This window comes from Candidatus Mancarchaeum acidiphilum (assembly GCF_002214165.1).
In the GTDB taxonomy this organism is placed as follows: Archaea; Micrarchaeota; Micrarchaeia; order Micrarchaeales; family Micrarchaeaceae; genus Mancarchaeum; species Mancarchaeum acidiphilum.
In genome coordinates this window covers 631,612-746,954 of record NZ_CP019964.1, presented here as the reverse complement: position 1 = coordinate 746,954, position 115,343 = coordinate 631,612, and the positions used below count along the sequence as shown (strand labels likewise).

Sequence of the window (115,343 nt, the reverse complement as noted above, 5' to 3'; positions counted from 1 at the left end):
ATATGAAGGCAGCACTTCTTCATCCTTTGGCATGACAGTTCCGACAGAACCATTTACCGAACAGGCCAACTACGATGTATACCTAACTGAGCTTTCATACCCATCAAATGCGGCTTATTCATTATCACCTGGCAGCGGCTGGTACGCACCTGGAACTTCGATCACTTTATCCGGAAAGAACAACACAGGATATAAGTTTGTCAACTGGACTGGCTACGAGAAGAGTACTTCATCCTCATTTGGCATGACAGTTCCGACAGTACCGTTCACGGAGCAGGCCAACTACGATGTATACCTAACTGAGCTCTCCTACCCATCAAGTGGGGTTTCCTCATTAAATCCTGGCAGTGGCTGGTACTTCCCCGGATCTTCAATCACTTTATCCGGAAAGAACAATACAGGATATAAGTTTGTCAATTGGACTGGCTACGAGAAGAGTACTTTATCCCAATTCAGCTTGACTGTACCAAGTGTGGACTTCAAAGAGCAGGCCAACTACGATGTATACCTAACTGAGCTCTCATCGCCTTCAGGTGCAGCTTACTCCCTTTCGCCTGGCAGTGGCTGGTACTTCCCCGGATCTTCAATCACTTTTTCAGAAGTTAACAATACAGGCTACAAGTTTGTCAACTGGACTGGCTATTATAATCCAAGCCATGTTGCTAATCAGTGTACTCAATATGATTCCTGTGGTGGGTCTGATTGTCCATCAGGTATTTCATCCAGCGATTGTTACACAACGGTTCAGGGTGAGTGTAATGTAGTTTTGTGTACCTACTACACATATAATACAACCTTGACGGTTAAAGTTCCAACTGTACCGTTCATGGAGCAGGCGAACTACGATGTCGCATTAATACTTCTAGTAAGCCCATCTGGTGATGGGACAGCTACTGCTTCACCCGGAGGATCAACCACATCATCGTCAACTTATTGGGAAACCCCATATTCTGATATATCACTTTCATATTCCACTTCAAATAGCTGTGCAACATTTAATGGTTGGACCTGCAGTGGAAATAACTGTTGGAGTGGGCCAGAGCAGCAGACCACATATCCATATACATCTGCCTTTGTTGTGATGTCAAGCCCTATAGTAGAAGCTGCAACTTTCAGCCTTAAAACATATGAACTTGGATTAAGCTCATCCGGTCCGGGGTCCGTATCCCCAAGCAGTGAAGAAGTCAATTGCGGAAGCACCATAGAAATAGAAGCGCTACTCAAAAAGCCTCCAAGCTGCAGTGGCCGCACCTGTTATGTAAACTACCTTAATAACTGGACCTGCAGTGGCAATGGGTGTTATAGTTATCCAGGAGACCATCCACCATACACGCCAAACCCTCCTCCATACACAATAAATGTGACGGTTTACAACAACATGTCGGAGACAGCAAATTTCGATACCTACTCTTATCTAACATGAAAATAGAGTTCATTGATTTTTATATCATAAATGCTCTGAATGAAGCCCGTAATATAAAAATAGTTAAATGCAAATCAGATTATAAAACGACAATAAGGCAGGAATAAAATATATAAGCCACTGTTTATCAAAAGTGGCGTAAAACCAACCATTTACCAGAGGTAGGATTCCACTGCAAAATTCTTTAATATAAAGTAAAATTCAAAAACAGAAATAGAATTAGGACGCTATTACGACCTTATACTGTCCTGAAAGCTTTGATCTTGCCCTATCAAATGCCTCTCTTATTATAGGCATGTTCTGCTTTGTTGTCTTTATCATAAAGACTGGCTGTCCCCTTATCAATCTTGCGGCCAATCCAATAGGCTTCCCAAATGCATGGCTCATTCCCTGTGATATTCTGTCTGCTCCTGCACCCGTAGCCATCTTGTGTTCTCTTATAACGTTGTGTGGATATACAAGCACTTTGAAGTAATATCCTCCAGGTATCTTTATTTCAAGGTACTTGTTTATTATCTGCCTTGCTGCTTCAAGCGCATTTGACCTTAGTTGTATTGGATATGTGGTATTTAAGGTAACCTTCAGGTCATAATTTTCCTTGTCAACTCCCATATTGAATACAAGAAGGCTTGTATGAGGTAGTGCCCTTATATAATTTTTCTTCGGTTTTTTCTGCGAATATCTAGCCCATGGTTGAGAACTTATATCTCTAACTGTCCTTGCAGGTCTTAATCTTGCCATTTTTTACACCTAATAATCTTTAAGAATTTGAGTTATAATAAATTCTTATGTTAAGGTATTTATTAATATCTGTAAATATTGCAAAGCTAAGTCAAAAAATCAAGCATGTAACTTTTAAATGCGATTTGCATCACCTCTGCATCTTTTCCTTAATTATTCCGAATAATTCCAAGTAACTAGCTACCAACAAAACACAGTTAATATTAAATATTCGAAAATACAAAATAAAAATAACTTATTTTATAAAATGGTGAGCAAATGGTAAAACTTAAAGATGATGACAAAAAGGCAATAACTGAGAAATTTAGCAAAGAATTGAAAGGAGACGTCAACATAATGTACTTCTACGACTCTGACAAGAAGGTTTGCCCCTACTGTTCCGAGATGACGGAGCTGCTCGAAGACCTTGTAGGCCTGAGCCCAAAATTAAAGCTTACAAAATATAATGCCGCAGACGAATCCACAGAGAAAGAGAGGAAGTTCCTTAAAATAAATGACCAGGTTCCCGCATTGGTGCTTGGAGGGAAGAAGATATACAACCTTTACTACTTCGGCATACCTGCAGGATACGAGTTTGCATCCCTGCTTGAGGATATAGTAGACGTCTCAAATGGAACTACAAGGCTTTCTGAAAAGACAAAGGCAGAGCTCAAAGAGGTAAGCAAGCCCATAGATATAAAGGTATTTGTCACCCCTACCTGCCCATGGTGCCCAAGGGCGGTAAGGACAGCACATCAGCTTGCAATAGAAAACCCTATGATAACAAGCAGCATGATAGAGGCATCGGAGTTTGAAGAGATGTCAACAAAATACAAAGTGATGGCAGTCCCAAGGATAGTCATTAATGACAAGAGCTACTTTGAAGGTGCACAGCCAGAGCAGGTGTTCATGGAATACATCAAAGAGGAGCTCAAGGATGAAGCCAAATAATCTAGAGTTTGAATATTTGGTATTTTTCTGATATAAGTGACCATATGCTTTTTAAAAATGAATTTATCTCCGCGGTTAACTCAGTCATAAATCCAAAAATAAACTCCAAGCATAAATCTTTCAGCCAGATAATGTCCACATACTACAAGGCTTCAATTATACCATTGATAATAGCCGTTGTAATCGGGTTCGCGGCTGGATATCTATTCGGGCCTTTCAGTTTTATTCTCAGGCACAGAAGTGCAATCGCTGCAGGTTTTATAGGAGGTGCATTGAACTCTGCATATGCAATCATAGCTATTTTGGTAATAATTCCATTGAGCCTGATTATATATGCTGCAATATACTATATTTTTGCCGATCTTGCATTGAAGATATGGAAAGGCAGCTATGAAGAGGTCCTTGTAAGCTTCATGTATGGAAACCTTCTGATAGTGATATTTTTCTTCCTTGTATTCATACCAATAGTTTCAATAGCTGCATCAATAGCGCTTTCAATATGGGGCATAGCAGTAGTATCGATTGTGATGGGCAGGCAGATGAAGATGGACCCCTGGCGTGCATTCGGAGGTATGGTTGTGACAGGCATTGTAATCATAGCAATAGCAATGATGCTTATGATGCTGCTATTCGGATTTGCATATCTGGCATCATCTGTGGGAAGCGGCCTGTCATTAAGCCATTTAAGCAAGCCTCCAATTGCTGCATTTAGAGGTTAATCCAACATTGGCCGGCCAAACTCCGGTATAACAATGCAATTGCCGGTTATAATTCAGATATGGCAGCAGGTGCTCTTGCTTCCTTGTCCCTTTCAACCATATATATTTTCGCCGGATGTACCTGCTTTAAGCTGTCATCATGCGTTATTATGAAAATCTGCTCTACTATATCTGGCAGTGTTTCACTAAAAACGGATACGAGCCTGCTTATCCCTGCAGCATCCAAATTATGCGTCGGCTCATCAAGTATTATCCATTTTAGGTTCGGAACTATGACCATTCCCAATGCAATCCTGAGAGCAAGGCTTGCTGTGCTCCTTTCACCTCCGCTTGCAAATGAGTCAATCGAAACTTTTTCCTTTTTCCCATTTATATTTACAATACCTTCAAGCAGATAGTCATCTTTATACGTATTGAGCATTATGTATTCATAGTCACCATAAGGATAGATCTTGGGCCATAAGTCTGCCATAACATCATTTACTGAGGAAACAAGCCGGTTCCTTAAACCAGATTCCGTTTCCTTGAGCGCGGTCCTGAATTTTTCCAACGAAGAAACAAGGCGCTTTCTGCTGCTTACCCTTTCTTCGCTTTCCTCAACCCTGTTTACCTGATTTATCTTATCGGCTATCTGCAGAAGTATGTCATCGTAGCGCTTTTTGCCTGTCTCATACCTTATCTTTATCTCATTGCGCTTTGAGTAAAGGTTGTTGTATTCGTTCTGTAAATTCTCTATCCTGTCTTCAGATATATCTATCGATTGGAATTCCCCATTCTTTTCCTTGAGAGCCTTATTCTCTGTATCTATTGACTTTTTTAAGGTTTCCTGCCTCTTCAAGTCCTCTATATATTTTTCAATCTTATTGACATCCTCCCTTGCCTGCTCTCTATTTGAATTATATCCCTCTACAGTTTTTGCCACTAACTCATACTGCGATTTCAAGTTCTGACTCTTTGAAGATAGAAGATCAATTATCTGCTTAATCTTATCAATATCCTCAAGTTTTCCCCTCAATATGTCAAGCTTTCTTTTATCCTCATTGAAAGCATTGAACTTTTCCTTTAATGCGTTCAGTTCATTCTTGTGCAATAATATCTTCGATTTGTAATCTGCTATTGAGCTGTTTTTTTCTTCAAGGAGCTTTAGCCTAAGGTCAGTGCCAATCTCCCTGTCACATACAGGGCATTTGCTTATATCTTTTGAAAGTTCGGCCACCCACTTTGAAAGCTCCTTAACGCTTCCTTCATCAGATGCAATCTCAAGATTCTCCTTGTTTATTCTATCCTCAGCCTCAGCTATTGCCTTATCGAGATCAAGCTTCTCAAATTCTTTTACTTTAAGTAATATTTCCTCATTCTCCTTAAGCTTTTTGCTGTTTGCCTCAAAATCTGATTTGGCGGTTGCAATATCCCTCGCAAGGTCCATCTGCTGTTTCCTAGACTTCTCTAAATCAGCAGACAGCGATTCAAACTTATTTTTTGCAATCAGGTAATTGTTCTCCAGTTCCTCCTTTTGCATAGGTACACTGATTTTTTCCATCTCTGCCTTAAGGGTATTGATTTTTGACGATATGCTTGCCATTTCCTCTTTCAGTTTCAACTTCTTCAATCTCTTTTCCTTCATCTCCTTGAGCGAATTTGCATATTTCTCAACTTCTAAACTAAGCTTTCCAAATTCGGATTTGTAAGAGCCTATCTCTCCTAAAATATCCTGCTTCTTCACCGACAAGTCCTCTATCTGCTGTTTTATCGATCTGACATCTATATTGCCTATTAGCTGTTCATCTTCCTTGATTATGCGGTTTATCATACCTATTACTGAGGTCGCATTTTCATCCACATTGGTGAAACGGTCAAGCCCAAGCATCTCATCTATGCTTTTCTTTCTCTCGCCTTTGCGTATGTCCAAAAAATAGTCGAGCTTGTTCTGCTCAGCATATATTGCCTTAATAAAGGTGTCGTAGTTCAATTTGAGCAACGACTCTATCTCTTCATTGACTCTTTTAGGCTGTGTCTGCAGGAATTTCCCATTCTTTTCCAGCAATGCATCTGCCCCCTTTTCCCTCTTTATTTTCCTTGTAACTGTATAACTGTTATTGTCTATATCAAATTCCAGTTTTACGGAGGCTTCGTTTACATTGGCGGAATTCGATATCAAATTGTCAAGCTTCACCCTGCCCGAATTTAGAGCAGGGAATGTGCCGAACAAGCCAAATGATATCGCATCAACTATTGAGCTTTTCCCTGCACCCATTATACCTATGAGTATGTTTACCCCTTTGTCAAAATCAAGATGGGTATCACTGTGGACCTTCCAATTCTTCAAATCTATAGACTTTATCATCTGAATTAACTTTTCAGATTAAACTTATTATGCTTTTTCAATGCCTCTAATTAGGCAAACCAAATGTACTAAAAATCCCAAAGATCTATGGAACGGGCATGTATAAATAAGGTTTAGATATAAATAACAATATATACAAAACCTAATTATGCATGAATCCCAACCCGTCCCACTATACAGGCTTAACATAGTGGCAGATATAATGATGGCAAAGGTTGCCCGATGGATGAGACTGCTTGGAATAAAGGTTAACGACGCCAAGTATATTGACGACACCCAGATACTTAATTATATAAAGCGCTATCGGCACCCTGTGCTATTGACAAGCGATGTCGAGTTTTCACGGAGGGCAGAGAAGATAAGGGTAAAAGCAATATGCGTGCCTTCCAATATTGACCTGAACCACCAAGTAGCATATGTTCTAAAGCGCATGGACATAGATGCAAGCAGGATCAAAGCGGGCAGCCTATGCACTTCTTGCGGAGCCAGACTTATAAGGATAAACAAGGCCAGCCTTGAAAGCGATAAAATACCTAAAAATTCACTGGATGCGTACGATAAATTTTACAAGTGCCCCAAATGCGGAAAAACCTACTGGAGAGGTTCACACTGGTCTGAGATAGATTCCAGAATTAACGAAATACTAAGCATATACAAAAACGAGAAGCAGAACAAATCCGGAATAAGGTAAATTTTTGGCATGTTGCAACAAATCACAATAAAAATTGCCCAAAATAAAAATAAACCGCTATTACAAAAACGGTAATAATCTATGAACAGTTCCCATCAAATGCGAATTATTAAATATATAAATAGGGATAGATATAATTGTGATAACATGGTGGGAATATTCAAATCAAAAAATGAAAAACTAAATGAAGAAACAGCAGATCTATTGACATATCATCTACCTAAGGAGTATAAGAAGGACCAGGAAAATAAGATAACAGACCTTTTGAACAAAAGGGATAAGCTAGTCGAATCTTACGAAGGACAAAAGGAATATTACAGTGTTAAGCACCTTACAGATTCCATATATAATAAATTCAGGCAAGCCTATAAGGAAACTGAAAAACTGTCAGTTCAGTCAAATGATATGCAGTCCCTAGGGATAAAAGGAGTTGACAACAAAATAAAAGAATTCAATGACAAGATCAGCAAATCCAATTCCGAGATAAATGAAAATATAACCAAGCAATTGGATGAAATCATAAGCGATTATAATAAAGTCTTTAACACACTTTCAGATAAAAGCAAGATGAAAGACTTTTTGAATCAGATGAAAGGAGGAAAGTGAAATTTTTAATCCTATTTTTATTATTTTTGTTAAAAGCAGTTTAAGGCTTGCTTACTTTAGCGTTGGGATTCACATTTAGTCCAAATAATACATAATCCCTACGGCAAGCTATCTATTGTATAAAAACTTATTTTGAATGGAGCACAAGAGTTTTTCATATCATTAGCAGCCAGATAAAGCATTGAACTTACAAGCGATAGCTATAAAATATAAAAATTTTAAATATTACTAGTGATGCAGATTGAAGAAATCTTATGGTACTGTAAATATAGCGTTTGTCGGCCCTTTCGCATCCGGTAAAACCTATATGTCAAAACTACTGGTGCAGGAGCTGAAAAGGCGCAATATAAAGGCACATAAGCTCTCTATAGCGGATGAGATAAAAAGGCTTGCAAGGGACCTTTTTGGAATGAAAAAGAAAAACAGAAGGCTCCTGCAGGTTCTAGGAGCAAAGATGCGCGATATAGACAAGATGGTCTGGATAAATTACGCGGTTAACAAGATAAAAAGGAGGAACTTGGAGCCGTTCATAATAGACGATTTAAGATTTTTGCACGAGTATAGTGAGATAAAAAGGAATTTCCCTAACACAATAACGGTAAAGATAAGGAGCAGCAAAGATGCCAGGGACAATATATACAAGAGGCTTTATGGAAGGAAGCCAACCACAACAGAATCAAATGATTCTACTGAAACGGAGCTGAATAAGATAAAGTGCGATTACGAGATAATCAACGATTATAAGAGGGAAAGCGCAGAAAGATCGATAAACATTATGATTGACAAGTTTTTCACAAAAACGGCAAAGAAGAGATAAGAATTCCTAAAAACCCCTTACCTTATCTTGCTTCCTGGCTTCATCTTTCTATCGGGAGTCAAAAGGGATATATTTTCATCATCTTCCGCAGCAAGCAGCATCCCATTCGAAACAAATCCCGCTATATCCTTAGGCTCTAAATTAGCCACCACGATAATCTGCTTGTTTACCAAATCCTCCTTGCTGTACTTGTCTCTTATTCCAGCGGCAATTTCCCTTATGCCAAGTTCTCCTAAATCAACCTTAAGCTTGTATATAGGCTTGATTGCCTTTTCATGAACCTCAACATCCACAATTGTCCCAACCCTGAGTTCGATCTTCTTCAAATCGTCTATAGTAGCCATAAATTCACACAAGAATATTTACATTTTAAAATTTAAGCTTATCCTAAGTGAAAGATATTTATAATTTCCCACCAAAACATTTATTGCATTATTTTTACAGGCTGTAGAATTTACCTTATAAAATTCTTAATTTAGTGATAAAATGAGTTTACTTAGCAAGCAGATGCATTCGAAGTCAAAAACAATACGCACAGGCAGCGGAAAGCGCAAAGTAAAGTTTAGGGACAAAAAGAGGTACGAGATAGGAAACTATTTTATATCTACAAAGATGTCTGAAGAGGATGTCAGAGTCAATTACAGGGGCAGAGGGGGAAAGATCACATCAAAGCTGAAGAAAGCAGCAACAGCAAACGTACTTACCAAAGAGGGGTACAAGAAAGCAAAGATAAAAGTCGTTGTAGAATCCAAAGATAACAGAAACTTTGCTAGGCTGAATACTATAACAAAAGGCACAATAATAAACACAGACGTCGGAAAAGCTGTAGTCTTGAATCGCCCTGGAAGGGAAGGATTCATAAACGCAAAACTTCTGGATGAGTGAGCATGACTGAAAGAGTGTATTCGGTAGACAAGGAAGAAGTCGAATCTTTGTCCAAATTGCTCTCATATGATCCTTACCTTGACAATACCCTTATACCACCTATTCCTGAGCAATGGAACAAAGAGGACTACTTGGAGAAGCATCCAGAATTCAAGCAGCAGGCAGAGGAGTTAAACAAGAAAAGGGCAGAGGCATTGGAGAAAATAAAGACAGATAAGGATCTCAATACCATATTTGCTAGGGAGCAATGCGAGCTAAAGGAGAGTTCCTACTATGGTTTTGAAGACGACAAATACTACCTTTACATAAAAGCAAACGAAGAATTTTTGGACAGGGCAGAAGACATGTTCAAGAGAAAATTCAAGACAATAAAGCGTGCAGATGCCGAAAAAGGGGGAATAGTGATAAAAAGGCTGAACGAGGAAGAATCAAATGCCAATGCTGGAGTGGGATTCCTATTCGGTTGATAATTTCAACTAATTTTTAAATTTTATCTACTAATATAGGATTATGGACATAATTCTCAAAGTAATGGTCATGGCTATTATACTGATAGCGGTGATTGCAATAATATTCATAGTACACAGCTATTTTGTCAAGGTAAAACCCAATTATATTACAGAGAATGAAGCCCTATCGATTGTGACAAAGGACATTAAGCTGGAAAATCCCAATTCCAATATCACGATAATGAACATAACAAAATCAAAGCTTGCGAATGATAGCTGGGATATAACATTAAGGCTGATAAACTACTCAAATTCCGTATGCCCTACCCTAGAGATAGAGTCTTACAACTATCCAGCTGTCACTTTGGTGCCCACAGTGATAAGCGTTTACTCAAGCGATTGCTCCATATATGGAAATCAAACCTGTGAAACACCATATTCCGATATAACGATGGGCCCTGTGGCATTAACATGCGCCTATATAGAAAACACGTCAGACCTCAACAGCTACATAACAGATTACGGCTTAAAAAACATAACGGCGTCTGCGAAGTTCTATAGCAACCTAAACTTAACGCAGCCTAAGGCATATTACCGGAACATTTGGCTGCTCAATTACAGCTCAAACCTGTCCAACTACAATCTTATTGTCGTTATGAATAAATCTGGTTATATAATTAATTCATTCAAAATTCCAAAGTAACTATCAAGAAATTTTGATCCACGAGATAAAAACCTAATTGTTTAGTATAATGTGAAAGAGTAAAGATTTTAATATCTATCTATCACATTTTAATCTGGCGATAAAATGACAGATTTGGTAAGTGACCTTCTAGGTGGGAACGCAAGTGTGGGAGACGACAATGCAGATAAGGGTGCAGTTTCTGATGAATTCAGTTCTTCAGAGATAAAGATTGTTACTGCAGGGTTTGGTGGAGGAGGTGCAAACAGTGTAAACAGGCTTATAAAAGCTGGAGTTAAAGGCACTGAATTTGTATCATTCAATACAGATTCTCAGCATTTTAAGATAATTGATGACCGCATTAGAAAGGTAATGATAGGCAAGAGCATAACCCGCGGATTGGGTGCAGGCGGTGATCCAGCAGTAGGAAAGAAGGCTGCAGAAGTCGATAGGTCCTTGATAGAAAAGGAATTCCAGGATGCGCAGTTGGTATTCCTGTGCGGAGGAATGGGAGGAGGAACCGCTACAGGTGCACTTCCAGTAGCTGCACAGATAGCAAAGGACCAGGGGGCAATTGTAATATCAATGGTCACTTATCCTTTCAATCTTGAAAGAGTAAGGAAAGTAAAGGCTGAAGAAGGAATCCAGGAGCTTAGGAAATACAGCGACAGCGTCATAATACTGGACAACAACAGGTTAGTGCAGCTTGTCCCAAATCTGCCTATGGATAAGGCTTTTGCATTGGCGGATGAGGTAATAGCAAAAGCGATAGGAGGACTGGTATGGACCATAACACAGCCAAGCATGATAAACATAGACTTTGCAGATGTAAGATCTATAATGGGCCATGGCGATGTAGGCTTCATAGCAATAGGAACAGGAAGAGGCACGGACAAGGTGAATCTCGCTGCAGAGAGCGTACTGAAGAACAAGCTTCTTGACGTAGACTTTGAAGGCGCAGGAGGTGCAATAATACACGTATCTGGCGGATCTTCGCTATCATTGGGAGATGCTACAAAGGCTGGAGAGATAATAACCGAGAGGATGGATCCTAAGGCAAACGTAAAGTTCGGCGCAAGGATAATTCCAGGATTTGATGATGGAATAGAAATTGTCGCAATAGTTACGGGAGTCAAGGGTTCCAGCATAATAGGGAAGCTTGATACAAAGCAGAGAGAATCTGCAAGCGACCCTTACTCCGACCTGGAAATGATAGGATGAAAAGGTGAACTTTGATGCCTGCAGATGATAGAATTGATGACCTTTCAGCCAAGATAGGAATCGTAGGTCTTGGAGGGATGGGCAGCAATGCAATCAACCATCTATTCAATGCAGGCATCAAGAGCGCGGATACGATAGCAATGAATACGGACATAAAGCACCTAAGCATAATAAATGCCCAGAAGAAGCTGCTCTTGGGCAAGAGCATAACCCGCGGATTGGGTGCAGGCGGGTTCCCTGAAGTAGCACTGAAAGCTGCCGAATCAAGCGAAGACGAGGTAAGATCAGCGATAAAGGGGTACGATATACTGTTTTTGATTGCGGGAATGGGAGGTGGAACCGGAAGCGGGACAATACCATATCTGGCAAAATTAGGCAAAGAACAAGGTTCGCTTGTAGTTTCCTTTGTCACCTACCCGTTCCACTTAGAAAGGAGCAGGAGAATAAGTGCGGATGCGTCAATAGAAAAGCTCTCCAAGAATTCAGATTCAACGATAATAATTGAGAATGAGAAGCTGTTGAGCTATGCCCCAAACCTTCCAATTGACAAAGCACTTGGCATAGTGGATAATGTAATATTGAATTCAGTAAAAGGCATAACGGATACGATAAGCCTGCCAAGCCTTATAAATCTCGATTTCGCCGACTTAAAAAGCGTTCTTGGAAATAGTGGTACAGCATTGATAAGCATAGGTTACGGCTCAGGTGTAGACAGGGTTGAAAAAGCGATTCGTTCCAACAAAGAGCATCCTCTTCTCAATGCAGAATTGGAGAACGCAAGGAGTGCCTTGGTGCATGTAACTGGAGGCCCGGACCTTACAATAGCGGATGCCACCAGATTAGGAGAGGGAGTGACAGAAGGAATGGACAACAAGGCAAATGTCATATTCGGCGCCAGACTGTCCAATGATCTTGGAGATCAGGTCAAAGTGGTTTCCGTAATAACTGGTGTAAAGCCTAAATTGTACGACCCTTCAGCCAATAAAAGCAAGCCAGCTAGCTCAGAATTCCTATCCAATCTCTATAGCATATAAATTATACCCTGATTCTTTAAACGTCCACAAATAGGTTTATATAATCTAAAAGCAAATAATATCCATAAGCAGTTAAGCTGGTGGATAAAATGGAAGAATGTGAACTATGCGGCAAGCCTATATCAGATATAGTATACACGATAGAAGTTGAAGGCGTAAGTTTAAGAGTTTGCTCCAAGTGTGCAGCAGGAAAGAAAATAATAGGAAAGGAGCAGCTTGACATCCCAAAATCCCCAAAGCCTTCGTATTTTGCATCAGACTATAAGAGAGAGCAGCCTGCCGAAGACGATATCGAGCTTGTAGATAATTACGGTGAGAAAATAAGGCAGGCATTGGAAAGGGAGAAGCTGCCATTGAAGGTACTGGCTGAGATGATAAGCGAGCAGGAGAGCTATCTAAAGAGGGTTATAGAAGATAAAACAACACCTCCACAGGAATTGGTAGGCAAGCTTGAGAAGACGCTTGGAATAAAGCTCACAATGTCAAAGCGTGCCAAAATAGAAAAAGTAGCACTGCCAAAGTCAAAGGCGTCGACATTGGAAGACTACATAAAAAAGAAAGATTGAAAGCAAGCGGTTTGAATGTCAGTTGATCTAAGCAAGTTGATTGTAAAGAAGGTTATAAACCTAGACGACTTGAAGGACAGGACCGTAGCCATTGATGCATACAATACAATCTACCAGTTCTTATCCATAATAAGGCAGCCGGACGGCACCCCGTTGGCCGACTCCAATGGCAATGTGACAAGCCACCTTTCAGGGCTATTCTACCGCACGATAGAGCTTATACAGCACGGAATAAAACCGATATACGTTTACGATGGGATACCATCAATGCTAAAGCAGAAAACAATAGAGGCAAGGATCCAGAAAAGGAACGAGGCATATAAAGCATGGCAGGAGGCGGTAGAGAAAGGAAATGTGGAAGAAGCACATTCCTATGCTGAGAGAAGTACCAGGATAAACAAGGAGATAGTAGCATCTTCAAAGGAGCTTTTAAGCCTGATGGGCATAGGCTACATAAATGCACCGAGCGAAGGAGAAGCAGAAGCGAGCTACCTATCCATGAAAGGTCTGGTATTCTCCGCAGTAAGCCAAGATTATGACACATTGCTTTTCGGTGCCAGGAACATAGTCAGGAACATAGCGATATCAGGCAAAAGGAAGCTGCCAAAGAAGAACATCTACATAAACGTGAATACCGAGCTTGTAAATCTTGACGAAACACTAAGCTCCATAGGTATAAGCAGGAGGCAGCTAATATGGGTAGGGATAATGCTTGGCACGGACTTCAACAAAGGGATAAAAGGCATTGGTCCAAAGACGGCAGTGAAGATAGTCAAGCAATGCGAATCACTAGACCAAGTAATAGAATATATCAAGTCAAAGTATAAGCTAGAATTTGAATTTGATGTCAATGAAGTTGAAAACCTGTTCCTGAACCCAGAAGTGAAGGAATTGAGTGATTTAGATATAAGCAATCTGAATTCACTAAAACCCGATGTCGGTGGAATAGTTGATTTCATGTGCAGGAAACACGAATTCTCAGAGGATAGGATCAGGAGATATGCAGAATTGCTCTCTAAAGCAAAGGGGTCTTTAAACCAGAAAGGAATAAGCAACTGGATGTAGAGCCAGTACAGTTCTAAGCAAAAATACTATAGGTATGCCCTTACAAACCTGTTGTGGAAAGTTATTTATATATCACCAAATAATAACCTAATGTGGTGATGGCGATGCCCAAAAAGAAAAGTTGGTCAATAGACCTAAACAATCCAGATTCTTTAAATGATCTTATTAAAACCCTCAATGAAATGCTAAAGTCAAACCCTGAATACCTTAATGCCTTAAAAGACATGATAAAGGAGAATCCGGATACGCTCAACAATATCATAAACGAGTTCAGATACCTATTCGCAGCAGAAGAGGAAAAAGACATAAATCCCGGCCTCCCAGAGCTTAAAATAAGGGTGGAGATTAAGAATCATGATGACATGGACCATAAAGACAATAAGCACGGGGCGGTTAACTCAAGCAAGCTGACATTCAACAATGGAGAAGCGAATGTGCCTGATTACCCTCACGAAATTACATTAGATCCATATAATCCAACATACTCAAATAATGAGCCAATATTCGATGTTCTGTCGAAGCCTAAGGGCGTCTCGATTGTTGCGGATATGAAAAACGTGAGCAGCTCAGACATAAATATATATGTAGACGGATCAGAGATATCATTTGATGTTGATACCGAAAAGGTAAAGTTCCACAAGGAAATAAACCTGCCATTTTTGATAAGCCCGGAAAAAATAATCTCGACTTACAAGAATGGGGTACTGGAGATGGAGATTTCCGAAAACGAAAGGAAAAGGCCGGCAAAAGCCCAGATAAAAATAGGGTAAATCCAAATCCAAGTTGCGTGAATTGTCAACGCAACTATTTTAAGTGTTTAGATAAAATATATTATTGATAAAAGTGAGTGGTTAACATGCAGAAAACAATACCAGAATCAAACAGAAAAATTGGCAAATCCTACTATAGATCAAAGAAGCGTGCAAAGCTTAGGAAGGAAAGCAGGAAAAGGATGAAAAAGGTAAAAGCGAAATACTGATTCTGCCTTCTTAGGCGCCATTAGACTATCTTGAAGTAAGATAGGTTATTGAATTCATAGGCTTCAGAGTTGTCATCTATTCCTGCATAGCTAAAAAGGTCCTTGTTAGAGTCAAATAGCTCAATCTTCCCTTTAATATCTATTAAAAAGAACCTGTAATTGAACTCGTAGTATACAAAAACCTCTTTCCTGTTATCATTGGATACAACAAGCACCTTTGAGGAGTAGTTGCCCAAAGCAACGAGAAGGCTGCAAAGCAGCACGTTTTTATCTATATCCTCACCCAAGCCGACATTGATTACATCATCCGGCTTCAGCCAAAACTGCACTGGCATGGCAACTTCCTTAATATTGCTCTTCAAGTACTCAAGGGCCTGTATGCTTGCCCCATAAAAGTCGTTTTCATATAAATAGGAAGGAAACTTGCTTTTTATAAAGCTCGCAATATCCGACACCCTTTCGCTTTCAGGGGTTATCAGCCTGGGCATGTCAGCGATTGACCGCGTTTCGGATTTTTCAATATAATCCTGATATTTTTTAATTATGAATGAGTAAAGCTTATTGACTCTGCTTAGATAGTCAAGATCTTCATCATTCATAGATTCACTCATTGGAATTTTATAAATTTACATATTTAAATATAAACGATTAAGAGTAAAATTTAATCCAATAAAATATTAGTTAAATTTTTCGTTCGAATTAGTATTATGGAAAATAAAAGGATATCAGAGATTTTTGAGGAGATGTCAAACATAATAGGCATAGAGAAGACATCGACTTCTAATTTTGAATCAAGAGCCTATAAAAGGGCGGCATTGACCATAGGCACCTTGCAGCAGGATATATCCGACATATATAAGCAAGGAGGTATAAAAGCATTGATGGAACTACCAGGTATAGGGAAAGGTCTGGCAGAGAAGATAAGCGAATACCTTACAACAGGCCACATAAAGGAGTATGACGAACTAAAGAAAAAATATCCAATAGACTTCACATCCTTGCTTTCAATAGAGGGGATAGGGCCTAAAAAGGCAATTGAGCTATACGAAAAGTTAGGCGTAACTGATATACCGACGTTGAAGGATGCGCTGGAAAAGCATAAACTAAAGGATCTTCAAGGATTTGGGGAGAAGAGCGAAAGTGAAATAGCAAAAGGGGTAACCCTTGCAGAGTCCAATAAGGGACGCATTCTGTTAAGCGAAGGACTGCCCGAAGCAGAAAAGATAATATCCATCTTGAAAGGAAGCAATTTGGTAAAAGAAGCAGTTATAGCCGGCTCTACTAGGAGGATGAGAGAAACTTTAGGGGACTTAGACATACTGGCATTATCCGATAACAAGACAGAGGTTATGGATCTGTTCTCCAAGATGGCGGATGTTACCTCTATAATAGTGAAAGGGCCAACCAAAACAACAGTTGCCTTAAACATAGGCACTACCTGCGACCTGCGCGTAATAGATCCTGATAGCTTTGGTGCTGCTCTGCAGTATTTTACAGGCAGCAGGGACCACAACATAAAAGTGAGGACCATCGCTGTTAGAAAAGGATACAAGCTCAACGAGTATGGCCTTTTTGGCAGGTCCGACCAACTGATATCAAAGCTGAACGAAAAAGACATATACGAAAAGTTGGGCATGAGCTACATCCCCCCAGAGATGAGGGAGAATCGCGGAGAGATTGAGCTTGCGGAGAAGGGTCAGATACCAGACCTTTTAGAGCTCAAGGACATAAAAGGGGATTTGCACACCCACACCAAGGAGACAGATGGAATAAATACGATGGAGCAAATGGCGGATTATGCCATGCGCAAAGGGTATGAATATATAGCTACAACTAACCACACGAAAAGCCTTAAAGTAGCACATGGGATGGACGACAAGCAATTTGAAGAATACTTCTCAAAGGTGGATGAGTTAAATGACAGGCTAAAAGGAAAGCTCACAATATTGAAAGGCGCAGAAGTTGATATACTAAAGGATGGTTCACTTGACCTCCTAGACAAAACTCTGGAATCAATGGACTGTGTTGTAGCGGCAGTGCATTCTTCTACGAATATGACCGAAGAACAGATGACGAGCAGGATAGTGAAGGCGATAGGATCCAACCAAGTCAATGTCCTGGCCCATCCAACAGGCAGGCTGATCAACGAGCGAGAGCCTTATCCAGTCAACCTGCCAAAAGTCGCAGAAGCATGTGCGGACATGCGCACGATGCTTGAGATAAACGCATCGCCCCAAAGACTTGACCTTAACGATACAAACATACTTTTGACCTCCAAATATCCAGTAATATACTCAGTAAATACCGATGCGCATAGCACTATCCATATGGACTTCATGAGATATGGAGTGGGAACGGCCAGGAGAGGATGGCTCACAAAAGAAAGGGTTGCAAATTCCCTCCCTTTGAACAAGTTGCGCGAAATACTGAAAAAACAGAAAAATGTGTAATATGTCTAAAAATGCTTTTTTTAATTAAAATTTCATAATATAGAGTAAAATAAATTATAAAAATATAGATTTTTACTGAAATGTTAATTTATTGTACGAACTTTCTCAATTTTTCAATTGCAAAAAGCTTATATATCAATAGGTTAAATTAATCATAAAACTAATAAATAAATTTTTAAACAACGAGTGATTTTCTTGGAAGAAAAAAGATCGAAAGAGGGTTTAGAAGGGTCTAGGGTGAAAAAAGCCAGGGTTGTGAGAAGTACATCTTCAATAAGGCAAAGGACTGTATATTATAGATTCTATTTGGTAAAGCCAAATTTCAATACAGACCTGCAGGAACTGTCAATGCAGATTATGTCATTCAAAGAAGTTGCGGAGGTATATCTTACGGAAGGAGATTCCGGGATATTGGTAAAAACAAAGTTCTTCAATGATTCAAAGCCACAAGCAATAGAGGGATTCCTGAAGAAGACAATACCATATAAATATGGAATTTTGGTAAGCCCTATACAATATGAGAAGTACTTGAAAAATGGTAAGCCATATATAAGCAAGCTAAAGCACAGGATTGCTTATCAAAACAAGGTTAAGCTTAAGTCCGAGGAACAGTATAGATAAACAGTATACTTATGGATATAGCAGTGATACCATTGCCTCACTGCCTTTGCGAGGACCAAAATGGAGCCCAAAAGAGTTTAAACCTGCCACACCATTACAGGAATTTTGACAGATTGAATTGGTTAGTGGGAAGGCTCTCCTCGCCTATCCCTCCAAAGACTGTCTCAATCTCATCCTTTATAAGGAGAACTCTCTGGTTGATGTAATCCTCCAAGCTATATCTCGCTATAAGGCTTAGCGTGACATTTAAGTATTTCTCTATTCCTCCTTTCGATATTGTGAGCACCAGTTTGCCACCACACTTGGTGCACTTCCCAGACAGCGGGACCCTCCTATATTTGGCATTGCATGTAACGCACCTAAAGGTTTGTTTCGAAAACGAGTGCAGGTTTCCCATAAGGTCGGGTATAAAGTGGCTCATTATAAGTCTCCTTGCGGTGTCCTTCTTATCTATCGTGTAAAGCTTGTCCATAAGTTCAAACTGCATGTCTATCTTATCCTGCATGGTTTTAAGGGTAGTGTAAGCGCTTTTAAGGGGAGCCTCATCAATGGAATTTATATCGCTCAGATGGGTAAATTCCACATGGCTATAGACTTTGTCAGTATCAAGGTTATCCTCCACTATAAGCACTTTTTCATCAGATGGGGAAACGTAATCAAAGGTCTTATCATAAAATTCCTTGCTATAACTCTTTGTTATCTCCATGTTGTGAACTTCATCGTCAACCTCCTCCGGCTTAACGTTTACCGTGAGAATTAATGGCGCATCCATAGTTCCCCCTATGGTTGTAGGCAGGTAGCTTTTCGAGAAGTTAAGAAGGGCATCCATCATCAGCATTGTTGTGTCCTCATCACCATCGCAGTTCCTTCTCCTTGCAGATATGTAATAGGGGTGTGCAAAGCCAACATTCGCCTTGGTAAAACCAACTATCCTTCCGACCACGCCTGCGGAAGTATGTGGTGATAGGGTTATTACATAATGGCCAAGAAGGTCCTCTGCAGTTTTTATATTGTAATAAGGTTCAAGGCGGTAAAATCTGACCAAAAGGTCATCGATAAACTGAGCAATGTGCAAAAGGTACTCCGCGCCCCTGTTGTTCATTATAACGTCTTGGTGCATCATCTCCACTAGCTGGTCATCCTTCTCCAAAGGATTGCCTAAGTAATCCTTATCATATCCGAGCTTTTTCAGCGCTTCCACGGAAACGTTCATTTCGCGTGGATAGAAGTGGGTTAGAGGTGTATCCGTGGCATCAAACCTAGATGTCCCGTCCTTAAAAATTGTTATATTGTGTATTGCCCTAAGTATGCCTTTGTCCAAGCTTTCAGGAACTTTGCTCCCGCTGACCAATCCCATAACACCTTTCAAGTTCTTAGGAGCTATATTGACATCCACATTTTTCATTGCCTCTTCCATAAGTCCAACCAAGCTGATGGATCTTGAACTATAAGATATAGGGCTTCCTCCACATTTTTCACATTTGTCGCCTTCAACCTTGTTTCCGCAGTTCTTGCATATCTTCTCTATATGTGCCCTGCATTTATGCTTAGTGCAGTAGAAAGAGGTGACTGGCTCTCCTCCTTTATCGCATATGAAGTTCGCCATCTCCACGTTAATATATTTATTGCCAAGGTTCTTGTACTCCTGCATCAATGCTTTGTATATGCTCCTCTCCCTTGTACCATAATCAGATATTGGGAAAAGAACGTTAGGAGAAGGCTTCATCATACGTTCTTTAGCTTTCTCAGGCCTTCCCATCCTTCCGCCTATCCTTGTTGACCTTCTCATTATCTTTATCGGGCTTACACTGTTTAATAGGCTCAGAGAATCAACTTTGTCATTATAGCTGCTTAAGTCATACTTATTGAGGTTCACCTTTTCATCATCTACAAGCCCAGCTGATAATATAAGGCTCTGTGCGTCATCTTGTTCTATTATAATCTTATCTGATTTGTCGAAGTGGGGTATGCAGATGACTTCAAGGATGTTCCTTGCTCTTTCAAGGTCGGTTCCAGAGAACTCAATAGACTTGACATCAAAAAGGTTATCAGATTCAAACTTCAGTCCCTTCAACTTATTTATTAGAAACTTCATGTCTGAAATGTTTATATCAGAATAATCATACAGATATTTTGGATGTATAGGCACATTGTACTTCTTTGAGAATTCATATGCATCCTTAAAGGAATTGACTTCTGGGATCCCTCCCGAATAACCATTTGCTGTAAGCTGCAAGTACCAGTATTCCTCCACATAACTTGTCGGCTGCATTGGGGTATTTGTCTTTTTGAAATCCCCATACGTTACCAAAATATCCCCCACGGACATTATCTTTTGGATTCTGTCCTTGTACTTTAGGTACTCCTGATATTTGTCTATCCTGAATGCCTCTCCAGTATCAAGCTTGACGAATGGCCCCTCAATAGATGTCACCGGAACGGCAACACAGCCCTTTCCAGGCTTTTCAACTTTTAGCTGTGTTCCTGTAGCTATAAATCCATTCATCATGGACATTGTTACAGGGTTAAACCCTTTTGAGGCTATACCAGTAAACCGTGATCTTCCATAACGCAATCTGAATGCCCCTGGATGATCAGGGTAAGAGAAAACAGGCCTTCCCGCCACAAGTTCCTGCAGGAATACAGCAGTCTTCGGAGCAGCAGATGATGTAGTTGTTGTTCCTTTGTCAACTTTTATTATCTTTGTAAGCCAATCCCAAGGGAGTCCAGAATTCTTGGTATGCTTCAGCACGCTCTTTGCTTTTTGGGCTATCCCTTCGCACGACACAAGGCAGATACCGCTCCTGACCCTGTTTGTCATCAGCTGCGGATTTCCATTGGCATCAAGCCTCTCTATATTGCGATGCATTGTGACCTCTATATCCTCCGTTGGCAATCCATCTATGCATACAGGACAGTTCTGCAATATGGTACGTATATCCTCATCAGGAGGCAGATATTGCAGCCTTGCCACCCTTGAATTATATATACCCACCTCTTCAATAAATCTCTCTATTTCAGTCTGTGTTGGCTTATAATCCCCTATACCAAATTCCCGTCTTGCGGCATCCAGAAGCGCTACGGAAAGCGCCGCGCTGGTCCCTCCTGCGCCCCTTATAGGGCCGGCATACAGTATTGCGGCATAAGTTGTGCCATCCAGATTTTTGTGCAATTCTACGTTCTGCAGCCCTTCTGTTGGTGCAACCAGGATTCCATCGGTAAGTATAGCCAAGCCGACCCTTGCCGCAAGCAAAAGCCTTTTTTCAATGCTCCTATCATCAAATCTTGTATCTTTGCAGATATACCTTGCAACGTTGAATGCAAGCTCCTCATTGGATTTTACTCCTTCAGCCTCCTTTTCTATTATCTTTGCCAATCCGTCTATACCTATAATACCTTCAACTCTTGAAGCCAGATCGGGGGCGGGCTTTATCTCAACAAAGGTTTCCGGGTCATAACCTTTTGATCTTGCCCTCTCTGCCAGCTCATAAGCTTTTTTGACACCCTCGTTTATAGATCTGAAATAATCGTCAATATACATTGGAATCACTGCTGAAATTTACAGTCGTAACTTTATAGGTCTTCATCTCGAATACCGGCATCCTTGCAGGGGTTGGTATCTGCCCATACTTGACTTGGAACGCCGTCCTGGCCTGCCATGTGCCAGAGTTTATAATTGTAACACCCTTGTACTTGGAAATTGCATTCTTGTGTACATGCCCCATCGTCAGTATATCAGGGACCTTGTCTATAACCAGTTTGTCGGTCTTGCTAGGTACTATGACATTTCCTCCATATATCGGGGAGAGATGCCTGCGCTTCAGCAGCTCGAGCATAGGGTATTCCGGCTTGTCATAACTCATTCCAGGTATAGAGCTTATAATCGAATCCAAAGAGGTCCCATGGTAAGCAAGCACCTGTATCCCATTCAATGTTAAATATGAGGGATTTGAAACAAAATGTATGTTGTCCTTTTTGTAGTCCTTTATTATAGTTGAAGGAAAAGCCGGCTGGGGCTCTGCTCTCCTGACCGAATCGTGATTTCCAGGCAATACAAACACATGTATGTAATCGGGAATATCCTCTATCAAGTCAAAAAACATCTGGTACTGCATGTACATATCTGGAACTGAAAGGTCTCTATCTTGGTTGGGGTAAACACCTATCCCATCAACAACATCTCCAGATACTACCAAGTATTTAACTTTGCCTGCCATCTCCTTGCTTCTTTCATCCTGCGCACCGCCGTTCAGCCATTTAATCATGTTCTCAAAATTCTGCTCCAGGAACAGCTTGCTCCCAACATGTACATCTGATATAAAAGCAATCCCAAGGTCCTCCTCAACATTCTTCCTTTCTGTTATAGTAACATCGGGCCATATAATCTGTTTTGCTATTACGAATTGGTTGATCAGCTTGCCCTTTACTGCTATGACTTCATCATCAACCAATGTAGAAGCCTCATTGTAAAGCCTCTTTCCTATCTCTGAAGGCGAATTAGAGAAAATCACCTTTACACTGTCTGTTTCATCCTCCATGACAACCATTATGTTGCCCTTTTTGGTGGTTATCTTGCTGGAAACTATCCCTGTTATATACACATCTCTGCCAACCATATCCTTAAGGAGGCTCAAGTTGCCTACAGGTATTCCATCTGTAGACACGTGAGTTTCAAGGATCCTTCTTATTCTATGCAGCCGGTCCCTAAAATAATCCACAAAGTCGTTGACATTCCCATTCGCATGCTCAACGTCCCTGTTCTCGATCTCAAATTTCTCATGGTACTCTGATGCTATTGGCTTGAAACTGCTTGATTTTATAACCTCAACAGGCATAGGTATTTTTGCATTGTTAATCTCCCCTATTGCTTGCGTCACTTCTTCCAGTGTTACAAAATGGAACCCTACAAAGCTACCAATATCTAGAATTAACCTGTCTACAAGCCTATCCAAATCCACATTCCCTATGACCTCAGAATTAATCTCAGATTTAGGGAGCATTTTCACCTTGGATAACCTTTCGGAAAACTCTTTTATCCTACTATCCTCCATTTCAATATCCTTCTTTTATAGATTCAAGCAGACTCAACACTCCCCATATCATTGTCCTAGCCTGAGGAGGAAGATTTATATCGTTGCTAACAGAATCCAAGTTGTATATTGCTGAGGAAACACGTATTGTATACTCTCCATCAGAATTAAGCTTCTCTTTAGCCTCTGATATTGCCCCTCTGACATTCTTTGGGACTGATGTATCATTTATTAACATATCCATTTGCCCATTAATCTGTTTTATCTTCTCTTCCAAATCTTTATTATCTGCCATATTAACACCTTAGGAATTGCACTTTTAGTATTAGAAATTAAAGATATATATTACTAACCATGAATAAGCCTAAAAGTATACCCAGCATATAACATCAAATTGTTATATGCAGGAATACTCTTGCATAATATCCAAGTATTATTGTGACAGTCGCAGCACCCATAGATATTATCAGTGTTTTGGTCACGCTCTTTGATATGCTTTTGTTGCTTATTATCGATATTATAGATGCAACTATTGATAAAACTATGGCCGTAATAATCAGTGAGATTGCTATTCCAAAGTATCCATTAATTCCAAAGATAAATGGAGATAGTGGGAATAGCGATCCTAATATATAGGCAAGTCCGACATACATTGCAGAACTTTTGGGCTTGTTGTCATCCTTCTTAATATTGAGGTTTTTCTCGTATTCTGTAGACAGAAATGCACCTCCCGCCATAGACATTGTGCCGGACAATGCAATTATAAATCCACCTAAAAGTATGTAGTTGGCATAATACAACGCAGATCCTAATCCTGCGACGGCAGCAGTAACCTCTACAAGCCCATCATTCATTCCAAATATTATATCTCTTATATTGTTCAGCACAGGACTCATTTTAAGTATCTTGTCCTCTATAGGCTTTTCATTCTCTCGTTCATCCTCTTCAATTTTTCCTATTATCTTTTTTTCTTTCTCCGAAAAATTGTTTTCCTTGATAATATACTTAAGCTTGCTATAAAGGTCCCTTTCACCATATTCAATGAGATTTATAAGCAGGGTCAATCCAAAGATCTTCCTCAAAAACAGTATCAAAGCCAGGGTTGGGGTTGCTTTGGTCTTCCGTAGATGAATATGCTCTATGTCAAGTACCTCCTTCCACAGTTCAGCGTGCTGTTCTTCAGTTTTTGACAATTTCTTAAGTATCTCTTTCAGTTCTTTGTCAGTCTCCATCACGCTAAGCCTGCTATAGACATAGTGATGCATCAATTCGCCTTTGTATATCTTTACCAGAAAGGCGTTCTTTTTATACTCATTCAATAAAATCCCTGCTTCGGTATTGAATTATGAATATAGAAATATAAATTATTAACATAGAAATTGAACCTTATAGAGCAATAAGCCAATCACCTTGCATGGATTAAAGAAAAATAAGGTAATTAATGTTCTCAAAATATACGCCTTTGCCGGGATTTGAACCCGGATCACAGGCTCCGGAAGCCCGCGTTCTATCCAAGTTATACTACAAAGGCTCATCATAGCTGTTTAATAGCTATTATAACCGTTATAATAATTTATTTGTGTTGTAAAAATGAAAAGCGGCAGGTCGCAAACGGGTATGATTATATCCAAGCAAAACTATTAATCATGATTTGGCCTTTCTTGGAAGCAATGGAAGAAGTATGCACGATACAATTCCAAAGATAACCATAATCCACATTGTGTCAACAAGAGTTATCTTCAAGAACAGAACTATTGACATGATCGCCAATCCAACTCCCCCTCCTACTGTGTTTCCCAATCCCCATACAAGCCCATTTGATTTTGTTGCTACTTTTTTAGGCACTATCTGGCTTACATAACCAAGCAGTACTGGAAATCCAGTGAATCCCATGAATACAAAAGACGCATATGTTATAGTATCAAGTATTGCATTTGATCCCGACAGCATGAACAATATGAAGAATATCGTGGATAAAACCGTTGTCACTATTATGCTGAACTTTCCTCCTTTAATCTCAGTTATCCTACCGAAGATTGGTTGACCAGCCACTGCAGTGATAAAGCTTATCGCCATTATATAGCTCATGATAATATCAGAATGCACGCGGCTTACCAGGTATTCAGAAATATAAGTAGTAGTTCCAGTAAGGAACATAGCCCTTATGAATACTATAAGTACCAAGATGAAAATTGCCCTCTCATACCTCTCTATGCCGCCTTGACCTAATTTGTCATCTGAAGACTTCTCAGACTTTCTCTCTATAGAGCCATTTTGAGGCTTGATGAAGTCAAGACCTAAGAATATAATCAATGCTACTATGAAAAGGTAGCCTGCAATAAAAAGAAGCGCATGGAATTCACCATATAAGATTATCATTGGCACAAGCAATACTGGCAGTACTGAACGGCCCACACTGCCAAAAGCCCCATTTATTCCTAACGCAGAGGATGTTTTTGCTTCATACGTTACCCTCAAAACCGATGCACCTAACGGATGGTAAAAAGCTTGCCCTGTACCAATCACTACCGCAGAGATAAGCATAAGAGGGAGTACATAATGCGAGAACTGAAATGAAAGTGCAAAGAGAATTACCGCTATGCCTATTATAGCAATCCCAATAGCAATCAATGTCCGGTACTGGCCAGTTCTGTCTGCATAGCTTCCAATTGGAGTGCTCAAAAGGCCTGAAAGTACGTTGTATATTATTGCTACGGCTCCTAGCACTGCCAAACTTATACCATAATCCTGCGAATAATAAACGATTAGAAGCGAGAATAATAAAATAGTGAAGTCATTTGAGAAATGGCCAAATGAAGTAAAAGCCAGAGACATCAATTTTTCCTTGTGACTAAAAGAACCTTTAGGTAGGGAGGACTCTTCCATGCCACTAAGCTTAGCTTCTGCTGAAATAAAACCACTAATCAAAGGATTCTGTAAGTGACATCCTCCCACCCGCAAGCGGTGTGGGCTTCCTCTGCATTCATGCAAACACTGCATCCCGCAAAGGATGTGTTTTATCGGTTCTCAGTTCAGCGATGCGACTTTTCAGTTCCTGTTGAACTGCAGAGGCCATATCTCCCTGAGCGTGACTTCCCCTCTGTCCGAGGGTAGTTGCTCTGTGCAATATGTTTATTGATGCATTTATATCTCTGTCTAACTGCATACCGCATCTATTGCAGTTGTAGACTCTATCTTTTAGAGCCAGCCTTTCGCCGCCTTCCTTTATGCAGTGGTAGTTGCTGCATTCCTGTGTCGTGTTTCTTGCATCCACCCTTATTACCTTCATGCCGGCACTTTCAGCCTTGTATGAGAGCATTTGGATGAACCTGTTCCATGAAGCATTATAGATTGCCTGCGCAAAATTATGGTTTTTTGCCATGTTTTGAATGTGCAAATCCTCTACTGCGAATGAAGTATATCCTGAATTTACCAATTTGTTAGAAAGTTTATGGGAGAAGTCATCAGATTGCTCTGTAACGTGTTCCCATTCCTTTTGTAGATGATTCTTTGCATTTTCCCTTCTTTTGCTGCCTTTTTCCCTCTTTGCAATTCTTCTTTGCCATCTTGCAAGATGCTTTGCCCTCTTCCTAACAAACCTTGGCTTCTCTATCTTCATTCTAGATGACATCCCAATAAATGAATGCAAACCCATATCTATGCCGACAGGGTTTGTGTCCTTCAATTGCGGAATCTTTATTTCGTTTGCTGTGGTGAAGATGGCGTAATAATCCTTTCCTTCCCTTTTTATTGCAAGAGTCTTGATTGTGCCTTCTATCTTCCTATGCAATTCTATCCTCATTGTTCCTATCCTTGAGACTCTCAGCCTGCCCCTCTTTATTGAGAAAGAGCCATTGTACTGAGGATATGTTATTGACTTGTACCTGTCCCTTGACCTGAATCTTGGGAATCCTGCCTTCCTGTTTCCTTCCTTTATTCTCCTGAAGAAGTTCTGGTATGCCTTGAGAAGCCTATATTCAATCTCGCATCTCGTCTGCGAGTATAGTTTCAGGTATTTCTTGTCATCTTGGATTATTTCTTTGACGAACCTGTTGAACTGTGCCATTGAGGCTTTTGCCTTTCCATTCTTATAGGATTCAATGGACTTCTCCAGAATCTTGTTGTAGAACTGCTGTGCAAGGATTAGCCTTTCATCTATCTCATTCTGCCTTTTAGTATCTGGATAGATCCTGAATTTATAGGCTCTTGTGGAATCCATGTTGTTTGTATAACCATTCATATTTATACACCTTTACTTTATTCAGCAGTTCGCTTTCATCCCACCGCTAAAGCGTGTGGGATTTCCCGCTCACTTTGTTAAAGGCAATTATTCCTTCTTCTGTAAAAATTTCTGGCTAATTGCCTATATTTAATCTATATGCTGCAAGTGCAAGAGGTGCCTTTTCAATAAGATTTTCTGAAGCACGTATTATCTTTATTCTTCTCCTGTAATTGCCAAGCTCTTTCGGCAGCTTTTTTCTTATGTAACCTAGATAGCGCTCATTGTTTTTTGTTATACCTCCACCAATAATTATTGCTTCCGGGTCAAATATATTGACGATATTTGCAATCCCAATCGTGAAGCTGCTTGCAGCCTTTTCCACAATTGCCTTTGCGGCTTTATCACCATCAAACCAAGCTTCAAAAACTTCTTTTCCACTCATGTTCTTTCCTGCTTCAAATGCCATCCTTTTGATAGCGCTTCCAGAAGCCAGTGTTTCAAGGCATCCATATCTGCCGCATCCACATTTAGGCCCCTCTCCTATCACCATGTGACCAAATTCACCAGCCCATCCATTGTGCCCGGAGTAAAGCTTATCATCTATAAATATGCCGCCCCCTATGCCTGTTCCTACTGTAAGGTATATGAAATTGCTGTACTTTCTTCCATAACCATAGATCTTTTCTGCGACCGCCTGTGCATTTGCATCATTTTCTACAAATACCTCCGAATCAAATCTCTCCTTAAGGCCTTTCATCAAGTTATAGCCCTTCCATCCAGGAAGGTTAGGGGTATAAGCAACAATCCCTTTTCTATTTATAGCACCAGGAAATGTCATGCTCACGTAATTAAAGTCATATTTTTTAGAAACCTTTTTCTGCAGCTCTTTAAGTTGCCTAAACAATACCTCTTTATCATCTTTTTCATTTCTAGTGTCTGCGATTATCTTTGAAAATACGTTTCCGGAAAGGTCTCCTACCAGTGCTATTGTTTTGCTCGCACCAACTTCAAATCCTAAGACACTCTCATTCTCCACGATATTAATGTCATAGTACATTTATTTATTGCTTTCATTTTCAACATATGCGTTTGTGTATCAAGCATATTTTGAATTTAGTGCCAAATTATATTAGCATAAAAATCTCTAAAATAGGCGCCTCGGTCGGGATTCGAACCCGAGTCGCAACCGTGACAGGGTCGCATGCTAACCACTACACTACCGAGACTTGGTTTATATTGTTATTTTAAGTTTAAATTTTTATGCATTTTGCATCCCGTTGGAGTGATTTGAACACCCAACCTGCCGGTTTCTTTCTACACAGGCTACAGCCGGCCGCTCTACCATTGAGCTACAACGGGTCTATTTAATTAATATTGGGTTTATATGTGATTTTATAACGTTAAAATTTATAAATTCTAGCATATTGCCAAAAAGATCCAAATGCAGACATATTGAGAAAAAAAAGATATTTATACTTATGCTAGGTATCACTCTTATATTCATTGGAAATAATAAGTATTGTAATAATTGCCAAGCCTTTTTGCCAAACATACATTCTAAATGCCGCACACAAATCTTCTGTAGCCTATATCTCCCAATATATTTTTTTCAATTATCAATGATTCCAGTTCAACACCTTTTATGGATGTTTCAATCTCATTTTTAACCTCTTCTAAATCTCTATCATTAATTACTGAAAACAGATACAATATGCCATCAGGGATCCCAATATCGCATATGTAAGAGAACTTGTCAGTAGTCGTTTCAGGTTTGTCTATTGCCCCAATTTGGACATCTTTATGTTTTATGAATTCAGCTTTGTCAATGACCTTAGCAATTATAACGGCATCATAAATCTTAGGGATGCTCCTCATAATAATAGTTGGCCTTAAGATCAAATTTTTCTTTGTATCATTAATCAGGTTACTGTAAGCCTTTTTGCTGCTGCCTGCAGGCAAGTTATACTTCTGGTCTATGCTTTTAAACTCCTTTCTTCCATCAATATTTAACTCGTAAAGAACCTTGTATTCCTTTGAGTTTAAAGCGGGCAGGCAAAGTTTTTCTTCCATCATACTGCCATTTGATGCCTTGTTAATTAAAATATCAAAAAATTCTTGCCTTAATGGTAAAAATCCATAATTTGGATTTATTGATGTTACATACCATTCGGATCTGATTGACCTCAAAGCAGGGTCCCCCCTTATCTCATCAAGTGTACTTTCAATTATACTGCTGTTTTCTGCTAAACAAAATATTAGAAGATCGTAGATGCTCTTTGTTAAGAGCACTAGTTGCACCCTAGGATTTTTTGAAGTGGCCTTTAAGATGTTCTGTTCCTCAGGTTTCTGATCCAAGAATTTTACGGCAATCAAATAATTGGAGAACCCTAACTTCCCGGTATTTAGCTCTAACGTATCCTTTATACCTAACTCTTTTTTTAGCTTCTTTATTCTATATTTAACAGTATTTACTGGAGTTCCTATTAATTTGGAGATTTTAGGATAAGCAAGCCTTGAGTTCATGCTCAAAATCTTCAAAATTTTAAGATCTAAACCATCTACCTCAATATCATAAATATCGTAAGCATCCAAATTTTTTTGATCTGGTTCTGAAGGTTCAGGTACCCCATTAAATGTTTCTAAATCTGATACATCCAAACCGCGAAATTCAGGTTTTGCAGGTATTAATGCCCCTTTGTTGGTTATCCAGCCGATATAACTAAGAGAGATACTGTTTCTTCTGCCTTTTGGGCTGTGGGTTTTTAAGACCTCAAAAATACAGAATTTGCCATTTACAAGCTTAAGGTCTATACTGCGCCCGTAAATTTTTTCCAATTTTCTAAAGGAATAACTTATCTTAGCCGGGATATTTTTCATTTAACCCCTCACTATGCTTTGATAGTGTAATTGTAAGTAAATATATTCAGCAATACTTATTAACATTTGTCTAATCAAATGCAATTCTATCTGATTACAAAATTGCAGATTCCAAAAATATGTAAATGCCGAAAACAATCACTATAGCCGCAAATATCTTCCTAAGCAGATTCTTGTTCATCTTTACAGACACACGTGTACCAAAATACCCTCCTAATATACCTCCTATTATAAACAATACTGACAGCTCAGGCAAGACGTCACCGGCAAACGCATATCTTATTGCTGTGCCTATTCCAAAAGTGCCCACAACAAACAATGAGGTCCCTACTGCTTGGTTTATCTTTATTTTTGTAGAAGACATTATTCCTGGAACTATAAGGAATCCCCCACCTATTCCGAAGAAGCCGGAAGCAAATCCTACAAGCGATGAATAAAATGTCAATTTCTTCTTCTTAATCCCATCAAGCGACTTGCAATTTTCGTCAGGCAAGGTCTTGCACTTGCTTAAATACATATATACGCCTATTATTACCATAAGAACTGAAAACAAAGCAAGGAGGCTTTTTCCTGGCAAGTAAAGCCCAACTTCAGACCCTATGAAAACACCAATAAGACCTATGAAGGCAAACAGTACACCAACTTTAAGATTTACGTTTTTATCCCTTGCATGTTGGTAAAAATTTATGAATGCATTCACGCCTACTGCCAGTGCTGTTGTCCCTATGGCCTTGTGAGGCTCATCTATGCCTACAAAATAAATAAACAGAGGTATAGCAAGTATGGATCCTCCACCACCTATTAAGCCAAGGCTAAATCCGACAAGCAAACCAGAAATTATTGACAAGATGGATTGCAATAAAGTAACTATCATCCATTAGCTATAACAAAGATAATCTTAAATACATTCTATGTATAATGCAAAGGCCCTCTCAAAATTTTCAAAACCATGCACTTGCAATAGCGGAAAAATCAAAAATAAGGGCAATATATAAATATTGTAATAAATTTATTATTTAAGGTATAGAGATTGCATAATAAATCAGGTCCTTGAATGTCTAAACATACATCCGATGAAGCTATAAAAAGCAGCAATGTGAAGATGCTGATAAAGAAAAGGCACAAGGCACCCATATTCTTTTACAATATAAACAGCTTCTTCTCAGAAATATTCTCAAACAAACATTTCCTGGATTCAATATTAATGATAATAGCGTTTATAGCAGTAAACGCTGCATTCCCCGCATATCCAATAGTGATAGCGGTTATATTGGCCTTTATCATATTCATACTTGCCCAATTCCACCCTTACTTAGGTATAATAAGCTTGGCAGCTTTCCTTTTTCCTATATCTATAATAGAATTTCCATTACTCGCATGGGTTCTCCTGCTTCTTATAAGCCTTACATTGATTCTCGGATACAGGCATTATAGGGTAATAGTTCTACTATTCATATTGGCATCGTTGCCTTTTTCGGCTTTGGGATACATGCTTGAGATTCCTTTTCTAATAATATCCCCAATATTAATAGGGTTTAAGAGATCTGGAATGCTGTATGCAGTTTCGTTCCTTTCTATTGCAGCACTTTCAGCCATAACCGGGATACAGAATACGGGATTTATAATGTACACGGCATTGCCCGTGCATTCTTACATATTATCGCAATGGTCTAGGATTGCCCCATATTTTTCAATTACCTCTTTTGTCAGGCCGACCATTTTTACCTTTATACCTTTAGCATTGAAAAGCTCATCGGTTCTTGTCAGTGGCATTGTAACAAGTTCCATATCGGATATGATAACCATAATTGCGGTAGGCATATCGCACCAGCCAGAGTATCTTCTTGAATTGCTGCTGTTCATAGCGATAGCATATGGGATAGAGAAGGTTGTGATATCAAGCAGGTCAAAATACAAAGGCGCCAAGGCATCTATAATAGGTGTAGGGTTTCCAGCGATATTTGTTGGCCTGAGCATAATTCTATCTAGTGTAAAGATAAATTACATTGTACCATTTATAAGCTTCCTTATAGCCCCTATAGCGTTTTACCTAATGGAACTATATAATTATGAAATAAGCAATGCGCTGAACATAAAAAAGAATGACATAAGGATGAAGTTTGGTGAAGCCTTCGAAGACCTTAGCTCAGGTTCCACTAAAGAGACATTTGATGATATAGCAGATTACGAAACGATAAAGGCTGAGCTCAGGGAATCAATAATATCACCATTAGAGCAGAAGGGAGTATCGAAAGCCTATAACATTGCTCCTATAAAAGGTGTACTGCTTTTCGGTCCACCAGGTTCAGGAAAGACAAAATTGATGAGAGCACTTTCAAACGAGACCCACTCCGCGTTCTTTTATATAAAGGCTTCTAACATAGTGTCGGCTTATCCAGGGGAATCTGAAAAGGAGATAGTACATGTATTTGATGTGGCAAAAAAGAACACACCATGCATCCTGTTTATAGATGAGATAGATACAATAGCAGCCTCAAGGAATGACGAATCGACAGACGATGTGCATAAGCACCTTATAAGCCAGCTGTTGGTAGAGATGGACGGATTTGAGAGACTGGACAGGGTAATAGTAGTTGCAGCCACTAACATACCCGATAAGCTAGATCCCGCATTATTGAGGCCTGGGAGGTTTGACAAGGCAATATACATGCACCTTCCTGATTTCAATGGCAGGAAAGAGATATTCTCAATGTATCTAAAAAAGCTGCCTCTTGCCGGTGACATAAATATAAGCGAGATTTCAAAGCAGACACAACGCTATTCAGGTGCAGACATACAGAATGTATGTGCAACCGTAGCACAGGAAATAGCCTCCCAAGCATCCAAAGAACATAGGATACTGGAGATAAGGCAGGAGGACATAATGAAGACATTGAAGGTTATACGCCCATCCACAACATTTGCCCAGTTGGAAAAGTACAACGAGTTTGATCTGGACTTCAGAAGGCAGAGAGGAATTGAACCTGTCGAGGAAGCAGATGAAAATGTAACAATAGACAGCGTAATAGGCATGTCAGAAGCAAAGAACTCAATAGTCGAAGCTATACAGATACCGCTGATGCATCCTGACCTGATAAAAAAATATGATATAAAATCGATAAACGGGATACTGCTTTATGGCCCTCCCGGCTGTGGAAAGACTATGCTCATGAGAGCGGTCAAAGAGGATTTCAAAGGAGTTACAACACTAGAATTGAACGGCGCAGATGTTGAAAGGCAGGGTTTGGAAAAAGCAAATACAACGATAAAAGACTTGTTCTACAGGGCACTTGACAATACCCCGTCCATAATATTCATAGATGAGATAGACGGATTGATAAGGTCCCGCGAAGGCTCCAGTGAGTACTCGGCGCAGATAACAAGCCAGCTGCTTCAGGAGATGGATGGCATAAGAAAAACGACAGGTGTGGTAGTCGTGGCAGCCACAAACAGGCCTGAGGATTTGGACACAGCTTTGCTAAGAAATGGAAGATTTGACAAGCTTGTATACACACCGCCCCCAAACCTGAAGGAGAGAGCTTCAATATTCAAAGAGTACCTCAGCAATACGCCTCTATCAAAAGATGTAAGGTTCTCTAAACTGGCAGCGATAACAAGGAATTTTACAGGTGCGGACATAGCAGGAATATGCAGAGGTGTGAAGATGAAAGCTCTTGAAAGGGATTTGCAGACAGGAAAGCAGGTTACGATAACTTATAAAGACTTATCGAATGCAATAATTAATACCAAGCCTTCTGCTTCAGAGGCAATGCTTACGCCATACCTTAACTTTATGGCAAGATATGGCAGGACCTGAATTTTTAGTGCAGGGATAGCAAAGTATGGCCAAATGCGGTGGGTTTAGGGCCCATTCCCGTAGGGGTTCGTGAGTTCAAATCTCACTCCCTGCATTATCATATTTTCCCTTTTGATTCTCCTTCACTGATGCCCCTAGCTACTAGATGTGCAATCCTCTGGAATTCGATGCAGAAATCAAGTACCTGCTTATAGGACTGCTTAGGCAGATCAGATAGAACGTAGATATTTTTATCACCATAAAACTCGTATTCCCCAAATTCAGTTATCCTATCCATTTTTGGCTTTACATCATCACCGGATTTTGATGAGAATGCTTTTAAAGCATTTGCAATCTCGTTTGGCCTCGGCCTTTTCCTTGTCATAACAAGAAAGTGGATATGGAGCTCCTCTTTTACCTTTACAAGATCAACTACGTTCAATCCTGCCATAGCGATTCCATTCAAGGAAATAATCTTTATCTCATCCTTGAACCTGCTAGCGCTTATCATTTTTATTATCTTATGCGTAGAATCAGATCCGTTAACCCGTATTTTTGAAGACAGTACACCTTCTATTGTATTTTTTTCTCCGACAATACCAACAAGCAAAGCAAATTTCCCTGATCGTATAGGCCCGCCAGCTATGGATATAATCCTAGATCCTTGCTTCAATGTACTGCACCACTTAAGAAGCAGTTACTTCAATTGCTTTTTCATATCCTTTATGCTTGACTCTATCTTATTCAAAGCCCCCTTGAATGCTTCTGCCGCCTTCTCTCCCTTTGTCTTTATGACCAACTGGGGGTTGCCTACATCGGGGTGCTCCTTGTACACTCCTGCGAAAGTGACCTTTGAATCCTCAAGAGCGGTATTTGCTACAAGGTCAGGTATAGTCAAATCTGGAGAATTAAATTCAACCATCAGCTCATTTTCATCGTCTTTAAGTATTTTGTAGTCCATAATATCACAGATTTTTTTCTATAACTTTCAAAGCTTCTTCAATGCTGCCATATACTGTGCTCACGTCCTTATTGTTCACGTGTTTGCATTTTGAGCATGCGAGCATATGCAGCTTGGAATCGTAAATCATCGGTTCACCGCAATCCTCGCATACGGAGAATAATACCCCAAGTTCCGGAGAAGACTCTATATCCAGCATATAGGAGTCATCATCATTATACTTTATCTTTGCCAAAAGCACATCCCCTACATTGTAATCGGAGAAATTCAATTTCTTAGAACTGCCATAATGGCCACGCTCGCTTGGATTTATTATCTTGCCTTCCTTCAGGGCTACATAGTCCTTGCCATTAAGCCTAATGCTGCTCACTGAAGTGAATGCTATTGAAGGAAGCAGATCGGTTATCATGCAGATCACAACATTCTCCTCCTTGAATGTCCTTATGTCACGCAGAAGCGGCTTCACACCTATCTTTCCTCTCCCTAAAAACAAGTCTCCGACTAACAAAGAAAATAGGTACCCATTCTCATTGAATATTCCTCTCTCGGGTAAGAATTCTTCCTCTGTAGCTAATTTGTCTCCTGGCATGACTATTTCAGTGTCCTTCACGAAAACACGCATTTAATTATAATAAAATTAAAGCAAACAAAACAAATAAACTTTAGCTTTTAATTCATCCGAACAATCCAGCCAATCCGCCTGCTGCTTCCTCTTCGCTCTTTGCCTCGCTCTTTGCTTCTGCTTTGGACTCCTTCTTCCCTTCTGCCTTTGCTTCCGCTTTTCCTGGGGCTGCTGCAACCTGCATCGACTGTGCATTCTCTATTACGCTCTTTATGTCCACTCCTTTTAGGGACTCAACAACAGATTTTACTTTGGCTTCGTCTGGAGTCAATCCAGCAGCCTTTATAACTTCTGTCATACTCTGTTCGCTTATATCCTTGCCGGCTGCGTTAAGCAGCATTGCCGCATATACATATTCCATTTATTTCACCTTTAGTATCTAAAACATATTTACAAAATAAAAAATTTAAATATCACTCTCCAACTTTCTCGTTCAAGCTCTTTGCTTCTGCAGCTGCTATCTCGAGAAGCTTTTCAGTTATCCCTGTATCATAAATCTTTGCATTTATCCCCAATGCCATAGCTTCTGTATAAGCTTTGCTGATCATTGGCTTTATCGTGTACAGGTTTATGAATCCAGCGTCCAAGCTTAAGTTGTAAGCCGCACTGAATGCATGGGCTATGTCAATTTTCAGGCTATCTGAAGTTATGCTAAGCGCTTCCCTGCCGAACTTTAAGTGCTCATACATTATTGCAGACGGGACAAGGGTTGCTGTAAATGGCTTCATATCGAGCGTATGCAATGCCTTCGCAACCAAATTGCTTATGGTATCCCCTTTTTTGACAAGCACTTTGCTCTTTGATATAACTACCTTTCCTTTGTCTATCTTTACATCAATGCCAGCACTTTTAAGCTCCGTGACACCCTGACCTGGCTGAAGCGATGTTTCACCTTCAGCTATATTAATGTCATCTATTGCTTTCTGGTTTGGCTTTGCCGCCAATTTCATTGAGTTTGCCGAGAATCTCTTATAAAGCTCAAACGGGTTCTCATTGCTTAATATTATTGCAGATGTTCCCTTCAATTCAGATTCAAGCTTCTTTGTTTCCTCTGAACTTTCAAGTATCATGGTTAGCAGGCTCTTTTTGCCTATTATGAAGTTTATATCTGACCTAAGTTTATTTCTTGATGACTGCAGCAAGCTGTCCGGTATGCTGTTCAAAGGCAATACTCCGACCACCTTGTATTTTTTTATTTTTTCTACTCCTTCTTTTACAAATTTCTCTTTATCCTGCTTAGTTAACATGATGAACACCTCAAAGCAGCCTTACTGGCTTGCTCATGGTAAGTTTTACATATATGGATTTTATGTTCTGCTTCCCTACTTTCTTTGCCAGTGCATCTACAACAGAATCCACATTCTCCGCTATCTGGTCCGCACTCATTTTTTCATTTCCTATCAAGCAGTTAATCGTTGGTAAGTACTTGCCTTTAGATCTTATGAAAATCGAGTTTCCAGAACCTTTTATAACTTCTGCCACATCAAGTCCTATAAGAGGCCTTGGCATTTTGTTCTTAGGCCCTAAGAACTGACCTAAAGCCTTTGCTATATCAGGCATCAGATTTGGCTGTGCAAGAAGGTTGTAACTTAGCAGCTCATTCATTCTGGATTTATCTCCAGCAACAGATGTAAGTTCTGACTTGCTTATTATTGTGGCACCCAATTCCTTTGCCTTGTCAGCTATAGAAGGATCATCGGCGAATACCGCTACCTTATTCACTTTGCCTGTGCCGTTGCGCAGCTTTATCTCTATGTTAAGCCTGTTCACATTCTTTGTGAAATCAACATTCCTGAAATTTACCGCCGCTTCGACACTTTGTGTGAATTTTCTCTTCCCCTTATTTTCTTCCAATAAGGTGGCTATTTTATCTTTCATATCTTTTTCCATCGAATCCCTCCTGCACCTCTGCAGTAACCGCGGGAAAAGTAGCAATATGACTTTTCAACCATCGACTTAAAAAAGATTGTAAGAAAATGTATTTATACTTTTCTATTACATCAACTAATTTGATTGTAAAATGTGCAATAAATCACCGCATTTGCAATGAGAAATTAAATATAAAAAGTTTTATACCAAAAGGGTGTGCTTTGGGCCGATGCAGTCGGGAGGTCCGCAATTGCAAAAGCGAAAAGTATTAATATTAATAATATTAAAAAGTTAAATAAGAGGTGCTTATTATAAAAGCAAAAGAACTTAGAGGATTATCTGACAAAGAGCTAAAAACCAAGTTGGATGATTTGAATTTAGAGGAAGCTATCGAGAAGAGGAAGATTGCAGCTACAGGAGTGTCAAGCAAAGTCGTAAAAATAAGGGATATAAAGAGAACTATAGCACGCATACTCACGATTCTCAATGAAAGAGGTGCAAAATAAAGATGTCAGAAATCTGCCCTAAATGTGGGCTGCCCAAAGAGCTTTGTGTTTGTGATGTCTTAGATAAAGAGACGGAAACTAAAATAAAGATCTATAAAAAGAAAGCAAAATTCAATAAAGTAATGACTGTGATTGAAGGGATAGCTGCGAATTCAATAGAAGAGACGACAAAAGACCTGAAAAGGTTATTGGCGTGCGGAGGTACCTATAAAGGGAACCAGATAGAACTTCAGGGAGACCACAGGGAAGCGACTAAGAAAGCATTGATAAATATAGGGTACAAAGCTTCTGGAATAGATTTGGAGTGAACAGCGCTCCTCTTTTCTCATCCTTTAAAATTGTTTAATCCGTACACAGGTCGTCCAAGTCAATTTTGCACTTTTTTGATAGTTCCTTATGGAGCTTCAATATGTGTTCAGCTGAGTTATTCAACCCCTCTTTTTTATAACGTTCAATCGTTTTTTCTATTCTTACTCTTTTTGAGCCATAAATAAGGTTGTTAGCTTCCGCCACTATCTTTTCCTCCAATGTGATCGGGACATATGTGATCGGGACATAGTTCTTTTTAGGTATGTATAGGCCATTTTTTACCACATCCTCTTTTGTCAATCCAGCTCCTATATGCCTTTCCACTATTCTTGCAACCTTCTCATTTACCCTCTTTTTCCTTAGGATCTCTGCCCCTATGTGCCCATGATCCAAGCCATTTGCCTTGCTCCTGCCTATGTCATGAAGCAATGCACCTGCTGTTATAAGATTAAGGTTTGCGTTGGCCCTCTTTCCAATTTCAACAGCCAATTCATAAACAGCCTTTGAATGGAGCAGCAATTTATCATCTACCTTTTCATTTTTGAGTATATCGATGCATTCCAACTCATTAGGTATTAAAGTCACATATTTGCCATTTTCCATCGGTTTTATCGAAAGCTTTGAGGTATAACCTTTATCAAGTTCCCTTCCCTGATAATACCTATCAAGAAACATGGCCAATGCGGAAACTTCACTGTGCGGCTGATTGGCAACTGCGATATTATAATCAGCATTCTCATAATACCAAGGTTCAACTTTTTCAGCACCTACTACAACCAATAAGTCTTTGCCTCTAACCTTGTTCATATCAAATCCAGACAAGTTCAAGCCATACATTGTAAGGTGTACAATAATACCTCCAGATTTTTTCCATTGCTCAACATATTTTTTCGCGTCTTTAGTAGAAGTAGCTTCAAATTTTCCATCTCCCCATCTATTCGATACACTATTTAGCCCAGATACTACTTTGCTGTCCGACCCAACAAGAACAAATCTGTCAGCGCCGAAGGTTCTTGCAACAAGCCCAACATGCGTAGTCACCCTCTTATCCCTTTTTGGCCTGTGCCCTAACCTTAAAACATAAATTTTTGCCATAATTACACCGAATAAATCCCACTGTTATACCTGATATATTTTTAAATTTTACCTGATAATTATAACTGTCAAATTATTAAAAACACAACGTATTAAATATTTGATTTTAAAAAGCAGATACAATTAAGGTGCTTATTATGGGAAAATTTGCAGTAGCTGATGCAGCATTATCAAAGATTTGGGTTTGCAAGAAATGCAAAGCCAGGAACAAGGCAGGAGCAGAGAAGTGCAGGAAGTGCGGATCTAAATACCTTAGGCCAAAGAGAAAAGATACTAGAGTTAAAAAGTGATATAATGGCAGAATTATCTAATATAGAGCAATTGATAGTTGACGTGATGCAGTCAATGGGTGCCACCAAGGAAACATCAATAAAGACCGCGGACGATATAGCTAAAAAATGCAGCAGGCCAAAGGGTCTTGTAACAAATTCATTGATTACACTGACACAGAAAGGCTTGATAAAGAGAGTAGCAAGGGAGAAGGTGGCAGGCTACTACATTGTCCAGAAGTGATATCATGGATGGTAAACCGGATAATTATATTGACTTCTCAGTAAAATATAATGATTGGGTTGCGATAAAGAGGTTATCAATTGATGATAAGGTAACCCCCGAAGAAGTAGTCTATAATTTAGCTTCAATAGAATCTTCAATAGATTCAAAGGTGTACAAATTTTTAGGCATAGATATAAACTCAATAGATTCTTTGGCTAAAAATCTAGCAAAGCAGTCAGGATCAGGATACAAGGGCTTGCCTAAGCTTGCTTCTTTAATTGACACAAAACAGGTAAAGGACAGCTTGTCAAAAGCCTGCAAGACACAAGTTGTAGTGCCATTTGCAAAATCCTATCTCTTAGACAAGTCATTGAAGTACATGAAATTGAGCGCAGATATAGAATTGCCTACGATGCTCAAGGCATTCCCGGATCTTAAAGCAAGGTACAAATACAAAGCTCCGAAAAGTAAAATATTAAAATAACTAATTTTTATATTTTTTAATCTCATCAAGGAATTCCCCTTCATTTATGAAATCTACCCTGAATATGTTGTCCCTTGACAGTGGTATTTTGGCATCATCATACGCGTTTTTTCTTATTTTTATATAAGTCTCCCCATCTATTATCCTCTGCCTTGCAAATTCATTCTCTACATTCCTGTCAAGCAGGGAGATAAAGTTTTCATCTATATTAGGAATTGCCTCTATCACATACGACTCAAATCCGCTTCCATAAAATGTCAGCAGAAGGTTGTTCTTAGGCTTTTTAACGTTGGTTAGATAGCTAACCAACCCTATCAATATTGAGCCTGTGTATATATTGCCTATCTCCTTTGAAAGCTTCACAGCTTCCTCTATGTGTAGCTCCTCTTTTATCTGCTTGAATATTTTTGACGACCGTATGCTCTTGTTATATACATTGTCCTCTTTTTCAAATTCGTTTATGACATCCATTATTGGCTTGAAGGCATTTTCTATGTCCTTTTCGCCAATCTTATCACTTTCCAATAGCATCAAGAAAGATTCCTTGCAATTTCCAAGCAATTCCAATATATCCGTATTTGATTCGAATTCCGAACTTATGTTTTCGATTTCCCAGATTATGCTTTTCACTTCATCCTTGGTATTTCCTGCATTTAAAAATGAATCCATCTCATTCTTCCTCTCAGACATCCTGCCTTTTATCTCGGAAGAAAGGCCGACAGCATTGTTGTAAAGGCTCTCAAATTTTATTATAAATTTGAACTCGTCTTCCAAACTGTCGAATCCAGGAAGAAAGCTCTCTTTTAACATCGTGCCTGAAGAATTGAGGATGCCCAAATCAACAGAAAGATCCTCTTTCAAGCTGCTGTCAGTCCTGCTCAAGTGCCTTATAAGATATGCAAGCAGCTTTTCAGGTATCTTCGGATATGGAAGATGTGATATTAGGTCATAGCTCTCAAGCATCTTCCGGTTATTTATAGGTATTCCGGTATTCTCAGATATCCTTTTAAGAGCCTCAAATATGGCAAGGGAATAAGCCTCTTCTGAGAATTTGCCAAAAACTATCGGATATCTGGCCACCAAGCTTAGCCCAGAAGACGAATAATTGTCATCAAAGATAACCTTTATGAAATCGGGAACCTCATCAGAGTAATGCCCTATTTTATCAAGAAGAACTATCCCTTTTTTGCCTTTCTCATATGGCTCAAGCAACACCGCAACTGATCCAAAACCTCCTGTTTCATCTGCAGCAGTTCCGAGCTTATACTCTGCATTGTCTGTTGCAACTATTATCGCATATCCACTGAGCCCATTTATTGCATAACTTGATATAGCAGATCCGGCCGATGTGCAGGCGGATTGCACATGCATTCCTATCTCGGGATTAAGATGCTTTATGTTGTATCCATTGTTGTTTAGCTTGTCTATAAGCTTGTTTGTCAATTTCAATACGGGGTTTGCCATGCTCTGTGATATATCGTGAGGAGTTTCAGTTGCTATAACCACATTCGATACCTTTGAGGTATCAACATTGTAAGATACTATAAGCTTTATTATCGCAAGTGCCGCATTCGTTATCACATCTTCGCCTTTTGCGGCAACGCTCGTGCGGTTTATTCCAAGCCCAAGCACAACCTTGTCTGTCTCATCCTTAAGCCTACTGCTATCAACGATAGAACTTACCTTATCCCTGCTTGATATAGAATAGCTTCCTAATGAGAATGAGATTCCTGTAATCTCAACTTTGGAATTTAATTTAGCATCAGTTAACGTTGCCATATTGATCATTACAGATTGTAATAAAAAGTTTAAATATTGACTAACCTGTATTAGACATTAAACGTTATTTCATTCGTAAATCTACAGAATTACTTAATGTGCTACAACCAAGAAAATACGTGTCCAGTCCATACTGTACATATTTATATCATGAAGATGCAGCGAATAAATAAATATGAATTGCTATAAATCCAATATAGATATTTATTTCTAAATATACCAGATGGTTAATATGCAAGAAGTTTACATACCGGCGGAAAGATTAAAATTACTAAAATCAAATCATGACCTATTAAAAAGATTGGAAGATACATGCAACTGCCATCTTAAAATAAGCCAAGGCAATAGCATAGAGATAGAAGGAGATGCCTTTGATGAATTCAATGCCAAGAATATACTTTATGCGTTTGGCAGGGGATTCAGCATAGAGATAGCCGAAAAACTCTTGAATGATGAATTCTATTTTACATTCATAGACCTGGCTGATTATGCCAAAAACAAAAACAGGAGAACAGAGATCAAGGCAAGGCTAATAGGCAATAATGGCAGGACTAAAAAGTATATAGAGGAGGTAAGTTCCGCATATCTAAGCATATACGGGGATACAATATGCTTCATAGGAAAAGCAGATAACATCGCCGAAGCGGAAACCGCCGCCAAGACCTTAATAGAAGGCGGTTCCCATAGGTTGGCTTACAGGAGAATGGAAGCTGCTCATAAAAGATATAGAAAGGCCCCTGAATCAAAAGAGGTTTGATAGCAATGCCTCCAATTAATAATGCCAATGAAACAGTAGGGAGTGCGGATTCAATATTCAACAAATTCAAGGAGCACTCAATTTCAGAATTCTTCAAGAAGAACAAGCAGATGCTGGGCTATTCCGGGTTAGCCCATTCTATGGTCACGATAGTCCACGAATATGTCACAAATTCACTGGATGCATGTGAAGAGGCAGGCATACTTCCAGAGATAACAGTTTCTATAAAAGATGCAGGTGAAAACAAGTATTGGATCAGCATAGAAGACAATGGCCCGGGGATACCAAAGAAATACATTGGAAAAGCGCTTGCCACCATTCTTGCTGGCACTAAATTCAATTCTTACAAGCAGCAGAGAGGCCAGCAGGGTATAGGAGCCGCAGGGTGCACATTGTTCTCTAGCATGACAACAGGCAAGCCTATACATATAGAGTCCACAACATTAAACGAATCTTATGCATGTGATTTATCAATCAATACCATTGACAACACCCCCGTAGTTTCCAATATGAGTGACATAAATCATAGTGGCACAGGGCTTAAAGTTGAGGGGGTTTTTGGAGAGATAAAATATGAAAGAGGTGACAGAGGTGTTTACGAGTACCTGAAAAGGACGGCGCTTGTAAATCCACACTGCCAGATAGCATTCATCGATCCCGAATCCGAAAAATACATATTTACACGTTCAATAAATGCAATACCTAAAAAGCCAAAGGAAGTAAAGCCCCATCCATTAGGGCTGTCCATAAATGACATAATAGAATTCTCACAGGTATCACAAGAGAAAAAGATTTCGACTTTTCTTCAGAACTCATTTACTCGTGTAAGCCCCAAGAAAATCGAAGAACTAAGAAAAGTTTGCAATATTGATTTTGACAAGCCCCCCTCTGAAATAAACTGGGATGATGCAGAGATGCTTATAAACGCATTCAAGAAAATAGACTGGATAGCTCCAGATGCCTCATCATTAAGCATACTGGGAAAATCCCAAATCAAAACGACAGTCCTTAACATACTAAATCCAGAATACATCTCAGTGACAGAGAGGAAGCCAAAGGTGTTCTATGGAGGGATACCATTTATAATAGAGTCGGCTATAGCGATAGGCGGAAATGCAGGGAAGAAAACAGAAGACAACGATTATACATCAAATATAATGAGGTTTGCGAATAAAGTTCCATTGCTATTTGACGCGGGAAGCTGTGCGATTACAGAAGCGGTAAAGAAAGTATCATGGAAGAGGTATGACATAGACCTGGAAAAGCAGCCTGTAAGCATAATGGTCAACATGTCCTCAATTTATATACCCTATTCAGGGGTCGGCAAGGAATCCATACAGCAGGACCAATCTATAGTCAATGAGATAAAATTTGCATTGATGGACTGTGCAAGGGAGATGCATCATTACCTGAAGAACAAAGAGAGGGACAAGATTGAGATGAGCAAGTATAAATCAATAATCAAATATGTTGACCACCTGTCTTCGGATTTGGCATTCATCACTGACATGGACAGAGGCATGATAAAGGAAAAGCTGTCAACCCTTGTAGAATCTCATTACATAAAGAAAAAAGACATAGAGGAGACCGATTCAGGCGAATCAGGAGAGCAGGTCATTTAGGTTGTCCAAGCTCACCAATTTTACCAACCCTGAAGATAGGTAAATCCTGAAAAGATCCATATCATAAGAGGACACACTGTAAACAGTTTCCTTGAACTTATTCAGCTCCTCCTCGCTCAAGAATACTATAAAGGTCTTTAATCCTGGAGTTATAGATACCTCCTTGAATTTTGATGTCTTCGAATAAATTATTATATTCGCCTTCTGGTCCTTCATTGCTATTACCATGTCTGCCTTGTCGTTGCTATCCAGGTCTGTAAAGGTTATCGCATGCGATATCATGAACATCCTAAGCTCCTTGAATATGGCCAGATATGCAATGTCATGCTTGCTCAATGTGATCCATGATTTTGGCGCATAAAGATCTCTTACAGAAACCAATTCGTTCTTCTCTACCATCTGTGTAAGTATCGTATTGATGTTGTTCAGAGTAAGGTTCACAGGTATATTGTTGGAGCGGATGTAATTTGATACAGCGGTCCTGAACTCATGCACTGTCAAAGGCATATACCTCCAATGGTAATAAGTATTAAGCTTGTCAAATGCTCCAATCAGATCTATGTCCTTTAAACGTATGTCCTGTTTTTTGGCTACTGGCAGATTTGACACATCAATATAAAATTCGTCTCTTGGTGCCGGATGCACAAATACTATGACTATGAAAGCGACAAGGAATACAATTCCGGCTTCTATGTATTCAGAGTTTATATGGAATGTTGGCGGTGTTGCAGTGTTTACAAAATCCGTAGAAAGCATATTTAGGTTAAACGTGGATTTAGTTGTAAGCTTTGGTGCAGTCTTAGGCAAGGTATAATTTATTACACCGTTCTCCACTGTTCCATTCTGTGTATATTTGCCATCGACGTTTATTGAGTATGGAATTCCAGAGATTGGCTTACCCTGTGAATATACAGTGAAGGTGAACACATTTTTTGTGAAATACGGAGACAGGGTTACCGAAATGGGAGGGACCGTGAATAATGCAGAGGCATAGTCAAAATCGAGGTCGTTCCTTAGAATCGCTATATACTGTCCTGGAGGTAGTGTAAATGTCTTGTACTGTATCAAGGAAAAGTTGCCCGAGGCTTCAAAAGATGTAAGGTATATATCCTCAAATTTGGTCATGTTGGTATAGTATATTGCCAGATGGGGGACTATATTTACATTTGTTGATGAATTGGTGAAAATGTCCATATCAACAGGATCTGTGGATCCCGCTACGATGTTATTCTGTATGCCCAATTTTCCGTATACCTTGTAATCCGGTTTATAAGTAAGATAGTTATAGATTGATCCATTCCCAAATCCATAGGTGCTATTGGTATAGGCGACTATTCTTATTATCCCGGAATTCAGCTTTTTTATTAGGGGGTATGAATAGCCCAAGGTGCTGCTGTTCAAAAATACTCCTTCAGATCCTGACACCACATTGTTCAATCCAACATTTACCGTAGCTGTTCCAGATATATAAGTGGGGATCCAGTACAATTGGGATATTGACTTAGCTATATCGTAAGCGGAATCGTTCAATGAAGGCCATGAACTGAGGTAATTGGAGAATGCAATTATAGTACCGTTATAAACATAGGTATATGATACAGGCCCATACGTTCTTCCATTATTAAATACAAAAGTCCTGTTTGTAAAATAGAATCCATTTTCTTTTGGCAGCGGCGAAACACCGGAAGTTGAAAGATAAGAGGGCATCCTGCTATCCGGGACCACGATATCTCCAGGCCCAACTAAGCTTGAAAAATCATTCCCTATATAGATTATTGAAATGCCTTTCATCAATGCATATCCGATTACAGAGGTATTGCTTTCATTGTATTGCCTTGCCAATTGCGGATTGTTGTCCGACAAGCTATAGTTGCCCATCATTGATATTGGGAGCCTCCCGTTCATTATTATTAGTATGGAGTTATTTGGTAAAGAAGCAACCTGTGAAGCGGACACAACCTGAACTTGGCTGTAATTGCTTATGATTCTGTATTTTATAAGGTCATTGGTAATATAGCTTACTTCCGCGGTCGGGTTGGAGCATGACAAGCAGTCATTAGTATAATTCAATATGTATATCTCGTTGTAGGAAGGAGGGGATTTCTGCAATATCGATTCATTGATGTACAGCCCGGTTACATTTGATGCTGCATAGTCCAAAAGAGTGTAAGGCATGATGTCGTAGCTATAATTGTAAAACAGCAGATTTTGCCCTGTAAGGTACACATTTTCACTAGGCGCTATATATTTCAATACTGGAGGCGCAGGAGGCTTTAGCTGTGCGAAGAGACTGGAGAGATAAGCAAATATCCCTGCAAAGATTATTGCCATGACCACGACTAAAATTAAAATAGCTATCTTCTTTTTCATTCAGCCATCACTCCGTATTCCCCTTTTTTGCAAACAGTTTTACGAAAAGTTTTGTCAAGCCGTTTTCTCCTTTCGAGAGCCTTTTAACTATTCGGTAGACTCTTACATATTTAAGCTTTTGATTTACCCTGACATTGTATATCATATTCATCCCTGTATGGATATGTAACCTTCCGTGACCATCTTGTTAAGTATCTGCTCGACTCTTGATATTGGTATGTGGTGCGTATTGGAAAACGCATCCAAGTCTATTGTGTTGTTATGCTCGTCTATCCAATCCTCGACCATAACCATCAAAGCCTGGTCGGAATACTTATGCAGCTGATCCAGCTGCTCATTAAGCCTTTTATTCTCGTCTTCCATCTGGACCGCTTTTGCTGTAAGCGTTTTATTCGAATTTTGAAGCTCAAGGTTAAGCCTGCGTATTTCCCTGAATTCGCTGAACAACGAATCATAGCTATTGAACAACGAACTGTAGCTTTGACTTAATGAGCCCAATATATCATCTATAGAAGAATTGATATAAGTATAAAGTGCACTCTGGTCTACAATATATAGGTCTGTAACGAGTGCAAGCAGCTCAAGCACAGCCCTTATAACATAAATCTTTCTCATCTTTTCGCTGCTGTCCAGCGGTATAGAATACTGCACAGTTATAGAATCAGGCTTGAATACAAGAACTATGAACAGGAAAGGATTCTTCTGCATATCCCTGCTCTCTATAGAGACTAAAACTAATGAATTGTCCTGCTGCTTTTTCGATATAAATGTCTTTACATCAGAAAACCTGCCGAGCATATCGTCGAAACTTCCAACTAACCTGCTATTTAAGTAGAATTCTTTTACTTTAGGTTTTATTATCCCCATAGATTCAGGCATTCATACACCTTATAACACAACAATACTCATTTATCATATTTCCCTTTTAAATCCTTTGATACAAATTTTTCAGGAAGATCTACTGCTGGAATATATGAAAGGAGCGAAAGCAGATAAAGCAGCAATATTATAGCAAGCCCAAAGAGTATTGCACCTATCGAACCACCCGACATTATTATCAGCAATGCCGCAAACACTATCCCTATCGCTATATAAAATATCTGCCTTCTTATATATTTGTTCCTTTCTTTAAGGTATTTTTTGTAATCCTCCTTACACACTACCAGTTTGTACCCCTTTTCATTTTTGGTTATGTTCCTTTTGATCCATCTTATTGAATCCAGTACAAAATCATCTTTCACATGCAACCCTGGCTTCTGCTGGCCGCATATTATGCACCTGTTGTTAGATATGCTGCTTTTACTCATTAACTTCATCCTCTGCGCTGAATTCAACTGAGGCATTGAATATCCTTCCTGGCTCTGCTGCAAGCTTCTGTTCGTCTTCATCATTCAGTATATTATTTATCCTGACGTCATCCATACCAAGGCGGCGCAATATGTTTACAATATTATCTAAGTCTACTCCAGACTTCTCCAATATCGATACGAACGCGAGTGCATTTATATGTCTATGGGACTTTTCCAGCTCCCCAAAAAACCGGGCGATAGTGTCCTCGCTAATCTTGTAGTTTATCAGCAGTTTCCTGAGGTCTGCCTTGCTTATCGTATAAGAGTTCTGTTCACTCATTTCTTACACCTGAAGAGGAGATTATCCTTGTTATGAGAAGGTCCTCTATGCTCATGCTTTTCAGCAACGCAATTATATCCGCCACCCTAAGATGGTAAGAGTAAAGGGTTCTCACGAAATCAAGCATGTTTATGGTCCTCCCCTGGCTGTCCAGCTTCTTAAACAGCTGGTTTATTATGTCCCCGCTGACGTTATAGTTTATCATCTTGTTCTTGAGCTCATCTTCCTCAAACTGGTAATCTCTTGGGAGAAGGTTGGCCGAAACCTCTGCCTGTGTCAGCACATCTGTCAAGTTTATTGTGTATATGTATAATGGCTCTTCACCCTTTATCCTGTCCAGAACGAATATGTTTGGGAACCTCATCGATGTTGTGAATGACATGTCCACAGCGGCTTGACCTACTCCGAAATTGCTTATCTCGCTTCTGATATAAGGCGAGAAGTTCAAAGAGCCCTGTATGTAATCAAGGAACCTTTCAAATTTTATCCTAAGTATGAAGTTAGTGCCCACGTTTGAGTATATCGCCTCATTAATATCCGTGGGGTTTTGGGATGCCACTATGAGCCCGAACTGGTATTTCCTTCCCTCTCTGACTATCGTGATTGCATCGCTTCTGTCATCGCTGGCCACCTTCCAAGCTTCATCAAGCACCACGAAGGTCTTTATCCCTTTTGTTTCGGCAAAACCTTCAAACCTCATTTTCTCTTTCAATGTCTGCAAGATGAACAATGCTGCCAATGCCCTAAAAGTATCATCAGACAATCCTGAAAGATCTATGTCGACCAATCCAGAATTAGCCATCTTTTCTATGTCCAAAGTGCTCTTCCTTGAGAAGAAGTCCTCCCCTGGCCTCGCAAACTGCCTAAGCCTATATATTGCATTTTCAAGTTCTGCCGGGTACTGGTATCCTCCCGATTGAAGCTGCTCTTCAAGCAGGGCTATCCCATCCTTAAGCGTCGGCGCATCCTTGCCTTCAGGCGGCCTTTCCGCCAAGTTGAAGCCCAGATTGGCGTAAGCCTGCTCCAAAGCCTCTTCAGTCAGCCTGCGCTGTTCAGGATAAGACGCGATATCCGTAAGTATCTCAAATGCGCCCATTATCTGCTTGACCCTATCCAATGGCTTCATACCTGCAAGGTCCATGATATTGATATAGTCCCCCTTCCCCAATGAAAGTATTGTGCCACCGCTCTGCTGTACCCATGCCTTGTACTCCGAAGCCCAGTCTATTATCACAGCATTCGTATCCCATATATAGTTTGCCCTTATCAGGAAGGTCTTTACAAAATAGCTCTTTCCTGCACCTGTTATTCCCACTACTGCTATATGGGGGTTGGTGACATTGTCGAAATTCCAAGCGAACGGGATCTTGAATATCTTGGTATTGCCTATATAAATTGAATTCATAGGATCATTAAGCAGTATATTTGCCGGCGGCTCTGGAGGCCTTGACAAAAATGACCTCTTAGACACCTCATTGCTCATCACGTGTTGCATCTTTACAATAGACATAATATCATCTTCTAATCAACCCTGCTGGTCAAACAGCCTTGAAGCATCTTTAACTGTAAGAGGGAGTGCAAAGTTGAACTTGAATATTTCATATAATTCTCTCCCGACTATCCTCCTGAGTTCAACATCAAACGAGCTAAACGCAACCTGTATGGCTGTTACTTGGGATGAAAGCTTATCAAGAGCTTCCTGATCGGTAATACCCACGGCAGTCGTCTCTATATACATGATAGTAGCTATAGGTTTCTCTCCGGAAGATATCATATCTATCTTGGATTGCAGAATCCTTATCTGCCTCTGCAGGCTTGTTATTACTGTCTCATTTGCATTTCCCTGCAAAGCCCTTGATAGTTGGAACTCTTGGTAAGACCTTTTCCCTTCAAGCTCGTCCCTGGAAGCCTGTACATTAAGGCCTATTGAAAAAACATGGAATTTGAATGGAAATCCAAGACTCCTTACTATATTTTCCCATAACTCAGGCGCTTGGCTCATCCTATCCTCCTCATCTTCTGGAGGATTTTCATTCTTGAATACGTAAGGGAACAGGTTTGCAGTTACATATCCTGTTGCATAATAAAGGTTATTCACATTTTTTACTATAGAATCCTGCTTTTTATTTATCATATAGTTATTTGCAGGTTTTATCGTAGTGCCCAACAATGAGGTAAGCATTGTGAACATAACATAATCCACTTGGCTGATTATCACTATCAAGCCTGCGGTTATAATGATAAGCAGTATTGCTATGTCATAATATATACCCTTGGCAATGCTCCCAATTGTCCCAAATGCAAGGAGAAGCACCACAAGCGTAAGTGCAAGATAAATCATCGTAGTTTCATCCATCATATCACTTTGCTTTCCAAATCACTGTTCATCTGCGTAGTAACCGTAACATATGGTATAAGGTATTCCGGTTCAACAAACTTTAGTAGCTCGTTTCCTGTGATTATGCTTACAGGGACACCGAAAACAGAGCTTATACCTGATATAAGCTCCCTTGCTTTCTGCTGTGCATTTGCTACGGCTTCGTACTCTTTGTAGCCGTATGCCGATACTGTAACATAAGAAATTTCTTCATAAGATGTAACCTTTCCCATATCATTTAGTAGGTTTCTGAGCATAACGGATTTACCCTTATAATGCTCCATCCTTTTTTTGTCCGGGTTTTTGTTAAGGTTAAGCTGTGCAACTTCATTGTCCGCTTGTGAAATCGCATCTTTAAGCTCTCTTAGGTAGTCATCCTTATTCATTATCAGTACCTCCGTAGTGAATCTTGCCGGGTCGCGTGTAATCCCTACCATCCTGCTAACTTTCTGGGTGAACTCAAGCTTTTGGTCGTCATTCATTTCAGTGGAAGAAGTATAAACGGGCAATAAGATATATACAGTAGCTATGAATTTGTCACCTACCTTCTTCAATATAGAATCTGCAGATGCGGAGAGATAATATGCATCCTCATTGCTTAATACCACTCTCTTCCCTCTTCCTTTTATAAACGGTATAAATAAGTAAGCATAATAACGGGAGGTGAACGCTATGACATCAAAGATCATGGCGATTAAAAACAATATTATCTTGACTAGATAGCCGCCAATGCTCAATGGCATAACTATTGCAGCAACCAAGAACAATATCGAAATAGCGTATTCAATGCCAAATAACATATTATTGTTCAAGTAAATTACCTAATTCATTATTTATTATAATTTTAAATTGAAAAGTTAAAAAACTAATGCTTATTTTACAAATAAATGCCAATTGCATCCATCAATGCAATCACACGAAACCTCTTATCCTACGGCTTGAATATGTCGATCCGCTTATGAACTGCGCTATCGTCTGCACAAATGCGTAGGATACCGCAATTATCAGTGCGGGGTAGAACAGTACCAGTAGCCAGAAAGAACTCATGCTTGATTGTATGCTGCTTAGATTTTCAGCAGCAGGGCTTGTGCTTGAGAAGCCCTTGGCAGAGGCGATTCCCTGCGAATTTATCTGCTCCGCCTGCAGTGTAGCTACACTTATCTGTGTCAAAAATGAACTTGAAGAGAAATAATAGACTGCAGCAAACAGGGTTGGGAATACCAAGTAAAATGCTATTCCAAGGGCAATCATCATTCCCCCAAGACCCCTAGTAGGAGGTATTATCCTGAATATTACTCCAGGTATTATGAACACAGGTATGGCGCTGACAGAAAAGAACACAAGAAGATAATACTCCGAGTATAAAATTGCAGTCCCATCTATGAGCATTGACATAATGAAGCTTGCAGGTTCTATGAAACCGATCTCAAGAGGGGTATAGGCTACTCCGTATATATATTGCCCATAAGTATTCAAATCCAAATCCCCAAGGTTGCTTCCATAAAATTTTATTTCAATTGAAGTAATAAACTTGTCCATGGCGTAAGTATGGAAAAGGCCAGTGTAAAGTTTCTCAACAGAATTGGATGTTGTAAGCATCAGGTGGAAAGCGGTTGCATATGGGTTTATGTTGCCTACATACACGCCAGGAATAAGTCCAAAGGTAACCGCACATATGTAAAGGAACAAAAAGATTATTATAGCGCTGGCAAAGGTTTCATACAGCTCCCCAACTCCAATGTTCCTGACTCTGTCATTCTTGAGCGCTACGCCTATACCGAATATTATTATATCAACAAAGAGCCCAATCAAAAGCACTATCACAGCTATAGGAAGATAAGTCTGCCAGTCATTGAAAATCTCCTCATTTATAGGACAGTACCAAGGTTCATTGCTTGATATCGTTTTCGATATTGAAGAAGGGACAAGGCCACATTGGCTCGAAGAGCTCCCTCCAGCCCCTCCAAAATTCAATATTTCATAACCGTAATTTGACTTCAGCGTGTTATTAAATTGGTTATAGATTAAGCCATAGCTCAGAAGTACGACTAAAATCAAGAAAAGCGCCGGAATTGTAAATTTAAAAAACCTATTCATATAATATCACACCAAGCCAGTCATCAATGACATAAAACCTATCCTCTCTCCTATCGCAGAAGAGAAGTCTATCATAAACGAATCAAGTATTATGAAGTTTAGGAATGGAAGGAATGTAAGTCCTACCAAAACATATCCTATTGAGTCAAGGTACCCTCCGAACATGTAACTTATGAAGTTGCTTACGATTGCAAGAGGGTCGGAGCTGGAAATTGCGCTGAAGGATGGCAGTACTATGGCAGACTGCGATGCAACCACGAATCCATATGAAATTGATACGAGAAGAGGGTAGATTATGCCCAGCCCCACTCCAAGAGCTATTAATGATCCTCCAAAACTCCTGGAAAAGCCCAATGCTCTCAATACAAGCCCCAAGCTCACAAAAACCGCAAGGAAAAATAGGGACCCTGTCAAAAGTATCATCTGAACATAATTGAGTATCAATAGTGTTATCAGTGCCACTATAACATAGCTATATATGTCTAGTGAAGAGGAGGGCATGAAGCTGGAAATTCCGCCAGATACCGACCAAAGTTTCTGCTGGCCCTCAATCCCCAAAGGAGTCACGCTTACCGAAAAACCAGGCTCAAGGCCAGAAGAGAATGTAAATCCATATATTATATAGATAAGCGAATCGACATTTGAGTTAAATGTCCCCATATCACATGCCGACAAATTGTAAATCGTGTTTATGCTCGCAGTGTTGCACTGAAAAGGCAGCAACCCTACCGAATTATAAGCCGCCTTTGGATTTACCATAAGTATTGAGCCTATGCCTATGAATATAAGCAGCATTATTATTGAAAGGACCGCTTCATAGATCTGTGTCCTTGCCCACATCTTCCCATTTGTGCTGTTGGATATGTTGCTTATCTCATATACGAACACTGCCACCATTATAATAGATATTGCAAATATGAAGGCAAGAGCAAGCCATTTTGATGCGAATCCTGTAGGACTTACCAATGAGAGTTCCTGTACATTTAGCCTGCTGGCAAGACCATAACCTTCAACTCCCGAATTGGCAGCAACAAGGTTGGCGTTGTTTGGTGAAGCGCCATATCCGGCAGGGCCAGCAAATGCGATAGGAGTCTGCACGGCAAACAAGTATGCAGATCCAATTAAAGCTAATGCTAGCAGAAGCGCGATCGCAAACTTCCCATGGTTTTTGTTTTTTCCAAACATTTTTTTACCTTCTTAAACATCCATTATTGATTTACTACACTAACTTTTTCAACCCTCCTGATGAACTTAAGCTGGGTGAGCCTAAAAGGTCTCCCATAGTATCTGTAAAGTCAAATGCAATTATAAGTGTTATTAAAAGCGACAATATTATATAAAGTAAAGGCCCTATGATATCAGTTATAACCGAATTCACTGCGGCAATTCCTCCTGAAAAATCACTAACATATCCCTCTATGTCTCCCATTATATTCAGCACATTGGTGAGTCCGCTTAATCCAGGAAGGCTGGTAGGTGTGCTTGATGAAACCGTGGCCAGGTTGATTGTCTGTATGCTTCCCACTATCATAAAATGCAGAAGCAAGGGGAACAGTATGAAAAACCCTATGAACATGCCTATGAAAGCCCCTCCTGCCGGTCTGGTCCAGGGGATTGTCCTAAGCACAATGCCAATGAAAAGGAATATTGGCATTATGATGAACACATAGTTCAATACTAAGATGCCTGCGAATGAAAGCATTACTACGCCTCCAACTATGCTCATTGTAACTCCTATTACATTGCTGCCATAACCCATTCCGGCGTATGGAGAGAACGAATAGCCAAAATATCCAGGCTCGATTGTCAAGGTTAAAGAAGATATAAGTTTAACCACATCGTCATAAGCCAAAAGCCCTATATCTTCAGATATACCTTTCTGTACCCCAGTAAATATCACATTGCAGTCATCATAATAGATGCGCGAGCTGAAAAGCCCATTCGATAGGGGAAGGGCATCTCCTGCCGAAAAATTGGTCAGCGAAAACGAGCCTAAAATTATAACAACTATCAATCCTGTGAGTAGTACCTCACCAATCTCGCTTCTTGCTGACTCCTTCAGCTTTGGCATTTCCAGCAGACCGCCAAATGCCCACAGTACTCCAGTGATGAGAAGCATTATGGTCAAAAGTATGAGCGATATCGCCAACAAGCCAGTCAAGCTCTCATATTTTACAAACCCTGTTGGATTCCCTGCCACATTGTACATGCTCCCGCATAGGTTGGCTGGCAGATAACTGGTTGTGGCTGCAGGTGCAAATCCGGTGCCAAGCTCCATGAATAACACTAAGAACAGCGAAATGCCAACCGCCGCAAATCTTAATCTTGTCATAACAATCTACTCAATCCAGCCAAATTTGTATCCCCTCCGAGCATTCCAGATAGTCCAACTACTCCGGAAATAACTATTATTATGTTAAATATCGGTAGCAGGTATGCAGTTATGCCCATAATTCCATATATATCAAATGAAGCAAAAAGGGTGCTTATTGCACCTTGTTCATTGCATGTCGCGAGCCCTAACGAGTATGCCCCAACATCCCCATCGAATCCACCGTCAAAAACTTTATATAAATCTACGAGGTTTGAAACAGAGTCGGTTTCAAGAATCATCCCAGACTCTGTCAATATCAATCCCGAACCTGTCCCCGCCCAGCAGGATGTTGACTGCGCAACGCTCTTTATGCTGGGTTCAACAAAGAAGTCTAAGCTACCCAACTTGTTTGAAGAGGTATCGGTGTAATTGTATACGGGCGCTATGACATTGCTTCCTACTACTGTACTGTTTACTGTAAGCACATCAGTCGGAGCAACCACACGGTTGAGGCTAAGGTACTCAAGGGCCATTACAGAAGGGTAAAATAATATGAATGCAACGGCTAGCGCTATAAACAATCCCCCTATCCTTCTAGTAAAGAATACAGACCTCAATGCGAGCCCTAAGAAAAGAAGTATTGGCCATACGTAAATGAATGAGACTATTATAAGCAGTTGGGCGGTGAATGACTCCATGGCAGTAGTAATCAAGCCCCCTAAAGTTGCCAGCCCTGAATAAATTGCGCTGTAACCTGACAAGGGGGTATATTGGGATCTTATGAACAGCAGTATAGGAAGGCTTGAAAATGGAACCACGCATGAAATCGGTATTATGTCAGGGGGAGCTATTTCACCTGTACATATTGCATCAGTGGGTGTAAGCTTGCTTAAGAAACCAATGTAAGCCTCGACACCGAACAGATAGTTAAGGTTTGTAAAAGTCTGGTTTGTCAAATTTGCAAGTATCACAGCTGAAGTAGCAACCGGGTAGTCTATCTTTTCAGTTGTCGTCGTCGGGTTCTTGACCATCTCGCATAAGCCAGGGAAACTTCCCGACTTGCCGCTATAAAGCAGGGAGCTGCCGCTGCCAGAATCGCTGGGATTTAGTATTGAAAGGCTCGAAGAGCTGTTGATGTTCTGGCACATGCTGTATATAGTGGTGCTGTTCATCATCTTTGTTCCCTGCAGCGAGTTGTAGAATATGCTGCTGAACGCGAGCAGAAGGAATACTATCAATATTACTATAATTATGTTTCCAAAAAGCTGATAAATCTCGTTTATTGCGGATTGCTTGAGCGAGTTGTTGTTCAACAGGCTGCCCAATATGTACCAAATGCTCACAAACGATGCGTCCAGGCCTATAGCCAGGGCTATAAGCGGTATAAGGTTTGTCCTTGTATTGGAAAAGGACGTTATCGCAAGCATTGTATCTATCATTTTTTAAACCTCATATTCCTGACCAGAACGACGCAGCGCCCTCTATTCCGGAATTTAATCCTCTTGACAATCCCATCGCAAATGCCACCGTCACAACTATGTCAATGCCAAACATGAACAGGGCAGTGAAAATATACTGGCCCATCTCTGATATTATCGAGTTGAATTCAACTATCGCTTCAGGAGGGAAAAGGGAGGAAGCATAGCTTGAGAGAATGGTCGTGCTAAGCAACGTATTTATAGACGGACTAGTGACCGAAAACCCTGTTGAAGACGCGGTTGAAGTTGAGTTGTATATACTAGAGAAAAATCCGGCAGAGCTGGTAGTATTGACAGTAAACGGTGTGTTAAGGCAGTTCGTACAGCTGTAAACAGGGTTTGCAGGGCTGAATATAAAGCTAATTGCATATGCATCGAACGAAATCATCAATGGGTATATCAGGTACATCGCTATCGCTAGAGCAAGGAAGTCATTAGATGCACGCCTCAATCCTCCACCAGAGAACGAGAATATCCTGAGTACCAGGGCTACTGGCAGTATAACTGTAAATGCCGTATACTCTATCACTGGCAGGGCCAGCCACTGCAGCTGGAGCATTCCGATTGAGATTACCAATATAGGAGCAAGGATTGCAATGTACCCATCGGAGATTATGGAATACATGCCCCCCAAATCCCCGCCTATAGGAAAGCTGACTTTGACTAGGCTACCTAAAGGTATGTCAGGCGAAGTAAGGCTTGTAAGAGTGCCTATAATCCCCCAAATCCTGGAATCTATAGCATAAGTTATAGCATATGTATATACTTGTTCAAGTATATCTATTCCCCTACCAAATGCCAAATTTCCCAGATAATAACTGGAGAATTGGAATGGCGTCAAATCCATACCTGTCAAGCTTTTGCTTACTCCTGTAGTAAGGCTGCAGGATGTTTCTAAGAACGACATCAATATAAGTATTATTATTGCGACTAAAAATACCTGCATTATTTCTGATTTTACCACTGCAGTCAATTTAGCATTAAGTGATGAAGTAAGAAGCTTGCTGACGATGTAAACTACAACTATTATGAATATTGATACCCCCATTACAAGGTATATCATTCCAAGCCATCCGGTTACATAGCTAGACCCACCGAAAAGCTGGCACGAATTTACTGCAACACTCATAATAACACTACGCTATCTTGAATTTTCCTATACCTAATCTTACTCTTCCTCCTAAAAATCTTGCTATTGAATCTGATATTATTATAGTCAATATCAAATCCAATATTAATAAAAGGTAAAACAATAAAATAGGAAGTGATATATCCATCAAGAAATTCCATATTGGATATACCGAAGGGGTGGCCAAGTTTACTATCCCTATATAAAAACCATATATAAAAGCGTAAGCGGGATCAAAAGTAGAAGTGCATCCACTAACGCTTAAGCACGTAGTTATATAACTCGTTGAACTTGACAATCCAAGGCTTACGGTTACCGGTGCTGTTAAAGTAAGCTCCTGCAGTGCAAAGACATTTACTGCCGCAGCTATTATATCCCCTGACAAACTACCCAACAGAGAGCCTGCTGAGCTGGTCGATAATGAGAATTCCGAACTAAGCGTCCCAGTTATAGACGGGAACGTGGTTATAGGTGCTATGTACGAAGTTATCGGCTGGTTGATAAACAAAAGCAATATAGGCAATACCAACCCAATGCCAATGCCAATACCTATCAATTCCCCACCAATGCCTCTCAAAGTGGGGAATGCCCGGAGTATTATGCCTATCGGAAGGAATATTGCCAAACCCAACATGAAAAGGGACTCCCCTGAACCGTACTGTATTATCCTAAGTATGATGTATAATGGAAGTACCAGGAATTCCATCAAATCCTTTATAAAAGAGAACAAAGCCAATGAGGTATGGTCTATTATATTGCTGACATAAAGGTTCGCCATGCTGCCCATCTGAAAGACAACAGGTAGAGGGATTGGTATAAAGGTAACAACCTGCAAGCTTTTGACGGAACCCAATCCCATGCTCAATCCGAACAGACCGTAAAAAGAGGTATTTACATCATTGAACTCCTCGCCCAAGTAGCAATCGCTCAATCCATACAAACCTCCAAGATTATTGCTTATGGATGAGGTAGGTGCGTAGCTGTTAACACACGTGCTGGTTGAGGGAACGCTCAATATAGCTATAGAGCTTAATAGGAGTATTGCTGTGAAAACCACGATTATGACAATCATGCTCTTTGTGACTTCCCAAAGCTCACCAACATACCAAGCTTTCAGCCCTTTCAGGTTAAATATGGCATTTACCATAAAGGCGATTGCTATTATAAGCAGTGAGATGCCAATTCCAAGAAGTGCGATAGGGAAACTTGAAAGAACGCACTGGCCCAGGGGTATTGATGTGCCTGTGACTATGCACCTAGACCCAGTAGATGAAGTAGGCGCAGCGCCGCTATAACTCAGAAGTAGCATAAATGCCAAAACGAGTGAAATTAAATAGAGTCTTTTCACAGGCACCACAGTCTCCAATATAACAAATGCAATTTAGTATAAAATATAAAAATATTAAAGGTTATCATTTTAGCATTGCAAATTTGCTTATATACATCTCCGAAAGCAGCAATACTAAAAATGGAAGTACAAATAAAGAGTCTACTATTAACTGCATGTATCCTGAAATTACGGGATTTGGTATAAGGTCAAAGACAAACCCTACAACAGATAAGCTAACTATTCCGAAAACCAGAAAAATAAGGAAGTATCCGAATTTCTTGAACAGGAACCTTGACCCGAAAAGTATCGCGTTAATAACTTTCCTGTCCTCTATTACAATGCTGGATGGCGTATATATGAAGAAAGGTGTCAATATGAGTATGGCAACAGCCGTGGCTATACCATCAAATCCCGATCCATACATAGAAAGGTTTACTCCCATTATTACAAATGTAAATATCAAAAGCAGAACAAACACCCTTGATATGTAAACCTCTATTCCCTTCAACATCTTGCTGCTAAGTTTAACCGAGGTCCTCTGCTGCTTGACTATCAAATTTATTGATACTATTGCAAAGCTCAGAAACAAGAGGGAGAATAGAGTGGAAATTATTATGACAATAAAACCCAATATGCTGCTTCCAAAGTAAACGCTTGATGACCTAAGGTAAATTGATCCCAAGTCGCTGTACGCGGGCACCGAAGCGAATAATGGTATTAAAAAAGCAATGAGAAATGCGATAGAAAAGAATAAGAACAGCTTGAAATTGCTTCTATAAACTTTTAAGGAGTAATTCCAAAATCTGTAATCCATAAAACAACCCTGATTAGTCCTTAACCCAAAAGGTTAAGGGCAAGCCATGAAGGCAATATCCAAACAATATCAAGTTCAACTGCAGCTTGCGATTGCATTTGCATACGCGTTGCCACCTATTGTACTCAATATGTATGGTGCTAGAACTGCTATTATTACAGCTATTATACCTGCCATTATCATTCCCGTTCCATAACCCTGTATAGAACCTCTTGAAGTGGCTGGCAGTACGTGCCCTACCGCATACATTATAGCTCCCAATATAACCAGCACCAAACCAAGTATGAACACTATTGTCTTTATCTCTGTGTAAACACCACATATAGTATTAGTTACATTTGAATATGAGGTAGCTCCTGCTGTCATTGAAGCAAACCCAAAAATTACTGCCCCCAAAAGCGCCAAAAGTCTAATTTTGTCCTGCTGTGCAGATACAAACGAAATTACATTGTGTCCCATATTATTACCTTTGCTTAACATACTAATTAAAAGAGTATATTTAAATATTTTTCTTAATGGAAATTGAGAGCTTACAAAACAATTACTTAGCGGCTTATTTTTTGGTATAATATTTTATATTGTATTAAGTTTAATAAGGAGTTCAATGTATGTATTAGGAATTTGGGATGGGACAGACTCTGGATCAGCTCTAATCGACAATGAGCAAATAATCTATGCATCGAATGAAGAGAGATTTACAGGAACTCTACTCGAACCGACTTTCCCAAGCAATTCCATCAAAGCAGCCTTGAAGTATGCAAAAATAAAGCCTTCAGATGTGAACGAAATTGCATTTTGCAGCACGGATACCAAAGGAAATGCAAGGAGGATCTCAAAGAGGCTAAACGAGAAAATATATAATTATGAAATAGGTAACTACGGGAGCCCTAATTTTGAACATTTTAAGCGTAAAATAGGATACATATCGGAGGATGCAGGAGTCTCGCCTTTATGCAGATATCTTGGAAAGAAAAATGTTTACAGAAACCTAAATGCTCTGGGATTTAAGGACTTCAACTTACACGAAGTAAACAGCCAGATGGCGGAATCAGCACTGTCAGCATTTACCTCACCATTTAGTGACTCCTTAGTAATTACCATGGACCTAACTGGGGGTAGCTTGTCCGGTATGGTATCAACCTTCAAGAAGGGCAAGCTGGAGAGCCAGATCAATATCAAGTCAAAGGACTCAGTCGGTCGGATTTACTCGCAGGCAAGCTCAATAATTGGGATACATGGAGATCCAAACGCAAAGCGTTTGATGGAAATGTCTGTATATTCATATCCATATAGTATGAACGACAATGTAATCAAAGGCCTCTTGGATGTGGACGGCACATACATGCATGGCAGGTACGGCCCTATAAAGGAATATAAGTTGCTTAGGGAAATAGCTTGGAAATACCCACCGGAAAGATTTTCCTATATGGTCCAGCAGGAGATAGAATACTTATTTTCAAAGTTTGCTGCCAGTGTAATAGACAGGTATGGCGTTAAGGATGTTGCAATAGGGGGAGAAATGGCATCCAACACAAAGCTGAATTATAGCATTGCAAATTTGGAGAATATTGGCAGGCTGCATGTATCCCCATATCCGAGCAAGGGTGGATTGGCTCTAGGTTCTGCCATGTACCTGAATTACAAGCTGAACGGAATTTGCCAATACAATTTCACCCCTTACTTGGGTGAGTCATATGGTGAAGATGAAATTAGCAATGCGGCAAAGTCTAATAGGCTAAAGCCAGAGAGGGAGAATCCAAGGGACCAGGCCGAGCACGCAGCCGAGCTTATAGAAGAGGGAAATTATATACTTTGGTTCCAGGGAAGATCCGAATACTCAAGATTTGGGTTAGGGAACAGGAGCATTTTATCTTCAACCAACAATGACCTATCAAAGGGAAGGATGGACAAATATATCAAAAGGGAAGGGCTTTTCCATAATTACGGAGCGTCACTGCTTTCAGAAGACGCTCCCTACCTAATTGATTATAAAAATGGGGAAGGACGGGATTTTATGAATATAGCGCATTATGTAAACGAGGATGCAAAGCAGGCGATGCATTCAGTGATGAGGCTTGACGGCAGTGTGGACACCCAAACAGTCTCAGACGAAAATCAAAATTTCGAGCATCTGCTCAAGCACTTAAAGAATCTTTCTGGATATGGATCTGTGCTAAATACTGGAATGAACTTGAGCCTGAGGCCAATAGCCCTGTCACCTGAAGACGCAATTTATACAATGCTGGTCTCAAATTCCAAGTACCTATTCATGGACGGATTCACATTTGCAAGGAAAAAGGGGATATCTTAAAGTCAAAAGGATAAGTTATATAAACGTTTTTAGCAAATACCTATTGTTAGTTTTTAAAATTTAATAAAGTGAATAAATGGCAAGTTTAGCTTCACCTCAATCTTCGGCTGGAGTGCTCAGCTTTTATGATGCACCTACAAACGGCCCAAAAATAAACCCAAAATTCGTGTTGGTCACAATAATAGTGGTAGCTGTAATAATACTGGCCGTAAACCACTTTGTTATATATGCTTAAGCAGGTTAAGCCAATTTGAATATGTCCCTCCTAAGCTCTGTGACCTCTCCGTTTTCAGATAAAATATACAGCATTGTCCGTATGCCATCTTCATCAATGCCTGTTTCCTTCGATATATCTGAAATAGATTTCGCCTCATCTTTAAGAAGCGGAAGAACCTTTGTTGAGTTGTTAACTATGAAACTTTTAAGGGCTATATAGAATTTTTTATTGAATGATCTAGTACCAACTACCAAACCCTGCCTTATGCTATCTTCCAAGGCTATGGAGATGTTGGTCGCCTCTGACTCAGTTTCTACTACTATGTACCCCTTTGCCCTCAATTCATCTATAAATTTCTGGCTCTCATCAATAATCTCATTCTTTGAATCCTGCTTTATAAAAGTACGCCCAGTGTTTACAGGAATTGTTTTGCCATCACTCAATGATGCTGGTTCTTCCTTAACCTGCTCTCTTTTTTCTTGGTAACCTCCATTCGCCAAATTCTTGTTGCGCAGAAGATACTTATTGTATATATCGTTTGATATGCTGTATAACCTAACCCCCTCCTTGTTTGCGAGAGGGACAACAATTTTCTTGTTCACCAGCTGTTCAAGTATCTCTATATCTCTATCGCTAAGTTTAGATTTTATATTTTCCATATCCCTGTAATTGTACCTTATAGTATCAAGCTTTTTCAAGACCTCCAATTCTCCCACGCTTATGCCCAATTTCTGTTTGTCGTTCTGATAAGTTTTTACAAGAAGATCTGTTATGTCGCTTTTCTTTGCGAATATAAAGTACTTGCTTTTGTATTTAAAGAAATCTACGTCGTCTCCTTCCTCTATGCCAAGCCCTGATATTACATCGTAAGGCAGATATACAACCAATTTTTTATTATAAGTGAATACCTTTGATATAAAATCACCACAATTTGAATGTACTAACGTTACAATATAAACTTATTCAGGAAACCATATATTCTTTTAGTTTTTAGTAAATACTATTGTAATATAGAGCATTTTATTGCTTTTTGGCTTAAAAATTTAATCAGGTTTTACAATGTCCGATTCACCATTTTCTCAAGTAAAAGGTATTATAGCGGCAAGGTTAAAGGAGTTTTCAAACTCTATAAAGCTGGATTATTCATTAGAAGATATTGAATCAACTATAGACCTATCAAAGAAATTCGGAGATCTGTCATCAAGCATGCTTATGAAAATATCCAAGGTCAATGGAATAAGCATGGACTCTTTAGTATCTTCTATAAAACCCTATCTTTCTAACATAGATTATTTCAAAGAAGCAAAAGTGGAAAGCGGATTTATAAACTTCTACTTAGACAAGGCAAAGTTTTCCAAATTGGTCTTGGAGCTTGTTGATTCAAAAGGCGAAGACTTTATGGCGTCTGATTCAGGGAAAGGGATAAAAGTAATAGTGGAATCGCCTAGTGTAAATCCTGTACATCCATGGCACGTAGGGCAAGTCAGGAGTGCGTTGCTTGGAGACACTATATCAAATATGATGGAAAGCTGTGGCTATGAGGTGGAAAGGGAGGATTATATAGACGATTTAGGCCTGCAGTCCGCAGAAGCCCTATGGGGGTTGATCAACAAGGACAAGCTTAATATAAATCTCGACCCTGAAGAGAAATACGACCATTACATAGGAAAAATATATGTGGCAACAAACACCTATATGCAAAGCAATAACATAGAGGAGGAAATAAAGTCTTTATCCAAAGAAATGGAAATTGACGGGACGTATGAATCAAATCTTCTGCATGACTCCGTATCAAATTATATTACGGCTGAATATGAAACCGCTTTCAAGCTCAACATATACCACGATAATCTGATATGGGAGAGCGATATAGTAAGGAACAATTTGCTGGAGAAAGCAATGGATCTGCTCCTAAAAAAAGGCATAGTGGAGAAGTCCAACGATAAAAAATACGAGGGATGCATCGTAATAAACTACAACAAAATGGAAAATCTGCCTCCAGAGATCAAAGGGCTAAAGGAGCAGGTCAAGGTGCTTATACGCAGCAACGGCACGCCGGACTACCTTGCAAAGGATATCGCCTTCCACATGTGGAAACTCGGAATAATAAATGGAGTATTCAAGTTCTCGGAATTCATGGAAAAGCAGCCAAACGGGAAGCCTTTATACACAACATCAATAAGCGGTGAGGACAAACCTTTTGGAAATGCCAAGATAACTGTAAACACAATAGATTCAAGGCAGAGCTATGAGCAGTCCCTGGTAAAGCTTTCAATAGGGCTTGTAGGTGGAGAAAAATTGGCAGAGGGGTTTAACCATTTGGCATATGGAATGGTTAACTTGGAAGGGCAGAAGCTTGCAGGCAGGAAAGGGACATGGATAGGGTATACGGCGGACGATCTGATAAATGAAGCTTATACGCGTGCAATTAGCCTTATAGGGAGCAGGTTCAACCTTACAGATTCCGAAAAGGACTTTGTGGCAAGGAATATATCAGTTAGCGCAATAAGATACGAATTCCTTAAGATATCAAACGAGAAAGAGCTCATATTTTCATGGGACAATGCACTCAACTTTGAAGGCAATTCCGGCCCATACTGCGAATATACCCATGCCAGGGCAGTCCGGATACTGGAAAATTTCAAAGGCAAGTTAAACCCAAGGGAAGCAGATTTCTCAAAGCTCTCCACAGATTACGAATCCGAAATAATCAAGCTGTTATCTATAAGCCAAGACATATTGGAGAGAGCATCAAGGGAAATGAAGCCGAATCTGATTGTAGACTATCTTTCAAAGCTTTCAACGTCGTTCAGCAAATTCTACGAGGCATGCCCTGTTATAAAGAATGATGACCAAGAACTAAGATATGCAAGGCTGCTTCTAGTGAGCGCCTTTGAGAAAGTGTCCTCAAAGTCAATGCGTATACTTGGAATTAATCCAATAGACCGCATGTAAAATTGCAATTTGGGAAAATGCCCCAAGTTTTTAGAATATGGAGAATCCCAATAAATGCCAAATAATAAATAATTTGCCTATACAATTTAAGTATTAATAAACTGTGGGCCCGTAGCTCAGCTTGGATAGAGCGACATCCTCCTAAGGTGAAGGTCACGGGTTCAAATTGGAGATATGAAAATCCCGTCGGGCCCGTACAGGTGATATAATGGTTAAAAAGGTTAAAAAGTCTAAAAAACAAAAAGCAAGCAAATCGACACATCTGTCAAATAACAACAAAGCTTCCGCAAAAATAAATAAAACACGCGGTAAAGGCAGGCCCAAGGCTGCAAAAAAGGGCATTTCTGCTAAAAATAAAATAACCAACAAAAATATAAAGAAAAGCATTGAAGAAAAACCTGCAGTTGCTATGCAGCCCAAAGCCGTCAAAAAGAATATTTCGGAATCAAATGTAAAGGTTCCAGAAGTCAACATCAAAGGAAATATGAATTTAAACGAAGAAACCAAAAAGAAGGAGCCCCTGCTTATAATCAAGCCAGCCTCTCATATGGGAGGGTTGGATTATCTTCATATATCATTGATAATACTTGTCGTTATACTGATAGCGCTTCTTGTTGTGATGTCCACGTTTAAAGTTGTAAAAACAGTGACAACAGCTAAAGTTTGCCAGTATGGAATAGTAAATTCCACCTGCGTGCAGCCGAAATACAATTCATCGCAGGCATTAACTGCAGCTGAGACCGTAATAGCAGGATATGCAAGGACTAATTCATCCTTATCGCTATTACCATATTACATAGAGCCAAACGATTCAAGCGTTTCTTACCTAAACAATTCAAAGGAATGGCTTGTCGTAATGCCTTATAAGGATCCAGTTGCAAGGAACGAAACCCTGAACATATCTATACTGCTTTATTCCTCAAACCTCACATTGGTTGAGCCATTTAGCCAGTTAATACCACCACCATCGCCAATATCAAGCAATACCGCCGTTGGGAGCGGAGCAATAAAACTTGCAAACAAGGTTGCATGCAATACGACAGAGCCTGTACCTGCATACTACATAACAGATCCTTATGCATACAATGCATTGACATCATTATCAAAGATCATGAACGAGACAAGCAGCTACAAAGGCAAGATAAATACGACATACTACTTTATATTCACAGGGTACAGCCAAAGCCTGTATCCGACTTATGGTGTAAATAAGACCCAACTGCTTGGGAGGTACCTTGCATGTGCATCATCACAGCCAAATTTCGGAATGTTTGTAAACGATATCAACAAGAACTTCAACTATGCACCAATGAGCAATTCCACACTTACCAAATACGCAGAGCTTTCATTCCTGAACATGACCCAGATGAAGTCATGCATGTATAACATAACAGATACAATGGATTACCAGGCAGAACTAGCCAAATACTACAATGTGACGCAGACACCGGAGATAATACTTAACTGCCAATATGAGACCATACCCGAGAAGTTCAATTCTGCTGCAAATTACACGTTATCGCAACTTAATTCCAGCAAATGATATGATGTATATAATAGTGGGTGTTGATACAGGAAAGACATCTGCGATAGCATGCTTAAGCTTAAGTGGGAAATACATTTTCAGCTCCCATAAGAGAGATGCGGGATCCAATTGGATCGTGAGCGAGATACAGAAGGTAGGCACACCAATAGTAATAGCGAATGACAAGCATAACGGCAAGAGTGATATAATACGCAAGATAACTGCTTCTTTTAACGCATCGCTATTTTTGCCAAATGAAGATTTGTCTATGAAGAACAAGAAATTGGAAGCAAGGATTATGAAGATAAAGAACCCGCATGAGAGGGATGCGTACACATCCGCGCTTAACGCATACAACAAGTACGCCAATAAGCTAAAGCAGGCGGAGAGAATAGCAAAGGAAAAGGATTACAAAGACATAAATCTGCTTAAAGCTAAAGTAATAAAGAAATACTCGATAAACGAGATAATGGAAGGGAAGAAAGCGAACAGGCCTTAGGCGATCAATTGGACAAGAACAAATTCTACTTGCTTTACTCAATGCTTATTCTGATAGCATTTACTTTTGCAGTTAGGTCTTCTAACAATGCATTTATGACTACAATACCTCTTTTCGTAAAGCAGTACTTCAATTTTACGGAAACAGACGTAGGCATATTGGCGGGGTTCTCATCGCTTGTCACTTTTATTTCCACAGCTTTCGTGAACAGCAGGCTTTGCTCAAGGACAAGGAGATATCTTTTCATAGTCGCGAATGCCCTTATAACTATTTCATTTGTGCTCATATTCTTTTCAAATTACCTATCCATCTGGGTATACATACTCATACTGAGCTTCTCAGCAGGAATAATAATGCCGAATATAATAACTTCGGCAGGAGTTTCGGAAGACCGGAAAATAAGGGAAAGAATGATGGGCATATACACTCTAGCATTGAGCGCTAGCCTGATAGCAGGCCCGTTCATAGAGTCGATAGTTTTGGACTATTTCCCATTGAAGTATGCATTTTTGCTGTTTGCGCCTATAAGCTTGGTGGCTTTGATACTTTCGCCGTTCATGAAATTCCCCATCGCAAAAAGCGAAGATTCCGGAAAGGGTGTCAAGGTCTGGAAGAATCACGGATTTAAGCTTGCGATATACTCTATATTGATGTATAATGCCCCATTTGCGATGATAGTGTTTTTCAGCGGCATATTTGCGGAGCAATCCTTGGGATTGTCATCAAGTGCTGTAATGCTTATGTTCTCCCTCTTGTTCACAATTTCGTTTATCTCAAGGCTTGCGCTATCATACTTTGTACCCTCCAATCTATGGAGGTATATCAAGCTCTCAATGCTCCTTACAGCGATAGGTTTGTTAACCGTATTCCTGAGCAAAGACTTGTTCCTATATGCAATAGGAATAATAGTATTAGGGGTGCCTCATGGGCTGACCTATCCATTGTCGATATCTGCGATAGGAAGGTCCTTTGATATGAGCAGCAGGAACAAGGCGAACAGCTATTTCTTTGCCGTGATAATGCTTATCAATATTGTGGTTCCGACAATAGCTGGAGGATTGATATCAGCGGTAGGATTTAGGGAAACCATGCTACTGGTTGTTCCTATTATAATTATACTGTTCCTTCTTGCAAGGCCGGAAGCAAAAGTGCTAAAAGCATTGAAGGAGAATAAGATGCAGTCAAAGAACGAAACCTAAAAATATAAGCAATGCGGCAACCGGAAAAGCATGGCCAACAAAAATTATTAATAATATTAACATCAAAATTAACCTGCAATATGTGCTCCTATCGTCTAGCCCGGTCAAGGACACAGCCCTCTCAAGGCTGAAACTCGAGTTCAAATCTCGGTGGGAGCATTTGTATTTTAATTGCAGTTTCTATTTTGATTTCGCTAGGTAATGCATGAATGCTTTGTAAACTGCTATCAATATAACTGCAAATATGCTGATCGCCGCCATCAATTCAACTATGTTGCCTACTGACAATGCATACATTCCAAATAAAATAAGCAAGGCATCGTATATCAGGCTTCCGACCATTGAATAAGTGATGAACTTCTTTTTGTTCATGTTTGCAAAACCGGCAGGGAAGCTTATGAGACCTCTTATCACAGGTATCATCCTTGAGAAGAATACCGCTATCTCTCCATTCTTGTCAAACCATGAATCAAAGTTGTCCAATGTCTCTTTTTTGACATGGAACAGCCTAAGGTTCTTGTATATGAAATCCTTGCCTAGGTAATACCCTATATAATAGTCGACCATTATCCCTATGAAGTTGCCTATCAACGCAGCTATAAGGGCAATGTAGAAATCCATCAATCCCTTGCTGACAAGGAAACCAACAGTGGGCAGTATAACTTCGCTTGGCAATGGAAGCGATGCGCTTTCAAGCGCCATAAGCAAGACTACCGATGCATAGCCGTAAGATTCTATTATGGCAGGCAATGCCTTAGACAGTGAGCCAAGCGATATTAACAAGTAATAAATTAGTAACACAATAAAATTATACTGTCAAAGTTTAAAAAGCGATGTCATTGCAGATACTCAAATATTATAAGGATGAATCAAAGGTTTCCGTTTTAGTCGAGACTCTTGAGGACCTGTGGGCTCTTGAAAGGATAATATTTCCAGGTGACTTGGTAAAGACCAAAACCGTGAGGAAATACAAGGCAAGCGAGACAGATGTAGGGGAACTGAAAGATGTCGTAATTGAGGTGAAAGTTGAAAAGGTAGAGCTTGACAGGAGCGCTTCAAGGTTAAGGGTATTAGGCAGGATAACCTATGGCAAGCCTCTCGAATATGTGTCGCTTAACAGCCACCACACCCTCAATATAGCTTCAGGGGACAAAGTGGAGATAACAAAAGCTAAGTGGGAGGATTATATATTGGATCTCCTTTACAAGGAGGCAAAGGAGTCGCGCAGGCCAAAATTGGGGATAGTTCTTGTTGATGACGAGAAGGCATTTTATGCAAAGATACTTGGCTACGGGATAGAGTTCGGCAGCGAGGTATACAACAACCTGAGCAAGAACATGAGCCAGAAGGAATACGCAGAACTGCAGACGAAATTCTTCAACAAGGTAATCGAAGTAATAAACAACATGGATGTGAGCACAGTGATACTTGCAGGGCCTGGGTTCACGAAGAATGACATCAAATCCTATATAGACAATGTGCCGACTTCAAGCAAGCTCAACAAGAACATATTGATAATGGACACGAGCAATACGGAGAAATCGGGGGTATACGAGCTCATAAAGAGCGACAGCGTAAAGAAGCTTATGGAGAACGAGCTCATAAAGAGCGAATTCGAGCTTATGGAGAAATTCCTGAAAGGCCTGTCCCTTGGGTATTCAAAATATGGCACGAAGAACGTTGAGGAAGCGTTAGACAACTACGAGGCTGGAGAAATAATTGTAAACGACAGCAAGCTTGATGACAACGATATAAAAAAACTGTTGGCAAAAGCGGAGAGCTACGGAGTTAAAATAGATATAATAAACTCATTGGATGAGGTTGGGCAGCAGCTACAGGCATTCGGCGATATTGCATCTATAAAGGATTGATTTCCCAATTATGCTTTCAGCTAATCCTAATAAGTGAATTAGAAAAAGGAGGGGCCATAAGCCCCTCAATACTGTGGGGGTGAAATGATCAGGGTACTGGTCGTCTTGCCTGGATCATATTTATAATAGACTTTATGTCCGAGCTGATATCTGTCAATCAAGCCCATCTTATAAAGCCTATTAAGCCTTGCGGAAGCTGCATTCTTCCCTTTGTAATTCATCTTTCTGCTTACTTCTTCAGCGGATGCCATGCTGTTTTCGGATAGCTGAAGTATCTGCACTATTTTCACGTCAGTGCTGGCAAGGAGTATCTCCTTTTTAGGCTGATCAACAAAGCTTTCAGTCTTTTCAACCTTGCTGCTTTCCTCTTCCTCCTCTTCATCGTCGTCATATACTTCGCTGACATCCGATTCCAGCTTTTCTATCCTTTTAAGTATGCTATCCAATACCAAAGTTGTTTTCTTGTTCTCTTCTAACATGTATTTGAACAAAGAAACAAAATCTTCATCTGATTCTTGGCTTGGCTTGTAATCATTCAAGTTGGTAGCATTTATCATTTTGAGCTGGTTCTTTATGTTTGCTATCTCTTTTTCAAGCTCCTTTTTTGAATGCATTATTCCACCATGAATCTTTCCCAAACCAATCACATAACAATCATGATACAATCATGACATTAATTAGTTGTGTTATAGATATTTAAACCTTTCTTAAAAAATCGGGACTTATACTAATATGTGAGAACTAGCAAATAACCTCTATAAAAGGTTATTTGTGGAAATTTGGCTTCTTATCAGCTTTTCCTGTGAAATGGTTCTTCCTGTCTTTTCTCCTAAACCTATTATTGTTTCTGGATGAATCTCTATTGTTATCCCTGTGGAAATCGTTCCTGTGCCTTTCTCCATCCCCTTGATTATGCCTTTTTGAACTATAACTCCTATTTGTTTGAGTGCTGCTTTTTGCTTTTACTGGAGATTTTGATATTCTGCTTATGCTGCTATCCAAGCTCTCCTTGAGCTCTTTCGCTATGAAATTCTTTGTGTAATAATCAGCCTTGAGCGCTATGCTTATCTTGTTTGCATAAACCCTAGCTATCCTTCCTTTAGTATCCCTCCTTGCAGTATTTATCTCAGGAAGCTTGAACAGCAAGCCATACTTCGGCGGCTTGCTTCCAAATTTTATGTGCTTGAACAACGCATTTTCCGCACCCAATAATTGTATCGTGCTGGACGGCATTATTGAAAGTTTCTCCATAGAACCTGCCTTGTTTAGCAATTCGGAGGCAGTCAAACTATTGGTCAAGTAAACTGTATTGGGCATTAGCTTGTTTGCGGTGGTATCTATATATTTCTGGAGCTCTTCCAAAGTCTCATTCGATTTCTTTATAAGCTCCGCATATCTTTCCACTATATAGGCCTCTTCCGGAGATATCTCCTTTCCTATATTCTCTGCAGTTGCTTTTTCGTAAATGGTTTTCGATTTATTGACGTCATTTACAACTGAATTTATATTTTCCAAAGTCAATTCGTCTTTGTTGTCTATTACTTTTATAAGATCCGCAAGCAAGTTCGGGCTCTGCACCCTTATGTTTGGGTAATAGAGAAGGTACCATTCAGTAAGCCTCTCAGAAAACAGGTTATAGGAGCGAAGTACCTCATCATAGGCGTTCACAGCCTGTATCAAAGTGTACTCTTCGCTGGAGTATCCGCTTTTTATCTCATTTTTAACCTCTGAAAGCATATTTTTTCTAATCTCATCAAAATTATCATCAGCCAATAAAACACCATATATATTTAAACAAATGTTAAATAAAGATATTTCTATAAGCTTTTAATAGCATTATTTAATAAGGTTGTATTATGGAGAAAGAAAATGTAGATCAATTGATGAATCTCTGTTCCAGGCGGGGGATAATAATACCTTCATTTAAGATATATGGTGAACTGGCAGGATTCTACGATTATGGGCCTATAGGTCTAAGCATAAAGTCAAACCTGAAATCTATCTGGAGAAAAACATTTGTAAAAGGCTTGGGGAGCTTGGAGATAGAATCTACAATAGTAGGATCTGACAAGGTATATCAGGCAAGCGGACATATAAATACATTTACCGACCCTATACTAAAATGCACAAAGTGCGGTTCAACATACAGAGCCGACAAGCTTTTGGAGGAGTTTTTTGAGAAGCAGAAAAATTACGACCTTGCCAAGAAAGTAGGCCACATGACATCTGACGAGCTGCAGGAGTTGGTATCAAAATACAATATATCATGCCCGAAGTGCAAAGGTGAATTTTCAAAGATTACAGCGTTTAATCTTATGATGAAAACAGAGATAGGGCCAACAGGGGGCACAATCGGTTATCTAAGGCCAGAGACTGCGCAGGGTATATTCGTAGACTTCAAAGAACTTTATAAAAGCTATAATTTCAAGCTGCCTATAGGGATAGCGCAGGAAGGCAAGGTCTTCAGGAATGAAATTTCGCCTAGGCAAATCCTGATAAGGATGAGGGAGTTCTCACAGATGGAACTCGAATACTTTTTCAATCCAGAAAAAGCAGATGAGCTGCCATTAATAGAAAACCAAAAGGTAAATGATGAATTTTTGAACAAAAAAATTTACCTTCTGACAAGAGAGGACCAAGAGAAAGGAGAGGAGGCGAAGAAGGTATCGCTGTCAGAAGCTTTGGAGCTAAAGCTTATCCCAAATAAAATATTCAGTTATATGATTTATAAAGAATCCCTGATACTGGACCTTTTTGGCATAAACGAGGATTTGACGAGATTCAGAATATTAATGGCGGATGAGTTGCCCCACTATTCAAAAGGCAATATTGATTTGGAAATAAAGATAAATGGCAAATACGAGGAGGTCGCGGGAAATGCTTACAGGTCGGATTTTGACCTTTCCAATCACAGCAGAATGTCAAATACGGATATGGCAGTTTTAGATGGTGGAAAGAGTGTGCTTCCTCATGTAATAGAAGTCAGTTTTGGATTGGATAGACTTTTCTGGGCAGTGCTTTCAAACAATCTGTATAAGGACGAAAAGAGGGGATGGGAGGTCTTAATGCTAAACAAATCCATCCAACCCTTCCAATATGCTGTATATCCATTGCAAAAGGATGACTCATTAATCCAAAAATCGATAGAAGCGCAGAGAATACTGCAGGAAAAGGGCTATAATGTATTCTATAAAGAAACCGGTAGCATAGGAAAGAGGTATGCAAAAGCGGATGAGATAGGAATAGGCAAATGCGTAACAATAGACTATAATACGCTTGAGGATGGCACTGTAACAATAAGGGATATATCAGATGCCTCCCAGGTACGCGTAAAGCTAAATGACATAGGCAATTGAAATGAAAAACGAAAGCGAATTAACTGTCAATGAAAAGCCGATATACGCAAGATTATTCAACATAAAGTACACTTTCGAAAGCGCACAGCCCTTGACTTTTTATGGAGATTACTATGCAAACGAGAGCAAGCTGAATTACGTCGAAGGGGATTCTCTTATAAAATTAAGGTTCAAGGAGCTAAAAGGAAATAATACAAAGATAATGATTGACAACCCTAATTCATGGAAACTTGGCAAGGTCTACACGAAATTCAGGCTTGATGATGACGTATCAATGCTTTATAAAAAGATATCAACCGATGAAAATATGGAGCGTGCAATCTCCGCTTACAAAGGGATGAGAGTAACTTTGAATGACCCTTGGGAAACAACCGTCTGCTTCATAACCTCGCAGTTCAACAATGTAAAGCGCATAAGGTTAATAATCAAAAATCTTGTAAATATGTTTGGAGAAGAGCATATTGACGAGAGTACAGGAATAAAATTCAAGTCATTTCCAAATCCAGAAAAGCTTAGCAGAGTCAGCAAAGAAGATTTGCTCAGAAGCGGGATGGGGTTCAGGGCAAAGTACATAATGGATGCAGCCAGGGTGTGCTCCGAAAATATCGATCTCAGCAAGCTTAACCCTAAAAATTATGATGAGCTTAAGGGCACTCTTATGGATATAGAGGGAGTAGGTCCAAAGGTGGCAGATTGTATAATCCTGATGGGATATGGCAATTTCAACGCATTTCCTATAGACGTATGGATGAAGAGGACCCTAGAAAGATTATATTTCAATTCCAAGCCCCAGAAAATAAAAGACCTTTACAAATTCTCAGAAGAAAAATGGGGGGAATACAGAGGATTCGCGCAGCAATACCTGTTTTTTTACGGAATGAAAAATTTGGGGAGAGGCAATAAAGATGGCAAATAAAGAGGGAAGTCCAATAGATAAAGAGATAGAAAAATACGAAAGGCAGCTGGAGGACAAGGAAAAGCTATATGACGAAATCTCCTTGGAATCAAGGGACATAATAAGAGGTTCTGGCATAGCGATAACACTACTTCATAATGGCAATAAAAAGGAATCAAAAGACAAAATCAATCTGCTCTCTAAAAGTGTAAAGAGTTTATTGGGCAAAGATTCGGGATTCAGGTATTACACGCTGCAGGCTTACCAAGAATATGCCGAAGCGCAGATATTTTACAACCTGCTGATAAATGACCGTTTTGTAGTCTTGGATGAGATTAAGATACCAACAGAGTCCTATATATTAGGAATGCTGGATGTAGTTGGAGAATTAAAAAGGGAAATCATCAGCCTTTTAATGTCAAGAAATGTAAAAAGGTCTGAGCAGCTCTTTCATTACATGGAGGAAATCTATGATAAAACAAGGACAATACGGTTTCCGGAAGTAATATTGCCAGGATTTAGGAAGAAGCAGGATGTGGCAAGGATTCAGATAGAGAGTGCGGGCAACGAAATAGTTCTATTTAAGAGATGATTCCGAGGTCCTCAATTCATCTACAAATTCTTTATCAAATAATAGGGCATTTATTAAGGAATCCACGTCTGCATTTCCGCCCCCTTTGATAAATCCATCTATTGCTCTGATATACATTTTATTGTTCTTTATCCTTGATATTGTGATTTTTAAATTAGCAGAATACCTACGATGGATGTACTTGCTGACCATCGGCTGCGTTATTCCAAGCAAAGCAGCAGCTTTCTCCTGGCTATAATTCATCTTGTATATAAGATCTTCACATATAGCCCCCTTTATGGACGGAAGCAGATTTTTTATTTCATCGTTGCAACCTAATTTCAATATAACACCTGTATAAATAATTATGATTGATAAAAATTATGAACCTGATGTTTTTAGATATCTGGAATCAAGCGAATACTTCCCAGAAAATATCCACTTAAATATAAGCGATACAACCGAGATAGCTTATACAAACCTATATATATCTTATTGCATACCTATATATTGTAATGGTTGCTATTCTATTTACAAAGGAGCTGCAATTATGGATTGCTATATTTTAAAGATCATTCTCTGGTAAACAGGTATTAATCAAATAAAACAACCATTTAAAAACTTTAAACTTACAAAATAAATAAAGGTGTTAAGTTGGCAAGAAGAGGAAGGGAAACATTAGTAACATGCGAGTCGTGTGGCAGAAAGGTACCTAGAAGCAAAGCTGTAGACGTAGAGAAATTTACAGTATTTAGTACAGATATGAAGACCAATAAAGACATAAGGTTCACAGAAAGGAACAAAGTATTCTACTGTATAAGCTGCGCTAAGCATAGGGGAATCTTCGAAATGAAAAAAAGACAGGCAATGTCAAGAGCAAATCGAAGATTGGAATGAGGTAATTGGCAATGGCTGACCTGAATCAGGACGATCTCCTTATTTTCAAGGTTCGAAAAAAGAGAGAGTCCGGTTCAGTTAACGCTTCGCCGCAACCCCAAAGCCAAGGCAATCCTAATTCTAACATTAATGCAGGCACAAACCCAAATATAAATTTCAGCAAATCCACCGTTCAAAACAAATCTGCGTCCTCAAATCCTGTAACAAACGATAACAATAAAATACCGACAAATAAACCTGTTCAAAGACCGGAAATCAATCCTGTATCTAAACCTGAAAGTAGGCCGGGGAGCCAGCCCAAATTCGAGCAGCCTAAGGCCTATGGAAGCACCTATGGGGCAGTGCAGCCAGAAACACAAACACGCCCAAATACGCAATCATACGAAAGTTACCAGAATCAACCCCAAGCAGGGAATTACCCTACATACCAGCAGCCAAATGCACCACAAGCTCCTGCTTTTGTAGCTTCACAGATGTCTGACCAGCAGTTCAACCAAGCGCTCGGAAGCGTGATGATGGACCAGTCTTATATGGCAAACGAGAAGCACAAAGAAACGAAGGCACAGTTGGAGAGCAGAAGAATGGCTGCAAATCTAATGTGCGTATGGCACCCTTGGAGGCCAGCTTATGCAATATGCAATTACTGCCATAGGCCATTCTGTTATGAAGACCTAGTCAGCCATAACGGGAATTATTACTGCTTAGAAGATATAGATAAAGTTTCAACAGGCTATGGGCAGGCAGGCAGCAAGATTTTTGACAGCAACTCCAGTGAATACCTAATGCTCGGGTCAGTACTTATGATACTGCCTATAATAATAATAGCTATTTTGGCATCCAGCCAAGTATCATACTTGCTGGAATTCATAAAGACATATGGAATTAGTGCGTTAAAGCTGTCAGCCAATTTCTCGTACCTGCTGCTTTCAGTAAGCCTAATTTTTGTACTGCTGCAATTTTTTGGAGGGTTATTTTCATTCATAGATCCTAAAACAGGCCCAAAATTTGGCATATTCGCCAATATATTAGTTATAGCGTTATTCGTTTACCTGTCTGCAACATACCTGCAGCTCTATGAAATATTAATAGCAATATTTTCATTTTTCAGCCTTATGCTGGTGGCATATTCAATAATGGTCAGGGAACCTACCGGAAAGAGCGCAGCAAACTACCATTCAAACACAGATGAAAGCATCGAAAGCACATTTGCCAATGTCGGAAAATTCTGAATAGAAACCGTTGCGGTTCAAATTACTTCATGTTCAAACTTCTGTCCTGGTACCTTCCTCTTCTCTCCATGAGCGCTAACCTATTATTTACCTCTTCTGAAAAAGGGTTTGATTCTGAATAGCCTTTTGCAAAGTACAAGTACTGCTTCTTATTTACTGATCTCTTCATAAGCAGCAGGTCTATCGCCCTTTCCTCCGCATTCGAGGACAGTTCAGCGAGCCCAAAATCTATCAGCCAGAACTGTTCGCCTTCAAGTATAACGTTTGCGGGGGTAAAATCATTGTGTACTATCCCAGCTTTATGGAGCAGGAATAAAAGCTTGCCAACCTCAAAAAATTCACTGTCCTTAATTTTGTCTAAAACCTTGTTCAAACTGCTGCCTTTGATGTAATTCATGTAAATGGAATAATTTGATATCACCATAGGTATAGGGCAGTTCACTCCATTCGAGTGAGCCAGACTCATCATCTTTGCCTCTTTCTTGGTCCTGTGTTTCCTAAGATCCTCATCTATATCAGTTATCAGGTATGGTTTCTTTCTCCTGTACTTAATTATCATTTCTACCCCAAGGATCTTCTGGATATATATATCAGCTTCGCTCCCCTCAGACAACTTAAGCAATTTTATCATAAAATATCAACCTTGTCTATCCTATATTTCTGGTTTATCCCAAGCTGGCTATTTTCAAATTTTGCTCCGGAATTATGCATCTCCTCTGCCACCAAAGCTATCATGGCGCCATTGTCCGCATTGAACTGGTTGTCAGCATCATAAAACTTTACACCGTGGGATTCAGCCATCTCACCAAGCATGCCCCTCAACCTTTGGCTCTGCGCAACACCACCGGAAAGCACAAGCTCTTTTTTACCCGTAAGCATAAGCGCCCTCTCTGTTGCCTCTGTAAGCATTGAGAAAGCGGTTTCTTGAAGTGAAAATGCGATGTCAGAAACCCTGTTCGAGCTTAGCAATTTTACGGCATTTGTAAGAAGCCCTGTGAATGTAAAATCCATACCCTTTACATTATAAGGCATTTTTATATACTTTCCATTCTCTGCTGCCTTTGCAACTGTAGAACCCCAGGCAGGAACCAGCTTAGCCGCCCTTGCAAAGTTGTCAAGCATATTTCCAACCCCTATATCAAGAGTTTCTCCATATACATGGTAATGTTTTCTAGGTTTGCCCACTATTCCAAGCACCTGAGAATTGCCTCCGCTTACATATAGTGCCAGTGGATCCTTGAACCCAGCCAAGTGCTTGGTTACCTCAATGTGGCCAATTGCATGGTTTACTGGGTAAATAGGTAGCTTTAGCTTGTACGCAAGATACAAAGCTGCCAGTTGCCCTACATGCAGGCACGGCCCTATCCCAGGGCCTTTTGTATAACCTATCCCATCCAGTTGATTGATATTTATGCCGGCAGATTCAAGTGCCGACTCTATGACTTCGTAAACATTTTCTGCATGGAAATCAGCGACCTTTGCAGGGATCATCCCGGAATTCTTTATATCGTACATCTTTTTTGAATTGGCCAATATCTTTCCATTGTCTACTATTCCAACCCCCAATGTATGTGCGCTGCTCTCAATTCCTAATATCATAGATCATCATCCAAGAGAATGCAGATTCAGAGGAATACTCCCCTACCGCCATCTATTAATACATCATCTTCTATCCTTACCCCTCCAAAACCATAAATATAAATTCCAGGTTCATCACTGAGTACCATCCCATTTTGAAGCTTTACACTCCTATAGGATAGTGCCGCAGCTCCTGCATCATGTACATCTATGCCTATCATATGTCCAAGGGAATGTATGAATTTGCCCTTATAAATGCCACCATTGGCAGTATTTATGAATTTGGTTACCTCTTCAAATACATTCTTGCCATCAACCCCATCCTTAATCAAGCCCAATCCAAGCACCTGCGCTTTTTCCACTGTATCATATATGTCCGCCATCTTTTTGTACTTCAAGGACCTCTTTTGAGGCTTAAAGAAGAAGGTCCGGGTCAGATCGGAACAGTAATTCTTCCACTTCGATCCAACATCCAAGAGAACAACAGCATTATCCTTTAATTTTGTATTATCCGGTGAATGGTGGGGGAGAGCGGTGTTCTTGTCAAATGCAACTATGGTCCCAAAAGAATTCTTGTCCGCACCATTTTTAAGTTGCAGGTAATTGAATTGGGCCGCCAATTCCTTTTCAGTAACCCCTTTCTTAAAGTAATACTGTATCTCATCCAAGCTCTTCTTGCTTATATCAACCGCTTTTTTTATCTTTTCTATTTCATATTTATCCTTGATATTCCTTGCCTCGTATAAATATTTTGATGCATTGAACAGTTTATTGAATTTTGCGTACTTCTTAAATTTCTGGTAATAAATATATGGAAGGAAATTCTCATTATACCCCACCTTAAGATCTTTCAAATTTCTGCTAAGGAAGTTATCTACCTCGCTGGTGGTATTTATACGGTATACGCTGATATGGTCGTTTGATCCTATGCAAGCATTTTCATATTCCAAATCCGAAGTGCCTACTATTACATGATCTTTGAATGCGATTGCAAACGATCTTTCAAATATCCCACTATTAAAGTCTGTCAAGTAGTAGAAATTGCTATCTATGAATGGTGAATTTACGTTAAACAGAAGTATTGCATCAAGATCCGTCGATCTAAAAATCTTATTAAGCCTATCAATTAAAATATTTGTTTGCATATTACCTATTATGATTAAGGTAAATAAGTTTAAAAATCATAAGTAAATTTGGCCAAATGATAAAATGGAGGACCTCAACAAATTGATAAATTCGCTTTCTTTTAACAATCCTGTGGTAAAGGTAAGGAGGTCAATGGAAGTATATAGGAATATGAAGAACCCGTCTATAATTTCAAGTTACTATAGGAACCAGTATAGCAGTATACTTGACAAGGATTATGTCAGTGGATCTTCCCCAACAGAAATATTTATAGGCAGATTTGGCTACCCTAAGGTGTTTATAGGACCAATGATCTCGCCATTCATGAAAGACTCTTCGATGTTGGCGAACCCATCTTTATGGAAAGGCCTGCCAATAGAGAAAATAATACAGATGAGATTGCAGCTTGTAAGGGGAATGCATATCAGCAATATACATGATGTCGAGAATGGCAGGGTTGAGGAGGAGGTTAGGGATCTTGCATTATCAGACAAGCCTGCTGATTCTGATATAAACTTCATAGGCAAGCCATTGGTAAGGCCAAAGCTTGATGCGGATCTAAGCCCTTTTGGACCTACCGTAAAGATAAAGGACATGATGGTGTCTAATTCAAGGTCAAATAGGGATATAGAGAGATTATACTCCGATTATGACGCCAATGCGGGAACAGCAGTTAAAGAGCTTTATAAAAACAAGGTAGACGTTTATAGAATTCAAAAAGGGGTTTCGGCAGGATTATTTGGCTTGAAGTCAAACAGGAAATTCGTCCCGACCCGCTGGAGCATAACAATGGTTGACGACTTAATATCAAAATCATTGCGTGAAGAAGTGAAGGGCAATGAAAAGATAGATAACATAAAGTTATTCTACAACGTTGCTTTGGACAACAGGTGGCTGATAGTATTCATGCCGAGCAATTGGGAATATGAATCGATCGAAGCGTTTTATCCAAAAACAACTTGGAATGTGAATTCTAACGAAATCTCCATATATTCATCATATGAGGGTTATAGGGGAAGGAAGAAATACGCGGAAATTGGAGGCTGCTATTATGCTGCGAGGCTGGAGGTTGGGGAAAAACTAAAGACTATGAAGAAGCAAGCGTCTGTATTGATATTGCGTGAAGTACACGAGGGGTATACTCTGCCCGTAGGCGTGTGGAATGTCCGCGAGCATGTAAAGCAGACTCTTGAGACAAAACCTGTAGAACTTGACAGCTATTCTGAAATGTTCCGTTATATAAATGAAAAATTGGACATCAATGTCTCGGAATGGGTAAAAAATAGCAAGATACTAACAGATCTGCTTAAGCAAAGGCGCTTATAAGTACACAGGCACTTATTCAATTCTCAACTATCCCCAATTTACCATGCCTTAAAGTAAATCCAATCTTCATCCCAATTCCCGACGGCTTTATTGCAAGATGCAGCAGGCAAACATCGTTTTCAGTTGACAACTCTAAATCGTATACCCTGTCCTTGATTAGATTAAATCCATATTCAAGTTTGTCAAACGGCACCTCATAAACTTTGTTGCCCATGTATTTCAGAACAAGCTTGCTTATACGCTGCAGAATCTTGTAATTCTTTTCCGATTGGGAATCAGCTGTATTTAATTCCGGATAACCGCTAAATACTAGATTTTCGTATATCTCCTCTGGAATTGGTATACTATTTGATTTTAAGTAACCCTTTATAAGATCCCTGTCCCGCTTTCCTGCATAATTGTAAAACAGGGATTTGAGGAACAACAAGTCCATGGGATATCTATGATATCCGTCTTTTGAAATTGAGCTTAGCCCAAACACTCCTGAAGGCATATGCTTTATCTTCGATACAAGCCTATCATTATCAATATCCGAAAGGAGGTCCTTGACCGCATAAATGGCCATATCTGAAGATTGCCTAAAATAAAGCTTTATCTGTAGCAGCCTCCTTAAATCCGAATCTATCTCCAAAGCGCCATGTGTTATGAATATTAATCCTATGCCCTTTTTCCTGAAATCCTGTATTCTTGTCCTCATGTCTTCCACAGCCGGAGAATCATCGTCCTTGAAAACTAATTCTGCTTCCTCTACTACAAGGAGCATCCTTAAGCTATTGTCCCCAGATTCATCCGTAGACGAGATTATAGAGTAGAATTGGTTCAGTATCAATGAATAAACAAGCTTCTTCATATTGGATCCAGCTTCTGATGCGTCGAAAACTGCCCCTTTGCCAAGCATATCTTCAAACTTGATTCCAAATTCGGATGAATATTCCGCGTTGCTTAGCAAATCTATAAGGTTCTCAAGCGCCGCTTTTATATTTTCACCATGCTTTGTGTATTTGACTCCGGTATTTGTCCTCTTCCCATGCATATCTATTATTGATTTTATTGTCTCTTCTATAACATCGGCAGGGCTAGGGCTCCCAGTTGATTTATATATCCTCCTAAAAGCATCAATCAGGCATTTTTCCAAAGGCCTCCTATATGGTCCCGCGTCAGAAGCCGAAGCCAAAAGCATTGCAAGATCCCTCCAAAACTTGTCCCTATTTGATTTGTCAGGACAGCTGAAGAAATTAATTGGTGATTTATCATTTAGCAGTCTCACGCAGTATAAATTGTTGTCGTAAGCGAAATTATCCCATTCTTTGGTAGAAGAGATTACCACTGTTGGAATACCTAACTTGATGACCTGCTCGACAATAGCCATAGACTCATGAGTTTTGCCAGTTCCAGGAAGGCCAGAAATCAATACGCCAAGATTCAAAATGGACCTATCTAAATACAGGCCCCTATTAGAATCCAACACCGCATGTTTCATGATTGTCCCTATTCCGATGTCCCCTTTAGATGGAAAGTTTCCCGTTTCAATAATATGGTTTACCCTATGGATGCCTTCAAAATCCAGCAGATATCCCAGTTCATTGCTGCCTAAGATGATTTGCTTAGACTTTGATAGGTATTCAGCAATATCCGATATGCCATAATTGTATACAAGGCCGCTCTCCAAAATTAAAAATTTGCTGTGCAGATAATTATTGATGTAAGGGTTTTCCACATCGGTAAAGAATAAGGTCTTATAGACAGCACTTCCTTTAAGTAATGCTTTATTTATGGAATTTAATATATAACCCAATACTATTTTATCATCTGAATTGTAAAATACGTCATGTTGCGTAGAATAAGAAGAGTTATAACCTGCTATTCTTGAATTGATTGAACTGGTCTCTTTTGTTTCTATGGAAGTAAGGGAATTCTCAATCTCCTTGCTACTGTACTCTATTTCTTGGTCTTTAGCCGGCAAAAACAATATACCAAAAGTCCCTTTCTCTATACCAAGATTAAAACAGTCCTCAAATATGCCGTGGCTGGTTTTTAAGACCTCTCTCGAATCGAGATTTACCTTCAAGAATGAACCAATCCGGAAATTTCCTTTTGAAGGGCCAGTGGCCGCTTTTGACAATTCCAGCCCCGGTATCCTGTAGCATATTCCTTTTACATATAAATCAGGTTCATCAGACAACAGTTCAATATAGGTTTTGGTCTCATTAAAATCAAACACCATCGCGAAGGGAATTCCTTTAACTGCATCAAAGAAAAGGCTCGCGTCAATGCCATTATCCGGGACAGAGTCAACACTAAATCTGGCATTCACCATATTGCCATCACCAATATAATTGCAGCCAAAGACTGCATTGCAACTACCGCTATCCAATATTTCCTTTGTATATACAACCTTTCAACTCTCACGTAACCATAGGACACCACATAGATTGCGATTAGCCAAATAAGGGCAAGCAGCGTTAAATTTAGCCTAAGCAGGATTGAGGCGATTACCGGAATAGGCAATAGGAGAAGGACCAAGGAAACGGCCAATAATAGGGAATCCACAAGATTCTTTTCCTTTTTATGGTGATATATCCCATTAGTTATATTCAGTGCCACGGTATCATCCCAACAAACAACGCAATTGTCAAAAGCAGCATGCTGCCATAAGCTATGTCAATTCCAAGCCTAAGCTCGCGCTTTCTGCTGCCATTAAAACTAACGAATAAAAGAACGGAGGAAGCACTTATCAATTCAAACGATATCGCATATGCAGCCTTAATGAAAAGATCCAAAATAATCAACTTATCACCTCAACATCCCCAAATGCCATCCTTAAAGCCAAAAGGGAATTGTTTGCATATGGGAGGTTTAGTAGGCAATTGAACTTTTCCAGTTCATCTGGATTAAGCACAAATATAAATTTCGAATCGGTTGCGGCGGTTTTATCAAGCTCAAGATTGTCAAATACCTTATTCAATGCAACCGTTCTATCCATATCAGAGAAAGATAGAAAGTGTTCATAAATGGACCTATCGTATACCATTTTTGCAATTAGCTTTTTCCTGACTTGGCCATAATTGCCAAAAACTAAGTCTCCATAGATCAAAAACCCTCTCCTAAAAAACATACTTTTTAATTCAAATTTCCTAGAAAACCCATCCTCCAATGGCAATTCAGCGTTCCTTTCCAAAATATCGCTTATATCCTGTAATCTCATAGGCCTTTGGTCCCTATAAATGCCAACACGCTCCAAAAATTGATCCGTTAACCTAAATGTCCTCTTATCCCTATAAAATATATCATACTTGTAGCTATTCACATCATTCCCAAGGTTGGAAAGTATCACTGATCCGACAAGCACCAAAAGCCCTGCTATAAGATAGCTTATATGAAGATATGTCAGATAATGCATTGTAAGCACTAAGGTGGCAAGAAGCAAGAAAAATATTATAAGCAACAGGCGGGTGTCCATATATATCACAGGTAACCAAGCGATTTCAATACTGCATGGGCCAATTTAATATCAATTCCAAATGACCTGCTGGCCGCCTCCTCCAAGCTATCATTCTCAAAATTGGCCTTTCTGAGATTGGAGGCAACAGTTTGAGAAAATTTTTTATAAATCGAAAGCTCGCTTAAAATATCCTTATTGTATCTGTTGATTTGTATCAATTTCTCGCTAAGGTTAAAGTTTGATTCAGACAGGTTATCCAAATATTCCAGAATGTTGCCTTTTACCTTTTGTTCGCTCTTGAAATAGCCCAATTTTGCCTCGTCAAGCTTTATGCTAATAGAATTTGAGAGGTATGGATAGACAGATTCAAAGTCTATCCTGTAATGCCTCTTCAAGTAATTTATTAGCCTTATGAACCTTGAAAAGTTTAGTAAGTAATAGTTATCTGAAAGAGTGTCGTAATAAAAGCTATACGATATCATGTTCGTAGAGAATACAAGAGATAGTTTCTCTCCTTTCATATCTATGGAATAGTCAAGTGAAGTGCCATAACTATTTATCTTGAATAGATGCAGGTAGCTTATATCTTCGGATAAAGAATGAAAGTCCGTAAGCAGCTTACCTTTTGCCATAAACGATGAAGAAAATTGCATATAAATCACTCAAAATAGACGGATCTTAGATTGTCGAACCCCGAGGCTATAACAAAATCGTCAATACCGACAGAGCGCAGCAATGTGACAATCACAACCCGGTCATTGCCATCAGAAATCAGCTTCTCTATTAATTTAGATAAATCCAATTTACTATTCTCCTCCATAAAACGTAGGATGCTCCCTGAATTCGTGCAGTACTTTTCGACTGCATTTTTGAATCTGATTCTGGATATATAATTCATATTATCACCTGAAACCAACAAGTAATCAGAAAGATTGAAATGTTTCACATCACTTATAACAGCCTGTGAAAAAGTCCCTCCCTTCAATATCTGGCTGACTAAGCAGCTCCCCCTTCCCAAATTCTCTGTTATCCCGCTAAACCTATTTGAATCAATTCCGTAATTGCCCAGAACTTTATAGTCCTCCTTATGCAGCCTGAATATGAAGACAGAAGCAGCATTTGATAGGAGTTCATTCGATACATCAGAAGCCATTTGGGTAGCTATGAGCAGGCTTACTCCATACTTTCGCCCTTCCCTGAAAAGGCCATTCAATATTGAATCATCCTTAATATACTTCCATGCTTCATCAAATACCAAATAATTAGTCTTTCCAGTGCTTATCCCTTTCCTATAAATCTCAAGCTTTAAAAGGAGCAGAAGCAGCTTTGAAAAATTGGATTTCCCAAATTCATCCAAGCTCGATAAGTCAAAGCACAGGAATTTATCCAAAATACCGTTCAAGTCAATGCCAGGGTGTTGGTTAAATAGTTTATAGTGATCCAGGGCCAAAACCTTCTTCCCAACTCCTGGTTTACGGATTCTTCTAAAAAATCCTGAAATGCCTTCATTGAAATCCCGTTTACCTTTGCCCAATCCATTTGATATTTTATCATAAATCTCGTTGCAGTCATTGCTTGAAAGCCCGCAAAAGTTCTCCAATGCATTAATGACCAGGGGCTTGAATAGATCGGTCCCATAAAGATCAAGAAGGTTAATTCCAAGGCTTTTAAGATCATGCCTTATTCCAACAGTATAATTTGTTATATCTGAGTATTCGCCGGACCAGTCAAATATAGTTATTGATGGGCTTGTTTCATAAACAAAGATCTTAAGTATCAGGTTCTTGAGCAGATTTGTCTTTCCCGAGCCCGTCATACCAAGTGAAATAATGTGCTTGTTCATAAGCTTGTCAAAGTTTATGAAAAAGGGCAAATTATATATTGAGCTTTTGCCTACGTAAAATCCATCACTGCCGGGCAATTCGCACAATTTAGATTCTGACATTGCAGATATCTTTATCTGCTTCGCAAGCAAAACCGAATTGGAGATATTATAAAATTTATCATAAATCATGGGATATCATCGATTCAAACTTTAAGAAGCTGACAAGATCGCTTCCATGCAAATTCTCCATGGTGCATTTAAACGCGGAGCTGAAACTAGCCGAGATCTTTTCCAAGTTCTCCCTTGCCATAGTCTCAGCCCTGAACTTGTTCTCCGAACTGCCGTAGGCAATCAGATAGTACACAAGCTTGAAAGAGGTTCCGGAAGAGATATCCGCAATGTCCTGTGAGATAACATCTATCTTACGCCTTATAATGCTGGATTTTGCAAAATCCTTTTCCCTTGATAAGTTGGCCAATTCTATCTCTTTGATGTGCTTCTTTGTTCTTAGGTCGCCCAAGATCTTTTTTTGGTTCACTTTTTCAATATTGATTACAAACCTAAACGGGACGGGATTTGATCTTATGATTGATTCTATCTTATCCTGGTCAAATTCATCACTTCCATCAAATTTGAAATACCCTAAAGAAACTGCATTATATATGCCATTGGATGAAGAAACAGCTATTGAAGAGGCTAAATCCAGCTCATATCCACCGAATAATTCTATGAAATTTGAATGGTTTATTATAAGTGCATTTATATAGTCCCAAAACCTTATTATAAAAAACGAAAGCAAAAGGAAGATTAGAGCCAAAGCTATAAGTGTTGGATTGAAGGCCAAAGCAGCAATCAAAACCAATATGAAGTTCAAGACTAACAGGACAATATATATTAAGCTTTCATTTAAACTGCCGTAATTCATAAAACCACTAAAATACATCAAATCTGCCAAATGAAATTTCAGTGCCAAGTATCCGTGCAAGCTCCCTGGTCGATATAATTGTCATTATAATGCTCAGTACTGGAAGAAAGACAACTTCTATAATCAAAATGGCCAAGGCATCAACTATGGATTCAAAAAACTGGTTCATCTCTTTGGCAAAGCCTGAAAGTGAACTATAAAATGACGCGATTCCAATACCTGCCGCCGAATTCCCAATTATATCAGAGAATATAGATCCCTCAAAAGCCGTTGCTGTAGCCAACGATTGTGTTGCCATGCTACCTGCAGATGCAGTTGAGTAATTTGATATTATCACTGCATTTAATAGGTACATCATAGGCAGGACCGCAAACAACCCTATGGTAAGCGCTATTATTGATCCTCCTAACCGCCTTGTAAAATAAAAGCTTCGTAAAACTATCCCAATAGGCATTAATAAAGAAAGGGATATCAAACCTATTACTTTCAGTAATGCTGCTTGCATGTATATTGAGATATTTGCAAAGGTCAGTATCTCTATAATGTCCCTGCCTACACTCAAAAGAGGCGCCATAACCGAATGAAGTGTTATAGATACAACACCCAAGCTGAAGCTCATTGAACCTATTATGCCTAATATTGTATAAATTGTTGATAGAGGCACAAGAAGGCCAAGCGAATCATCTATAAGGGATGGATAGGACCTTCCATCTATTGATATGTAAGCAGGATTTATAAGAAAGTTATATGCAAAACATATAGCATAGTTATTGGACATCGATCCACAGCCAATAGCTGGCGAAACCGAAGTTACTGTTGATTCCATAGCATTGTATATTACACCGCCTTGACCAAAAGCCAATATAAGAGCCCCTATCATTATGCCGTTTACCAAAGATTCAAGCAGCTCCTTCTTCCCATACCTCTTTAGGTTAAGATCATTGAATGCATAGCCCAAGCCCAGCAATATCCCTCCTATCGCTATCATTATGCTTAACGCATAAATGTCTATAGTATACCCAAGCATGAATAGTCACTTTAATGTAGAGTTGGATAGGAAGTGCGTTGAGGCAGTAGCCAAAGTTGTAGAGGTAAAACTTAAAACTGCAACAATTATTGCACCTATTATTAGGTTTATTGCAGTGGTATGGAATGAAGCTTTTTTCTCAGGTGTCATCAACTGGCCCACTGCATAGAATATACCTGCCAATATAAACAGTACTGCACTCAATAGAGGGCCTATTTGGGAGAGCAAACCCCTTACGTATCCTAACTGGGACACAATCCCTATTGTACTGCTATTTAGGGTAGAAGCACTCGAATAAGTGGAAATAAGAACAGTAAGCAGGATGAACGGAATCGTTAACACTTTAAGCAAACCTATAACCCTTTTTATAATACCAATATTATGAATCGAACCCAAGATAATCCCTATACTAAAGTTTACAATAGTTTACTTTAGTATAATAATAAATACTTATCTACAATTATATGTTTTAGTCCCCTTAGAGGAAACAGTTTAATCGCTTCACCAATTGCACCATTTTTATATTTTTACCTGCCATCTATATTAAATGGCTGTCTACAATACAATAGAGGATTTACCAGAAACGCCCATGTTGAAGAAAATTACCATCCTTTCTTCGATTGGGATTATGGTGGATGGTTATACTCTAACAGTATTCTCATATGCTCTTTTATATTTGATTAAAGTAATGAACCTATCAAGCTATCAAATTTCAATAATGGGAATATCTTCTATTTTTGGGGTTTTCTTTGGGAGTATGATATTCGGAAAGATAGCAGATCTTTACGGAAGGAGATACATCTATATCTATGACCTAATCATTGTTTCAATATTCCTGTTTTTGACAGGATTATCGACAAATTACATTATTTTCTCTATATTCCAATTCCTTGTTGGGATAGGTATTGGAGCAGACTACCCTATCAGTTCATCAATACAAGCCGAATTTTCCCCAAAAAAGGTAAGGGGCCGATATCTTCTAATAAATATATTTTCGTTTTCGATAGGGTCGATACTATTTTTGATAATAGCAGTGCCACTGGTTCTTTTTACAGGGATTAATGCGTGGCGTTTCATGTATATGATAGGGGCAATATTCCCATTGATAGTAGTATACTCAAGGAAAAAGATACCCGAAAGCCCGTACTGGGTTGAATACAGGTATGGGAAGAAAGCAGAGAAAATCGTGAAGGAAGAGATAAAAGAAGACACAGGACTAAAAATAAGCCGGATGCCCAAATTGGAAAAAGGAGGAACAAAGCTCAGCGATATTTTTAAAGGCAAATACCTAGCATATTCTGTTTTCATTGCGGTGGCATGGTTTTCCTACAATGTTATAAGCTATGGAATATGGACATATTCACCATTGATATTTTCCACAGAGATAGCTTCCCACTATGCCGATCTTTATGTAGTTTTTACAGGAATGGCAGAGTCGATACCAGTTATAGTCGGGTTTTTGATAGCAATATACTATGTGGAAAGATTAGGTAGGAAACCCCTGCTTCTCATAGGGTTTCTAGGAGCGTTCATAACCTTGATCATATTTTTCTTTGTCAATGAATACATGGTTGTAGGTTTACTGATGACATTCGGTGCATTTGGTATGGTGCACTTATTTGACAATATAGGGCCAAGCCCAATGACCTATGCCTACCCAGTTGAGTTGTTCCCTACAAGGATAAGGGGGACCGCTATGGGTTTTGCCACATCTATCTCCAGATTGGGATCAATCGTTGCAATATTCTCATTTCCTATTATAGATTCGCTTTACGGGTTAAAAACTGTGGTATTGTGCTTTGCCATATTTGCACTAATAGGATTTTTGATTAGCTTAAAGTTTGCTCCAGAAACCAAGGATAAATCCCTTAGGTGAAAAGAACCAAAACAAGCAAGTAACTGCATTATCATTTTTTAAGCAGTATCTTTTCTATCTCCAATAACATATCTAATATAAGGCCGGTTATTATCGATAAAAATCCTAGCACTATAAGCATAAACGATATAAGTGCTCTGCCAACCTCTATAAGAACGCCAGTCGCAAAGTAATTCTGCACTACCAATGCCCCAACTATTATTCCAGCTATAATTAAAAGAATTCCAATAGCCCCAAATAAAACCAAAGGTCTGTAATCCCTAGCGTATTTGATCGAATAAAATGCTATAAAGAATCCGTATATGGGTTTTGATTTTGTTATCCTTGATTTAGTATTTACCCTATCTGCATAGCTTATCGGAATATCTTTTATGCGGTAACCCCTTCTTACAGCTTCAATCTCAAAAAACAAGGTGCCTGCCCTAAATGCATCGTCATATTTTATTTTATCAAATACCTCTCTTTTCATCGCGAATACTCCACTTAGAACATCATGCATCTTTCTATGGTATAGGAAGTTAAACCATTTTGTAAGAAATTTGTTGCCAAAACTTATGTAAAACGTCATTTTCCTTAATCCTGAGCTGCGATCCCCGCTAATAAAATCATAATCTCCCTTATCCAATTCCAATATAACCGATTTTAAATCTTTTACTAAATAAGTACCATCAGCATCTATAGTTGCAAGTATAGGAGATTTTGCCCTTTTAAAACCTTCAACCAATGCATTCTCATAACCATTTGATATTTGGTCAATCACTGGGAATCCCAAATCTTTAATTTTACGCTTTATTTCAGGCTTGCTCTTATCCACTATTATAATTTCTATTTCATTTTTTTTGAAGTTTTTCTCTATATCCTTCAATATATTCTTGACATTCAATTCGTCTTTAGTCGGTATAATTATGCTTATGTCTGACATAAATTCACTTCAATTTATATTCAACGTTTTGGGCAGTATTGGCAATGAGATTATCGAAATTATTCCAATTATCTCAGCAACAACCATCCCAATAAATATACTAAACCCAAAATATAACAATATTGTTATTAATCCTACACCTAAAGCCCCTCCAACTATAGTTCCTATACCCCAAACAACAGAATTTGAATATCCGTTGTATTCTTTCTCAACTATATTTGCAGAATAACTCATAAATACAGGGAAGGAAGTCAGGGCAGCAAAGGTGAAGACAGAGTAAAATATATAAGAATAAACTGGGCCTCTAAGAAGCAGGAAAAAGCCGAAAGCAATAACCGATATAAGCGTGGTATAAACCACCGTTTTGCGGTTTCCTTTTTTAGTAACTATTACACCAAATACATATTGTCCTATGACGGCAAAAAAGAAAGTCACGGTGAGGAAGATTCCAACTTCCGTTGGGGTCAGCTTTCCTATGATTTTTATATAAACTCCAATAAAAGTCAGGGTTGCCATGATTGAAGCAGATCTCAAAATCGTTACCAATGTCAGCTTATAAACAGATTTTTTATAGAAGCTGAAAGGCTTGTGGCTTGCCATGGCTTTTTGAGATACGGTGATGTCATCAGTACTTGAAGACCTGTCCAAAAGCCTTACTTTATTCATACTACTGGAACCATTATTATTGCGTTTATTAGCAAGCAATACGAATATGATAATGGAAAGCAATAGGTAAAATGCGGATATGGAAATAAGCCCCACAGTATTCCCAAACAATAATATTGAAAAAGCTATTAATGAAGGCAGTATTGATCTACCTAAGCTGCCGAAGGCTCCATTAGCACCCATATATTTAGGCGAGCTTTTTCCAAATGTGTTGGATAAAAGTGCACCGCCAAGGGGATGGTAAAATGCCTGCCCAAATCCCAGAACCAATGCAGCCAACAAGGCAAATGCATATACATAGAGCAGATAACCGAATATAAATGAAATGCCAAACAGGAAGATCCCAAGCCCCTCAATCAATATGCCAACGGAAATAAGCTTATTGTAATCTCCTTTAGCATCCGCATATTTGCCTACTCTTGTACTTAGATATCCAGAAAGCAGCTGGTAAGCAACCGCTATGGATCCTAGAACAGCAACGCTGACATGAGGTATTTTGATATAATAAACCATGAGCATCGTGAATACAAGAAGTGTTCCATCATTTGCGAAATGGCCTACAGAGGCACCTGCAAATATCTTTGCTTTATTGCTAGAGCTTTTGCTCTTAAAAATGTTAGATTTATAATTGCTATTGCCAGCCATGCCCTTGCCTTTTAAATTATGGAATGCCCCAAGATGATTTTTGGTGAAAAATGCCCTGATACGATATAAATTTGTTGAAAAGGTATATAAATACAAAATAATTCCCGCAAGTGCTTAATTATTTGCCGTAAGATTAAATAGTACTAAGGTGTTTTTTAATGGAATTTATCTATGACGGATTAAGCAAAGATATATTGCCAATTAAATATAAAATAAGCTTGTCAACGGATTTTAATAAATTTGCATATGAAGGAAATGAAAAGATAAGTATAGAAATAAAATCCCTCACCGATGAAATATCTATACATTCTTACCAAATCAAGATAAAATCATCTTGGATAGTCTCAGGCAGCAAAAAGGTCAAAGCGTCAAAAATCCTATACAATGAAAACTCTAAGATAGCAAAATTGAAGTTTAATCAAAAATTTTCCGGCAAATGCGACTTGCTGATAAATTTTGAGGGATTAAACAACGATAAGATGTATGGATTTTATCGGAGCTCATATTCCATTAATGGAAAACAAGAATATATGCTTTCCTCACAGTTTGAGCCTAATAGTGCAAGATCAGCTTTTCCCTGCTTTGACGCGCCAATATTCAAATCGAGATTCGATATATCACTGGAAGTTGATGAAGGGTATGATGCAATATCAAATATGCCAGTAAAGTCAATAAAGCACATAAAGTCCAAGAAGAGGAAGATCGTCAGTTTTGAGACTACTCCTAAGATGTCTACCTATTTAGTTTTCCTAGGTGTTGGCAAATTTGAATATCTGAAAGGAAATTCGGGAAGGCTAAAGTTCCGGGTTGTAACCACAAAAGGAAAATCAAAAGATGGCAAATTTGCACTCGATTGCGCAAGGAAATCAATAAGCTTCTATGAAAAATATTTCGGGTTTAAATATCCCCTAAAGAAAGTTGATCTTATAGCAGTACCGGACTTTGCGGCAGGTGCAATGGAAAACTGGGGAGCTATAACATTCAGAGAAGCAAGCTTGCTTGCCAATGAGAAAACCACACCGGAATCTACAAAGCATAATGTAGCAGACACAGTAGCCCACGAACTTGCCCACCAATGGTTTGGGGACCTTGTCACTATGAAATGGTGGGACGATTTATGGCTAAACGAAAGCTTTGCCACGTTTATGAGCTACAAGGCACTGGAGAATATATACCCATCCTGGAAAATTGAAAACGATTATTATGACAGCACCATCAGTGCATTGCTCAGCGATGCGCTTAAGAACACTCATCCGATAAGCACGCAGATCAAGGAGTCAGGAGAGGCGGATTCAATATTCGATGTCATAAGCTATAACAAGGGAGGGGCTTTATTAAACATGATCAACGATTTTGTTGGGGACAAGGTATTCAGCAAAGGACTTAACATTTATCTAAATAAATACAAATACAAAAATGCTAAAAAAGAAGATCTATGGGATTCAATACAAGAAGCTTCTGTAAGCGATCCTGAACTAAAAGGGGCAGAGATAGGGAAAATACTTAAGAACTGGATAGAGCAGGAGGGGTATCCGCTGCTTGAGGTCAAAATGCCAAAAGGTTCAATAGAGATTTCACAAAGCCGTTTTATGATATCAGGTTCCCCAAAAGCTAAGCAAAGCCTTTGGAAGGTACCAATAAAATACTTAATTGATGGCAAAGAATCAAAACTTATACTCGAAAATAAATCCATAAGGGTAAAAGAAGGCAATTTCAAGCATCTCCTAATTAATCCTAACCAGTCCGGATTTTATATAATAAAATACCCAGAGGAATACGCAAAATCTGCGCTTTCCTACGTAGAAAAAGAGCGTTTGCCGGATCTGAGCAAGGCAGGATTGCTGCTTAATTTTTACCTTCTATATAAGTCAGGGAGCATCCCAATTGATAATTACCTTCAGCAAATCAAACAGGCAATCGAAATTATCAATTATCCTTCTACAAAAATCGTCCTGTCAAATCTATACAGCATTTATCTTACCGCAAATGGCAAAAATAAGTCTGAAGAATTGCGCAAAATAATGACCTCAATATCAAAAAGGGCCATTAATGATGTGGGATTAAATATGAAAAAAGGCGAGCCCCTGCAAAATAAAGAATTGAGGGCTTCTGCACTGATGAATTTAGTGCTGCTGAAAGATAAGAAGACATCATCGGAATTGCTAAAATTATTCAAAATGAATGAGAATAAACTTGACTCTATAGATGGCAATATAAGAGGAGCAATGTACATAAACATCGCTATTAATGGAGGAGAAAGGGAATTCAAAGAACTTGAAAAGCTCTATAAAAATGCGGATTCTTCAGAGAAGCCCTTGATTGTATCGGCAATGGGGAGCTTTGAGAAGCCAGAAATGGTAAAAGATGTGCTAAACTACTCAATATCTGGAAATATAAGGATGCAGGACTCATACCGCCTTGTAAGATCGGCGGGCCTGATTAAGGGTAACCTAAAGATATATTGGGATTGGCTTAAAGACAACTGGGGCAGGCTCAAGGAGATATATGATCCATCCACGTTGATGCTTGGTGACTTTGTCATTGAATTGTCTGGTGTCAGCAATGCAAAGACAAAATCGGATATACTGAAGTTTTTCAATAAAAAAGGGGCTCTAAGGCAAGATGTTGAAAAAGACTTTAAGAAGACAATGGAAATGATAGAAAATAATATAGATTTATCAAAATCGCTGGGATGAACTGATGACTTTAAATTGGCTGCTAACTGCTTATACCTCATTCTTGTCTCTTGTATTCTTAGGGCTGCTTGGAATCGCCATATACCCATATGCCAAGAAGAAACAGCCTGAAGTGATCTATAAAGGGAATCAAAAAGAAAAGGTGCTAGTTATATCGCCATGCAGGGGTGTTGACTTAACATTAAAGAAAAACTTGTCATCATTAAAATCCCAAACCTACAAAAATTACAGTGTAATATGTGTAGTGGATGATTTAAACGATCCCTCGGTCCCTATAATAAAAGAACTTGGACTTAACCTAATTGTATCTGATAGTGACATTGGAAAGGGAAGCGGAAAGGTAAAAGCAATATCAACTGCAATAAAAAAATATCCTGAATACAGTGTGTATGCAATAGCGGATTCGGACGTGGAATTCACAAATTATTGGCTGGAACGAATGATTGCCCCCTTCAGTGAAAGTAATGTTGTAGCAACAACATCATACCCATATTTCAACCCAGTGGGCGGATTTTGGTCCAAAGTAAAGATGGTATGGAGTTTTGTTGGGAACGGCATGATGGAATCCGACACTACCCTTTTTGGGTGGGGAGGATCACTGGCATTTAGGAGTTCATTGATGGACAGCAAATCACTGTCCGAATTTTCCAATTCCCTATCTGATGACATCTACATAACGAGAAAATCAAAATCGAAGGGAAAATTAGTATACATAGGAGATGTTGGGCTGACCGTTAATACTGATGACAAATTCAATTCCTTTATGGAATGGTCAAACAGGCAGACTGCTTTGACAATGCTTGGGTCAAAATCAAATTTCAAATACGGGGTAATTCTCTATTCGGGCCAAGAGTTGCTTTTTTTCTCTTCAATAATCCTTTCCATATCCGTAAGTTACTTGTTCCTAATATTCCTTATCCCCTTTGCGATAGGGGAGATCAAGACCTATATGCGTGCACCAAAGCATAAGGCTTATGCACTTTTCATATTCTTGTTCATAAACATAATATACCTTGTCAATTTAGCGTATGCACGTTCAATGAGTAAAATAAGCTGGAGGGGAAATGATTATAAAATTGTACAGGATTTGTCTAGACAATCCTGAAAGATTCCTCAAACAGCCTCTTTTCCTTTTAATTGCATGGTAAAAGATTTCAATGTATAATAATAGTTAATAGGTATATTGCCGCAAACTGCCAAAATTATAATATATTGTTAGAAAGTTCCGCAAAACGCTTAAATAAACAAAAATTGCAAATTATCTATGATATGGTGTGATAGATGGTTAAGAACGATACGCAAGAATATGGATTGAATATAGAAAGCCCTATCAGGAATGAAATTAAGGGCAGGGTATTGACTGCACTAAGAAAAGTGGATTTCGAGAAGATATTGAATAGCACCATGCCCTATCGTAAACCTGTAGATAAATCAGCAGGTATAGCATTGAGCGAACTTCTAGCAGAACAAGCTGTAGATTATATAATAAAAGCGATAGAAATCAGCAAAGACAAGAATATGGAGAGGGTTGGACCTGCCGCTTTGATAATAGCTGCCGATGAAATAAGAAATTCTAAGTGATAAAAAGTTATAAACAGACAGATAAAAAGAGCAGGTTATATAAAATATAAAAACCCTGCAAAAACAAACCAACCTGACAAAAACAGGCTGAAACAAACTTAATTAGATTCTAATCAGGAAATTACTTCTCCAGTTGCAAATCTTTCTTTTACATCTGTTATTCTTATCTTTTTCTCTTCTCCCTCTTTTGCACCCTTTATAAAGATTACAAAACCATCCTTTTTGGCGATTCCGTCACCTTTGGATGCTACTGCCTCTATCTTTACGTCAATTTCATCTCCTACCTTTACAGGTTTTGGTGTCGAAGACATTCCAGAAAATCTATCATTTCTCCTTCCAAAACCACCATGGCCTTCATATGAGCCATTTCCATTTCCTTCGTCATTCATTCAATTCACTTTCTTTTTTTCGCTTGAAATATTTTCCAAGCAATTAAATTTAAATATACTAATATTAATACTTTTGTATGGGAACCCCTTTTTATATTAATAGGTTTTTATTTGTACACCTACGTCTATGATACTATATAAGTACCAGCCCAAAACGAAAAGTATTTATAGAATAAGTTAAGAATATTATTACATCCTTGGCAATGTTTCGATAGTTTAACTGAATTTTGCGATCGTAGTCTAGCCTGGTAGGACTTTGGCCTTCCATTGAAAAAGGAAGGTTCAAAAGACAGCCAAAAACTCGGGTTCAAATCCCGACGGTCGCACTTTAGCGAACCTTAAGATATTTCTAAATCCTACAGAAGCTATTTTTGTAAAGACCCTACCTATTAGCAAAATCCAATAACCTCAAATACAATTTCTAGATTAAACAAAAGATTAACAAAAAATAGCCAAAATATTATAAAAACAAAAAAAAAACAAAAACATCAGTTTCAGTTTATAATTTCACTCTTGCAATTTGTCGCATTTCCTGAATATGTGATATTGAACATCTCTATTGTTTTATACGCCCAGCAATTACCCTCATCTGCAGCATTCTCTATATTAAGAACCTGCTTCGGGCCCATTTTGTATGTATAATTGACAGATGGAACGCTAAGTGTCCCGTCGTAAGAGCTATAATGAACCCCATTGCCTACATCTATAACATCAGATTTTGTGTTGACATAAGTAAGGAAGCATTGATTTCCTTCAGCATTATTAAGCACTATATTGCCCACATCACTGTAATTTGCTGTGCTATAGTATGGGAGCATAGGGCAGGCAAGGGAAGGTTTCACAATTGTATCATTGGCATTGTTTTGGGATCCTCCACTTAACACTATTGCAAAAATGGACACCACTGCAACTATCAATACTGCTGCCCCTATTAGCCTTATGCGCATACCTGCAGTCTCATTGACGCCTTCTTTGCTCCTTAATCTGAAGTATTTAAGCTTCTTAAAATGGTCATTTGGCTCTTCTTCTATCAATCCTGAATCAATCAACTCATATAGATGTTGGCTGACCGTAGATTTCGATAATCCTAGCTCTTCGCTAAGTTCTGTTATAGTTCTTTTCTTTACCTTTAGGCTTTTCAAAATTTTATCTTTTGTTTCCATGGTTTTGGACATTTAAAACACCTAAACTAATTAGAGAAAATATAATTTAAATACAAATAAGAAAGAGTTAGGTTTTTGTTCGGTTTTTATATCTTAAAACTTTTCCAAGCAAGAACCTTAAACCATAAAAATAAGGCATTATATTAAGCTGCAGGCAGGTTGAACAACAAATAATAAATCTACTTAATAACTAAAACAGCCAAAGCTAGGGTTACTATGAGTGTAACTACAAGTTCTATTGCCATCCAGCCTAAAGCGGTATTGAATATCTTTGACTGGTCCTTTGAAGGCGCCCCTGCCAATGTTGCCGCATAAACTATCTCTGATGGCTTTAAAGGATCTGCTGGGCCCATAGTCATGACTACCACAATCCCAAGCAATAATCCTACAGGCAATGTAAGTGCAGTAGCAACCGCAACCTGAGGTGCACTTATAAGGAATGCTGCAATCGTCCCTGTTGCAAACACAACCCCTGTCCCCCATGCGAAAACGTTAAGCAACAAAGGATAAAACAAGCTTCCTGCCTTTACCATTAATGTAGTTATTGTAGTAATCTGCCCGCTTATAATAGCCATACCTGCAAATGACGCGCCTAAAAGCGTTGTTAGTAAGGCGGTTCCTGACATCCTGCTGCCCTTCACCAACGAACTCCAGACTCCAAGTGGCTTTGTTACTGGCTTATTGCTATCTATATTCTCATCAGGCTTTATCTTGAACATATAAGTGCTCAATGCAACCACGAATATGAAGAATGCAGGTGTCGTAAGAAGGTTAATTGAAACCGGTGCATAAGTCCATAGTTTGAGCACGTAATTTGCCTTTGCAACCAAACCTGCAAGTGGATATGTCCAAAGCAATATAAGTACTATCCCAACTATTATCGGCCCGAATGGTTTAAGTGTGCCTGAAAGATTAATCTTGGGCAATCCTGTCGAATCTTGCTTCAAATGCTTTGAATACAGGACGAATAGTATCAGAGTAAGAAATCCCGAAGCTATCAATGTAAGCAAGTATGCACTTGGAATTAATATCGAAAATATTACAATGCCTATTATGCCACTTATAATATATAGGGCGGAAACGGTCAGATTTTCTCTATTAAATTTTATATTAAGTATCTTCATCCCTCCAAACACTGCGATGAAGATCAACGGTATTGTTATCATTCCAACAAATGGTGCCATTGTTGGAACAGGGATATGGGATGCGGCACTTGCAAGTGAACCTGCTATCCAAAGGCTGACCAATGGTATTGTCCATGATGCAAGTACAAGATAACCTGTTGCGGAACGCCATGGTTCATATCCAAGTTCCTTTATGCCAGGTATTGCAATTGGGTACACTGCAAAACCGTTGAATGCACCAAGTATGCCCTGTATTACGCCAACGAGAGATGCTACGAGACCCCAGCCGCTGTGTATAACACTGTGCAATACGTCCAAAAGTCTCCTTAAAAGGCCGGTTTCACGGTACATGATACCAAATATCATGCCTGTCCATATAACTCCGAATATGGAATAAGTCTCAAAAGTACCCCATATTGATGCATCGACAATCCTTGCAGATGGGTAAAACAAGACAATCATTGCAAGTTCAACTATAAATCCAACAAATGCCGATTTAAGTCCATCAAGCTTTGCAAACATGAAAGATATGAACAAAGCCAATAAAGGAACTATTAAGGTTATCGCACCAATAATCAACGATACTATGATATCAACTCTCGGGCATTATCAAAATACCCAGTTTTTCTTTTAATCTTAACCGGTCCTAAAATATAAATTTACTAATAAATACATAAAGTCAGAAGAATAAACTAAATTAATATTCAAAATTTACAAAATCTAAAGTAAAAATTAAATAACCAAATACGTTATCACAAATGTTGTGATAAGTGCAACCACAAGCTCTATTGCCATCCAAACCAATGCGTTGTTAAATATCTTCGACTGGTCCTTTGAAGGCGCCCCTGCCAATGTTGCAGTGTAAGCTATCAAGGAAGGTTTTAATGGATTTGCAGGACCCATTGTCATAATAACCACAACTCCAAGCAATAATCCTACAGGCAATGTAAGTGCACTAGCAACCGCAACCTGGGGTGCACTTATAAGGAATGCCGCAACTGTTCCTGTTGCAAACACTATTCCAGTTCCCCAAGAGAAAATATTAAGCACTATAGGGTAGAACAAGCTTCCTGCTTCTGCCATAAGTTTTGTTATAGCAGCGACTTGACCACTCGCTATTGCTACACCTGCAAATGTTGCACCTAAAAATGTCGTAAGCAGCGAATTTCCTGACATCCTGCTGCCCTTCACCAACGAACTCCAGACTCCAAGTGGCTTTGTTACTGGAGTTGCTGGCTTCTGCTTTCCCTTATTCTCATCAGGCTTTATCTTGAACATATAAGTGCTCAATGCAACCACGAATATGAAGAATGCAGGTGTCGTAAGAAGGTTAATTGAAACCGGTGCATAAGTCCATAGTTTAAGCACGTAATTTGCCTTTGCAACCAAACCTGCAAGTGGATATGTCCAAAGTAATATAAGTACTATCCCAACTATTATCGGCCCGAATGGTTTAAGTATACCAGACAAGCTGAATTTCTGTATATCTGTTGAATCTTGCTTCAAATGCTTTGAATACAGGACGAATAGTATCAAGGTAAGAAATCCCGAAGCTATCAATGTAAGCAAGTATGCACTTGGTATAAGTATCGCGAATACTATAATGCTTACAATGCCGCTTATAATGTACAAAGCTGCAATAGTAAGGTTTTCCTTATTGAATTTTTCATTAAGTATCTTCATCCCTCCAAACACTGCGATGAAGATCAACGGTATTGTTATCATTCCAACAAATGGTGCCATTGTTGGAACAGGGATATGGGATGCGGCACTTGCAAGTGAACCTGCTATCCAAAGGCTGACCAATGGTATTGTCCATGATGCAAGTACAAGATAACCTGTTGCGGAACGCCATGGTTCATATCCAAGTTCCTTTATGCCAGGTATTGCAATTGGGTACACCGCAAAACCGTTGAATGCACCTAATATACCTTGTATTACTCCCCCAAGAGCGGCAACTAATCCCCAGCCGCTGTGTATAACACTGTGCAATACGTCCAAAAGTCTCCTTAAAAGGCCGGTTTCACGGTACATGATACCAAATATCATGCCTGTCCATATAACTCCGAATATGGAATAAGTCTCAAAAGTACCCCATATTGATGCATCGACAATCCTTGCAGATGGATAGAAAAGCACTACCATTGCAAGTTCAACTATAAATCCAACAAATGCCGATTTCAACGCATCAAGCTTTGCAAACATGAAAGATATGAACAAAGCCACTAAAGGTATAATCAGCGTTACTGCTCCAATAATCAATGATCCCATATTATCAACCAATTAATATTATTTTCCCTCTCCAACGTCAAGTCCCGGAACATCAAAATCCTTCCATCCAGGAACATCTGCAACTTCTGGATACTTTATCCCTACAGGTATAGTTGCATCTACACCCACTGCAGTCTTGGTATCCGTCTGTGCCTCGGATCTCCCTTCATGTGATGAAGGATCTAATGGCACCCTTTGTGTATCGGGTATAGTGAAAATATCCCTATCCGCCTTTACTCTGAAAGAAAGTGCCCACATTACATCATCCATGTCGTGTACGTTAATATCGGGATCAACAGCAATTGCATATTTGGGAGCAACGAATGAGCCAAGTACATGGAGGATCGCTTCTTTAGCCTGCCCTGCAAATTGTGGCTTCATTGAAAATATCACAGCAGCCTGAACACCGCCAAAAGGTGGTATAGTCAAATCTGTAACTGTCGGGAACTTTGATTTAAGATCTCCCAACATAACAGCTTCAAAAGGTATCTGCTTCAATACATGATTCTCTGTAATTGGTGAGGGTTTTCCTGTAAGCAATGCCTGCATCATAGGATTCTTTCTCTGTGTAATCGCCTTTACTATAGCTACAGGCTTTTGGCTTGCTGGTGTATAATAACCAGTATATTCACCCAAGGGTCCTTCGTTTACCAGGGTATTGTAATCAATTTCAAGTTCGAGAACCATTTCAGCTCTTGCAGGAACTAAAAGATCTATTGTTTTTGCTTTTGCAAGCTGCAAAGGCTCTCCGTAAAGTCCTCCTGCAACCTCGTAATCATCAGGGTTGCTGCTTTTTGCCTGTGCTGCAAAACCAAGTGCTGGCTCATATCCAAGGATTATTGCTGCCTCACATTTCAATCCTTTTGCCTTTGCCTTCTGTATATTTATACCAAACCTGTGGAAAGATTGTGCAAGGAATGAGAGCTTGTTTCCACCAAGCAGTTCATATCTGTAATGGCCCATATCATAAGCACCAGTCTCAGGATCTTTGCTTATGGTTATTCCAGGAGTTATATATCTGCCTCCATCATCAGGGCTATATTTTGGTATAGGGAGCTTTTCTAAATCTATATTAGTTGTTATTACCTCTTCTTGGCATTCAGGATTTTCTATCACTTTTGGCTTAATAGGGTTTGCCAATCCATGGTTTAATTTATCAAAAAGCTTATCCTCAGTCGTGCCAAAATATATTGCAGCTTTTTCTCTTGAAGTGAACAAGTTTGCAACTACAGGCATTTTGCTATCCCCTACATTGTTCATAACAATTACAGGCTGCTTTGGATCATGATAAGCTTTCATCAATACTTTGCCTACATCGTTGATATCTATTTTTTGGTCAACATGCAGTACTTCCTTTTTATTATCTAGTATACTCAAAGATTCACGAAGATCAGGTACCATATACTCACAAGTAAATTTATGAAAGACAGTTTAAATATCTTTTTAAACAAGCCATTTATTTTATTAACTAGAAAGCTCTACAGAAATATGAAATTTTATAGTTTGTAATAGCATCTTGCATTCTTATAAAACCAAATTATCAATGTCGATTTGGTTTACACCCTGTCATTTTAAATAATTATTGATATAAATAAGTGCAGTATAAAGGATAAGTTTTATATTATATTCTGCCTTAAACTTATTTGTTTATTCTGCATATTAACCTTAAAAGATGGCGAGGTAGCTCAGCCTGGTTAGAGCGCTAGACTCATATGCATAGCATTATGAGTGATGAGCTTTTATAGCGATGACGAGAAATCTAGAGGTCGTGGGTCCAAATCCCGCCCTCGCCAATATAGTATTAGAGTGTGGCAAGTTGTAGCCTCCCTTCTGTTTTTGGCAGCATTCGACTAAGCGGTTTAAAACCTTGCATGCACATCGATGGTCACATCGGCCGTTTCATCCCCTCCTCCAAGCTCGTAGTGTCATCGCATTCTCAGGATTCAAGGTGCCGTTTCTGTTCCGAATCAAGCCTTAAGCTTATTTTGATCATCTTAGCATGGGGAGAGCTTCCTCCTTTCGGTAAGCTGCCCACTTGCCACACATCATGGATTGTTTTTAAAGTATTAAAAATTTTTAGGCTTCATTTGGTCGAATTGGCAGTAGAATTAGAAATCGTTGAATTATGCACAGCAGTGCTGGTATTTGCGGTATGGTTAACAATAGTATTGGAGACATAATGAGATATCCCATTTTGGACAAAGAAGTTGTATATGTCCGAAAGGAACCTTAAGCTGTATGAGATGCTGAATGCCCCAGTTTTGAAGAAATAATATGCAGTGGAAAGCAGTATCACAAGTATCACGAATACCAATATGCCGGTTATCGCGTACTTTACGAACTTCAACAATGCCACTATAATTATGATTATTAGTATTATGCCGACTATAGCCCTGTATACAAGTGGGACTGTTGTCTGCTCATTAGCAACAGAAGAGTTTACGATGTTGGCCGAGGCTATGACAAGAATAAGAACCATGGCAAATACACTCTTGAAATCTGCGTTGCCCATAATCATCACCAACTTAGGGAAACAAAAATCTTTAAACTTATCTTTACATCAATCGGATGAGGCAGCAAGCTTTATATCAGATTCCTCAACCGTTTTCCTCTTTGCGTGCTTTGAAAGGTTGACTGATTTAACCGCAGTCTTATAAGCCTGTTTTTCAATCATATCTTGGAATAAAAGAAGTGCCTTATTGCTAACCCTGCTAGCCCCAGCATCTTTAAATAATTTTTTGATAGTAGCCTTTTTGAAATACACCAAAGCACCCATTTAAGAAATATTCATCTCGTAATTTTTATAAATCTTTAAGTAGTCCTTGCGCAAGATACTATAGATGAGAACATTTTTATACTTTTTACCATATCTGATTTCGTCCTTCAGCTCGCCTTCCAACCCAAATCCAAGCTTTTCAAGCAGACCTGAACCTTTCAAATTGTCAGAGAATGCCTTTGCATAGACCTTGTTCATCCCAAGGTTTTCAAATGAAAACTTTATCAGCATCATTACTCCTTCAGAGCCAAATCCTTTCCTCCAGAACTTCTTTCCCAACCAGAATCCAATCTCACATTTTCTTGTGAAGTAATTCAAGTTAAATATCCCAAACACGCCCATCAATGCGCCCTTGCTGTCGTGGATCCCAAAGTTCAATTCCGATTTGGACTGCATCATGTTTATTGAATAGGCTATGAAGGAAACAGCATTTGGTATTGTATAGGGATATGGAAACTTTCCCGGCTCCGCGGTAACCCTGGCAATCTCCAGGTCGCTGCCCAAGACGCTAATATCAATTGCGTCTTTGTACTCAAGTGGCTTCATAGTAATGTGCTTTCCAGCAGATTCCAATATCATATTTACCAAGATTCAATCAAATATGCCAAGCGTTCATATAAATATTTTGTCATTCTCCATTAAATTTTAAGGACCGCCTGCCAAAAATAGATTACAGTAAACCCAAATATCAAAAAGTTATTAATTATTATGCGGTCCCAGCTTAAACTGGTTGATGCAGTAGAATCCGGCTTCTTCTGCGTCTCAAAAGCCATTGGTTTAGGTAGATAATATGTCAGATAAAGAGATAGTGTTTTTGGGTTTGGGAAAGATGGGCAAGAATGCGGTATTGAATATGCTTTCAAAAGGGTACAAAGTATATGCATACAACAGGTCTGAAGAGCCAAGGAAGGAGGTTGAAGCTAAAGGTGCAGTGGTTTCAGATGACCCAATAAAATTGCTTAATATGGTAAAGGGGAACAGGATAGTATGGCTTATGCTTCCAGCAGGCGAAATAACAAACGAATTCTCAAGGAAGATCCTCCCAGAACTCCATGAGGGGGATATAGTCGTAGATGGTTCTAATGCTTTCTACAAGAACTCTATGGAACTATATAATATGTTTAAGTCAAAAGGGGTAGAGTATGTAGATGCAGGATGCAGCGGAGGCCCTTCAGGTGCGCGCAATGGGATGTCAATAATGGTCGGAGGGGAAAAGAATACCTTTGACAAACTCGCAGGATTATTCAAGGACGTTAGTGTTCCAGATGGGTACAAATACATTGGGCCAGCTGGGTCAGGGCATTTTGTAAAGATGGTTCACAATGCCATAGAATATGGAATGATGGAATCTATTGCGGAAGGGATTGATTTGATAAGCAGCGGACCTTACAAGGATTCGGTGAACCTCAAAGATATATCCGAGGTTTGGACACACGGATCGGTAATAAGAGGCTACCTTATGGACTTGACCTTGAATATGCTATCAAAAGACGAGAAGCTCAAAGAGATCTCCCCGTTTGTAGAGGATACAGGAGAAGGAAGATGGGCAGTCCAGACTGCAGCGGAGTTCTCCGTTCCATTCAATGCGATAACCAATGCGCTGTACGAAAGGTACGAGTCACGCCAGGATTATCGGATGGGGAAGAGGGTTCTTGCAGGCCTTAGAAATGAATTTGGACAGCACGGATTCAAAAAGGCATGACAAGCATGGCATATAGAATCGCGTCAATAGGCGACGGGCACTGGTTTTCACGCCTTTATCCATCTCTACAGAAGAAGCAGGGGATTGAACTCTATAAAATCTCCGGCTTGAGCAGATACGAGAAGAAGAAGGAATTCCTTTCAAGCTTGGGGATAGATGAAAGCAGGTATTATTCAGTGACTCCCAATGCGCCATTGCCTGATGATTTCTTTGAAGGAGCAGATGTTGTATATGTATCAGACCCTAATGAGTTTCATGCCGCACACATAATAGATGCACTTTCTCATGGCAAGAAGGTAGCCGTAGAGAAGGCCATAGCAACAAACGCAGAAGATTACCAACACGTAATTGAATATATAAAATCCAACAATTTGGAAGGCAAGTTCTACTTGCATCTTCATTATGCGTACAAGATACTAACATTGAACCTAAGCTTGCTGCTGGAAAAATATACAACCAAATACGGCAAGGTAATCAGCAGCAGGAGTGTATTCTTTGAAAACGAGAATGAAGAGGATAGCAGAAGGGCTGCATGGCTTTTTGGCCTTGGCAATGGAGGAATTTTCCTTGATTGGATACACCCTTTTGAAATATACCTGAAAGGGGCACTTGCAGATAAAATAAGCCTAGATTCATGCACGAGTTATGCGGTTAACCAAGGATACCACGAATCTCTGCCTACCGGACTACACGAAGTGGTCAGCATGGGAGGAAGATTTTTTTCCGAGGGCTTCAAGGCAGATGTTTACATAGCAAAAGGGGTAAAAAGTGCGCTTGCGCACAAGTTTGTGGATTTCATTTTCAACAATGGCTACACCCTTAGGCTTGATTATGTCAATTCAGACGTTGAATTTACATCTATGTACAAAGGAGTATGGACATTGTACGACGATAAAATGATGGTGCTTGAATCTGGGAATCCCGTGGGAAAGAACACCGCAGAGATTTTTGCCGACAAGCTATACGATCTGTGCCAGGGCAACAGGATGGATTTCAGCTTGGAAGATGCAAATTTCATATTCTCCCCTTACTGGGCATACTTGGAGAAGTTCAGCGATTCGCCAATTGTAAAGGACAACAAGGAGATAACGCATTTTTTGGAGTATCCTTTGGCAACTTACTTGGAGCCGATGCATGCCAAGGCATGACCGGCTTCTCCCTTATGAAGTTAGGATAATGACGAATTATTGATAGCCAATCAACGAATACAAACAAACTTAATATTTAATTTCTATTAAAATAATGTGAGTGTGGTACTAATGATAAAGGAAGTGTTCAATGGAAATATAAAAAACATGCAGATCATGGACGAAGACGGCAACATAGACAACAGCCTGTTCCCAAAAGATCTAGAACCAAAAAAGATAATAGAATTGTATAAATTCATGAGTCTTGGAAGGGCTGTAAGCAATAAGCTGTTAACCCTTCAGAGGCTTGGAAAGGTAGCGACATTTGCCCCCTTAAATGGCGAAGAAGCAGTCCAGGCAGGCAGCGCATATGCCGCGGACGCATCAGATTTTATAGTCCCCACATTCAGGAACCACCTTCCATTCATAATGAGAGGTGTGCCTTTGGAGAACCTTTTCATTGCAGTGAAGGGCTACGAAGAAGCATATTCCTCTATCCTACAGAAACGGCTCACTCCGGAGGCAATCGCTGTAGGCAGCCAGTATACCCAAGCGGCTGGCATAGCGTTCAGCATGAAGTACCAGAAGTACAAGAATGCCGTAATAGTATACGGAGGTGATGGCTCAACATCTGAAGGCGACTTCTACGAAGCTTTGAACTTCGCAGGCGTCTTCAACCTCCCAATCGTGTTTGTAATAGAGAACAACGAGTGGGCAATCTCAGTCCCCCGGTCAAGCCAGACAGCTTCAAAGACATTGGCGCAGAAGGCGGTTGCAGCAGGAGTCGATGCAATACAGGTTGACGGAAACGATGTGATTGCAGTATACAAGGCCACAAAGGATGCTTTGGATTCGGTAAAAAAAGGCGGAAAGCCTATGGTAATAGAAGCATTGACATATAGGATGGGAATGCACACCACTTCTGATGACCCGACCAAATACAGGCCTGAATCCGAAGTCGATGGATGGAAGCCCAAGGATCCAATATTGCGCTTGAGGAAGTATCTTGTATCAAATAGACTTTGGAATGATTCTATGGATGAGGATATGCAGAACCAGAACAAGTCGCTTATAGATGACGCGACTGCGAAAGTCAACGAAGCAAAGGCGAATCCAAAGGCGATGTTTGATAATGTATACAGTTTCATGCCCGAAACACTAAAAGAGGAGGAGGATGAAGCGTTGAAGAATAATTTTTGGCAGTGAGGTGGTTATATGATGTCTAATATGGTTACTGCACTTAATAATGCACTAGATTTATGTTTGGAGGAAAATTCAAAAGCAATAATATTGGGGGAGGATGTAGGAAAGGATGGAGGGGTATTCAGGGTGACTGATGGCCTTTTTGCAAAGTACGGCCCAGGCAGGGTCATAGACACACCGCTTGCAGAGTCATCAATAGTCGGGGCCTCCATAGGAATGGCCATATCGGGGATGCATCCATTCCCCGAGATACAGTTTGCGGGATTCTCATATCTTGCATTCAACCAGCTGGCCTCACATGCGGCTAGATATAGAAGCAGGACGAGAGGGAACATAAAAATACCTATGGTATTAAGGATGCCCGTCAGCGGAGGAGTCAAGACATTGGAGCATCATTCCGAGAGCCCTGAAGCATTGTTCTCCCACATAGGAGGTTTGGTTGTGATGGAGCCATCGAATCCATATGATGCAAAAGGTATGCTGATAAAGGCCTCACACATGGACGACCCTGTGATATTCCTAGAGCCTACAAAATTATACAGGCTTTTCAAGCAGGAAGTCCCTGAGGGGATGTATGAAGTGCCAGCAGGGAAGGCAAATCTGGTTAATGAGGGGGATGACCTTACAATAATAACCTACGGAACAATGGTAAGGCCGGCACAGGAGGTAGTGAAGGAAAACAATATATCAGCTGACATATTGGATCTCAGGACAATAAACCCATTGGACGAATCAGCAATCCTCTCAAGTGTAAAGAAGACAGGGAGGGCTCTTGTTCTACACGAAGCCCCTCTTTCATTTGGTGCGGGTGCGGAAATCGCCGCAAGGATAGGCGAGAAATCCCTATATGATCTGAAATCGCCTGTCATGAGGCTTGGAGGTTTCAGCTTCCCTTATCCTTTCTCCGGGGACGAGGATTATTGGGTGCCTAACAAGAATAGGATATTGTACAGCATAAAGAAGCTGATGAATTCTTGAAACAATAAAGTGTGTTTGATATGGAAATTATAAAATTTGTCGATATAGGAGAAGGCATAACCGAAGGCAATGTTGTCAAGCTGAACCATGCAGATGGGGATAATGTAAAGGAGGACGAAACGATAATGGAGATAGAGACGGACAAGGCCGTAGTGAACATACCAACCCCATTGGAAGGCATGATAAAATATGCAGTTGCAAATGGCGCACAGGTAAAGCCCGGAGATGCATTGGCGGTAGTTGGCGCAAAGGATGAGGTTTCTTCATACAAGTTCGGTGCATCCGTACAAAATGAAGGTCCGCGTGCCGATGCGGAAAGCAAGAACAAGCCAAGTGCAACACCTGCCAGCCAAATGCCCGCAGCACCTAACACTGCCACAGCAGCTTCTCCATCAACTCCCCAAAACACAGATGACCAGAAAAAGAGCATAATGGCAACACCTGCCGTCAAAAGGCTCGCGCTAGATATGAATGTCGATATTTACAAGGTCAAGGGAACAGGGCCTAATGGCAAGATCCTGGAAGCCGATGTAAAGGCTTATGCTTCAGGGAGTAAAAGCGCTGCGCCAAAGCAGGAGAGCAATGCAGTTGGAAATGCCCAGCAAGCGCAGGCGAACCAAATTCAGCACGCCGAATCTGCGGACAACTATGGCCCGACCAAAAAGGTCCCTCTCTCATTTTTGAGGAAAGTTATAGCGAAGAATATGGAGGCATCAAGCTCAATACCTGTAGCATCACACATGGATCTTATAGATTCAGGAAACCTGGTGGATATAGTAGAAAGGACCAAGGAGGGATTTACGAAGGATTTCGGCATAAAGCTCACATACCTGCCATTCATGATAAAGGCAGCAACAGTGGCGCTTAAGGACAATCCATATTTCAATGCAAGCTACGATCCGGAGAATAAAGAGGTAACGCTGAAGCAGTACTACAATATAGGCCTGGGAGCAAAGACCGATGAGGGACTGAAGATAATAGTGATAAAGGATGCTGACAAGAAAAGCATATTGCAGATAGCAAAGGACCTTACGGACCTAAGGGAAAAGCTTTACAGCAAAACGATCCAGCTTAATGATATGAAAGGCACATCATTCACGATAACCAACATAGGCAGCTTGGGCGGGGGATACATGGGAATGCCCATAATAAACCCACCGGATGTGGCCATACTATCATTCGGTATAATAAAGGACACGCCAGTTGTGAAGAACGGTGCGGTAGTGCCAGGCAAGGTGATGGAGTTCACATTGACATTTGACCACAGGGTTGTCGATGGAGCCGCAGCAGCGGATTTCGGGAACGAGCTTAAGAGGCTGCTGGAAAACCCGTATATGCTTACATTGGTATGATGGTAGGCAAGCAGCACACGTTTACAAAGATTGCAAGAATGCACATCTTTGGTTTACTTGAGCTCCTGGCGGCAGGGCGCAGGAATTGCCCATTTTACCAAAAGTAATCCAAAACCAAAAACGCTTCGGCTGTGGAAGTATGCCACTGCAATACAAAATAACTTCCACACCATTTAAAGCATTATTCTTTGAAATAGATACATCAAAAATAAAGCCATTCTTATAATTATTATAAATTTAGGGAGTCAATATGAAACAATACAAAATCGAAAGGAAGACTTACGAGCTTGTTGAAAATTTTAGCGGCACCCCCGAAGTGCAGATAATTAGGCTGAAGCCAGTTGATGGAGAGCCGATGATGTTTGATGCAGGGATGTTCGTGATGATATACGGAACCGATTCGGAGGGAAAGCAGTATATAGGGAGAGCATTTTCAATAGCTTCGGACCCCCATTCGGAGATAATGGAATTCTTTATAGTAAAAGAGCATGGAGGGCACCGCAGCCACTTTTTGGATTCTAAGATTGGCGATAAATTCACAATATCCGGGCCTTCAGGGCAGTTCAGGTTCATACCAGAAGAGGACAAGAAGGTCCTTTTCATAGCGGGCGGGACAGGATTCGCGCCTTTCCTTTCAATGATGAGAGACATAAAGAAGAATAATTACGATACCGATGCCATTCTGGTCTACAGTGTCAAATACCCCTCAGAGATAATACTTAAGGATGAGCTTTACAGCTTGAGCGAGGAGCTCAAGATAAAGAAATTTATAACGGTCACAAGGCCTGCCGAAGGCGACAATTGGGATGGAGAAAAAGGCCATATCGACAGCAATAGGATAAAATCGTATGCCCCTGATGTAACCGAAAGGACCGTTTACATATGCGGTCCCCTAAATTTTGTAAAAGCTATGAAGGAGTCGCTGGCAGAGCTTAACGTTGATCCAAAGAAAGTAAAAGCGGATGTATGGGGATGACAAGGAAAGGCAGGTGCGAAACCTCAATCCATGTTTCATGGATTGCACAATCTACCTGCAAATGCATACTGACTATAGTTTGTTAAGCCTCTCCTCTATCTCGCTTATGCTCAATCTTGTAGTTATAAGAGGTATCTTCTCTATCTGCGCTATCCTTATGGCAAGCTTGTCCACATTCTGCAGGCTGGGTATAAGCACTATCCTTGGCTTTATAGGTGCTATCCTTATCACTACCATAGGAGACCTTCCGGTAGAAACATTCTCGAATATGAAGATGCGCTCATTGGTGGATCCGAACAGCTTCGGGTAGTCTGATGGAGACATCTCAAGTATGACCCTTAAGCTGTCAAGCTTTGTATAACCAAAAAGCCTCAAATTGTCAAGGTAGTTTTGGCTGGCCACTATCTTGCCGTCTATTATACGGTTAAAGTCAATGCCGTTCACGGGTGCGATAAAGTCGTGTATCAAGTAGGGTAGATTGCTCTCGCCGCCCTCATTGTTAAGCATATTAAGGCTTTTCCTGACTTCACCTCCTTTATTCTCGTCTATGTAAAGGAGCATCTCGACAAACCTCCTTATAACGCCAACCCCTGGGCTGAGCCTCCTATTGCTTTCATAATCGCTTATCGTGGATGTCGAGATCTTAAGGGCTTTTGAAAGCTCAACCTGAGTTATCCCGAAAAGCTCCCTCCACTTCTTCATCACGCTTCCGGGGCTGTCCGAAAGGGTTATTTCTCCGGCAATCTTCTCTTCCAAGCTATTCATTAAATCAACGTTTTATCCTCTTCGACCTTAATCAACTGCCCTCCTGCTGCTTTGGCCTGCTGCTCTTCTTTGACCTTTTTGAAGCGGCTGCCTTAGCAGATTTCGGTTTTTTATTGGCATTCCCATTGTCAACATACTTATATAGGTCATCTATATATTTATCTTCTTGGCTATTCTGTCCTTTGCCTTTTCCATTAGATTTTACATTTCCTTGAATGTCTGCACTTCCTAGCACTTTCTCCTTGCTGAAGAAGCTATATATTATCAGTATTATACCCGCTATGAATGCTATTATAGCAACAACCCCCAATATGGCGAAGTTGCCAAAGAATCCTGTTAGGTAAGAGAGCTTTGATGAAGGCAGATAGGTAAGCACCACATTTGTGCTGGAATTGGAAGAATAACTGCCAGGGCCATTATAGAAGACCGAAGTGTAATTACCAATAGGAAGCAAGCCCTTTTTCAGGTTCGTCACATTCAAGCTTTTTGAAAGGTAATAGACATTTTCACTGCTTGGCAAAGGAATTGTGAAATTGGTCGAGTTAAGCGTTATCAGCATTGTACCTCTCCCTTCAAGGTTCTTTGCGTTTGCCAATGTGGCATTGCCAATCCATAGATTGTATCCGGAAGAATTGAATATAAGGAAATCCACCTTCTCCTCCATTATAGCTATAAACGCACTGGTGTTCCCATTGGATGTAAAGTTGTAACTTTCAAACCCTCCCTTGCTTATAGTATAATTCGTTATTCCGAGCTTTGACTGTACGGATGGTGAACTTATAGAGCTGACCACATGAATTATATAACCAAATATTATGATCGATATCAGGATTAAGGCTATCCCAACATATAGAAATTTCTTCTTCATCCAATCATTAAGCATAGTAAGTAAAAAGTTAAATAATTTTGTAGCAAGCGGCAAAAAGCCATTTAAAGCAAAAGCATCGATTATTCAAAAGCATAAGATGGTAACCATCTCTTTGGATAAAGCTTTTATATATTTTATTGCAATAGAGTAAATGGTGATTCAGGCTTTAGAATTTTAGCTGTGATTAATTGGCGATGAGTGAAATGAAAGACAAAATTATAAAACTTAAGACTGGGATAAAAGGGTTGGACTATATGCTTTACGGAGGAATCCCGTCTAAGAACCAGATTATGATAGGAGGAGTTCCAGGAGCAGGAAAAACACTGATGAGCTTTGAAGTAGCTTATAAGATGGCCCAGTCCGGAATCCCTTCAACTTTTATCTCTTTTGAAGAACCCCCTGAAAGTATAATAAGGAATGCAAAGGAGGTATTCACAGAATTCGATGATATAGAAAAGCTTCAAGAACAGCATATGCTCCAGATAGGAGGCAGCTCCGTGGCAATGAAAATAACTGAGAAGACCGATTCATCGAGCTACTCATTCAGCTCAATAGTATCAGATATAGATGATATGATAATTGCAAATGAATCAAAGTTTGTTGTTATTGACTCAATATCCCTGCTGCATCTAATGATACCGGACAACACGAACTACAGGATAGCATTGCTATCCCTTATATCAAAGCTCAGGTCTCTAGGAGTAACATCGATATTTACTGTTGAAGTCTCATCAAGCGAAAGGAAAGGCATACTGTTTGAGCCCGAATTTTTCACATTTGACGGAATAATCATGATGTACGAGTTAGGGGAGCAGGATAAAAGGCAGCTTACCCTTGAAGTGGTGAAGATGAGAGGTAGCGACCACAGCTGGTTCCTTGCCCCTTACAGCATAACCAGTTCAGGAATAAACATACTCACCCCAGAAAGTCAAGGATTGTCGTGAACAGTCATTTCTTTTGTTTTTAATGATTTAGGATGATTAAAAATATGGACAAAGTTTCTAATTCGGGGAGCAATAACAGCAAGACCAAGGCAGGTGCAAATGCACCAGACACAGATTCCAAAAAAAAGAATGCGAGTGCAGATGGGAATAAGAACAATGTCAAAATCGTGCTGAAGCAGAAAGAAAAATACTTTATTATAATAATACTGCTAGCCCTACTTATAATAGTAACTTTGCTGTTCTCATCCTTGGCATCAAGGGCAAATCCAAATACTGTAAAAGGATGTGAGAGCAAGCTTCTGAACCAAGACCAATGCCTTGAGAACCTCGCAGCATCTGAAGCAAACGCCTCTATATGCAG

116 protein-coding genes, 8 tRNA genes, 1 other RNA gene and 1 pseudogene (2 of these 126 only partly in view) are annotated in these 115,343 nt (G+C 39.6%); 55 read left to right on the top strand and 71 right to left on the bottom strand.

What is annotated here, in order from left to right; genetic code table 11:
* Positions 1-1,423, top strand: the final stretch of a protein-coding gene (locus Mia14_RS03905; protein WP_124216905.1) for an InlB B-repeat-containing protein. Its footprint begins 2,675 nt before the window's first position; 1,423 of the gene's 4,098 nt are visible here — the last part of the coding sequence; its start codon lies off the left edge, out of view; the stop codon is at positions 1,421-1,423.
* 219 nt (positions 1,424-1,642) lie between these two features.
* Here Mia14_RS03905 and Mia14_RS03900 read toward each other — a convergent pair whose 3' ends face one another.
* Positions 1,643-2,164 carry a 50S ribosomal protein L16 gene (locus Mia14_RS03900; RefSeq protein WP_088820346.1) on the bottom strand — a complete coding sequence of 174 codons (522 nt, stop codon included), beginning with the start codon at positions 2,162-2,164 and terminating at the stop codon, positions 1,643-1,645.
* Between the two features lie 258 nt (positions 2,165-2,422).
* Here Mia14_RS03900 and pdo point away from each other — a divergent pair, with 258 nt between their 5' ends.
* Entirely contained in the window at positions 2,423-3,094 is a 672-nt protein-coding gene (gene pdo / locus Mia14_RS03895) for a protein disulfide oxidoreductase (protein ID WP_088820345.1), read from the top strand.
* Between the two features lie 44 nt (positions 3,095-3,138).
* On the top strand, positions 3,139-3,813 hold the full coding sequence (locus tag Mia14_RS03890) for a hypothetical protein (RefSeq protein WP_088820344.1): 675 nt from the start codon (positions 3,139-3,141) through the stop codon (positions 3,811-3,813).
* A gap of 46 nt (positions 3,814-3,859) precedes the next feature.
* On the opposite strand, the gene Mia14_RS03885 is transcribed toward Mia14_RS03890, so the two are convergent.
* Positions 3,860-6,157, bottom strand: a complete 2,298-nt coding sequence (locus tag Mia14_RS03885; protein WP_088820343.1) for an AAA family ATPase — start codon at positions 6,155-6,157, stop codon at positions 3,860-3,862.
* A 148-nt stretch (positions 6,158-6,305) separates the two neighbouring features.
* On the opposite strand from Mia14_RS03885, the gene Mia14_RS03880 reads away from it, so the two are divergent.
* The 3 genes from Mia14_RS03880 (at position 6,306) to Mia14_RS03870 (ending at position 8,271) form a co-directional block, all read left to right on the top strand.
* Positions 6,306-6,848 carry a Mut7-C RNAse domain-containing protein gene (locus Mia14_RS03880; RefSeq protein WP_088820342.1) on the top strand — a complete coding sequence of 181 codons (543 nt, stop codon included), beginning with the start codon at positions 6,306-6,308 and terminating at the stop codon, positions 6,846-6,848.
* A gap of 147 nt (positions 6,849-6,995) precedes the next feature.
* Positions 6,996-7,454, top strand: coding sequence for a hypothetical protein (locus tag Mia14_RS03875; RefSeq protein WP_088820341.1), 459 nt, complete (start codon positions 6,996-6,998; stop codon positions 7,452-7,454).
* A gap of 241 nt (positions 7,455-7,695) precedes the next feature.
* Complete coding sequence (locus Mia14_RS03870) at positions 7,696-8,271, top strand: nucleoside/nucleotide kinase family protein (protein WP_088820340.1); 576 nt, start codon at positions 7,696-7,698, stop codon at positions 8,269-8,271.
* Between the two features lie 17 nt (positions 8,272-8,288).
* Here Mia14_RS03870 and Mia14_RS03865 read toward each other — a convergent pair whose 3' ends face one another.
* Positions 8,289-8,615 (bottom strand): tRNA-binding protein, encoded by a 327-nt coding sequence (locus Mia14_RS03865; protein WP_088820339.1) that lies wholly within the window; start codon positions 8,613-8,615, stop codon positions 8,289-8,291.
* 142 nt (positions 8,616-8,757) lie between these two features.
* Here Mia14_RS03865 and Mia14_RS03860 point away from each other — a divergent pair, with 142 nt between their 5' ends.
* The 9 genes from Mia14_RS03860 (at position 8,758) to Mia14_RS05230 (ending at position 15,152) form a co-directional block, all read left to right on the top strand.
* Positions 8,758-9,156: a 30S ribosomal protein S8e gene (locus Mia14_RS03860; protein ID WP_088820338.1), complete on the top strand. Its 399-nt coding sequence runs from the start codon at positions 8,758-8,760 to the stop codon at positions 9,154-9,156.
* A 2-nt stretch (positions 9,157-9,158) separates the two neighbouring features.
* Positions 9,159-9,623, top strand: a complete 465-nt coding sequence (locus Mia14_RS03855) for a hypothetical protein (RefSeq protein WP_088820337.1) — start codon at positions 9,159-9,161, stop codon at positions 9,621-9,623.
* 70 nt (positions 9,624-9,693) lie between these two features.
* On the top strand, positions 9,694-10,308 hold the full coding sequence (locus Mia14_RS03850) for a hypothetical protein (RefSeq protein WP_088820336.1): 615 nt from the start codon (positions 9,694-9,696) through the stop codon (positions 10,306-10,308).
* Between the two features lie 105 nt (positions 10,309-10,413).
* Positions 10,414-11,508 carry a cell division protein FtsZ gene (ftsZ, locus tag Mia14_RS03845; protein WP_088820335.1) on the top strand — a complete coding sequence of 365 codons (1,095 nt, stop codon included), beginning with the start codon at positions 10,414-10,416 and terminating at the stop codon, positions 11,506-11,508.
* Between the two features lie 14 nt (positions 11,509-11,522).
* Positions 11,523-12,542: a cell division protein FtsZ gene (gene ftsZ, locus Mia14_RS03840; RefSeq protein WP_088820334.1), complete on the top strand. Its 1,020-nt coding sequence runs from the start codon at positions 11,523-11,525 to the stop codon at positions 12,540-12,542.
* A gap of 89 nt (positions 12,543-12,631) precedes the next feature.
* The gene (locus Mia14_RS03835; protein ID WP_088820333.1) at positions 12,632-13,108 is read left to right on the top strand and encodes a helix-turn-helix domain-containing protein; all 477 of its coding nucleotides are present in this window, start codon (positions 12,632-12,634) and stop codon (positions 13,106-13,108) included.
* A gap of 15 nt (positions 13,109-13,123) precedes the next feature.
* A complete protein-coding gene (fen, locus tag Mia14_RS03830; protein WP_088820332.1) occupies positions 13,124-14,173 on the top strand; it encodes a flap endonuclease-1 in 1,050 nt (349 codons plus the stop codon).
* A gap of 104 nt (positions 14,174-14,277) precedes the next feature.
* Positions 14,278-14,943: an Hsp20/alpha crystallin family protein gene (locus tag Mia14_RS03825; protein ID WP_157891458.1), complete on the top strand. Its 666-nt coding sequence runs from the start codon at positions 14,278-14,280 to the stop codon at positions 14,941-14,943.
* Positions 14,944-15,029: 86 nt separating this feature from the next.
* The gene (locus Mia14_RS05230) at positions 15,030-15,152 is read left to right on the top strand and encodes a hypothetical protein (RefSeq protein WP_269799404.1); all 123 of its coding nucleotides are present in this window, start codon (positions 15,030-15,032) and stop codon (positions 15,150-15,152) included.
* Positions 15,153-15,172: 20 nt separating this feature from the next.
* Here the strand turns inward: Mia14_RS05230 and Mia14_RS03820 are convergent, their stop codons facing one another.
* On the bottom strand, positions 15,173-15,751 hold the full coding sequence (locus Mia14_RS03820; protein ID WP_088820330.1) for a hypothetical protein: 579 nt from the start codon (positions 15,749-15,751) through the stop codon (positions 15,173-15,175).
* Between the two features lie 108 nt (positions 15,752-15,859).
* Here Mia14_RS03820 and polX point away from each other — a divergent pair, with 108 nt between their 5' ends.
* Together polX and Mia14_RS03810 are read left to right on the top strand one after the other, a co-directional pair.
* On the top strand, positions 15,860-17,602 hold the full coding sequence (polX, locus tag Mia14_RS03815; protein WP_088820329.1) for a DNA polymerase/3'-5' exonuclease PolX: 1,743 nt from the start codon (positions 15,860-15,862) through the stop codon (positions 17,600-17,602).
* Between the two features lie 195 nt (positions 17,603-17,797).
* Positions 17,798-18,223, top strand: a complete 426-nt coding sequence (locus tag Mia14_RS03810; RefSeq protein WP_088820328.1) for a hypothetical protein — start codon at positions 17,798-17,800, stop codon at positions 18,221-18,223.
* 94 nt (positions 18,224-18,317) lie between these two features.
* Here Mia14_RS03810 and Mia14_RS03805 read toward each other — a convergent pair whose 3' ends face one another.
* The 12 genes from Mia14_RS03805 to Mia14_RS03750 form a co-directional block, all read right to left on the bottom strand.
* Positions 18,318-21,764: a DNA polymerase II large subunit gene (locus Mia14_RS03805; RefSeq protein ID WP_088820327.1), complete on the bottom strand. Its 3,447-nt coding sequence runs from the start codon at positions 21,762-21,764 to the stop codon at positions 18,318-18,320.
* Positions 21,754-23,274, bottom strand: a complete 1,521-nt coding sequence (locus Mia14_RS03800) for a DNA-directed DNA polymerase II small subunit (RefSeq protein WP_088820326.1) — start codon at positions 23,272-23,274, stop codon at positions 21,754-21,756. The genes Mia14_RS03805 and Mia14_RS03800 overlap by 11 nt, the downstream gene beginning before the upstream one ends.
* A gap of 1 nt (position 23,275) precedes the next feature.
* Complete coding sequence (locus Mia14_RS03795) at positions 23,276-23,548, bottom strand: stationary phase-response protein (protein ID WP_088820325.1); 273 nt, start codon at positions 23,546-23,548, stop codon at positions 23,276-23,278.
* A 94-nt stretch (positions 23,549-23,642) separates the two neighbouring features.
* Entirely contained in the window at positions 23,643-24,572 is a 930-nt protein-coding gene (locus tag Mia14_RS03790) for a VIT1/CCC1 transporter family protein (protein ID WP_088820324.1), read from the bottom strand.
* Positions 24,573-24,710: 138 nt separating this feature from the next.
* Positions 24,711-24,784: transfer RNA gene (locus Mia14_RS03785), tRNA-Arg, on the bottom strand.
* 113 nt (positions 24,785-24,897) lie between these two features.
* On the bottom strand, positions 24,898-26,139 hold the full coding sequence (locus Mia14_RS03780) for an MFS transporter (RefSeq protein WP_088820323.1): 1,242 nt from the start codon (positions 26,137-26,139) through the stop codon (positions 24,898-24,900).
* A gap of 97 nt (positions 26,140-26,236) precedes the next feature.
* Positions 26,237-27,493 carry an RNA-guided endonuclease InsQ/TnpB family protein gene (locus tag Mia14_RS03775; RefSeq protein WP_088820322.1) on the bottom strand — a complete coding sequence of 419 codons (1,257 nt, stop codon included), beginning with the start codon at positions 27,491-27,493 and terminating at the stop codon, positions 26,237-26,239.
* Between the two features lie 115 nt (positions 27,494-27,608).
* Positions 27,609-28,532, bottom strand: a complete 924-nt coding sequence (locus Mia14_RS03770; RefSeq protein WP_088820321.1) for an ROK family protein — start codon at positions 28,530-28,532, stop codon at positions 27,609-27,611.
* 97 nt (positions 28,533-28,629) lie between these two features.
* A tRNA-Asp gene (locus tag Mia14_RS03765) sits at positions 28,630-28,701 on the bottom strand.
* 46 nt (positions 28,702-28,747) lie between these two features.
* Positions 28,748-28,834: transfer RNA gene (locus tag Mia14_RS03760), tRNA-Tyr, on the bottom strand.
* Positions 28,835-29,032: 198 nt separating this feature from the next.
* A complete protein-coding gene (locus Mia14_RS03755) occupies positions 29,033-30,352 on the bottom strand; it encodes an Lrp/AsnC family transcriptional regulator (protein WP_088820320.1) in 1,320 nt (439 codons plus the stop codon).
* 94 nt (positions 30,353-30,446) lie between these two features.
* Positions 30,447-31,226 carry a sulfite exporter TauE/SafE family protein gene (locus Mia14_RS03750; protein WP_088820319.1) on the bottom strand — a complete coding sequence of 260 codons (780 nt, stop codon included), beginning with the start codon at positions 31,224-31,226 and terminating at the stop codon, positions 30,447-30,449.
* A 180-nt stretch (positions 31,227-31,406) separates the two neighbouring features.
* On the opposite strand from Mia14_RS03750, the gene Mia14_RS03745 reads away from it, so the two are divergent.
* Together Mia14_RS03745 and Mia14_RS03740 are read left to right on the top strand one after the other, a co-directional pair.
* Positions 31,407-34,169 carry an AAA family ATPase gene (locus Mia14_RS03745; protein ID WP_088820318.1) on the top strand — a complete coding sequence of 921 codons (2,763 nt, stop codon included), beginning with the start codon at positions 31,407-31,409 and terminating at the stop codon, positions 34,167-34,169.
* Positions 34,170-34,178: 9 nt separating this feature from the next.
* A tRNA-Leu gene (locus tag Mia14_RS03740) sits at positions 34,179-34,263 on the top strand.
* Between the two features lie 3 nt (positions 34,264-34,266).
* Here the strand turns inward: Mia14_RS03740 and Mia14_RS03735 are convergent.
* The 6 genes from Mia14_RS03735 to Mia14_RS03710 form a co-directional block, all read right to left on the bottom strand.
* Complete coding sequence (locus Mia14_RS03735; protein ID WP_157891457.1) at positions 34,267-34,821, bottom strand: endonuclease dU; 555 nt, start codon at positions 34,819-34,821, stop codon at positions 34,267-34,269.
* Positions 34,822-34,845: 24 nt separating this feature from the next.
* On the bottom strand, positions 34,846-35,109 hold the full coding sequence (locus Mia14_RS03730) for an RpoL/Rpb11 RNA polymerase subunit family protein (protein WP_088820316.1): 264 nt from the start codon (positions 35,107-35,109) through the stop codon (positions 34,846-34,848).
* A gap of 4 nt (positions 35,110-35,113) precedes the next feature.
* The gene (locus Mia14_RS03725; RefSeq protein ID WP_088820315.1) at positions 35,114-35,719 is read right to left on the bottom strand and encodes an exosome complex RNA-binding protein Csl4; all 606 of its coding nucleotides are present in this window, start codon (positions 35,717-35,719) and stop codon (positions 35,114-35,116) included.
* Positions 35,720-35,783: 64 nt separating this feature from the next.
* Positions 35,784-36,092, bottom strand: a complete 309-nt coding sequence (gene rpl12p, locus Mia14_RS03720) for a 50S ribosomal protein P1 (RefSeq protein WP_088820314.1) — start codon at positions 36,090-36,092, stop codon at positions 35,784-35,786.
* A 52-nt stretch (positions 36,093-36,144) separates the two neighbouring features.
* Entirely contained in the window at positions 36,145-36,978 is an 834-nt protein-coding gene (gene rplJ / locus Mia14_RS03715; RefSeq protein ID WP_088820313.1) for a 50S ribosomal protein L10, read from the bottom strand.
* 10 nt (positions 36,979-36,988) lie between these two features.
* Positions 36,989-37,621, bottom strand: coding sequence for an uL1 family ribosomal protein (locus Mia14_RS03710; RefSeq protein ID WP_088820312.1), 633 nt, complete (start codon positions 37,619-37,621; stop codon positions 36,989-36,991).
* A 281-nt stretch (positions 37,622-37,902) separates the two neighbouring features.
* Here Mia14_RS03710 and rpmC point away from each other — a divergent pair, with 281 nt between their 5' ends.
* Together rpmC and yciH are read left to right on the top strand one after the other, a co-directional pair.
* Positions 37,903-38,106 carry a 50S ribosomal protein L29 gene (gene rpmC, locus Mia14_RS03705; RefSeq protein WP_088820311.1) on the top strand — a complete coding sequence of 68 codons (204 nt, stop codon included), beginning with the start codon at positions 37,903-37,905 and terminating at the stop codon, positions 38,104-38,106.
* A 2-nt stretch (positions 38,107-38,108) separates the two neighbouring features.
* Positions 38,109-38,414, top strand: a complete 306-nt coding sequence (yciH, locus tag Mia14_RS03700; protein WP_088820310.1) for a stress response translation initiation inhibitor YciH — start codon at positions 38,109-38,111, stop codon at positions 38,412-38,414.
* 34 nt (positions 38,415-38,448) lie between these two features.
* Here the strand turns inward: yciH and Mia14_RS05250 are convergent, their stop codons facing one another.
* Together Mia14_RS05250 and Mia14_RS05245 are read right to left on the bottom strand one after the other, a co-directional pair.
* Positions 38,449-38,934, bottom strand: coding sequence for an HDIG domain-containing metalloprotein (locus Mia14_RS05250; RefSeq protein WP_420835682.1), 486 nt, complete (start codon positions 38,932-38,934; stop codon positions 38,449-38,451).
* A pseudogene (locus Mia14_RS05245) lies at positions 38,935-39,510 on the bottom strand (tRNA (cytidine(56)-2'-O)-methyltransferase); the annotation flags it as partial. It abuts the gene before it with no gap.
* Between the two features lie 137 nt (positions 39,511-39,647).
* Here Mia14_RS05245 and Mia14_RS03690 point away from each other — a divergent pair.
* Genes Mia14_RS03690 through Mia14_RS03680 form a run of 3 tightly spaced genes read left to right on the top strand, consistent with a single transcriptional unit; the run spans position 39,648 to position 40,489 of the window.
* Positions 39,648-39,800: a 50S ribosomal protein L40e gene (locus Mia14_RS03690; protein ID WP_088820308.1), complete on the top strand. Its 153-nt coding sequence runs from the start codon at positions 39,648-39,650 to the stop codon at positions 39,798-39,800.
* Between the two features lie 4 nt (positions 39,801-39,804).
* The gene (locus Mia14_RS03685) at positions 39,805-40,023 is read left to right on the top strand and encodes a transcriptional regulator (RefSeq protein WP_088820307.1); all 219 of its coding nucleotides are present in this window, start codon (positions 39,805-39,807) and stop codon (positions 40,021-40,023) included.
* A gap of 4 nt (positions 40,024-40,027) precedes the next feature.
* Positions 40,028-40,489, top strand: coding sequence for a DUF2666 family protein (locus tag Mia14_RS03680; RefSeq protein WP_088820306.1), 462 nt, complete (start codon positions 40,028-40,030; stop codon positions 40,487-40,489).
* On the opposite strand, the gene Mia14_RS03675 is transcribed toward Mia14_RS03680, so the two are convergent.
* Positions 40,490-42,268 (bottom strand): hypothetical protein, encoded by a 1,779-nt coding sequence (locus tag Mia14_RS03675; RefSeq protein ID WP_157891456.1) that lies wholly within the window; start codon positions 42,266-42,268, stop codon positions 40,490-40,492. It lies immediately after the preceding gene.
* 232 nt (positions 42,269-42,500) lie between these two features.
* On the opposite strand from Mia14_RS03675, the gene Mia14_RS03670 reads away from it, so the two are divergent.
* Both Mia14_RS03670 and top6B read left to right on the top strand, forming a co-directional pair.
* The gene (locus Mia14_RS03670) at positions 42,501-43,025 is read left to right on the top strand and encodes a KH domain-containing protein (RefSeq protein WP_157891455.1); all 525 of its coding nucleotides are present in this window, start codon (positions 42,501-42,503) and stop codon (positions 43,023-43,025) included.
* Positions 43,026-43,030: 5 nt separating this feature from the next.
* On the top strand, positions 43,031-44,647 hold the full coding sequence (top6B, locus tag Mia14_RS03665) for a DNA topoisomerase VI subunit B (RefSeq protein WP_124216902.1): 1,617 nt from the start codon (positions 43,031-43,033) through the stop codon (positions 44,645-44,647).
* On the opposite strand, the gene Mia14_RS03660 is transcribed toward top6B, so the two are convergent.
* The 16 genes from Mia14_RS03660 to Mia14_RS03590 all read right to left on the bottom strand — a co-directional run bounded on the left by Mia14_RS03660 (position 44,627) and on the right by Mia14_RS03590 (position 60,644).
* Positions 44,627-47,017, bottom strand: coding sequence for a hypothetical protein (locus tag Mia14_RS03660; RefSeq protein ID WP_088820302.1), 2,391 nt, complete (start codon positions 47,015-47,017; stop codon positions 44,627-44,629). The two genes, top6B and Mia14_RS03660, sit on opposite strands and share 21 nt — an antisense overlap.
* Before the next feature lie 7 nt (positions 47,018-47,024).
* Entirely contained in the window at positions 47,025-47,162 is a 138-nt protein-coding gene (locus Mia14_RS05145; protein WP_157891454.1) for a hypothetical protein, read from the bottom strand.
* Between the two features lie 2 nt (positions 47,163-47,164).
* Positions 47,165-47,896, bottom strand: coding sequence for an MreC domain-containing protein (locus Mia14_RS03655; RefSeq protein WP_088820301.1), 732 nt, complete (start codon positions 47,894-47,896; stop codon positions 47,165-47,167).
* A gap of 26 nt (positions 47,897-47,922) precedes the next feature.
* Positions 47,923-48,324, bottom strand: coding sequence for a hypothetical protein (locus Mia14_RS03650; RefSeq protein WP_088820300.1), 402 nt, complete (start codon positions 48,322-48,324; stop codon positions 47,923-47,925).
* Complete coding sequence (locus Mia14_RS03645; protein ID WP_088820299.1) at positions 48,317-48,646, bottom strand: hypothetical protein; 330 nt, start codon at positions 48,644-48,646, stop codon at positions 48,317-48,319. Before Mia14_RS03645 ends, Mia14_RS03650 begins: the two co-directional genes overlap by 8 nt.
* Entirely contained in the window at positions 48,639-50,156 is a 1,518-nt protein-coding gene (locus Mia14_RS03640) for an ATP-binding protein (protein ID WP_088820298.1), read from the bottom strand. Before Mia14_RS03640 ends, Mia14_RS03645 begins: the two co-directional genes overlap by 8 nt.
* Before the next feature lie 15 nt (positions 50,157-50,171).
* A complete protein-coding gene (locus Mia14_RS03635; protein WP_124216901.1) occupies positions 50,172-51,005 on the bottom strand; it encodes a hypothetical protein in 834 nt (277 codons plus the stop codon).
* Positions 51,002-51,835, bottom strand: coding sequence for a hypothetical protein (locus Mia14_RS03630; RefSeq protein ID WP_088820296.1), 834 nt, complete (start codon positions 51,833-51,835; stop codon positions 51,002-51,004). Before Mia14_RS03630 ends, Mia14_RS03635 begins: the two co-directional genes overlap by 4 nt.
* 100 nt (positions 51,836-51,935) lie before the next feature.
* On the bottom strand, positions 51,936-53,081 hold the full coding sequence (locus tag Mia14_RS03625) for a hypothetical protein (RefSeq protein WP_124216900.1): 1,146 nt from the start codon (positions 53,079-53,081) through the stop codon (positions 51,936-51,938).
* Between the two features lie 45 nt (positions 53,082-53,126).
* Positions 53,127-54,305 (bottom strand): hypothetical protein, encoded by a 1,179-nt coding sequence (locus Mia14_RS03620; protein ID WP_088820294.1) that lies wholly within the window; start codon positions 54,303-54,305, stop codon positions 53,127-53,129.
* Positions 54,306-54,339: 34 nt separating this feature from the next.
* Entirely contained in the window at positions 54,340-55,452 is a 1,113-nt protein-coding gene (locus Mia14_RS03615; RefSeq protein ID WP_124216899.1) for a hypothetical protein, read from the bottom strand.
* The gene (locus Mia14_RS03610; protein ID WP_088820292.1) at positions 55,449-56,873 is read right to left on the bottom strand and encodes a hypothetical protein; all 1,425 of its coding nucleotides are present in this window, start codon (positions 56,871-56,873) and stop codon (positions 55,449-55,451) included. The genes Mia14_RS03615 and Mia14_RS03610 overlap by 4 nt, the downstream gene beginning before the upstream one ends.
* A gap of 10 nt (positions 56,874-56,883) precedes the next feature.
* A complete protein-coding gene (locus Mia14_RS03605) occupies positions 56,884-58,041 on the bottom strand; it encodes a hypothetical protein (protein ID WP_088820291.1) in 1,158 nt (385 codons plus the stop codon).
* Positions 58,042-58,048: 7 nt separating this feature from the next.
* Positions 58,049-59,350, bottom strand: coding sequence for a hypothetical protein (locus Mia14_RS03600; RefSeq protein WP_124216898.1), 1,302 nt, complete (start codon positions 59,348-59,350; stop codon positions 58,049-58,051).
* Positions 59,351-59,453: 103 nt separating this feature from the next.
* Positions 59,454-60,185 carry a hypothetical protein gene (locus Mia14_RS03595; RefSeq protein WP_088820289.1) on the bottom strand — a complete coding sequence of 244 codons (732 nt, stop codon included), beginning with the start codon at positions 60,183-60,185 and terminating at the stop codon, positions 59,454-59,456.
* 75 nt (positions 60,186-60,260) lie between these two features.
* Positions 60,261-60,644: a hypothetical protein gene (locus tag Mia14_RS03590; RefSeq protein WP_088820288.1), complete on the bottom strand. Its 384-nt coding sequence runs from the start codon at positions 60,642-60,644 to the stop codon at positions 60,261-60,263.
* 145 nt (positions 60,645-60,789) lie between these two features.
* Between Mia14_RS03590 and Mia14_RS03585 the strand changes: the two genes are divergently transcribed.
* Both Mia14_RS03585 and Mia14_RS03580 read left to right on the top strand, forming a co-directional pair.
* Positions 60,790-62,496, top strand: coding sequence for a carbamoyltransferase C-terminal domain-containing protein (locus tag Mia14_RS03585; RefSeq protein WP_088820287.1), 1,707 nt, complete (start codon positions 60,790-60,792; stop codon positions 62,494-62,496).
* A 76-nt stretch (positions 62,497-62,572) separates the two neighbouring features.
* Positions 62,573-62,731, top strand: a complete 159-nt coding sequence (locus Mia14_RS03580; RefSeq protein WP_088820286.1) for a preprotein translocase subunit Sec61beta — start codon at positions 62,573-62,575, stop codon at positions 62,729-62,731.
* 5 nt (positions 62,732-62,736) lie between these two features.
* Here Mia14_RS03580 and Mia14_RS03575 read toward each other — a convergent pair whose 3' ends face one another.
* Complete coding sequence (locus Mia14_RS03575; protein ID WP_088820285.1) at positions 62,737-63,600, bottom strand: hypothetical protein; 864 nt, start codon at positions 63,598-63,600, stop codon at positions 62,737-62,739.
* A gap of 172 nt (positions 63,601-63,772) precedes the next feature.
* Between Mia14_RS03575 and Mia14_RS03570 the strand changes: the two genes are divergently transcribed.
* From Mia14_RS03570 to Mia14_RS03545, 6 genes are all read left to right on the top strand, one after another.
* Positions 63,773-65,668: an arginine--tRNA ligase gene (locus Mia14_RS03570; RefSeq protein ID WP_088820284.1), complete on the top strand. Its 1,896-nt coding sequence runs from the start codon at positions 63,773-63,775 to the stop codon at positions 65,666-65,668.
* Between the two features lie 105 nt (positions 65,669-65,773).
* Positions 65,774-65,863, top strand: a tRNA-Arg gene (locus Mia14_RS03565).
* Between the two features lie 13 nt (positions 65,864-65,876).
* Positions 65,877-67,211, top strand: a complete 1,335-nt coding sequence (locus Mia14_RS03560) for a hypothetical protein (RefSeq protein ID WP_088820283.1) — start codon at positions 65,877-65,879, stop codon at positions 67,209-67,211.
* A gap of 1 nt (position 67,212) precedes the next feature.
* Positions 67,213-67,692, top strand: coding sequence for a DUF460 domain-containing protein (locus tag Mia14_RS03555; RefSeq protein WP_157891453.1), 480 nt, complete (start codon positions 67,213-67,215; stop codon positions 67,690-67,692).
* 8 nt (positions 67,693-67,700) lie between these two features.
* Positions 67,701-68,891 (top strand): MFS transporter, encoded by a 1,191-nt coding sequence (locus Mia14_RS03550; RefSeq protein ID WP_088820281.1) that lies wholly within the window; start codon positions 67,701-67,703, stop codon positions 68,889-68,891.
* Between the two features lie 84 nt (positions 68,892-68,975).
* Positions 68,976-69,050 (top strand) — tRNA-Glu (locus Mia14_RS03545).
* 21 nt (positions 69,051-69,071) lie between these two features.
* On the opposite strand, the gene Mia14_RS03540 is transcribed toward Mia14_RS03545, so the two are convergent.
* On the bottom strand, positions 69,072-69,674 hold the full coding sequence (locus tag Mia14_RS03540; protein ID WP_088820280.1) for a DedA family protein: 603 nt from the start codon (positions 69,672-69,674) through the stop codon (positions 69,072-69,074).
* A 50-nt stretch (positions 69,675-69,724) separates the two neighbouring features.
* Here Mia14_RS03540 and Mia14_RS03535 point away from each other — a divergent pair, with 50 nt between their 5' ends.
* Positions 69,725-70,762 (top strand): mRNA surveillance protein pelota, encoded by a 1,038-nt coding sequence (locus tag Mia14_RS03535; protein WP_088820279.1) that lies wholly within the window; start codon positions 69,725-69,727, stop codon positions 70,760-70,762.
* Between the two features lie 65 nt (positions 70,763-70,827).
* On the opposite strand, the gene Mia14_RS03530 is transcribed toward Mia14_RS03535, so the two are convergent.
* Together Mia14_RS03530 and Mia14_RS03525 are read right to left on the bottom strand one after the other, a co-directional pair.
* The gene (locus tag Mia14_RS03530; RefSeq protein WP_088820278.1) at positions 70,828-71,376 is read right to left on the bottom strand and encodes a winged helix-turn-helix domain-containing protein; all 549 of its coding nucleotides are present in this window, start codon (positions 71,374-71,376) and stop codon (positions 70,828-70,830) included.
* A gap of 151 nt (positions 71,377-71,527) precedes the next feature.
* Positions 71,528-72,535, bottom strand: a complete 1,008-nt coding sequence (locus tag Mia14_RS03525) for an NOP5/NOP56 family protein (protein ID WP_088820277.1) — start codon at positions 72,533-72,535, stop codon at positions 71,528-71,530.
* Between the two features lie 83 nt (positions 72,536-72,618).
* Between Mia14_RS03525 and Mia14_RS03520 the strand changes: the two genes are divergently transcribed.
* From Mia14_RS03520 to Mia14_RS03510, 3 genes are read left to right on the top strand one after another with little or no spacing between them, the layout of a single operon-like run.
* The gene (locus tag Mia14_RS03520) at positions 72,619-74,118 is read left to right on the top strand and encodes a glycine--tRNA ligase (protein ID WP_088820276.1); all 1,500 of its coding nucleotides are present in this window, start codon (positions 72,619-72,621) and stop codon (positions 74,116-74,118) included.
* A 1-nt stretch (position 74,119) separates the two neighbouring features.
* Positions 74,120-75,034: a DNA-3-methyladenine glycosylase 2 gene (locus Mia14_RS03515; protein ID WP_088820275.1), complete on the top strand. Its 915-nt coding sequence runs from the start codon at positions 74,120-74,122 to the stop codon at positions 75,032-75,034.
* Positions 75,024-75,605: a translin family protein gene (locus Mia14_RS03510; protein WP_088820274.1), complete on the top strand. Its 582-nt coding sequence runs from the start codon at positions 75,024-75,026 to the stop codon at positions 75,603-75,605. Before Mia14_RS03515 ends, Mia14_RS03510 begins: the two co-directional genes overlap by 11 nt.
* On the opposite strand, the gene Mia14_RS03505 is transcribed toward Mia14_RS03510, so the two are convergent.
* Entirely contained in the window at positions 75,591-75,929 is a 339-nt protein-coding gene (locus Mia14_RS03505) for a transcriptional regulator (RefSeq protein ID WP_088820273.1), read from the bottom strand. The two genes, Mia14_RS03510 and Mia14_RS03505, sit on opposite strands and share 15 nt — an antisense overlap.
* Before the next feature lie 291 nt (positions 75,930-76,220).
* On the opposite strand from Mia14_RS03505, the gene Mia14_RS03500 reads away from it, so the two are divergent.
* Complete coding sequence (locus tag Mia14_RS03500) at positions 76,221-76,481, top strand: eS26 family ribosomal protein (protein WP_088820272.1); 261 nt, start codon at positions 76,221-76,223, stop codon at positions 76,479-76,481.
* Between the two features lie 11 nt (positions 76,482-76,492).
* On the top strand, positions 76,493-77,710 hold the full coding sequence (locus Mia14_RS03495; RefSeq protein ID WP_088820271.1) for a hypothetical protein: 1,218 nt from the start codon (positions 76,493-76,495) through the stop codon (positions 77,708-77,710).
* 22 nt (positions 77,711-77,732) lie between these two features.
* Here the strand turns inward: Mia14_RS03495 and Mia14_RS03490 are convergent, their stop codons facing one another.
* Genes Mia14_RS03490 through Mia14_RS03480 form a run of 3 tightly spaced genes read right to left on the bottom strand, consistent with a single transcriptional unit; the run spans position 77,733 to position 80,433 of the window.
* The gene (locus tag Mia14_RS03490; protein WP_088820270.1) at positions 77,733-78,341 is read right to left on the bottom strand and encodes a KEOPS complex kinase/ATPase Bud32; all 609 of its coding nucleotides are present in this window, start codon (positions 78,339-78,341) and stop codon (positions 77,733-77,735) included.
* Complete coding sequence (gene kae1 / locus Mia14_RS03485) at positions 78,338-79,309, bottom strand: KEOPS complex N(6)-L-threonylcarbamoyladenine synthase Kae1 (RefSeq protein WP_088820269.1); 972 nt, start codon at positions 79,307-79,309, stop codon at positions 78,338-78,340. Before kae1 ends, Mia14_RS03490 begins: the two co-directional genes overlap by 4 nt.
* A gap of 26 nt (positions 79,310-79,335) precedes the next feature.
* Complete coding sequence (locus Mia14_RS03480; RefSeq protein ID WP_088820268.1) at positions 79,336-80,433, bottom strand: M24 family metallopeptidase; 1,098 nt, start codon at positions 80,431-80,433, stop codon at positions 79,336-79,338.
* A 64-nt stretch (positions 80,434-80,497) separates the two neighbouring features.
* Here Mia14_RS03480 and Mia14_RS03475 point away from each other — a divergent pair, with 64 nt between their 5' ends.
* Complete coding sequence (locus Mia14_RS03475) at positions 80,498-81,739, top strand: Nre family DNA repair protein (protein WP_088820267.1); 1,242 nt, start codon at positions 80,498-80,500, stop codon at positions 81,737-81,739.
* A gap of 16 nt (positions 81,740-81,755) precedes the next feature.
* On the opposite strand, the gene Mia14_RS03470 is transcribed toward Mia14_RS03475, so the two are convergent.
* Genes Mia14_RS03470 through Mia14_RS05070 form a run of 9 tightly spaced genes read right to left on the bottom strand, consistent with a single transcriptional unit; the run spans position 81,756 to position 89,354 of the window.
* Positions 81,756-84,056, bottom strand: coding sequence for an ATP-binding protein (locus Mia14_RS03470; protein WP_088820266.1), 2,301 nt, complete (start codon positions 84,054-84,056; stop codon positions 81,756-81,758).
* Positions 84,050-84,343, bottom strand: coding sequence for a hypothetical protein (locus tag Mia14_RS03465; RefSeq protein ID WP_088820265.1), 294 nt, complete (start codon positions 84,341-84,343; stop codon positions 84,050-84,052). The genes Mia14_RS03470 and Mia14_RS03465 overlap by 7 nt, the downstream gene beginning before the upstream one ends.
* Positions 84,334-84,528 carry a hypothetical protein gene (locus Mia14_RS03460; RefSeq protein ID WP_088820264.1) on the bottom strand — a complete coding sequence of 65 codons (195 nt, stop codon included), beginning with the start codon at positions 84,526-84,528 and terminating at the stop codon, positions 84,334-84,336. The genes Mia14_RS03465 and Mia14_RS03460 overlap by 10 nt, the downstream gene beginning before the upstream one ends.
* The gene (locus tag Mia14_RS03455; protein ID WP_124216896.1) at positions 84,525-85,199 is read right to left on the bottom strand and encodes a hypothetical protein; all 675 of its coding nucleotides are present in this window, start codon (positions 85,197-85,199) and stop codon (positions 84,525-84,527) included. The genes Mia14_RS03460 and Mia14_RS03455 overlap by 4 nt, the downstream gene beginning before the upstream one ends.
* Positions 85,200-85,204: 5 nt before the next feature.
* The gene (locus tag Mia14_RS03450; protein WP_088820262.1) at positions 85,205-85,834 is read right to left on the bottom strand and encodes a hypothetical protein; all 630 of its coding nucleotides are present in this window, start codon (positions 85,832-85,834) and stop codon (positions 85,205-85,207) included.
* Positions 85,835-85,839: 5 nt separating this feature from the next.
* Positions 85,840-87,195 carry an ATP-binding protein gene (locus Mia14_RS03445; protein ID WP_088820261.1) on the bottom strand — a complete coding sequence of 452 codons (1,356 nt, stop codon included), beginning with the start codon at positions 87,193-87,195 and terminating at the stop codon, positions 85,840-85,842.
* Positions 87,185-87,931, bottom strand: coding sequence for a hypothetical protein (locus Mia14_RS03440; protein WP_088820260.1), 747 nt, complete (start codon positions 87,929-87,931; stop codon positions 87,185-87,187). The genes Mia14_RS03445 and Mia14_RS03440 overlap by 11 nt, the downstream gene beginning before the upstream one ends.
* Before the next feature lie 7 nt (positions 87,932-87,938).
* Complete coding sequence (locus Mia14_RS03435) at positions 87,939-88,958, bottom strand: hypothetical protein (protein WP_088820259.1); 1,020 nt, start codon at positions 88,956-88,958, stop codon at positions 87,939-87,941.
* 6 nt (positions 88,959-88,964) lie between these two features.
* Positions 88,965-89,354, bottom strand: coding sequence for a hypothetical protein (locus Mia14_RS05070; RefSeq protein WP_232780208.1), 390 nt, complete (start codon positions 89,352-89,354; stop codon positions 88,965-88,967).
* 232 nt (positions 89,355-89,586) lie between these two features.
* Between Mia14_RS05070 and Mia14_RS03430 the strand changes: the two genes are divergently transcribed.
* Complete coding sequence (locus tag Mia14_RS03430) at positions 89,587-90,834, top strand: MFS transporter (RefSeq protein ID WP_232780207.1); 1,248 nt, start codon at positions 89,587-89,589, stop codon at positions 90,832-90,834.
* A gap of 31 nt (positions 90,835-90,865) precedes the next feature.
* On the opposite strand, the gene Mia14_RS03425 is transcribed toward Mia14_RS03430, so the two are convergent.
* Positions 90,866-91,756, bottom strand: a complete 891-nt coding sequence (locus Mia14_RS03425; protein WP_088820257.1) for a glycosyltransferase family 2 protein — start codon at positions 91,754-91,756, stop codon at positions 90,866-90,868.
* Positions 91,757-91,765: 9 nt separating this feature from the next.
* A complete protein-coding gene (locus Mia14_RS03420; RefSeq protein WP_088820256.1) occupies positions 91,766-93,067 on the bottom strand; it encodes an MFS transporter in 1,302 nt (433 codons plus the stop codon).
* Positions 93,068-93,225: 158 nt separating this feature from the next.
* Between Mia14_RS03420 and Mia14_RS03415 the strand changes: the two genes are divergently transcribed.
* The 3 genes from Mia14_RS03415 (at position 93,226) to Mia14_RS03405 (ending at position 97,344) form a co-directional block, all read left to right on the top strand.
* Positions 93,226-95,763, top strand: coding sequence for a M1 family metallopeptidase (locus tag Mia14_RS03415; RefSeq protein WP_088820255.1), 2,538 nt, complete (start codon positions 93,226-93,228; stop codon positions 95,761-95,763).
* A 4-nt stretch (positions 95,764-95,767) separates the two neighbouring features.
* A complete protein-coding gene (locus Mia14_RS03410) occupies positions 95,768-96,868 on the top strand; it encodes a glycosyltransferase family 2 protein (RefSeq protein WP_088820254.1) in 1,101 nt (366 codons plus the stop codon).
* 176 nt (positions 96,869-97,044) lie between these two features.
* On the top strand, positions 97,045-97,344 hold the full coding sequence (locus Mia14_RS03405; RefSeq protein WP_088820253.1) for a hypothetical protein: 300 nt from the start codon (positions 97,045-97,047) through the stop codon (positions 97,342-97,344).
* A 113-nt stretch (positions 97,345-97,457) separates the two neighbouring features.
* Here Mia14_RS03405 and Mia14_RS03400 read toward each other — a convergent pair whose 3' ends face one another.
* Positions 97,458-97,733, bottom strand: a complete 276-nt coding sequence (locus Mia14_RS03400) for a TRAM domain-containing protein (protein WP_088820252.1) — start codon at positions 97,731-97,733, stop codon at positions 97,458-97,460.
* A gap of 229 nt (positions 97,734-97,962) precedes the next feature.
* Between Mia14_RS03400 and Mia14_RS03395 the strand changes: the two genes are divergently transcribed.
* Positions 97,963-98,059: transfer RNA gene (locus tag Mia14_RS03395), tRNA-Gly, on the top strand.
* 168 nt (positions 98,060-98,227) lie between these two features.
* On the opposite strand, the gene Mia14_RS03390 is transcribed toward Mia14_RS03395, so the two are convergent.
* The 4 genes from Mia14_RS03390 to Mia14_RS03375 all read right to left on the bottom strand — a co-directional run bounded on the left by Mia14_RS03390 (position 98,228) and on the right by Mia14_RS03375 (position 103,692).
* Complete coding sequence (locus tag Mia14_RS03390) at positions 98,228-98,908, bottom strand: winged helix-turn-helix domain-containing protein (RefSeq protein WP_088820251.1); 681 nt, start codon at positions 98,906-98,908, stop codon at positions 98,228-98,230.
* A gap of 167 nt (positions 98,909-99,075) precedes the next feature.
* Complete coding sequence (locus Mia14_RS03385; protein ID WP_124216894.1) at positions 99,076-100,599, bottom strand: hypothetical protein; 1,524 nt, start codon at positions 100,597-100,599, stop codon at positions 99,076-99,078.
* A 153-nt stretch (positions 100,600-100,752) separates the two neighbouring features.
* Positions 100,753-102,291: an L-lactate permease gene (locus Mia14_RS03380; protein WP_088820249.1), complete on the bottom strand. Its 1,539-nt coding sequence runs from the start codon at positions 102,289-102,291 to the stop codon at positions 100,753-100,755.
* An 18-nt stretch (positions 102,292-102,309) separates the two neighbouring features.
* On the bottom strand, positions 102,310-103,692 hold the full coding sequence (locus Mia14_RS03375) for a UbiD family decarboxylase (RefSeq protein ID WP_088820248.1): 1,383 nt from the start codon (positions 103,690-103,692) through the stop codon (positions 102,310-102,312).
* A gap of 273 nt (positions 103,693-103,965) precedes the next feature.
* Between Mia14_RS03375 and Mia14_RS03370 the strand changes: the two genes are divergently transcribed.
* Positions 103,966-104,084: transfer RNA gene (locus tag Mia14_RS03370), tRNA-Met, on the top strand.
* A gap of 14 nt (positions 104,085-104,098) precedes the next feature.
* On the opposite strand, the gene rnpB is transcribed toward Mia14_RS03370, so the two are convergent.
* The 4 genes from rnpB to Mia14_RS03350 form a co-directional block, all read right to left on the bottom strand.
* Positions 104,099-104,334, bottom strand: an RNA gene (gene rnpB / locus Mia14_RS03365) — RNase P RNA component.
* Positions 104,335-104,374: 40 nt separating this feature from the next.
* The gene (locus Mia14_RS03360; RefSeq protein ID WP_088820247.1) at positions 104,375-104,803 is read right to left on the bottom strand and encodes a hypothetical protein; all 429 of its coding nucleotides are present in this window, start codon (positions 104,801-104,803) and stop codon (positions 104,375-104,377) included.
* Positions 104,804-104,851: 48 nt separating this feature from the next.
* Complete coding sequence (locus tag Mia14_RS03355) at positions 104,852-105,055, bottom strand: histone family protein (RefSeq protein WP_157891450.1); 204 nt, start codon at positions 105,053-105,055, stop codon at positions 104,852-104,854.
* 12 nt (positions 105,056-105,067) lie between these two features.
* Positions 105,068-105,646, bottom strand: a complete 579-nt coding sequence (locus Mia14_RS03350) for a GNAT family N-acetyltransferase (RefSeq protein ID WP_088820245.1) — start codon at positions 105,644-105,646, stop codon at positions 105,068-105,070.
* A gap of 211 nt (positions 105,647-105,857) precedes the next feature.
* Between Mia14_RS03350 and gnd the strand changes: the two genes are divergently transcribed.
* From gnd to Mia14_RS03320, 6 genes are all read left to right on the top strand, one after another.
* On the top strand, positions 105,858-106,769 hold the full coding sequence (gene gnd / locus Mia14_RS03345) for a phosphogluconate dehydrogenase (NAD(+)-dependent, decarboxylating) (protein WP_088820244.1): 912 nt from the start codon (positions 105,858-105,860) through the stop codon (positions 106,767-106,769).
* A gap of 5 nt (positions 106,770-106,774) precedes the next feature.
* Positions 106,775-107,917, top strand: a complete 1,143-nt coding sequence (locus Mia14_RS03340) for a Gfo/Idh/MocA family oxidoreductase (protein ID WP_157891449.1) — start codon at positions 106,775-106,777, stop codon at positions 107,915-107,917.
* Between the two features lie 111 nt (positions 107,918-108,028).
* Positions 108,029-109,102, top strand: a complete 1,074-nt coding sequence (gene pdhA / locus Mia14_RS03335) for a pyruvate dehydrogenase (acetyl-transferring) E1 component subunit alpha (RefSeq protein WP_088820242.1) — start codon at positions 108,029-108,031, stop codon at positions 109,100-109,102.
* Between the two features lie 12 nt (positions 109,103-109,114).
* A complete protein-coding gene (locus tag Mia14_RS03330; protein ID WP_232780235.1) occupies positions 109,115-110,077 on the top strand; it encodes an alpha-ketoacid dehydrogenase subunit beta in 963 nt (320 codons plus the stop codon).
* A gap of 20 nt (positions 110,078-110,097) precedes the next feature.
* Positions 110,098-111,429, top strand: coding sequence for a dihydrolipoamide acetyltransferase family protein (locus tag Mia14_RS03325; protein ID WP_088820241.1), 1,332 nt, complete (start codon positions 110,098-110,100; stop codon positions 111,427-111,429).
* Between the two features lie 250 nt (positions 111,430-111,679).
* Positions 111,680-112,405: a ferredoxin--NADP reductase gene (locus tag Mia14_RS03320; protein ID WP_088820240.1), complete on the top strand. Its 726-nt coding sequence runs from the start codon at positions 111,680-111,682 to the stop codon at positions 112,403-112,405.
* Between the two features lie 72 nt (positions 112,406-112,477).
* On the opposite strand, the gene Mia14_RS03315 is transcribed toward Mia14_RS03320, so the two are convergent.
* Together Mia14_RS03315 and Mia14_RS03310 are read right to left on the bottom strand one after the other, a co-directional pair.
* Positions 112,478-113,170: a helix-turn-helix domain-containing protein gene (locus Mia14_RS03315; RefSeq protein ID WP_088820239.1), complete on the bottom strand. Its 693-nt coding sequence runs from the start codon at positions 113,168-113,170 to the stop codon at positions 112,478-112,480.
* A 31-nt stretch (positions 113,171-113,201) separates the two neighbouring features.
* Positions 113,202-114,038 (bottom strand): hypothetical protein, encoded by an 837-nt coding sequence (locus Mia14_RS03310; RefSeq protein WP_088820238.1) that lies wholly within the window; start codon positions 114,036-114,038, stop codon positions 113,202-113,204.
* Between the two features lie 203 nt (positions 114,039-114,241).
* On the opposite strand from Mia14_RS03310, the gene Mia14_RS03305 reads away from it, so the two are divergent.
* Together Mia14_RS03305 and Mia14_RS03300 are read left to right on the top strand one after the other, a co-directional pair.
* The gene (locus Mia14_RS03305; protein WP_157891448.1) at positions 114,242-114,982 is read left to right on the top strand and encodes an ATPase domain-containing protein; all 741 of its coding nucleotides are present in this window, start codon (positions 114,242-114,244) and stop codon (positions 114,980-114,982) included.
* A gap of 32 nt (positions 114,983-115,014) precedes the next feature.
* Positions 115,015-115,343 carry the 5' end (the start) of a hypothetical protein gene (locus Mia14_RS03300; RefSeq protein ID WP_124216893.1) on the top strand. 736 nt of this gene lie beyond the right edge of the window, so 329 of the gene's 1,065 nt are visible here — the first part of the coding sequence; its start codon is at positions 115,015-115,017; the stop codon falls past the right edge of the window.

Bases quoted from the DNA above. Each gene is read 5' to 3' on its own strand.
- Mia14_RS03900 (WP_088820346.1), bottom strand. From the start codon at position 2,164: ATGGCAAGATTAAGACCTGCAAGGACAGTTAGAGATATAAGTTCTCAA.
- pdo (WP_088820345.1), top strand. From the start codon at position 2,423: ATGGTAAAACTTAAAGATGATGACAAAAAGGCAATAACTGAGAAATTT.
- Mia14_RS03890 (WP_088820344.1), top strand. From the start codon at position 3,139: ATGCTTTTTAAAAATGAATTTATCTCCGCGGTTAACTCAGTCATAAAT.
- Mia14_RS03885 (WP_088820343.1), bottom strand. From the start codon at position 6,157: ATGATAAAGTCTATAGATTTGAAGAATTGGAAGGTCCACAGTGATACC.
- Mia14_RS03880 (WP_088820342.1), top strand. From the start codon at position 6,306: ATGCATGAATCCCAACCCGTCCCACTATACAGGCTTAACATAGTGGCA.
- Mia14_RS03875 (WP_088820341.1), top strand. From the start codon at position 6,996: ATGGTGGGAATATTCAAATCAAAAAATGAAAAACTAAATGAAGAAACA.
- Mia14_RS03865 (WP_088820339.1), bottom strand. From the start codon at position 8,615: ATGGCTACTATAGACGATTTGAAGAAGATCGAACTCAGGGTTGGGACA.
- Mia14_RS03860 (WP_088820338.1), top strand. From the start codon at position 8,758: ATGAGTTTACTTAGCAAGCAGATGCATTCGAAGTCAAAAACAATACGC.
- Mia14_RS03855 (WP_088820337.1), top strand. From the start codon at position 9,159: ATGACTGAAAGAGTGTATTCGGTAGACAAGGAAGAAGTCGAATCTTTG.
- Mia14_RS03850 (WP_088820336.1), top strand. From the start codon at position 9,694: ATGGCTATTATACTGATAGCGGTGATTGCAATAATATTCATAGTACAC.
- ftsZ (WP_088820335.1), top strand. From the start codon at position 10,414: ATGACAGATTTGGTAAGTGACCTTCTAGGTGGGAACGCAAGTGTGGGA.
- ftsZ (WP_088820334.1), top strand. From the start codon at position 11,523: ATGCCTGCAGATGATAGAATTGATGACCTTTCAGCCAAGATAGGAATC.
- Mia14_RS03835 (WP_088820333.1), top strand. From the start codon at position 12,632: ATGGAAGAATGTGAACTATGCGGCAAGCCTATATCAGATATAGTATAC.
- fen (WP_088820332.1), top strand. From the start codon at position 13,124: ATGTCAGTTGATCTAAGCAAGTTGATTGTAAAGAAGGTTATAAACCTA.
- Mia14_RS03825 (WP_157891458.1), top strand. From the start codon at position 14,278: ATGCCCAAAAAGAAAAGTTGGTCAATAGACCTAAACAATCCAGATTCT.
- Mia14_RS05230 (WP_269799404.1), top strand. From the start codon at position 15,030: ATGCAGAAAACAATACCAGAATCAAACAGAAAAATTGGCAAATCCTAC.
- Mia14_RS03820 (WP_088820330.1), bottom strand. From the start codon at position 15,751: ATGAATGATGAAGATCTTGACTATCTAAGCAGAGTCAATAAGCTTTAC.
- polX (WP_088820329.1), top strand. From the start codon at position 15,860: ATGGAAAATAAAAGGATATCAGAGATTTTTGAGGAGATGTCAAACATA.
- Mia14_RS03805 (WP_088820327.1), bottom strand. From the start codon at position 21,764: ATGTATATTGACGATTATTTCAGATCTATAAACGAGGGTGTCAAAAAA.
- Mia14_RS03800 (WP_088820326.1), bottom strand. From the start codon at position 23,274: ATGGAGGATAGTAGGATAAAAGAGTTTTCCGAAAGGTTATCCAAGGTG.
- Mia14_RS03795 (WP_088820325.1), bottom strand. From the start codon at position 23,548: ATGGCAGATAATAAAGATTTGGAAGAGAAGATAAAACAGATTAATGGG.
- Mia14_RS03780 (WP_088820323.1), bottom strand. From the start codon at position 26,139: ATGGAAGAGTCCTCCCTACCTAAAGGTTCTTTTAGTCACAAGGAAAAA.
- Mia14_RS03775 (WP_088820322.1), bottom strand. From the start codon at position 27,493: ATGAATGGTTATACAAACAACATGGATTCCACAAGAGCCTATAAATTC.
- Mia14_RS03770 (WP_088820321.1), bottom strand. From the start codon at position 28,532: ATGTACTATGACATTAATATCGTGGAGAATGAGAGTGTCTTAGGATTT.
- Mia14_RS03755 (WP_088820320.1), bottom strand. From the start codon at position 30,352: ATGAAAAATATCCCGGCTAAGATAAGTTATTCCTTTAGAAAATTGGAA.
- Mia14_RS03750 (WP_088820319.1), bottom strand. From the start codon at position 31,226: ATGATAGTTACTTTATTGCAATCCATCTTGTCAATAATTTCTGGTTTG.
- Mia14_RS03745 (WP_088820318.1), top strand. From the start codon at position 31,407: ATGTCTAAACATACATCCGATGAAGCTATAAAAAGCAGCAATGTGAAG.
- Mia14_RS03730 (WP_088820316.1), bottom strand. From the start codon at position 35,109: ATGGACTACAAAATACTTAAAGACGATGAAAATGAGCTGATGGTTGAA.
- rpl12p (WP_088820314.1), bottom strand. From the start codon at position 36,092: ATGGAATATGTATATGCGGCAATGCTGCTTAACGCAGCCGGCAAGGAT.
- rplJ (WP_088820313.1), bottom strand. From the start codon at position 36,978: ATGTTAACTAAGCAGGATAAAGAGAAATTTGTAAAAGAAGGAGTAGAA.
- Mia14_RS03710 (WP_088820312.1), bottom strand. From the start codon at position 37,621: ATGGAAAAAGATATGAAAGATAAAATAGCCACCTTATTGGAAGAAAAT.
- yciH (WP_088820310.1), top strand. From the start codon at position 38,109: ATGTCAGAAATCTGCCCTAAATGTGGGCTGCCCAAAGAGCTTTGTGTT.
- Mia14_RS03690 (WP_088820308.1), top strand. From the start codon at position 39,648: ATGGGAAAATTTGCAGTAGCTGATGCAGCATTATCAAAGATTTGGGTT.
- Mia14_RS03685 (WP_088820307.1), top strand. From the start codon at position 39,805: ATGGCAGAATTATCTAATATAGAGCAATTGATAGTTGACGTGATGCAG.
- Mia14_RS03680 (WP_088820306.1), top strand. From the start codon at position 40,028: ATGGATGGTAAACCGGATAATTATATTGACTTCTCAGTAAAATATAAT.
- Mia14_RS03675 (WP_157891456.1), bottom strand. From the start codon at position 42,268: ATGGCAACGTTAACTGATGCTAAATTAAATTCCAAAGTTGAGATTACA.
- Mia14_RS03670 (WP_157891455.1), top strand. From the start codon at position 42,501: ATGCAAGAAGTTTACATACCGGCGGAAAGATTAAAATTACTAAAATCA.
- top6B (WP_124216902.1), top strand. From the start codon at position 43,031: ATGCCTCCAATTAATAATGCCAATGAAACAGTAGGGAGTGCGGATTCA.
- Mia14_RS03660 (WP_088820302.1), bottom strand. From the start codon at position 47,017: ATGAAAAAGAAGATAGCTATTTTAATTTTAGTCGTGGTCATGGCAATA.
- Mia14_RS05145 (WP_157891454.1), bottom strand. From the start codon at position 47,162: ATGATATACAATGTCAGGGTAAATCAAAAGCTTAAATATGTAAGAGTC.
- Mia14_RS03655 (WP_088820301.1), bottom strand. From the start codon at position 47,896: ATGCCTGAATCTATGGGGATAATAAAACCTAAAGTAAAAGAATTCTAC.
- Mia14_RS03650 (WP_088820300.1), bottom strand. From the start codon at position 48,324: ATGAGTAAAAGCAGCATATCTAACAACAGGTGCATAATATGCGGCCAG.
- Mia14_RS03645 (WP_088820299.1), bottom strand. From the start codon at position 48,646: ATGAGTGAACAGAACTCTTATACGATAAGCAAGGCAGACCTCAGGAAA.
- Mia14_RS03640 (WP_088820298.1), bottom strand. From the start codon at position 50,156: ATGTCTATTGTAAAGATGCAACACGTGATGAGCAATGAGGTGTCTAAG.
- Mia14_RS03635 (WP_124216901.1), bottom strand. From the start codon at position 51,005: ATGATGGATGAAACTACGATGATTTATCTTGCACTTACGCTTGTGGTG.
- Mia14_RS03620 (WP_088820294.1), bottom strand. From the start codon at position 54,305: ATGTTTGGAAAAAACAAAAACCATGGGAAGTTTGCGATCGCGCTTCTG.
- Mia14_RS03615 (WP_124216899.1), bottom strand. From the start codon at position 55,452: ATGACAAGATTAAGATTTGCGGCGGTTGGCATTTCGCTGTTCTTAGTG.
- Mia14_RS03610 (WP_088820292.1), bottom strand. From the start codon at position 56,873: ATGATAGATACAATGCTTGCGATAACGTCCTTTTCCAATACAAGGACA.
- Mia14_RS03605 (WP_088820291.1), bottom strand. From the start codon at position 58,041: ATGAGTGTTGCAGTAAATTCGTGCCAGCTTTTCGGTGGGTCTAGCTAT.
- Mia14_RS03600 (WP_124216898.1), bottom strand. From the start codon at position 59,350: ATGCTACTTCTGAGTTATAGCGGCGCTGCGCCTACTTCATCTACTGGG.
- Mia14_RS03595 (WP_088820289.1), bottom strand. From the start codon at position 60,185: ATGGATTACAGATTTTGGAATTACTCCTTAAAAGTTTATAGAAGCAAT.
- Mia14_RS03590 (WP_088820288.1), bottom strand. From the start codon at position 60,644: ATGGGACACAATGTAATTTCGTTTGTATCTGCACAGCAGGACAAAATT.
- Mia14_RS03585 (WP_088820287.1), top strand. From the start codon at position 60,790: ATGTATGTATTAGGAATTTGGGATGGGACAGACTCTGGATCAGCTCTA.
- Mia14_RS03580 (WP_088820286.1), top strand. From the start codon at position 62,573: ATGGCAAGTTTAGCTTCACCTCAATCTTCGGCTGGAGTGCTCAGCTTT.
- Mia14_RS03570 (WP_088820284.1), top strand. From the start codon at position 63,773: ATGTCCGATTCACCATTTTCTCAAGTAAAAGGTATTATAGCGGCAAGG.
- Mia14_RS03560 (WP_088820283.1), top strand. From the start codon at position 65,877: ATGGTTAAAAAGGTTAAAAAGTCTAAAAAACAAAAAGCAAGCAAATCG.
- Mia14_RS03555 (WP_157891453.1), top strand. From the start codon at position 67,213: ATGATGTATATAATAGTGGGTGTTGATACAGGAAAGACATCTGCGATA.
- Mia14_RS03535 (WP_088820279.1), top strand. From the start codon at position 69,725: ATGTCATTGCAGATACTCAAATATTATAAGGATGAATCAAAGGTTTCC.
- Mia14_RS03530 (WP_088820278.1), bottom strand. From the start codon at position 71,376: ATGCATTCAAAAAAGGAGCTTGAAAAAGAGATAGCAAACATAAAGAAC.
- Mia14_RS03520 (WP_088820276.1), top strand. From the start codon at position 72,619: ATGGAGAAAGAAAATGTAGATCAATTGATGAATCTCTGTTCCAGGCGG.
- Mia14_RS03515 (WP_088820275.1), top strand. From the start codon at position 74,120: ATGAAAAACGAAAGCGAATTAACTGTCAATGAAAAGCCGATATACGCA.
- Mia14_RS03510 (WP_088820274.1), top strand. From the start codon at position 75,024: ATGGCAAATAAAGAGGGAAGTCCAATAGATAAAGAGATAGAAAAATAC.
- Mia14_RS03495 (WP_088820271.1), top strand. From the start codon at position 76,493: ATGGCTGACCTGAATCAGGACGATCTCCTTATTTTCAAGGTTCGAAAA.
- Mia14_RS03490 (WP_088820270.1), bottom strand. From the start codon at position 78,341: ATGATAAAATTGCTTAAGTTGTCTGAGGGGAGCGAAGCTGATATATAT.
- kae1 (WP_088820269.1), bottom strand. From the start codon at position 79,309: ATGATATTAGGAATTGAGAGCAGCGCACATACATTGGGGGTTGGAATA.
- Mia14_RS03480 (WP_088820268.1), bottom strand. From the start codon at position 80,433: ATGCAAACAAATATTTTAATTGATAGGCTTAATAAGATTTTTAGATCG.
- Mia14_RS03475 (WP_088820267.1), top strand. From the start codon at position 80,498: ATGGAGGACCTCAACAAATTGATAAATTCGCTTTCTTTTAACAATCCT.
- Mia14_RS03470 (WP_088820266.1), bottom strand. From the start codon at position 84,056: ATGGTGAATGCCAGATTTAGTGTTGACTCTGTCCCGGATAATGGCATT.
- Mia14_RS03455 (WP_124216896.1), bottom strand. From the start codon at position 85,199: ATGGACACCCGCCTGTTGCTTATAATATTTTTCTTGCTTCTTGCCACC.
- Mia14_RS03450 (WP_088820262.1), bottom strand. From the start codon at position 85,834: ATGCAATTTTCTTCATCGTTTATGGCAAAAGGTAAGCTGCTTACGGAC.
- Mia14_RS03445 (WP_088820261.1), bottom strand. From the start codon at position 87,195: ATGATTTATGATAAATTTTATAATATCTCCAATTCGGTTTTGCTTGCG.
- Mia14_RS03440 (WP_088820260.1), bottom strand. From the start codon at position 87,931: ATGAATTACGGCAGTTTAAATGAAAGCTTAATATATATTGTCCTGTTA.
- Mia14_RS03435 (WP_088820259.1), bottom strand. From the start codon at position 88,958: ATGCTTGGGTATACTATAGACATTTATGCGTTAAGCATAATGATAGCG.
- Mia14_RS03430 (WP_232780207.1), top strand. From the start codon at position 89,587: ATGGTGGATGGTTATACTCTAACAGTATTCTCATATGCTCTTTTATAT.
- Mia14_RS03425 (WP_088820257.1), bottom strand. From the start codon at position 91,756: ATGTCAGACATAAGCATAATTATACCGACTAAAGACGAATTGAATGTC.
- Mia14_RS03420 (WP_088820256.1), bottom strand. From the start codon at position 93,067: ATGGCTGGCAATAGCAATTATAAATCTAACATTTTTAAGAGCAAAAGC.
- Mia14_RS03415 (WP_088820255.1), top strand. From the start codon at position 93,226: ATGGAATTTATCTATGACGGATTAAGCAAAGATATATTGCCAATTAAA.
- Mia14_RS03410 (WP_088820254.1), top strand. From the start codon at position 95,768: ATGACTTTAAATTGGCTGCTAACTGCTTATACCTCATTCTTGTCTCTT.
- Mia14_RS03405 (WP_088820253.1), top strand. From the start codon at position 97,045: ATGGTTAAGAACGATACGCAAGAATATGGATTGAATATAGAAAGCCCT.
- Mia14_RS03400 (WP_088820252.1), bottom strand. From the start codon at position 97,733: ATGAATGACGAAGGAAATGGAAATGGCTCATATGAAGGCCATGGTGGT.
- Mia14_RS03390 (WP_088820251.1), bottom strand. From the start codon at position 98,908: ATGTCCAAAACCATGGAAACAAAAGATAAAATTTTGAAAAGCCTAAAG.
- Mia14_RS03380 (WP_088820249.1), bottom strand. From the start codon at position 102,291: ATGGGATCATTGATTATTGGAGCAGTAACGCTGATTATACCTTTAGTG.
- Mia14_RS03375 (WP_088820248.1), bottom strand. From the start codon at position 103,692: ATGGTACCTGATCTTCGTGAATCTTTGAGTATACTAGATAATAAAAAG.
- Mia14_RS03360 (WP_088820247.1), bottom strand. From the start codon at position 104,803: ATGGGCAACGCAGATTTCAAGAGTGTATTTGCCATGGTTCTTATTCTT.
- Mia14_RS03350 (WP_088820245.1), bottom strand. From the start codon at position 105,646: ATGATATTGGAATCTGCTGGAAAGCACATTACTATGAAGCCACTTGAG.
- gnd (WP_088820244.1), top strand. From the start codon at position 105,858: ATGTCAGATAAAGAGATAGTGTTTTTGGGTTTGGGAAAGATGGGCAAG.
- Mia14_RS03340 (WP_157891449.1), top strand. From the start codon at position 106,775: ATGGCATATAGAATCGCGTCAATAGGCGACGGGCACTGGTTTTCACGC.
- pdhA (WP_088820242.1), top strand. From the start codon at position 108,029: ATGATAAAGGAAGTGTTCAATGGAAATATAAAAAACATGCAGATCATG.
- Mia14_RS03330 (WP_232780235.1), top strand. From the start codon at position 109,115: ATGTCTAATATGGTTACTGCACTTAATAATGCACTAGATTTATGTTTG.
- Mia14_RS03325 (WP_088820241.1), top strand. From the start codon at position 110,098: ATGGAAATTATAAAATTTGTCGATATAGGAGAAGGCATAACCGAAGGC.
- Mia14_RS03320 (WP_088820240.1), top strand. From the start codon at position 111,680: ATGAAACAATACAAAATCGAAAGGAAGACTTACGAGCTTGTTGAAAAT.
- Mia14_RS03315 (WP_088820239.1), bottom strand. From the start codon at position 113,170: ATGAATAGCTTGGAAGAGAAGATTGCCGGAGAAATAACCCTTTCGGAC.
- Mia14_RS03310 (WP_088820238.1), bottom strand. From the start codon at position 114,038: ATGAAGAAGAAATTTCTATATGTTGGGATAGCCTTAATCCTGATATCG.
- Mia14_RS03305 (WP_157891448.1), top strand. From the start codon at position 114,242: ATGAAAGACAAAATTATAAAACTTAAGACTGGGATAAAAGGGTTGGAC.